Below are 115343 nucleotides of genomic sequence, written 5' to 3'. Positions count from 1 at the left end.
TCGATCCATATCGGTGGCATCTACAACATCAAAGAGATCAACGGCCTGGTGAAGTCCCTGCCGCGAGTCCTGCCGGTCTACCTGACCCGCAATGACAATGGCAATCTGGTGGTCAACGCGATCCCGCAAAAGACCCCGAAAAGCTGAAAAGGCCGCCACCCTTGCGGGGTGCGGCCTTCAGCGTTCCAGTAAAACCCCACTACCTCAATGCGCGGCGACCTTGGCATCCTGCTGGCGGATCGTCTGTACCTGATACTGCGGATCGGACGTGATCTGCTGTTCGGTGAAGGGCAGCACGCTCCATTGCTTCTGCGAAAAGGCCTGGGTCTGATCCCGTGAAAATTTCGAAGCAGGGTCACTCGACAACGAGAACGCCAGCAGCCCCTTGGCTTGCGGTCCGTTTTCGTCGAAGGTCACCACTTGCAGGTAACTGGTGCCACTGACCACCTCGCGCTTGCCATCGCTGCGCGGCACGCTCTGGATCGCGTTGTAGACACCCAGCGTGCCCGGCCCGCCATGGATCGGCGTCTGTTGCCCGCCGCTGCTGACCACCTGGATGTCGCCCCATCGAGTGTCCGGCTTGAGGCCTGACGCCTTGACCTGCTCAGCCGAAGCCAGCATCGCTGTGCGTAGCGCCTTGGCCACTGACGGGTGATCGACGGCGAGTCCACTCGGGGTGTGTTGCGGGTCCTGCGGATCGAACGCCACGCGCCATACGTCCGGCACCGACTCCAATGCCTCCATGACATTCTGGAAGTGCACAAAACCCAGACCGCTGCCCAGGTTGGCCTTGCGGTCCCAGGTCTTGAGGCTGGCACACAGTGGCGCGAGGGTTTTGGCATCGGCACCGAGATCCGCCGCGCAGAATTGCAGCAGGTCCGGCATCACTTGAGCCGCCTGATAGACCTGATCGTCCATGACCATGTGCTGCAAGTCCGCCACCGCGACCTTGCCGGCCTCGGCCAGCGTGCTCAAACGGTCCAGGGCAAAGCGTGAACGCAGGCCCAAAGGCTGGCCATCCTGGCTGATCAGCGGCGAATAGCCGGTCAGCGGTTGCGCCGGATTGGCCATCCACGCCGAATCATTGGAGTGCTGGACAAAGTCCTTGCGCAGCAGCTGCGGCAACTTGTCCGCCGCATAGATGCCCTGTTGTGGCGCCTGCGGGTCGATGTCCCAGGCACAGGCACTGCTGGAACCGTCAAGAATGATCATCTGCAGACCGATCCGCGGATCGCTGCACTGCGCCAGCTTGTCGACGCTGACGTTGGGCACCACCGAGAGGTTCATGTACAGCGTCTGCCCCTGATCGTCCGCCGCCAGGGTGTTGACCCACGGAATGCCCTGGATCCTGTGCACCGAATCCTGGAAATCCTTGAGGTTTTCGGCGCGGTTCATCGCGTACCACTGCTGCAGGACGCGATCGTTATCCAGGTTGGCGTCGCGCAGGCTGAAGGCGTACTGATGATCCCAATCGAGTTTTCCCGGCCATTGCACCACCGGACCGAACTTCGAGCTGTAGACCACACGGGAAATCGCCCGGACCTGCCCGTCCGCCTGCCTGACGTTGACCGTCACGGTCTGCTGGTCCATCGGCAACGACTGGCCGTCGAGCAGGTAACGGGTCGAATCCTTGGGGTCGAGTTGCAGGCGGTACAGCGTGAAATGCCTGGACGCATCCACGGTGTGGGTCCAGGCCAGATGTTGATTGAAACCGATGTTGATCAAAGGCAGGCCGGGCAACGCCGCGCCCATCACGTCCAGTTTGCCGGGAATGGTCAGGTGCATCTGATAAAAACGCATGCCGCCCACCCAGGGGAAGTGCGGATTGGCCAGTAACATGCCGCGTCCGTTAAAGGACCGTTCGCTGCCGATCGCAACCGCGTTACTGCCGCGGTCCAGGGCAAACCGTTGCATGCGCGTGGCGGCCACCTGGAACGCTGCCTGGGCGTTCGACGCCCGGGTCACGGCTTGGGGTGGCGTGGCACCGGCCAGGGCTTCGGCGAACTGGCCGACGCCACCTTCGACCAACAGGCGCCGGGTCAGCTTGACCAGATCCGACGGGGTGATGTCCCGCACCCAATCGCCCTGGCACTGTTGTGGCAGACCCTGGGCACGACGTTCGCTCAGGAAACGGTTGAACCCTGCCACATAACCCTCAATCAACTCACGCACCGGCGGAGTCTGGGCCTGCCAGAAAGCGGCGACGGCTTGCGGGGTGTTGAGCCAGGTGAAGAACAGATCGCTGACCAGGTTCTCACGCGCCTCGACGGTGAACTGGTCCGGTCCGAAATAGCGCGAACGCTCGCCGTTCACCGTAGTGATCTCGTTCGCCAGCAGGCACAGGTTGTCCTGAGCGTAGGCATAGCCGATGCCGTAGCCCAGCCCGCGCTCGTTGTCGGCGCGGATGTGCGGCACGCCGAAACTGGTTCGGCGGATGTCCGCGCTCGTTGGCGCAGGCGCATCGCTCGCGCTCGCCGCAAGGCTCAACCCCAGGCTCAATCCCAGAGTCACACCCGCCAGGCTCAACCTGGTTAACTGGCTGGAAATAATCACGCTCGCTCCTGATCGAAAACACGATGGCCACTGTTGCGCGCACCCACGCGCGCAGTGCCTCTCTGTAGGGACGAAGCTCACATCAATAATTTAGGGTTTTGCACACATTGGCGTGCGAACTGACAGGCTGATCACACGCCGTCGACAAAATTTCTACATTCGAGCCTTCATGATTTGGGGAGCTCATACGTCTAGACATGCAAGAGCGCCCCATTTTTCCTGATCAGGCTCTGAAAAGGAGTTTTGCAATGTACAACTCGCAACTGCCAACGGACGGTAGCAACGCGCCAAAGGGTACTTCCATGGAAGTCGGCGTGTTCGAGCCGCATACCGATCGCCACGGTAACGAGCGGATCCGGGTCCTGCTCAAGAGCTATGGCCTGCGCACCAGCCTGATCCGCCTGAAAGTCATCGATGCCCTGCTGACGGCCGCCGAAAGCGACCGCAGTCTTGGCGTGCGTGGCGTACACAGCCAATTGCTGGACCTGGACATTCCCCTGTCCTTTCTCAGCGTGCGCGAAGTGCTCAAGCGTTTGTGCATTGAAGGCGTGATTGTGCTAAACCCCGACAAAAGCTACAGCCTGCATCCACAGGCTGCCGCCATCCTGCGCAACCAGTGAGCGAATGATCAGGGCTTGACCTTGCGGCGCATCACGCCATTGATGACGACCACGATCACCGCCACGCCAATGGCGATGTACTGGAACATTTTTTCGCTGATGACGCCGGTGTTCTGCAACCAGGAAAGGCCAAACATGATCCCCAGCACCACCAGGGAGATCAGAATCGAGTATTTCAAACGTTGCGACTGAGTCATTGCGGGTTCCTGAATCTGAAAAATGTATCCGGTTTGTATCAAGACGCTTGCCAAGCACATACCCTGTTCTGGGGATAAGGGGCTACAAGCGGGGTCACATGTTACAGCCGATGAAGAGTTTTAGCTTCATTGCGGCGATAACCATGAGGACTTTGAAATGTTGCGTCGAATCACATTGCTGATTCCCCTGCTGGCCATCCTGACCCTGAGCGGTTGCATTGTTTTCCCCCATGGGGGCTGGCATCACGATCACTACTACGACCATGGCGGGCCGGGTTACTACCCACACCGATAACCGCTGATCAACGCCCTGAATCATTCCTGTAAAAGTCATTGCCGGGCTGGGCACAGAGTTCCACCAGCCAGTCGACAAACACACGCACCCGCCGGGACAACTGGCGGTGCGGCGGATAAAGCGCCGTCATCGGCATGCCCGGTGGCGGCACTTCCCTCAGCACTTCACACAAGCGCCCTTCCTGCAGTTGCCGCGCCACGTGGTAATACGGCGTCTGCACCAGCCCATATCCGGCCTCGCACGCCGCCAGATAACCATCGGCGCTGTTGACCGCCACCTGCTTGGGCAGGTCGACCAACCGCACCTGACCATCCACGACAAACTCCAGCCCATAGCGCTTTCCGTTGCTGCTGGAGAAGTACTCGACCATCTGATGCCCGCACAGGTCATCCAGGGTATGGGGCGTTCCGTGCCGCTGCAGGTAGTCGGGGCTGGCACAGGTCACCTGATCCATCATCACCAGCGGCCGCGCCACCAGCGAATCGTCCAGCGTCGAGCCGCCGCGCAACACACAATCCACCCCTTCGCGAATCAGGTCGACCGGCCGGTCATTCAAGCCGATTTCCAGCTCGATCAACGGATAGCGGGCGGTGAACTGCGGCAGCGCCGGAATCACCACCAGACGCCCCACGCCCGCCGGCATGTCCACACGCAACAGCCCCTTGGGATTGTGGCGTGCGGCACTGAACACCGCTTCGGTCTCTTCGAGATCCGCCAGCAAGCGTACGCAACGCGGGTAATAGGCCGCACCGTCGAGCGTCAGGCTGATCTGCCGCGTGGTGCGTTGCAGCAACTGCACCCCCAGATGGGCCTCCAGCTGCTTGATCAGGATGGTCACCGAGGCTCGGGGCAGTTGCAGGCTGTCGGCGGCCTTGGCAAAGCCACCCAGCTCGACGATTCGGGTAAAGACGCGCATGGCATTGAAACGGTCCATTGCTGGTTCCACCGACAGATTGTTTGGATTTTACGAATAGTGATAGCCGTTTTAGCCGGTTTATCTTGTTTCTGTCGAGGCGAACAATGGACACTCACTTCACAGGGAGCTGATTTCATGCACACACGTCAATTGGGAAAAAACGGTCCGCAGGTCTCGGCCATCGGCCTTGGCTGCATGGGCATGACCGACTTCTACACCACCGGCACCGATACCCGCGAAGCCACGGCGACCCTGCATCGCGCGCTGGAACTGGGTGTCAACTTGCTCGATACCGCCGATATGTATGGCCCACACAGCAATGAAGAGCTGATCGGCAAGGCCATTGCCGGCAAGCGCGACCAGGTGTTCCTGGCCAGCAAGTTCGGAATCGTCCGCGACCCGGCGAACCCCGGTGCCCGGGGCGTCAACGGTCGGCCGGAATACATTCGCAAGTCCATCGACGGCAGCTTGAAACGCTTGGGTGTGGACACCCTCGACCTGTATTACCAGCATCGTATCGACCCGCAGGTGGCCATCGAAGAAACCGTCGGTGCCATGGCCGAACTGGTCAGTGCCGGCAAAGTCCGCTACCTGGGATTGAGCGAAGCCTCGGTGGCGACCCTGGAGCGGGCACACAAGGTTCATCCGATCAGTGCGCTGCAGAGTGAGTACTCGTTGTGGAGTCGTGATCAGGAAAAAAACGGTTGCCTGGCGGCGTGTCGGCGCCTGGGCGTCGCCTTTGTGCCTTACAGCCCGCTGGGCCGAGGGTTCCTGACCGGTGCATTGAAAAGCCCGGATGATTTCGCGGCAGACGATTATCGCCGTTTCAGCCCGCGCTTCCAGGGCGAAAATTTCGCCAGGAACCTGCTGCTGGTGCAGCAGGTCCAGGCGCTCGCGGCAGAGAAAGGCGTGACGGCGGGCCAACTGGCGCTGGCGTGGGTGCTGGCCCAGGGTGACTACCTGATTCCGATTCCGGGCACCAAGCAACGCAAATACCTGGAAGAAAACGTCGCCGCTCTGCAGGTGAAACTGAGCGCTGATGAACTGCAGGCGCTGGAGTCGGTCTTTGCGGCGAATGCCACCGCTGGCCTGCGTTATCCGGAGGAAGTCATGAAACTGCTCGACCGCTGAGACAACGAAATTTCTGTAGGAGCTGCCGCAGGCTGCGATCTTTTGATCTTGATCTTCAGCAATCTCCGGATCGCAAAAGCAAGATCAAAAGATCGCAGCCTTCGGCAGCTCCTACAGGGGGACACCAAGCAACGTAAATACCTGGAAGAAAACGTGGCCGCTCTGCAGGTGAAACTGAGCGCTGATGAACTGCAGGCGCTGGAGTCGGTCTTTGCGGCGAATGCCACCGCTGGCCTGCGTTATCCGGAGGAAGTCATGAAACTGCTCGACCGCTGAGACAACGAAATATCTGTAGGAGCTGCCGCAGGCTGCGATCTTTTGATCTTGATCTTCAGCAATCTCCGGATCGCAAAAGCAAGATCAAAAGATCGCAGCCTTCGGCAGCTCCTACAGGGGGGCACCAAGCAACGCAAATACCTGGAAGAAAACGTCGCCGCTCTGCAGGTGAAACTGAGCGCTGATGAACTGCAGGCGCTGGAGTCGGTCTTTGCGGCGAATGCCACCGCTGGCCTGCGTTATCCGGAGTAAATCATGAAACTGCTCGACCGCTGAGACAACCAAATATCTGTAGGAGCTGCCGCAGGCTGCGATCTTTTGATCTTGATCTTCAGCAATCTCCGGATCGCAAAAGCAAGATCAAAAGATCGCAGCCTTCGGCAGCTCCTACAGGGGAACGCGTACACCACCAAACAACGAGGTCGAGCGTTAGCTCGCCTCGCGGTGCTGTTGCGGTGCACGCCCCCTCGAGAGGCCGAGTGGAGGTTCTGCGTAGTGGGCAACCCGGCATGGATGCCGGGTTAGCCGCGTACGGCCATGGATGGCCGATCGCGGCGGGCCCACGGAGCAGGACCGGAGCGAGGGGATGCCGAGCCTAGGCGAGGCACCGAACGTCAGGGGCAAAAGCGTTTGGTTACTTGGCGCTTTTCCAAGTAACCCGCTGTAAAAGCGGAACCATAGGCGGCCGTTACCGCAGAAATGGATATGTACACCACCAACAAAATACGCCAGCCATGAGGCCGCCATCGCCAGCAAGCCGGCTCCTAAAGGTATCGGTGTCCCCCGGGATTGCGTGAAGAACCTTTTTTGAACCCGGCGATCACGTAAACATGCGCCTGCGCCATTTCAACCTGACGATTTTGTAATGTCCCCCTCATCTGCCTGACAGCACTGATCTACCATCATCGAACAGCCGATCTTTGTAGCACTTCGAAACACTCCTTGAATGCCTGACCGGAAAAAAAGGTCAGAATGCGTTTTTTTGCCCGTTAGCCGAGACGAATCCCATGCGAAACCCTCTGCGTCTGATCGCCCTGAGCGCCCTGTTCATGTCCTCCCTGGCCCAGGCCGCCGACCTCATTCCGATCGAGGTTCATCGCGACGCCAATTGTGGTTGCTGCAAAAAATGGATCAGCCATCTTGAAGCCAATGGTTTCAAAGTCGAGGACCACGTCGAAGCCAACATGAGCCAGTTCAAGCAACAGCACGGCGTGCCGCCACGCCTGGCGTCGTGCCACACCGCGTTGATCAATGGCAAATTCGTCGAAGGTCACGTCCCGGCCGACCAGGTCCTGGCCTTGAGCAAGCGCAACGATCTGTTGGGCGTCGCGGCGCCCGGCATGCCCATGGGTTCGCCCGGCATGGAAATGGACGGCATGAGCGATGCCTATCAGGTCATAGGCCTGAAAAAGGACGGCACTGACCTGGTGGTCTCGGACTACCCCGCCCATTGATGCCAGGCGCGTACCTCGGGCTGTTTTTCGCGGCATTCGGTGCCGCCACGCTGCTGCCGTTGCAATCCGAAGCCGTGCTGGTGGGACTACTGCTCAGCGACCGCTACTGGCTCTGGGCACTGCTGGCGGTGGCGACGTTCGGCAACGTGCTGGGGTCGCTGCTCAACTGGTGGCTGGGGCGCGGGATCGAACGGTTCCGCGACCGACGCTGGTTTCCCGTAAGCCCCCGGCACCTGGAAAAAGCCCGGCTGCATTACCAGCGCTACGGCCATTGGTCATTGCTGCTCAGTTGGCTCCCGGTGATCGGCGATCCGCTGACACTGGTCGCCGGCGTCATGCGCGAGCCATTGGGGCGCTTCCTGCTGATCGTCACCCTGGCCAAAGGCGCCCGCTACGGCGCGTTGGCCGTAGCAACATTGGGCTGGATGGGTTGAACCATCGAGGGCGGCGATTGCCTGTGTTTAATGCCGCCCTAATCGAGCCGATCCAGCATCGGCGGATTTTCCATGGAGCTTCCCCATGTCGCGACTCTTCCCCCGCTGGTTGCCCAGCCTGTTGTTGACCGCCGCCCTGCCCGTCATCGCCCACGCCCAAGCACCGGAATACGGCCCTGAGCTGCAAGGGTTCGACTATCCCTACACACTCAAGCACTTCGCCTTTGAATCCCAGGGCCAGTCCCTGCAAATGGGCTATATGGACGTCGCCGCCCACGGCAAGGCCAATGGCCGCAGCGTGGTGCTGATGCATGGCAAGAATTTCTGCGGCGCCACCTGGGACAGCTCGATCAAAGCCCTCAGCGACGCCGGCTATCGGGTCATCGCCCCGGACCAGATCGGCTTCTGCAGCTCCAGCAAACCGACGCACTATCAGTACACGTTCCAGCAACTGGCGACGAACACCCAGCAACTGCTCAAGGCATTGGGCATTCAGAAAGCCACCCTGCTGGGGCACTCCACGGGCGGCATGCTCGCCACTCGCTATGCCTTGCAATACCCCGAACAGGTCGAGCAACTGGCACTGGTCAACCCCATCGGCCTGGAAGACTGGAAAGCCCTCGGCGTGCCCTACCGCACGGTAGACCAATGGTATGAACGCGAACTCAAGCTCAGCGCCGACGGTATCCGCAACTACGAACGCAGCACCTACTACGGCGGCCGCTGGAAGCCGGAATTCGAGCGCTGGGTCGACATGCTCGCCGGCCTGAACAAAGGCCCGGGGCATACGCAAGTCGCGTGGAACTCGGCGCTGATCTACGACATGATCTTCACTCAACCGGTGTATTACGAATTCCAGAACCTGAAGATGCCGACCCTGCTGTTGATCGGGACGTCCGATACCACCGCCATCGGCAGTGACATCGCCCCGCCCGAGGTCAAGGCGAAGATCGGGCACTACGACGTCCTCGGCAAACAAGTGGCGAAGTTGATTCCCCGGTCCACGTTGGTCGAATTCCCCGGCATGGGCCACGCGCCGCAGATGGAAGAACCGGCACAATTCCACCAGGCCTTGCTCGCCTGGCTGAACAAGACCAACCCCGTGCGTTGAAGAGGAAAGGCTGATGCCTGTGCAGATTGCAGTGCTTGATGATTGGCAGAATGTGGCGCGGGACGTGGTGGACTGGTCGGCGCTGGACAGCGTCGGCCAGGTGAGTTTTCTCCATGACTACCCCGCCGACAACCCGACGCTGGCCGAGCGCCTGGCCGGGTTCGAGGTGATCTGCGTCATGCGCGAGCGCACGCGCTTCGACGAAGAGCTGCTGCGACGCCTGCCCAGGCTCAAACTGCTGGTGACCGGCGGCATGCGCAACGCCGCCCTGGACCTGAAAGCCGCCGCCGCGCTGGGCATCCGGGTCAGCGGCACCGACAGCTACAAACACGCCGCGCCGGAGCTGACCTGGGCGCTGATCATGGCCGCCACCCGCAACCTGGTGGTCGAAGCCAATGCCTTGCGTGCCGGCCAGTGGCAACAAGGCCTGGGCGGCGACCTGCACGGCAAGACGCTGGCGATCCTCGGCCTTGGCAGCATCGGCCAGCGCGTCGCGCAATTCGGCCAGGTGTTCGGCATGCGGGTCATCGCCTGGAGCGAAAACCTCACCGCCGAACGTGCGGCGCAAGCCGGTGTGACCCGTGTCAGCAAGCAGGAACTGTTCGAACAGGCCGACGTGCTGTCGGTGCACCTGGTGCTCAGCGACCGCAGTCGGGGCCTGGTGGACGCACAAGCCCTGGGCTGGATGAAGCCCACGGCGCTGCTGGTCAACACCGCCCGCGGACCGATTGTCGATGAGGCAGCGCTGATCAAGGCACTGCAGAAGCAACGACTGGCCGGTGCCGCACTGGACGTCTTCGAGCAAGAGCCGCTGCCCGCGCACCATCCGTTCCGGACCCTGGACAATGTATTGGCGACGCCCCATGTCGGGTACGTGAGCCAACAGAACTACCGGCTGTTTTTTTCGCAAATGATCGAGGACATCCAGGCCTGGGCGGCAGGGACTCCGATTCGCCTGCTGGGTTGAACGAAAATCCCCTGTGGGAGCGGGCTTGCTCGCGAAGGCGGAGTGTCAGGCAGCATTAATGTTGATTGACCCACCGCATTCGCGAGCAAGCCCGCTCCCACAAATGAATAATTGTGCATGCTGTGGTGTTCTCATCACATCAACCTTGCACTGCGCCTGGCCGGGCGCGAACTGATCTGAAACCCATGAACCTGTGGAGCAAAGCCCATGAATAGTCGTTTTGCGTTTCTGATGACCCCGTTATTGCTGACCGTTGCCTTGTCCGGCTCCCCCGCCCTGGCCAACGGCGGTGGCGGCGGTGACGAGCCGCCCTCCAGACCCAACTGCCCGAAAGGACAGGTACTCGATACAAGATCGCAGCGGTGCGTCAAGCAGACCAGCAACCTGGTGCCTGACGAAGACCGCACCAACTATGCCTATCAATTGGCCAAGGACGGACGTTATGAAGAGGCCCTGGCCCTGCTCGACACGCTGAAACAGCCAAATACCGCAAAAGCGCTGAACTATCGCGGCTACGCCACGCGTAAACTGGGACGCACCGACGAAGGCATCGGTTATTACCTGCAATCGGTAAAACTCGACCCGCAATACGCGCAAGTCCGCGAATACCTGGGCGAGGCCTATGTGATCAAGGGCCGGCTGGACCTTGCGCAAGAGCAACTGCAGCAGATCAAATCCATCTGCGGCAGTACCCAGTGCGAGGAGTACCAGGACCTGGCCGAAGCCATCAACGGATCATCGAAAACCTGACAACCCGAGCGGACGGAGGTCGCCATCGCCAGCGATCAGGCAATACGAACGGAACTGAACCAGCACCTGGCGCGTTTATGGCGCTACGGCCTGCTGTTGTCCCGGCAACGGCATGTCGCCGATGACCTGGTGCAGGCCACCTGCGTGCGGGCGCTGGAGCGGGCCGGGCAATACGAGCCGGGGACGCGCATGGACCGCTGGCTGCTGAGCATCCTGCACTCGATCTGGCTCAATGAAGTGCGTGCCCAGCGGGTGCGGCAAGGTCAGGGCCAGGTGGATGCCGACCAGGCCTTGTCGTTCGATGGAGAGTCCGTGGCCCAGACCCACGTGTTGGCGGCACAGGTCATCCGCCGCGTCGATGCCTTGCCCGAGGCCCAGCGTGAAACGGTATTTCTCGCCTACGTCGAAGGGTTGTCCTACCGCGAAGTCGCCGACGTGCTGCAAGTGCCCATCGGCACGGTCATGAGTCGCCTGGCCGCCGCCCGGGCGAAACTGGCCGAATATCCACCGTTGCGAACGGTGTCCCACCCTTACCGAGGAGAACATTGATGAACGCGAAACCCTCGGACGAACAATTGGTGGCTTATCTCGACAACCAGCTCGATGCCGAGCAGCGCTCGCGAATCGATGCGGCCATCAGCGCCGACCCGATGCTGAGCCTGCGCCTGCAATGGCTGGGTCGCAGCAGCCTGCCGTTCAAGGACGCCTACGATGAACTGGCCCGGCAGGCGCCGGTAGATCGCCTGCAAGCCATGCTCGCCACCATGCCCTCACCCGCCCGCCCCGGGCTCAACCGACGCTGGTTCCTGGCCGCCGCGGCCGGGTTGCTGGCCGGCGGCGTGCTGGCGGACCGTTTGTTCCTCGGCTGGCAAGCAAGCCAGCAGACTCACAGCTGGCGCGGTCTGGTGGCCGATTACATGGCGCTCTACGTGCCGGAAACCCTGGATCACCTGCCCGCTGATGAAGCCTCCCAGCGGGCGCAACTGCGGACCATCGATGCGCGCCTGGGCCTGGACCTCGTGCCGGCAAAACTGAGCCTGCCCCGTGCCGAGTTCAAGCGGGCGCAAATCCTCGAGTACGACGGCGCCCCCATCGCCCAGATCACCTACCTCGATCCGGCGCACGGCCCCATGGCGCTGTGCGTGACCCGCTCCAACAGCGGCAGTCGCCATTTCGCCCAGGAACAGCGGCGCGAGCTGAACATCGTGTATTGGTCGGACATGGAGCACGCCTGGATGTTGATCGGGCGCCAGCCGATGACGGATCTGGAGGAGATGGCCAAGGTGTTGCGCAGTCGGCTGAGCGCCTGAGCCACGTTAGCCCGGGCGCGCGTCAGACCGAAGTCGGCAACCACAAGCGAAACCGCGCCCCGCCCAGCGGCGAGGCTTGCACCGTCAGCGTGCCGCCCTGGGCTTCCAGGGCGCGCCGGCTGATCGCCAATCCCAGTCCGAAACCACCCGTGGCGCGGTCTCGACTGCGGTCGAGACGGTAGAAGGGTTCGAAAATCCGCTCGCGCTCGTCATCCGGAATGCCGATGCCGTCATCGTCGACCCAGATTTCACAGCCGCCGGCACAGACCTGCACACCGATCTGGATACGCTTTTCGCAGTAGCGCATGGCGTTGCGCAGCAGGTTTTGCAAGGCACGGGCGGTCAGGCGCGGGTCGAGGCTGAAGCGTTCGAGCTGGCCGTGCAGCAGCACATCAATGACGATCTCCGGGGACTCCAGCTCCTCGTCGACGCTGCCAAGGATGCTGTCGATGAACTCATCCAGCGACACTTCGACCCGCTCCGGTAGCCGCGCCGGGTTTTGCAGGCGACTGTAGGACAGCAACTCAAGCACCAGCTCATCGAGCTCCCGGATGTGCGCCACCAGGCTTTGCAGGCGCTCGCGGCTGGCTGCCGGCAAGTCGTCGGAGAGGGCCAGGGCCAGGCCGAAATCCAGGCGCGTCAGCGGCGTGCGCAACTCGTGGGACACTGCATTGAGCAAGTCGCGCTGCTGGTTGAGCAGGTTCTCGATATCGCCGGCCATGGTGTCGAACACACTGGCCAGGCTGCCGATGTTGGAACTCGGGGAGATTTGCGTGCGCTCGCCCAGGTGGCCCTTGCCAAAGCGTTCCGCCGCACCCTTGAGCCGTTCCAGGTCACGCCAGTGCGGGCGCAGCCACAGCAACAGGCACGCGAGCATGGTCGCGCCGATCAGTACGTTGATGCTCCAGTACAACAGGTTGACGTCCAGCGGATCCGGCGGCACCACCATTTGCACCACGGTGCGCTCGTTCAGCGGCGCGACCGCCAGCGTACGCCAGCCCCAGTCACCCACGCGTACAACGTTCTCGCCCCGCTGCAAGCGCTGCTGCTCTTCAGGCGTCAGGCTGCTGTCGTCGTTACCGCTGAGCACGATGTGCAGCGGATTGAAGTCCTTGTCCATTTCGGCGGCCAGGGCCGGCCACTGTTCGGCCGGAGCCGCATGAAACTGTTTGACGATCAGCGTTTGCAGGCCACGGGAGTAATCGAGGTTGTAGGTGACGAAGCGCTCGTGGAACACCTTGACCACCAGATCCGGCACCAGATAAATCGCCGCGCTGAACGAGACGATGGTCACCAGGTACAAACGAAAGAGGATTCTGAACATCGGCTCAGCATTCCCACTCGGAACGGCTGAACAGGTAGCCCTTGCCCCACACGGTCTTGATCTTGCGCGCCTCGCCGGCGTGGTCGTCGAACTTGCGCCGCAACTTGGAGATCGCCACGTCCACTGAACGGTCGGTGCCGTTGAATTCGATGCCGCGCAGGCGTTGCAGGATCTGGTCGCGGCTCAGCACCTCCCCGGCATGCCGGGCCAGCACCACCAGCAGGTTGTACTCACCGCTGGACAAGTCCACCAATTGCTCGCGCCAGGTCACAGTGCGTTCGGACAGGTCGATGCACAGGTTGCCCATCAGAATGCGGTCGTTGGCGGTCTGCGGCTCGCTGAGGCTGCTGCGGCGCAACAGGGTCCGCACCCGCGCCAGCAGCACCCGTGGCTCGCAGGGTTTGGTGACGTAATCGTCGGCCCCCATTTCCAGGCCCAGGACTTGGTCGTGGCTGTCGTCGCGGGCGGTGAGCATCAGGATCGGCAAGGTCGCCGAATCGGCGCGCAGCAGGCGACAGACTTGCAAGCCGTCGAGGCCGGGCAGCATCAGGTCGAGGATCACCAGGTCCGGCGGATTGAGCCGCGCTCGTTCGCGCACATGATCACCGCGACCGATCACGCTGACGGAGTAACCGTTGCGTTCCAGGTAGCTGGCAATCAGTTCGGCGAGGGCGGTGTCGTCTTCGACCAGGAGGATGTTTGGCATGGGGTGTTTCCAGAAAAAAGCAGTGGCGCCTGTACCGGCCTCTTCGCGGGCAAGCCCGCTCCCACAGGGATTCGAGGTGAACACAAAGGCTATGAACACCACCGACCACTGTGGGAGCGGGCTTGCCCGCGAAGGCGGCCTGACAGGCGCAATAAAATTCAAGGACTGAAGGATATACGCCCTCACTCGTCTCTGAGTAAAACCCTTACACAATTTCACACAGCACCAACAAAGCTTCACCGCTACCCTCGCCTGCGCCCAGTAGGATGCTGGGAGTCTTTATTGGGGTATTACATGTCGAAGAATCTGCTTGCCAGGCTCAGTCTGATTGCTCTGGCGTTGACACTGGGTGCGTGCGAGAAGGCCTCGAACGCCGAGGAACAGGCGCCGCTGGCCACGGTTCGCATCGAAACCATCGAAGCGCAACCACTGACCATCAGCAGCGAGCTGAGCGGACGGATTGCCGCACCGCGCATGGCCGAGGTGCGTGCCCGCGTGGCCGGCGTGGTCCTGCAGCGCACTTTCCGTGAAGGCAGTGACGTCAAACAGGGCGATGTCCTGTTCCGCATCGACCCGGCGCCGTTCAAGGCCGACCTGGACAGCGCCGAAGCAGCGCTGCGCAAGGCCGAGGCCAACGCGTTCCAGGCCCGGTTGCAGGAACAGCGCTATGCCCAGTTGATCGACGACAAGGCCATCAGCGGCCAGGATTACGACAACGCCCGGGCCAACGCACGACAGACCGCCGCCGACGTCGCGGCCAGCAAGGCGGCGGTGGAGCGGGCGAAACTCAACCTCGGCTACGCCACCGTCACCGCGCCGATTTCCGGGCGCATCGGGCGCGCGCTGGTCACCGAAGGCGCGCTGGTCGGGCAGAACGAAACCACGCCGCTGGCGCTGATCCAGCAACTCAATCCGATTCATGCCGACCTGACCCAGTCCACCCGCGAACTCAACGAACTGCGCCGCGCCTTCCGTTCCGGTCAGTTGCAGCAGGTCGGCCAGGACCAGGCCAAGGCCACGCTGATTCAGGATGACGGCAGCCTCTACCCGTTGCCGGGCAAAATGCTGTTCAGCGACATCACCGTCGACCCGGGCACCGGCCAGATCATCCTGCGCAGCGAGTTCCCCAACCCCGACCTCGACCTGCTGCCCGGCAGTTTCGTGCGCGTGCGCCTGGAACAAGCGGTCAACCGCCAAGGCATCAGCGTGCCGCAACGGGCCATCCAGCGCGACAGCGCCGGCATCGCCCAGGTGCTGCTGCTCGACGCCGAACAGCGCGTCGGCCAGCAACCGGTCGAGTTGGGTGCCGTGCAGAACGATCGCTGGATCGTCACCGGCGGCCTGAAAGCCGGCGACCGCATCGTCATCGAGGGCCTGCAGCACGCCCGCCCCGGCGAGAAAGTGCAGATCGACGACTCCCCTCTTCCACTTGCCCAGGTGACTGGTCAGTAAGCAGGACGCTTTTTTATGCCGCAGTTCTTTATCGACCGCCCGGTGTTCGCCTGGGTGGTCGCATTGTTCATCCTGCTGGCCGGTGCCCTGGCCATTCCGCAGTTGCCGGTGGCGCAGTACCCCGACGTCGCGCCGCCGCAGATCGAAATCTATGCCGTGTACCCGGGCGCTTCGGCGCAAACCGTGGACGAAAGCGTGGTCAGCCTGATCGAGGAAGAACTCAACGGCGCCGATCATCTGCTGTATTTCGAATCCCAGAGCAGCCTCGGCAGCGCGACCATCAAGGCGACTTTCCAGCCGGGCACCAACCCGGAATTGGCTCAGGTGGATGTGCAGAACCGCCTCAAAGCCGTGGAGTCGCGCCTGCCGCAAGCGGTCATCCAGCAAGGTTTGCAGGTGGAGAAAGTCTCCTCCGGTTTCCTGCTGTTGATCACCCTGACGTCCAGCGACGGCAAGCTCGACGACGTAGCGCTCAGCGATTACCTGGCGCGCAATGTGATGAACGAGATCAAGCGCCTGGACGGCGTCGGCAAGGCGCAGCTGTACGGCGCCGAGCGGGCGATGCGGATCTGGATCGACCCGCAGAAACTGCTCGCCTTCAACCTGACGCCAGCGGACGTCAACGCCGCCATCGTCGCGCAAAACGCCCAGGTGCCGGCCGGCAGCATCGGCGATCTGCCGACCCGCACCACCCAGGAAATCACCGCGACCATTCTGGTCAAGGGTCAATTGTCGACCCCCGAAGAGTTTGCCGACATCGTTCTCAAGGCCAACCCGGACGGTTCGACCGTGCGCATCAGCGATGTGGCGCGTGTCGAGATCGGTAGCCAGGAATACCAGTTTTCCACGCGCCTGAACGGCAAGCCGTCCACCGCCGTCGCCGTGCAGTTGTCGCCAGGCGCCAACGCCCTGAACACCGCGACCCTGGTGCGGGCGAAGATGGATGAACTCAAGCGCTACTTCCCGGCAAACGTCGAGTACTCGATCCCGTACGACACCTCCCCCTTCGTCAAGGTCTCGATCACCAAGGTGGTCTACACCCTGGGCGAAGCCATGCTGCTGGTGTTCGCGGTGATGTTCCTGTTCCTGCAGAACATCCGCTACACGCTGATTCCGACACTGGTGGTGCCGGTGGCGTTGATGGGCACCTTTGCGACCATGCTGGCGCTGGGGTTTTCGATCAACGTGCTGACCATGTTCGGCATGGTGCTGGCCATCGGCATTCTGGTGGACGACGCGATCGTGGTGGTGGAGAACGTCGAACGCATCATGGCCACCGAGGGCCTGTCGCCCAAGGAAGCCACGCGCAAGGCCATGCAGCAGATCACCGGGGCCATCATCGGCATCACCCTGGTGCTGGTCGCGGTGTTCATTCCGATGGCGTTCATGCAGGGTTCGGTCGGGGTGATTTACCAGCAGTTCTCGTTGTCGATGGCCACCTCGATCCTGTTCTCGGCCTTCCTCGCCCTGACCCTGACCCCGGCCCTGTGCGCGACGCTGCTCAAGCCGATTGCCAAAGGCGAGCACCACGAAAAGAGCGGATTCTTCGGCTGGTTCAACCGCCGCTTCGAGCAACTGACCGAGCGCTATCAAGGCTGGGTCGCCTACGCGTTGAAACGCACCGGGTGCTACCTGTTGATCTACGGCGTGCTGCTGATCGGCCTGGGCCTGGCCTTCGGTCGCCTGCCCTCCTCGTTCCTGCCGGTGGAAGACCAGGGCTACACCATCACCGACATCCAGTTGCCACCGGGCGCGAGCAAGAACCGCACGGTGCAGGTGGCCGAGCAGGTGGAGGCGCACAACGCCGGCGAGCCAGGCATTCGCGACAGCGTGGTGATTCTCGGATTCAGCTTCTCCGGCAGCGGGCAGAATGCGGCGCTGGCGTTCAGCACGCTCAAAGACTGGTCCGAGCGCGGCAGCGACGATTCGGCCAGCTCGATTGCCGACCGGGCCAACGTCGCCCTCAGCCAGATCAAGGATGCGGTGACCTTTGCCGTGCTGCCGCCGCCCGTGGATGGCCTGGGTACGTCCAGCGGCTTCGAGTTCCGCCTGCAGGATCGTGGTGGTCTCGGCCATGAGAAGCTGATGCAAGCGCGCACCGACTTGCTCGCGGCCGCCGAAAAAAGCCCGATCCTGATGAACGTGCGCGAAAGCGCCCTGGCCGAGGCGCCGCAGGTGCAGCTGGTGGTCGACCGCAAGCAGGCCAACGCGCTGGGGGTGTCCTTTGCCGACGTCGGCAATGTGCTGTCCACGGCCGTGGGCTCGGCCTACATCAACGACTTCCCCAACCAGGGGCGGATGCAGCGCGTCGTGGTGCAGGCCGAGGGCGACCAGCGCAGCCAGGTGGAAGACCTGCTGAAGATCCACGTGCGCAACAGCCACGGAAAAATGGTGCCCTTGTCGGCCTTCGTGCAGGCCAAATGGACCCAGGGCCCGGCGCAGTTGACCCGCTACAACGGCTATCCGGCGATCAGCATTTCCGGTGAACCGACGCCGGGCCACAGCACAGGCGAAGCCATGGCCGAGATCGAGCGGTTGGTGGCGCAAGGCCCTGCGGGCCTGGGCCAGGAATGGACCGGGTTGTCGTTGCAGGAACGCTTGTCCGGCAGCCAGGCGCCGATCCTGCTCGGGCTGTCGCTGTTGATCGTGTTCCTGTGCCTGGCGGCGTTGTACGAGAGCTGGTCGATCCCGACCTCGGTGCTGCTGGTGGTGCCGCTGGGCGTGCTCGGCGCGGTGCTGGCCGTGACCTTGCGCGGCATGCCCAACGATGTGTTCTTCAAGGTCGGGCTGATCACCATCATCGGCCTGTCGGCGAAGAACGCGATCCTGATCATCGAGTTCGCCAAGAGCCTGTACGACGAAGGCCACGACCTGGTCGACGCCACCCTGCAAGCGGCACGCCTGCGGTTGCGGCCGATCGTCATGACTTCGCTGGCGTTCATCCTCGGCGTGGTGCCCCTGGCGATTGCCACAGGCGCCAGCTCTGCGAGCCAGCAGGCCATCGGCACCGGGGTGATCGGCGGAATGATCACGGCGACGCTGGCCGTGGTGTTCGTGCCGGTGTTTTTTGTGGTGGTGATGAAGCTGGTGCGCAAACGCCATAAACAACACTGACCAACACCACAAAAACCTGTGGGAGCGGGCTTGCCCGCGATGAGGCCGTCACATCAAACATCAATGTTGCCAGACGGTCCGCCATCGCGGGCAAGTCCGCTCCCACAGGGATCTCATTGGTTTCAGGAATATAGTCAGAACTGACCACCCTGGGCTAAGGTGATTGCAAAGCCCCAACCCCATCGAGCCTCCATGTCTTTCCTCACCCGCACCCACCCTCGCCTGTCCGCCGCCGTCCTGCTGGGCATCGTGGTGGGCATTCTGGTTCCGGCCGATTCTCTGATCAGCAAGATCCTCTTCGGCTGGAATGCCGGCGTGTGGATCTACCTGCTATTGATGCTCTGGCTCACCGTGCGTTCAAAAGCGACCGACGTGAAACGCATCGCCGAAATCGAAGACGAAAACGCCGGGCTGGTGCTATTGGTGGTGTGCATCGCCGCCCTGGCCAGCCTGGCGACCATCACCTTCGAACTGGCCGGCAGCAAGGACCTGGAAACCACGCGCAGACTCCTGCACTACGGCTTCACCGCGCTGACGGTGATCGGTTCGTGGCTGCTGATCGGAGTAATTTTCAGCGTGCACTACGCGCGCCTGTTTTACACCTGGGAAGGCAAAGAGCCGGCGCTGCGCTTTGCCGAGGGACTGACGACGCCCAATTACTGGGACTTCCTGTACTTCTCGTTCACCGTCGGCGTGGCAGTGCAGACCTCGGACGTCGGCGTGGCGACCCGCGATTTGCGCAAGATCGTGCTGGCGCAGTCGTTGATCGGTTTTCTGTTCAACACCGCCATCCTTGGTTTCTCAATCAATATTGCGGCGGGCCTGTTCAACTGATGCCTGCACAAACGTTCTAGTCATCGCACTTCCAGCAGGCGTTAAATAGCTCGGCAATCCGCCCCGCAGGTGCAACATGAACGCTCACAACTGGATCGACCTGTCCCAGGACGCCGACACCGGCATCGAGACCCTGCGCGCGCATTTCGAAGGTCACGCCTACGACCCGCACTGGCATGACAGTTTTCTGGTGGGTGTCACCGAGCAAGGGGTGCAGCAATTCAACTGCCGACGGGCCAGGCACCAGAGCACGCCGGGCAAGGTGTTTTTGCTCGAGCCCGGTGACATCCATGACGGTGACGCACCGACCGCCGACGGCTTTACCTACCGCATGCTGTACCTCGATCCACAGTGGCTACAGCGCGAACTCGGCGCCGTGTTCGATCATGCCCCCGACAACAGTCAACTGAGTTTCGCTGCCACCCTGGCCAACGATGGGCGTCTGGCCCAGGCCACCAGCCTGGCGTTTGAAACCCTGCATCGCGGTGAGCTGAAGATCGTCCGCCAGACCGCCCTCGACGTGTTGCTCGAGCGCCTGACCAGCCACTTGCATTGGCGCGCCCGCGATGGCCAGGACCCGCGTCTGCCGCGCGTGGCGCAGAAGGCCCGGGACTACCTGCATGCCAACGCGCAATACGACATCGGCCTCGATCAACTGGCAGCCATCACAGGTGTCGACCGCTTCCGCCTGACCCGTGCGTTCAAAGCCGCTTACGGCATGGCGCCCCACGCGTATCTGGTGCAATTGCGCCTGGCAACCGCCCGGCGAATGCTGGCCCGAGGCGAGCGACCGGCAACGGTGGCAATGGCGCTGGGCTTTGCCGACCAGAGCCATCTAGGCCGCTGGTTCGTTCGCGCCTACGGCCTGACGCCGGCGTTGTACCGCAAGCGCTGCTCAAATCTTCCAGACAAGTAACGCCGGGGATTGTGAAGATCGGTTTCACTGATCTTTACCGGAGTTTGTCTGCGATGCCGTCCTCTTTCCCGACGTTACTGCCCTTCTTGCTCTTTGCCTTCGTGGCGTCGATCACACCCGGCCCGACCAACATTCTGGTGTTCAGCAACAGTGCCCGATACGGCTTGGGCGCCGCCCTGCCGATTATCTTGGGCGCCTGCGTCAGTGCCGCGACGCTGGTGTTGCTGGTGGGCACGGGCGTTGGCTCTTCACTGACGGCCTGGCCCGCATTGCAAAGCGCCATGCAATGGGTCGGGGTCGCGTGGCTGAGTTATCTGGCCTGGCAGATTTTCCGCGCCCCGGCCGAAGCCATCAGCATGAAAACCGAGGATCGACTGGGATGGATGGGCGCCGCCAGCCTGCAATGGATCAACCCGAAAACCTGGATGATGGCGCTGGCGGTGGTCAGTGTCTTCGCTGGAGCGGGCGAAGATCGGCTCGTCCATGTGATCAATCTTTCAGGGGTGTTTTTCCTGGTTTCCTTGCCCTGCCTGGGTGTCTGGGCGCTGCTCGGTGCCGGGTCGAGTCGCTGGTTGCGCTCGCCCCGGGGCATGCAGCGTTTCAATCGCTGCATGGGCCTGGTGCTGCTGGGTTCAGCGTGGCTGAGTGTGCTGGCCTGAACGCCACCCGTCGGTGTTTGTTCGACAATCGACAATCCGGGGCTTGACGGCGAATTGGCTTTTGGTGTCTTCTGAAACCGGTTTCAGCGTTATCTCACGAAGCGCTCGACCTTATAAATCCAATAAAAAGGTTTCAGACCGTGAACGATTTCTCCGCCGCCCAGCGCAGCCGCGTGACCATGCTCGACGTGGCCAAACACGCCAAGGTCTCCAAGGCCAGCGTTTCGCGCTTCATCGGCGAAGACCGCGCCCTGCTCTCCGATGCCATCGCCCAACGCATCGAGCAGGCGATTGCCGAACTGGGCTATCGCCCGAACCAGATGGCCCGCGGTCTCAAGCGCGGGCGCACCCGCCTGATCGGCATGCTGGTGGCCGATATCCGTAACCCTTATTCAATTGCCATGATGCACGGGGTGGAAACCGCCTGCCGTCAGCACGGCTATAGCCTGGTGGTGTGCAACACCGACCGCGACGACGAGCAAGAGCGCCAGCACCTGGCCCTGCTGCGCTCTTACAACATCGAAGGCCTGATCGTGAACACCCTCGGTCATCACCGTGACGAATTGCACGAACTGCACCGGGAAATGCCCCTGGTGCTGGTGGACCGCAAGGTCGAGGACCTGGAAAGCGACATGGTCGGGCTAAACAACCCGGCCGCCGTCGAGATGGCCATCGTCCATCTTGAAGAGCGCGGTTATCGCGATGTGTTGATGGTGACCGAACCCTTCGATGGCACCAGTTCGCGGATCGAACGGGTCGCCAGTTTCAAGGCGCAAATTGCCCTGCGCCCGGCCCTCCATGGCAGCCTCATCGAAACCGGCAGCGAACTGACCGCACAGCTGAAATCCTTCCTCGACACACCCGGCCCCGGCCCGAAAGCGCTGTTTTGCGCGAACGGCATTGCGGCGCTGGCCTGCACCCATGCGTTGCGTCAACTCAAGTGCAACCTGTTCGAGGATGTGGGCCTGATCGCCCTTGATGATCTGGATTGGTATCCGTTGGTGGGTAGCGGGATAACCGCGCTGGCCCAGCCGACCACCGAGATGGGTGCCAGTGCGTTTGAGTGTCTGCTCAAGCGGCTGCGGGGGGATGACGGGGCGATGCGGACACTGGATTTTTCGGCTCGGTTGATAGTTAGAGGGTCGACCCTGGGGAACTCTCGGTGAATGTTATGGCCCCTTCGCGAGCAAGCCCGCTCCCACATTTGGAATGCATTCCCCTGTGGGAGCGGGCTTGCTCGCGAAGAGGCCATCAGAAACACCCACTATTTTTTTGAACAAAAATGAAACCGGTTTCAGAGGTAAAACAACAATGAACAAACCCGCCGTTTCCATCAGCCTCTCCAGCTACGGCGCCGACCTGGTGCGCCAGCGCGGCCAAGGCAGTTTTATCGAAGTACTGGCCGCCGCCGGCGCCACGCGCATCGAGTGGCGCGAGGAGTTGCTGACCGTTGAGGACCCCGCTCAACTGGCCAATGCCACTCAGGCAGAAGGCCTGGAAAGCGTGTATTCGTCGCCAATGGAACTCTGGTTGGCCGGACAATCCAGGCCCAATCCAGAACTGATCGCCGCCCTGCAACGAGCCCAGGCGTTCGGTGCCAAATGGCTCAAAGTGTCCCTGGGCTATTTCACCGACAACAGTGACCTGCACGCCCTCGCCCGGCAGCTGGACGCCAGCCCCGTGCAGTTGCTGGTGGAAAACGACCAGACCCTGCACGGCGGTCGCATCGAACCGTTCCAGCGCTTTTTCACTGAGGTCGAGCAACACCACTTGCCGATTAAAATGACCTTCGACATCGGCAATTGGCACTGGCAGGACCAGTCCGCCGCCAGCGCCGCGCGCCTTCTCGGACGCCACGTCGGCTATGTGCACTGCAAAGCGGTTACACGTCGCGCCGACGACAAGCTGGTCGCCATCCCGCCGACCGCCAGCGACTTGCAACAGTGGGAACAGCTGCTGCGGCACATGGCCCAAGGCGTTATGCGGGCCGCGGAGTATCCGCTGCAAGGCGATGACCTGGTGCAACTGACCCGCGAACACGTGGCTGCCCTCGCCCGCCTCGGCCAGTCGCAACGGGAGAATGCTCATGTCTGACATCGATATTCTGTCCTTCGGCGAGACCATGGCAATGTTCGTTGCCGAGCAGGCTGGCGACCTGGCCAGCGTTGGCGCTTTCCACAAACGCATCGCCGGGGCCGACAGCAATGTGGCGATCGGTTTGTCCCGGCTTGGCTTCAAGGTGGCGTGGTTGAGCCGGGTCGGTGCCGATTCGTTGGGCCGCTTCGTGGTCGACACTCTGGAAAAAGAAGGCCTGGATTGCCGCCACGTCGACATCGACGCCGACCACCCGACCGGGTTTCAACTCAAGTCCCGCACCGACGACGGCAGCGATCCGGTGGTCGAGTACTTCCGCCGTGGTTCGGCGGCCAGTCACCTGTCGCCGCACTCGATCGTGCCCGAGTTGCTCAAGGCCCGACACCTGCACGCCACCGGCATTCCCCCGGCGCTGTCGGAGTCGGCGCGGCAGATGTCGTTCGAGTTGATGACCCGCATGCGCGAGGCCGGGCGCAGCGTGTCCTTCGACCCGAACCTGCGCCCGAGCCTGTGGGCGAGCGAGCGACAAATGATCACCGAGATCAACCGCCTCGCCGCCCTCGCCCATTGGGTGCTGCCGGGCTTGAGCGAAGGTCGCTTGCTGAGCGGTTTCGAAGACCCGGCCGACATCGCAGCGTTTTACCTCGACCAGGGTGCCGAAGCCGTGGCGATCAAGCTTGGGCCCAACGGTGCTTACTACCGCACCCATCTTGATCAAGGTTTCGTCGCTGGCGTGCCGGTGGCCACGGTGGTCGATACGGTGGGCGCCGGCGATGGTTTTGCCGTCGGCATGATCAGCGCGCTGCTGGAAAACCATAGCTTTGCCGAGGCCGTGAAACGCGCCAACTGGATTGGCAGCCGGGCGGTGCAGAGCCGGGGGGATATGGAGGGGTTGCCGACCCGATCCGAAATGGGTGTCGAGTTTGAGGCCGCCTTCGCGGGCAAGCCCGCTCCCACAGATTTTGCGTCTGTGGGAGCGGGCTTGCTCGCGAAGGGGCCAGCACAGTCACTGAAGATCTAAACACCGTTACCTGCTGCGACAAAAACAACAAGCTCAGGAGCACCACTCATGAAAACCGCAACGCTCGCCACCCGCCGCTGGTGGTACATCATGCCCATCGTGTTCATCACCTATAGCCTGGCGTATCTGGATCGCGCCAACTATGGGTTCGCCGCCGCCTCCGGCATGGCGGCGGACCTGATGATCACACCAGGCTTGTCGTCGATGCTCGGCGCGCTGTTCTTCCTCGGCTATTTTTTCTTCCAGGTACCCGGCGCGATCTACGCGCAGAAACACAGCGTGAAGAAGCTGATTTTCGTCAGCCTGATTCTCTGGGGCAGCCTGGCGACCTTGACCGGGATTGTCTCCAATGCCTACTGGCTGATCGTCATTCGCTTCATGCTCGGCGTGGTCGAAGCGGCCGTGATGCCGGCGATGCTGATCTACCTGTGCCACTGGTTCACCCGCGCCGAACGCTCGCGGGCCAACACCTTCCTGATCCTCGGCAACCCGGTGACCATGCTCTGGATGTCGGTGGTCTCGGGCTATCTGGTGCAGCACTACAGCTGGCGCTGGATGTTCATCATCGAAGGTTTGCCCGCGGTGTTGTGGGCATTCATCTGGTGGCGCCTGGCTGATGATCGTCCGTCACAGGCCAAGTGGCTCAACGAGCAGGAAAAGCAGGATCTGGAAAGCGCCCTGGCCGCCGAACAGGTCGGTATCAAGGCCGTGAAGAACTACGCCGAAGCCTTCCGTTCTCCCAAAGTGATCATCCTGGCCCTGCAGTTTTTCTGCTGGAGCATTGGCGTGTACGGCTTCGTGCTGTGGCTGCCGTCGATCCTCAAGGCCGGCGCGCAGATGGACATGGTCCAGGCCGGCTGGCTGTCGGCGCTGCCGTACCTGGCGGCAGTGATCGGCATGCTGCTGGTGTCCTGGGGTTCGGACAAACTGCAAAAACGTAAACGTTTCGTCTGGCCGCCACTGCTGATTGCCTCGATCGCCTTCTATGGCTCCTACGCCCTGGGTGCCGAACACTTCTGGTGGTCCTACACCCTGCTGGTGATTGCCGGCGCCTGCATGTACGCGCCGTACGGCCCCTTCTTCGCGATCATCCCGGAGATCCTCCCGGCCAACGTCGCGGGCGGCGCCATGGCGCTGATCAACAGCATGGGCGCCCTCGGCTCGTTTGGCGGGTCCTATCTGGTCGGTTACCTGAACAGCTCCACCGGCTCGCCGGGCGCGTCGTACCTGTTGATGAGCGGCGCGTTGATGTTCTCGGTGGTACTGACGATTTTCCTCAAGCCCGGCGCCAGCGACCGGGAGCGGCCCTCGGCCACGTTAACGCGCACCGCCGCGGCACATTCCTGAATTGAAATCGAGGTCTCGAAGATGAAAAAGCAGGTCGTCCTCTACAAGAAACTCTCGCCGCTATTGATGGCTCGCCTACACGAGCAGGTCGACGTGACGCTGATCGAAAACCTTGATGCCGAGGGCCTGGCCAAACTGCGCGATGCCCTGCCCCGCGCTCACGGTTTGCTCGGTGCCAGCCTGAAACTGGATGCCGAACTGCTCGACCGGGCGCCCGACCTTCAAGCCATTGCCAGCGTTTCGGTGGGCGTCGACAACTACGACATCGACTACCTCACCGAACGGCGAATCCTGCTGAGCAACACGCCAGATGTGCTCACCGAAACCACCGCCGATACCGGTTTTGCGCTGATCCTGGCGACTGCCCGGCGGGTGGTGGAACTGGCGAATATGGTTCGCGCCGGCCAATGGCACCGCAACATCGGCCCTGCGCATTTCGGCAGCGACGTGCACGGCAAAACCCTGGGCATCATCGGCATGGGCCGTATTGGCGAGGCCCTCGCGCAGCGCGGGCATTGCGGGTTTGGCATGCCGGTGATCTACCACAGCCAGTCACCGAAACCGGCCGTGGAACAGCGCTTCAATGCGCACTATCGAAGCCTGCCGGAATTGTTGCAACAGGCCGATTTCGTTTGCCTGACGTTACCGCTGACCGCTGAAACCCAAGGGCTGATCGGCGCAGAGCAGTTCGCCCAGATGCGTCCCGAGACCATCTTCATCAATATTTCACGGGGTAAGGTGGTGGACGAAGCGGCGCTGATCGACGCCTTGCGCACGGGCCGGATTCGCGCGGCGGGGCTGGATGTATTCGACCGCGAACCCTTGAATCAGGACTCGCCGTTGCTGCAGTTGAACAACGTGGTGGCGACACCCCACATCGGCTCGGCCACCCATGAAACACGGGAGGCCATGGCCAGGTGCGCGGTGGACAACCTGTTGGCGGCGCTGGCCGGTGAGCGGCCGGCCAATCTGGTCAACGCTCGAGCGTGGAAGGGCTGAGGTATTCGGCGCCTGTCAGGCAGCCTTCGCGAGCAAGCCCGCTCCCACAATGGATTTGCTGTGAACACAGTACTTGTGAACAATAAAGATCAAATGTGGGAGCGGGCTTGCTCGCGAAGAGGCCGGCACAGGCAACACAACCCTTCAGGCCCGCCGCACCTCCAGCAGATCCGTCGCACACAAAGCAATCCGCCGGCAGGCATCAGCCAGCTTCATCTGATCCACCACCAGACCGATGCGGATATGCCCCGCCGCACTCGGCCCGAAAGCTTCACCGGCCAGCACCGACACGCCATACCCCTCCAGCAGTCGCTCGGCGAAGCGCTGGGCCGACAAGCCGGTCTGGCGCACATCGACCATCACGAACATTCCGCCGTCCGGGCGTATCGGCTTGAGACCCGGGCATTGCCCCAGACTTGCACACACCAGGTCGCGGCGCTGGCGATACTCCTCGCGCATCGAGGCGACTTCCGGCAGGTCCCGGTCCAGCGCCAACTGCGCAGCGTTCTGCACGAAATCCGGAATGCCGAACAGCATGCTCAGCGACAAATTGACCAGGTGACCCGCCATGGGTTTGGGCCCGATCACCCAGCCCACCCGCCAGCCGCTCATGGCGTGGGACTTGGACAGGCTGTTGATCGTAGCGGTGCGCTCGGCCATGCCCGGCAGGCTCGCCGGACTGATGTGCTGGCCTTCGAACAGCAGATCACTGTAGACCTCGTCGCTGATCAGCCACAAATCGTGACGAATGCACAGCGCCGCCAGCTCCTGCCAGATGGCCAGTGGCAAACTGGCGCCGGATGGATTGTTCGGACTGTTGAGCAGTATGGCGCGGGTCCTGGGCGTGATTCGCGCCGCGACATCCAGCGGGTCGACGCGAAACCCGTTCTGCGGGCGCACGGGCACCGGGACCACGGTGGCCGCACACGCGCCGATCACGCCTTCATAGGTCACGTACATCGGCTCGGCGACAATCACTTCATCGCCCGGGTCGAGCAGGCACTGCGCCACCGAATACACCGCGCACTGCGCCCCCGGAAAGACGATCACGTGTTCGCCATCCACCACCTGGCCACTGCGTTGCCGATGCCGACGGGCAATGCTGTCGCGCAGCCCACGACTGCCGCGCACTTCAGGGTAGTGCGTATCACCGGCCAACAGGCTGGCGATGGCGGCCTGGACAATGGGTTGCGGCGTATCGAAGTCGGGGTCGCCAATGGACAACAGCAGGACGTCGACGCCCTGTTCGCGCAATTGCAGCGCTCGATCGTGAATCTGCCAGGCCGCCGCTCCGTCACCGGCGATTCGTTGGGTCAAGGCTGAGTAGCGCATGTCGTTCTCCTGTCGCGCGGTTACTCCAAGCCTCAACCCTATCTCAAATCACGCAACGCGCCATCATGGCGTTCAAATCCACCCTCAAAATTGCCATCGGAGGTTTTGTGGCGAGGGGGCTTGCCCCCGTTGGACTGCGAAGCAGTCCCGCTTTTTGCCTGGTAAATCCCGTATACGTATTGCGGCTGCTGCGCAGCCGAACGGGGCGGTGCGGCGTTCCGACAAGCCCCCTCGCCACAGAAAAACCTCAGTCGCAGCGGACGGCCATCCGCCAGACACGCGCGATGTCGGTTGCCCGCTCACGCAGCAAGCGCGGCGCCTCGGCACAGGCCTGCTCCAGGGTCATCGGCCCGCTTGCCAGGGCGAACGCAGCGTCGATGCCGTGCTCATAAAGCGCCTGGTACCCCTCGCCCAGCGTGCCGGCGATGACGATGACCGGCACGCCGTGCTGCCCGGCGACACGCGCTACACCAAATGGCGTCTTGCCGCGCAGGGTTTGCGCATCGAAACGCCCTTCGCCGGTGATCACCAGATCGGCGCCTGCAACCGCCTCGGCCAGGCCCACCAGTTCGCCGACCACCTCGACCCCGGCCTTGAACTGTGCGCCCAGGAACGCCTTGGCGGCAAACCCCAGGCCACCCGCCGCGCCACTCCCCGGTTCGTCGCGAACGTCGTTGCGCAAAGCGGCCGCGCAATGGTCGGCAAAGTGCCCCAGTGCCTGGTCCAGTTGTTCGACCTGCACGGGCGAGGCGCCTTTTTGCGGGCCGAAAATCGCCGAGGCGCCGTGGGGGCCGCACAGCGGGTTATTGACGTCGGCGGCGATGTCGAAGCGCACCTGCGCCAGACGCGGATCGATGTCGCTCAGGTCCACGCGGGCCAATTGCGCAAGGGCGAGGCCGCCCGGTGACAGCGTCTGTCCCCGAGCGTCGAGCAACTTCACGCCCAAGGCCTGCACGGCACCGGCGCCGCCGTCGTTGGTCGCGCTGCCGCCAATCGCCAGGATCACCCGTTGTGCACCGGCATCCAGTGCGGCACGGATCAATTGTCCGGTGCCGAAAGTACTGCTGATGCACGCGTCGCGCTGCGCCACCGGGACCAACTGCAAACCGCTGGCCTCGGCCATTTCGATGATTGCGGTATGGCTCTGCGGCAACCAGCCCCAGGCGGCCTCCACCATGGCCCCCAGCGGCCCGCGTACCAGAGTGCGACGCAGTTCGCCTTCGCACGCGGCCAGTATCGACTCGACAGTCCCTTCCCCGCCGTCGGCCATCGGGCATTTGATCAGTTGGGCATCAGGCCAGACCTGCGCCAATCCCAGGGCAATGGCATCGGCTACGCCTTGAGCGCTGAGGCTGTCCTTGAACGAGTCGGGGGCGATCACGATTTTCATGGGAATTCTCCAGTTCCAATGCCCACATGCTGCCAGCCGCCATGAACAATAACGCCGGTCCGCTGCACAAGCGGCATAGAGGATTATTGTTCATTTCCACAAACCGGCATTCACACCGACCCCGTAGGAGCTGCCGCAGGCTGCGATCTTTTGATCTTGCTTTGTAAAATCAAAAGATCGCAGCCTGCGGCAGCTCCTACAGGGGGCCTGCTTCGGTTTGAGGGAGGAGCTGGACGCCGAGATACAACGCGAGCATGCCGTCCAGTCGCAGCGGGTCGACGCCGCTGAGCTCGGCAATCCGCTCCATGCGATAACGCAGGCTGTTGCGATGGATGCCCAGCGCATCGGCACAGGCCTGGCTCTGGCCGTCGTGTTCACACCAACTGCGCAGGGTCGCCAGCAGCTGACCATTGCTGTCCTTGGCAATAACCTTGCGCAGCGGGTTGAGCAATTCGTCGAGGGCGTCGTCGTTGCGGTGGCGCCAGAGCATCACCGGCAGCCGATAGCGGTTGAGCGTCAACAACCGGGAGCGCGGCAACACTTCGCGCCCGTAGGCCAGCAAGTCACCGACCCGGCGATAGCAGCGACGCAACCCCGCCAGCCCATCGGCTTGCCCACCGACGGCAATGCGCAGGATGTTCCAGCCGAGGCCGTCAAGCTTGTCCAGCAAGCGCTCGTTCTCGACCGACTGACTGGCCGGCCGACACCAGAGCAACGAGGTTTTCGCCGAGCTGACGCACCAACTGTCCGGGTGGCGGGTGGTCAACCAGGCACTCAGTGCCTCGACGGTTTGCCCCGCAGCGTGCTCCAGGCCCAGTTCGAACAGGTACGGTACCCGGGTCATTTGCGGCTTGAGGCCCAACTGCTGCGCTTCATCGATCAGTCGCGGAGAGTCCCCGGCTTCGCTGAGCAGCAGCGCCAGCAGATCATCGCAGCGCTGGCGCCGCCATTGCTGTTCGGCCTGCTGGTTGCGCTGGCCTACCAGCATCTCGGCGGTCATGCGCACCAGTTCGGCATAGGTGCGCAGTTGCTCGGGTTCGCCGGTGATACCCAATACGCCGATCAGGCGCTGATCGAGCAACAGCGGCAGGTTGATGCCCGGCTGCACGCCCTTGAGATGAATCGCCGTCTGCGCATCGATCTCCACCACGCGGCCGTTGGCCAGGACCAGTTGCGCGCCTTCATGGCGGGTGTTGACCCGCTCCGGTTCGCCGCTGCCCAGGATCAGGCCCTGGCTGTCCATGACGTTGACGTTGTACGGCAGAATGGCCATCGCCCGGTCGACGATGTCCTGGGCCAGGTCGTGATCGAGTTCGAACATGCAAGTGATCCTTGAAGACGGTGGTGGAACGGGTTGTTCACCCGCACAGGCCTTGGTTGCAAACCCTGTGCTCAGGCACAAAGACAGCCACCCTGAGGGTGGTCGAGACTCTCTGGGCGATCAACGTTACCCTTTGCATCGCAAAAAATCATAATAAAGAGAGAGCCGCCATGACACAGAGCGCCGTAGCGTCCGAGGCCATCGCTGACGACAAAAACGCCGTCTACAAGCGCATCACCCTGCGTTTGATCCCCTTCATTTTCATCTGCTACCTGTTCAACTACCTCGACCGGGTCAACGTTGGATTCGCCAAGCTGCAGATGCTCGACGCGCTGAAGTTCAGCGAAACCGTGTACGGCCTGGGCGCCGGCATCTTCTTTATCGGTTACGTGCTGTGCGGTGTGCCCAGCAACCTGGCCTTGAGCAAATTCGGCCCGCGGCGCTGGATCGCGCTGATGATGATCACCTGGGGCACGCTGTCGACCTGCCTGCTGTTCGTCACCACGCCGACCGAGTTCTATACCCTGCGCCTCTTCACCGGCGCCGCCGAAGCCGGGTTCTTCCCGGGCGTGGTGCTGTATCTCTCGCAGTGGTTCCCGACCTTCCGCCGTGGTCGCATCATGGCGCTGTTCATGTCGGCGATCCCCGTCTCCGGCCTGCTTGGCAGCCCCTTCTCCGGCTGGATTCTCAACCACTTCGCCGCCGGCCAGGGCGGTCTCGCCGGCTGGCAGTGGATGTTCCTGCTGCAAGGCATTCCGACCGTGATCCTCGGTGCGCTGGCTTACTTCCTGCTCAGTGACAGCTACGCCAATGCGAAATGGCTGACCCCGTTCGAGCGTTCGGTGCTGGAAGCCGACCACGCTGAAGACCTGGCCAACAAACCGAAAACCACGACTGATTCGCTGCTGGCAGTGTTCAAGAACCCTGCAATCTGGGCCTTCGGCCTGATCTACTTCTGCATCCAGAGCGGTGTATACGCGATCAACTTCTGGCTGCCATCGATCATCAAGAACCTGGGTTTCAGCGATAACCTGGTGATCGGCTGGCTCAGTGCGATTCCGTACCTGCTGGCGGCAGTGTTCATGCTGGTCGTGGGCCGCTCCGCGGACCTGCGCAAGGAGCGTCGCTGGCATCTGGTGGTGCCAATGCTGATGGGCGCGCTGGGGCTGCTGATCGCGGTGAACTTCGCCGCCAACCCGGCCATCGCGATTCTCGGCCTGACCATCGCCACCATGGGCGCCCTCACCGGCCTGCCGATGTTCTGGCCGGTGCCGACCGCCCTGCTCAGTGCCGGCGCTGCCGCCGGTGGCCTGGCGCTGATCAACTCGATGGGCCAGATGGCGGGTTTCCTCAGCCCGTATCTGGTGGGCTGGGTCAAGGACAGCACCGGTTCGACCGATGCGGCGCTGTACCTGCTGGCGGGGGTGATTGTCTGCGGCAGTCTGCTGGCGTTGCGCATGACTCGTACGTTGCGAGTTTAGGTATAGAAGATCGAAAGATCGCAGCCTTCGGCAGCTCCTACATGGATGCTGCCGAAGGCTGCGATCTTTTCATTTGCCACACCCGGTTTTTCTGGTATCTGATTGAGCCTTTCCCACCGGTAAAAGGATTTGCTCATGAGCTATCGCACACTGGGTCATTCGGGTCTGCAGGTGTCCACCCTGACCCTGGGCACCATGATGTTCGGCGAACAGACCAGTACCGAAGACTCCCTGCGGATCATCGACAAGGCCTGGGACCAGGGCATCAATTTCATCGACACCGCCGACGTCTACACCGACGGCCGTTCCGAGGAAATCGTCGGCGAGGCCATCGCCAGTCGCCGTCATGAATGGGTGCTGGCCACCAAGGTCGGCTTCGGTCCCGTGGACGGTGTTCCCAACCGCAGCGGTCTGAGCCGCAAGCATCTGTTCAACGGGATCGACGCCAGCCTGACGCGCCTGGGCACCGACTACCTCGACATCTACTACCTGCACCGTGAAGACCACAACACGCCGCTGGACGTCACGGTATCGGCCATCGGCGACTTGATTCGCCAGGGCAAGATCCGCTATTGGGGTCTGTCCAATTATCGTGGCTGGCGCATCGCCGAAGTGATTCGCGTGGCTGACAAACTCGGCGTTGACCGGCCGGTGATCAGCCAGCCGCTGTACAACATCGTCAACCGCCAGGCTGAAACCGAGCAGATCACCGCTGCGCAAAACTACGGTCTGGGCGTGGTGCCCTACAGCCCGCTGGCGCGCGGAGTGCTCAGCGGCAAATACGCGCCGGATGTGAAACCCGACGCCAACAGCCGTGCCGGTCGCCAGGACAAACGCATCCTTGAGACTGAATGGCGCGTCGAATCCCTGCGCATCGCCCAGCAGATCCAGCAGTACACCCAGGAGCGCGGCGTCGGCATCGTCGAGTTCGCGATTGCCTGGGTACTGAACAACAGCGCCGTGACCTCGGCCATTGTCGGGCCGCGTACCGAAGCGCAATGGGACACCTACACTAAGGCGCAGGTGGTGAAGATCACGGCCGAGGATGAGGCGTTCATCGATGCGCTGGTGACACCGGGGCATGCGTCGACACCGGGGTTCAATGATGTGAGCCATTTTGTGTCAGGGCGTAAACCGCGCAATAGCTGAAGAAATAAAAAACCAATGTGGGAGCGGGCTTGCTCGCGAAGGCTGCTTAACATTCAACATTGATGTTGGCTGGAAAACCGCTTTCGCGAGCAAGTCGAATCGTCGCACCGCCGCCCCCACAATTGGACCGTGTTGATTGATTGGTCAATATTCAGCTCAAAAACCACGTATCCTCCGCCCCCCCGTTTCACCTTCAACCTCGCGAGGACAGCTTGTCTAAAGGTATCGCTCTATCGGTTTCAGCCTCGGTGCTGTTTGCCGTCATGTATTACTACACGTCGCTGCTCACCCCCTTGAGCGGCGTGGAAATCTTCGGTTGGCGCATGCTGCTGACCGTGCCGTGCATGACCGTGTTCATGGTGGTGTCCGGCGAGTGGAAGCGCGTGCTGGAGATCCTAAGGCGCGCCAAAGCCGATCCGAAGCTGATTGGCGCGCTGATCGCCTCCTCTGCCCTGCTCGGCGTGCAATTGTGGCTGTTCATGTGGGCGCCGCTCAACGGTTACAGCCTGGATGTATCCCTGGGTTATTTCCTGCTGCCGCTGACCATGGTGTTGACCGGGCGGATCGCCTATGGCGAACGCCTGTCGTACCTGCAAAAGGTCGCCGTGGTGTTCGCCTGCCTGGGCGTGGTCAACGAGGTATATCAGGTCGGTGGTTTTTCCTGGGCGACCTTGTTGGTCTGCATTGGTTATCCGACTTACTTCGTTCTGCGCAAACGGCTGGCAGCGGACAACCTCGGCGGCTTGTGGCTGGACATGGCGTTGACGCTGCCCGTGGCCTTCTGGTTCGTTCAGAGCGGTGCACAGGGTTTTGGCGTGTTTGACCAGCATCCATGGTTGTCGCTGTTGATCCCGCTGCTCGGTGTGATCAGTGCTTCAGCGCTGGTGGTCTACATCATTGCCAGTCGCCTGCTGCCGTTCAGCCTGTTCGGCTTGTTGAGCTACGTCGAACCGGTGCTGCTGCTGGGCGTGGCGCTGCTGCTGGGAGAGAGTATCAAGGCCGGCGAATGGCTGACCTACATCCCGATCTGGATGGCGGTGCTGGTGCTGGTGTTTGAAGGGTTCAAGCATTTGGTGAGACAGCGCAGGCCTTAAAGCAAAAGATCGCAGCCTTCGGCAGCTCCTACAGGGTGTACGTTTTCCCATGTAGGAGCTTCCGAAGGCTGCGATCTTTTGATCCAGAAAACCCGGTCAGTCCGTGGACAACACGCCACGACGAACCTGGTCACGCTCGATGGATTCGAACAGCGCCTTGAAGTTGCCTTCGCCGAAACCGTCGTCACCCTTGCGCTGGATGAACTCGAAGAACACCGGCCCCATCAGGGTCTCCGAGAAGATCTGCAACAGCAGACGCTTGTCGCCCGACTCGGACGAACCGTCCAACAAAATGCCACGTGCCTGCAGTTCGCCCACCGGCTCGCCGTGGTTCGGCAAACGGCCTTCGAGCATTTCGTAGTAGGTGTCCGGTGGTGCGGTCATGAAGCGCATGCCGATGCTCTTCAGGTGATCCCAGGTCTTGAGCAGGTCATCGGACAGGAAGGCAACGTGCTGGATGCCCTCGCCGTTGAACTGCATCAGGAACTCTTCGATCTGCCCGGCGCCCTTGGACGATTCTTCGTTCAACGGGATGCGGATCATGCCATCGGGTGCGGTCATGGCCTTGGAGGTCAGGCCGGTGTACTCGCCCTTGATGTCGAAGTAGCGGATTTCGCGGAAGTTGAACAGCTTCTCGTAGAAGTTGGCCCAGTAGGCCATGCGACCGCGATACACGTTATGGGTCAGGTGATCGATGATCTTCAGGCCGGCACCGACCGGATGGCGGTCAACGCCTTCGAGGAACACGAAGTCGATGTCATAGATCGAGCTGCCTTCACCGAAACGGTCGATCAGGTACAGCGGCGCGCCGCCGATGCCTTTGATCGCCGGCAGGTTCAGCTCCATCGGGCCGGTTTCGATATGGATCGGCTGGGCGCCGAGTTCCAGGGCACGCTTGTAGGCTTTTTGCGAATCCTTGACGCGGAACGCCATGCCGCACACCGACGGGCCGTGCTCGGCGGCAAAGTACGAGGCGACGCTGTGGGGTTCGTTGTTGAGGATCAGGTTGATCGCGCCCTGACGATACAGGTGCACGTCCTTGGAGCGGTGGGTCGCCACCTTGGTGAAGCCCATGATCTCGAAGATCGGCTCCAGGGTGTTCGGGGTCGGCGATGCGAGCTCGATGAATTCAAAGCCCATCAGGCCCATTGGGTTTTCGTATAAATCTGCCATGGTTGGCGCCTCATCATTTTTTATCAATTAACTAAGGTTAGTTGTAAGCAATGCTGAGACCGCTGGGTGGCGCACAGGAAATGCCCCGCACGCTGCGGGCGAGAAAATCACCGTAGATCAGTTGAAACCCGAATATCTTCATTATCGACCCAAGGCTCTTGCGGGCGAGGCTTCTGCTGCCAGAAGACGATTATTATTGTATGCGTAACCTGATTCTACACAGCGTAAATCGTTTTGTCCGCCTTCTGTATCAAATCCCCTTTTTCCTTACCCGCGCAAGGGGTTTGTTACAGAGGAAAATCCCCGCCAGTATCAGCCCGCCACCCAGGCACATGGCCAGCGTCAACGGCTCATCGAGCAACAGCGCCCCCAGGATCACCGCGGTCAACGGGTTCAAGGCAATGAACACCCCGGAACGCGTCGCACCGATTTTGCGGATGCCATCGTAGTAGCCAATGTACGCCAGCGCCGAACCCAGCACGCCGAGGTACAAAAGGCTCAACCATTGCCGGGCATCCAGTTGGGCGATCGCAGTGACACTCACCTCGCCACGGACGATGCAAGTCATCCAGAGCATGACGGTGCCCAGCAGAATCGAACAGGTCACCGTTTGCACCGGTCCGAGGGTCAGGTTCAGCTCTCTGGAGCACAGCGAGTAGACACCCCAGCCGAGCACGCAGCCGAAAATCAGCAGATCGCCGATCCAGGCATCGGTACCAGCGGCCAATAATTGCGGGTTGCGACTGACGATCACCATGCTCGCGCCCGCCATGCAGATCGCGATACCGGCGACTTTTGCCCGGCTCAAACGCTCCTTGATCAGTAGCCAGGAAGCCAGGCCGATCACGGCCGGGTTCAGCGCCACGATCAAGGATGCCCGTGAAGCGTTGATGTAATGCAGGCCGTAAAAGAAGCACAGGTTGTAGAAGAAGATCCCGAAAAAGCCAAGCAAGACCAATTGCAGCCATTGCCGGGCGCTGGGTCGGAGCAGCGGTATCCGCGCCACGCGTATAAACAGCAGCAATGCCACACTGGCCAGTAAAAACCGCAGGCTGGCAGCCAGCAGCGGGTTGAGGCCGTCGGCCAGAAAGCGTCCGGCAACGAAGGTACCGCCCCACACCATGCTGACGCCTGCCAGTTTCAGATACACCGGCAGATCCGAGGGTTTTGACAGGGCTTGCTCACAGATCGTCATAAGGTTCCAGGGTCGGATGTCGGAGAGATGAGTTATCATTCGACTAATACTCAGTCATCGTAAAATGAGCAAACACTCATGACCCTCACTCAACTGGAGATTTTCTCTCTCGTGGCCGAACTCCACGGCTTCACGCCAGCGGCCAATCGCCTGGGCATTTCCCAATCGGCGGTGTCCCATGCCTTGAAGTCTTTGGAGCAGGAACTGGGGGTCGAGTTGTTGCGCCGGCATCAAACCCGGGTCGAGCCAAGCGATATTGGCCAGCAGTTGCTGCTGCGCGCCCGCGCGATGCTGGGCCTGGCCAACACCCTGCGCCAGGAAGCTGCCGATGCGCGGGGCATGAAACGCGGCACGCTGCGTATCGGCTCGTTCGGGCCGACTTCATCGATCAAATTGTTGCCATTGATTCTGCAGCAGTACCGCGCAGCCCATCCCGGCATAGAAGTGCATATCGACGAAGGCCCGGACCGCCAGGTGCTGCAGTGGCTGGAGGAGCGACGCATCGACATCGGCTTTGTGGTGTTGCCCGAGGAGCGTTTCGACACGGTCGCGCTGATCGAAGACCAGATGGTCGCGCTGCTGCCCGCCGACCACCCGCTGACGGTTCACGACAGCCTGAACCTGAAGGACCTGTGCGACTACCCGTTTGTGCTGACCGAGGCCGGTTCTTCGGAGCTGGTTTCACGCCTGTTCACCGCGGCCCGCGTGACGCCCAACATCCGTTATCGCTGCTCGCAGCTGATGAGCACCCTGGATGTCGTCGCTCGTGGCGACGGGGTGACGGTAGTCGCCGAAGGCTCATTGCCTCATCAATCAGACAGCCGCTATGTGAAAAAACCGCTGTCACCGACGGTGGTGCGCCAGGTCGGCCTGGCGGTACTCGATCGACGCCAGGCATCACCCGCGACGCTGGCCTTTATCAAACTGGCACAAAGCCTCGACCTGTGTTGAGCAGCGTAACCGCCTGGGGCCAACTATCATGGCCATTACCCAAACTCTTTATGGGAGGCGTATTGCCCTGCCAGTTGTTGAGAGCCTTACTTCTTCGTGACGGGATTCGCGAATGCCGCTGAAAGCCAAAACCCGCAGTCGCAGCACGAAAATTGCTGTCACCCTGATCAGCGGATTGCTCCCGGTGCTGCTGGGGGCCATCATTCTTTACATGCAGGCAGGGCGTGCGCTCAAGCAAGACACCGAACAAACCGCCGAGGAAGCGGTTCGTCAGTTCGACTTGATGCTCGACAACGCCGCTCAGGCCGCTCGCGAACTGCTGCCGATGGCCGGCCAAAGTTGCGGCGAGGTCAATCTGGCGCTGCGCGAACAGGTCACCCGCCGCCCATTCGTGCGCTCGACCAGTCTGGTGTGGGATAACAACCTCTATTGCAGTTCGCTGTTCGGCGACTATCAGGAGACGGTCAGCCCCGGCGACTACACCCAGGGCGCTTTGTGGCTCATGAGCGGCAATCCGGTGACGCCCAACGCCTCGTTGCTGGTGTACCGCCTGAGCGAAGGACAAAAAGGCGCGCTGACGACCCTCTATGGTTATCACTTGGGCAACGTTCTGCGCTTGATCGGCCGCCAGACCTTGCTGGTGCTGCAGGTTGGCCCGCACTGGATGTCCGCCGATGGCAAGGTTCACACAGGTGCCGCGCCTGAACTCCCCGTTGCCCAGAGCCGCTTGACCTCCGGGCGCTATGCTTTTGCCGTAGAAGCCGGTTTCCCCAAAGGCGAAACCTGGCGATACATGAGCAGCGAGTATCCCCCCCTGTTCAGTCTGCTGATTTTCTTCGGTGTGATTGCCGGGTCAATTGGTCACTTCCTGCAAAAGCGCTCATCGGCCCCCACCCAGGAAATGCAACGGGCGCTGGAAGCCGCAGAGTTCATTCCGTATTTCCAGCCCGTGGTACACGGCGACAGCAAACGCTGGTCCGGTGCTGAAGTGCTGATGCGCTGGAAACATCCGAAGGAAGGCCTGGTGCGTCCGGACCTGTTCATCCCCTTTGCCGAGCACTCCGGACTGATCGTACCGATGACCCGTTCGCTCATGCGACAAACCGCCGCCCTGCTCGCGCCGCAATCCGCCGGATTCAACAAACCCTTTCACATTGGCATCAACATTACCGCCAGCCATTGCCAGGACCTGGACCTGGTCAAGGATTGCCGCGAGTTCCTCGATGCGTTCGAGCCAGGCTCGATCTACCTGATACTGGAACTGACCGAACGCGAACTGATCGAGCCAACGGCAATCACCCTGCAACTGTTCGAGCAACTTCGCGAACTGGGTGTGAAGATCGCCATCGACGATTTCGGCACGGGTCATTCAAGCCTTGGCTACCTGCGGCAGTTCAATGTCGACTTCCTGAAAATAGACCAGAGTTTTGTCGCCATGATCGGCATCGACACCCTCTCCAGCCACATCCTCGACAGCATCATCGACCTGGCCGTCAAACTCGACCTTGCCCTGGTGGCCGAAGGTGTCGAAACCCCTGAGCAGAGTGATTACCTCAGCGCTCGCCAGGTCAACTTCCTGCAGGGTTATCTGTTCGGAAAACCCATGCCCGGGGCGGAATTCATTAGTGCATTAAGCGACCATTAACTCGAAAATTTAATCGATAAAACAACGACTACAGGCATAAATTTGAATCAAGACACTACTGCCGTTACATGAAGAAAAAGACAGGATTTACTCTTGGCCAATTAACTACTACAATTTTTCCTGCCTGCGCTAATTTGGCAGGTGAGCCACTATCACCGAGTCGCTTCAAGGCTCTTGGCTTATAGCTTTGTTTGCGGTTGGTATCAGCCAAACACACTATTGGAGTAAAGATATTGTCCAGACTCGCTGAATTTCGTGCAGCCGAAAAGGCCCTTCAAGAACAGCTCAAGCAGTTGGAATCCCTGAAGAACGATGCCGGGCTCAAGAAAGAAATCGAATTCGAAGAGAAGCTCCAGGGCTTGATGAAAACCTATGGCAAGAGCTTGCGCGACATCATCGCCATTCTCGATCCGAACCCGGCAAAATCCGGCCTGCAGCAAGCAGCACCGAAAACCCGCCGCGCTCGTGTGGTCAAGGTTTATCAGAACCCGCACACCGGCGAGCTGATTGAAACCAAGGGCGGCAATCACCGCGGCCTGAAAGCCTGGAAAGAACAGTACGGTGCAGCCACCGTTGATTCCTGGCTGCGCGGCTAACTCTCGCGGCGACAAAAAAGCCCTGCTTATGCAGGGCTTTTTCATGGGTTCTCTAAATGCCCGCGGCGAGCACAAGTCAACTACCTGCCCCCCGACTACTTTGTGCTTAATCCATTTTGATATCTAAAATTTTTTTCATGCATCGAAAAAGCACTGTCGCCAACTAAAGTTTCAAGCTGTTACGGGCTGCATCTATTTCTTCCTGGCTCGCCTTAAAAGCCTCGGCCTGCCCTGCGTAGGAAAAAACATAGGCCTTATCGGCATCCACCGCTGCCACCAATGTTTGCGAAAGCACATGCCGGCCGTTTTGCGTGACGGTGCAGGTTGTTTCCAGCGCGGCCAATCGACTCAAGGTAGCCGAATGAATTCGCGTACAAACACTTTGATACCCACCCTGAAAGAAGTCTTTTTGGACTGACTTGCGCATTTCCAGCAATACGCCTTCGAGGTTTACCTGATGATCGCTTTGCACCGGACTCATGGTCAGCTCCATCACCAGAAGCGGTGATCCATCCTGATCATTTTTCACCGCCCGCTGGCGACTGACCCCCGACGCTGAGTCAGGGACGTCTTCGATCTGCCAGCCTTGCGGCCAGGTCACCACTGGCGCATCGGCACGCGCAGCGCCCACCAGCGAAAAGAGGCTCAGCAGGATAAACAGCAGGTTACGGAATCGAATCATTGCAATCGGCACTCACGGATCAAGCCGTAAAGTCTGGGCCCAGGCCGGCTGTCAGGCAATAGCCGACTGTTTGGGTTTGGTGATGTCCGAACCCTTGCGTATCATTGTCACCATTCGTTAGCCCACATATTTCCCGGAGGGCCCATGAGCCTGCACGAATTGAACACCTTCCCCGGCGTCACCGCCCAACCGGACACCGCTACGCAGAAATTTGTCTTCAACCACACCATGCTGCGGGTCAAGGACATCACCAAGTCCCTGGACTTCTACACACGCGTCCTGGGTTTTACCCTGGTGGAAAAACGCGACTTCCCGGAAGCCGAGTTCAGCCTGTATTTCCTGGCGTTGGTCGACAAAAACCAGATCCCGGCCGATGCCGCCGCGCGCACCGAGTGGATGAAGTCGATCCCCGGCATTCTGGAACTGACCCACAACCACGGCACCGAGAACGACCCGGACTTCGCCTACCACAATGGCAACACCGATCCGCGCGGTTTCGGCCATATCTGCATTTCAGTGCCGGACATCGTCGCCGCCTGCGAGCGCTTTGAAGCGCTGGGCTGCGATTTCCAGAAACGCCTGAGCGATGGCCGCATGAAGAGCCTGGCATTCATCAAGGACCCGGACGCCTACTGGGTTGAGATCATTCAGCCGGCGCCGCTGTAAAATCAAAAGATCGCAGCCTTCGGCAGCTCCTACAGAGATCGGTGTAGGAGCTGCCGCAGGCTGCGATCTTTTGATCCGAGCTTGCTCGCGATAAACCGGAAAGCGCCGCGGGGCACCTGCCAACCCGCGTTATCGTTGACGACCATCGCGAGCAAGCTCGCTCCTACAGGAGTAATGTGCAAGACACAAAAAACCCCATGATCGCTCATGGGGTTTTGTGTTTTCAGCGTCGGGTTTTATGCCGGGGCGGACGTGCGGATCAGGTGATCGAAGGCGCTTAGCGAAGCCTTGGCGCCCTCGCCCACCGCAATCACGATCTGTTTGTACGGCACAGTGGTCACGTCGCCGGCGGCGAACACACCCGGCACCGACGTTTCACCGCGAGCATCGACAATGATCTCGCCACGGGGTGACAGCTCGATGGTGCCCTTGAGCCAATCGGTGTTGGGCAGCAAACCGATCTGCACAAAGATCCCTTCCAGCTCCACGCTGCGCACTTCGTCGCTCTGGCGATCCTTGTAGCGCAGGCCGTTGACCTTCTGACCGTCGCCGGTGACTTCAGTGGTTTGCGCACTGGTGATCACGGTGACATTCGGCAGGCTGTGCAACTTGCGCTGCAACACCGCATCGGCGCGCAACTGAACGTCGAACTCCAGCAGCGTGACGTGGGACACGATACCCGCCAGGTCGATGGCCGCTTCGACGCCGGAGTTACCGCCGCCAATCACTGCCACGCGCTTGCCCTTGAACAGCGGGCCGTCGCAGTGCGGGCAGTACGCCACGCCTTTGTTGCGGTATTGCTGCTCGCCCGGGACGTTCATTTCACGCCACCGCGCTCCAGTCGCCAGAATCAAGGTCTTGGCTTTGAGGGTTGCGCCGCTGGCGAAGTGAATCTGGTGCAGCTCGCCATTCTTGCCGGGCACCAACTTGTCGGCACGTTGCAGATTCATGATGTCCACGTCGTACTGCTTGACGTGTTCTTCCAGGGCCACGGCCAGTTTCGGCCCTTCGGTTTCCTGCACCGAGATGAAGTTTTCGATGGCCATGGTGTCCAGCACCTGGCCACCAAAACGCTCGGCCGCGACACCGGTGCGAATGCCTTTACGGGCCGCATAGATGGCCGCCGAAGCACCGGCCGGACCACCGCCGACCACCAGTACGTCAAAGGCTTCCTTGGCGCTGATTTTCTCGGCCTGGCGTTCAATGCCGCTGGTATCGATCTTGGCGAGGATTTCTTCCAGGCCCATGCGGCCCTGGCCGAAGTTCACGCCATTGAGGTAGATGCTGGGCACGGCCATGATCTGGCGTTCATCGACCTCAGCCTGGAACAGCGCGCCGTCGATGGCGACGTGGCGAATGTTCGGGTTCAGTACCGCCATCAGGTTCAGCGCCTGGACCACGTCCGGGCAGTTCTGGCACGACAGCGAGAAGTAAGTTTCGAAGTTGAATTCGCCTTTGAGCGAGCGAATCTGTTCGATCACCTCGACACTGGCCTTGGACGGATGACCGCCGACTTGCAGCAAGGCCAGCACCAGCGAAGTGAATTCATGGCCCATCGGGATGCCGGCGAAACGCAGGCTGATGTCGGCTCCCGGGCGATTGATCGAGAACGATGGCTTGCGTGCATCATCACCGTTGTCGAGCAAAGTAATCTGGGTGGAAAGACTGGCAACGTCTTTCAACAGTTCGAGCATTTCCTGGGATTTCGCACCGTCGTCGAGGGAAGCAACGATCTCGATCGGCTGGGTGACCCGTTCCAGGTACGATTTCAACTGGGCTTTAAGATTGGTGTCCAACATACGGGCGATTTCCTTTTTGCTTTTGCGAAGACATAAAAAAACGCCCGAGCGAATCTCGCCCGGGCGTTTTTATTGGGCGGTGCAGCTTACCGAGTAGGTGCGGAGTCCCGCCCTGATGGAGCGATCACAGACTTAGATCTTGCCGACCAGGTCCAGGGACGGCGCCAGAGTGGCCTCGCCTTCTTTCCACTTGGCAGGGCAAACCTGGCCCGGGTGAGCAGCGACGTACTGGGCAGCCTTGATCTTGCGCAGCAGCTCGGAAGCGTCACGGCCTACACCGCCGTCGTTCAGTTCAACGATCTTGATCTGGCCTTCCGGGTTGATCACGAAGGTGCCACGGTCAGCCAGGCCTGCTTCCTCGATCAGCACGTCGAAGTTGCGGGAGATGGCGTGGGTCGGGTCGCCGATCATGGTGTACTGGATTTTGCCGATGGCTGGCGAAGTGTTGTGCCAGGCAGCGTGGGCAAAGTGGGTGTCGGTGGAAACGCTGTAGATCTCGACGCCCAGTTTCTGGAAAGCGTCGTAGTTGTCAGCCAGGTCTTCCAGCTCGGTCGGGCAGACGAAGGTGAAGTCGGCCGGGTAGAAGAACACGACAGACCATTTGCCTTTCAGGTCAGCGTCCGAGACTTTTACGAAGTCGCCATTTTTGAATGCATCAGCTTTGAACGGTTTAACTTGGCTGTTGATGATAGGCATCGTTGACTCTCCGTCAGGGGGTTAAGAAGTTGATGGAGAGAACTTTACCCACTCGACGAACGGAAGGCTCATTGGCAAACCTGATGCTGCTGATTGGCTTTAGCTATTAGCCAGCGGTATTAATAGAAGAAAACGATCTCTAGGACTCAATGGCCTTTTCCGTGAGCCGCGCCATGCCGAGGAACGGACTGGCTTCGATGTAGCGCATGGCCGACTTCATGTCCTTCCAGCCCACATAACTCATCAGCGACTTCAGATCCCAGCCACTTTGATGCGCCCAGGTCGCAAAGCCGCGGCGCAAGGAATGGCTGGTGTAGAGTTCGCCGGCAATGCCTGCCCGCTCCAGCGCCTGGCGCAACAAGGGAATCACGCTGTTGGCGTGCAATCCCTCCTCGCCCAGATGCCCCCAGCGATCGATGCCTCGGAACACCGGCCCCCGCACCAGTGCCGCCTCGGTGATCCAGTCGATGTAAGCCTGCACCGGACACAAACGCTGCAAGGCCGGCGTCTGATAGGTCTTGCCGAGGTTGTCGCGATCGCTTTTGCTGCGCGGCAGATAAAGGCTGATGCCGGAACCGGCGCTGGCCTGCACGTGTTCAACCTGAAGCCTGCACAACTCGTCGCTGCGAAAGCCGCGCCAGAAGCCCAGCAGGATCAACGCCAGGTCGCGCCGGGCCCGCAACAACCCCGGTCGGTCGCCTTCGGCCCTTGCGGTTTGCACTTCCAGCTCCAGACGACTGACCACCTGCTCCAGGTGTTGAAGCTGCAAGGGTTCGGCCTGTTTTTCCTGGGCCGGGTGCAACGCGCGGATGCCCTTGAACACCTTGCGCACCACCGGCGCCTTGGTGGGATCGGCAAAACCCTGGCTGTTGTGCCACTGCGCCAAGGCCGACAAGCGCAGCTTCAGCGTATTGATCGACAACACCCCGGCATGCGCCACCAGGTAGCGCGCCACGCTGTCGCCGGTTGCCGGCAGAAACCCGCCCCACGTGACTTCGAAGTGTTCGATGGCTGCCCGATAGCTGCGACGGGTGTTGTCGCGAGTCGCGGCTTGCAGGTAACGATCCAGTTCAGTCATGGGGTCAACTCTTGAATTCATACCGCTTTGACAGGTCAAAAACCGGTACTTGGCGTATCACACGGGGTAATACCAGTATATCTCGTGTTAAACACATCCAGCATTTAACTTTGCCAATAGAATGGTACAATATGTATTTACGTGGTACGTACCACATCAACAAAACCCAGGAGATCTCATGGCACGCGGCGGTGTAAATAAAGCAGTGGTGCAAGCCGCTCGGTTGGCGATCCTCGCCCGTGGCGAAAACCCCAGCATCGATGCCGTACGGATCGAAATGGGCAATACCGGCTCGAAAACCACGATTCATCGCTACCTCAAAGAACTCGATGACAGGAACGAGACGGTCGAAGCGCCAGCGGAACCGATTGACGACGAACTGATGGCGCTGGTGGCGCGGCTCGCCCAAAGACTCAAGGAGCAGGCGCAGGAGCCCATCGACCAGGCGCGCACGCAGTACGAGGAACAACGCAAGGCGCTGGAAAATCAGCTCAGCGAAGCGCAAGAGGCCAACAGCGAACTGCACCAGCAATACGAGTTCCAGAGCCTGGCACTGACTCAGGAATCCGAGGCCCTGCAAGAAACCCGCGCCATGCTGCAAACGGAGCAAACCCGCAACGCCGGGATGAACCAGGCGCTGGCCGATTTCGAATTGCGCTTGAAAGACAAGGACGAGCAGATCCGCTCCCTTGAGGAAAAACACCTGCACACTCGCGACGCACTGGAGCACTACCGCAATGCGGTCAAGGAACAGCGCGAACAGGAAATGAGTCGCCACGAAGGCCAGGTGCAACAGCTACAGATGGAGCTGCGCCAGGCACAACAAAGCGCCCTGGTACGCCAGGATGAAGTCACCCAGTTGCACCGCGACAACGAACGCTTGCTGACTGAAAACCGCGGCACACTGCGCGAGCTGAGCCTGCTGCAAGAACAGCTCAAGCAAAGCAATACCCGTCAGGATCAGTTGCTGGAACAGGCCACCCGTGTCGACGGCGAGCGCACCCTCCTCCAGGAACGCCTGCGCGTCGCCCTGCTGGAAAGTCAGGCGCTCAAACAGAACGTCGATGAGCAGTCGCAGCTCAACAAGTCACTGGAAATCGAACTGACCAGGACCCGGACGGATCTGGAAGAACGCGTACGTCTGGCCGCGACCCTTGCGGCAGCGGCAGACGCAGCGAAGGACGATTAACCGGCGACCGGCGTGCGCATGGTGACGAACTCTTCGGCGGCCGTCGGGTGCACGCCGATGGTTTCGTCGAAGTCGCGCTTGGTGGCGCCGGCCTTCAAGGCAATCGCCAGGCCCTGGACGATCTCACCGGCCTCCGGGCCGACCATGTGGCAACCCAATACCTTGTCGGTCTTGGCATCCACCACCAACTTCATCAGCGTGCGCTCCTGGCATTCTGTCAGGGTCAGCTTCATTGGCCGGAAGCGGCTTTCGAAGATCTGCACCTCGTGGCCGGCTTCGCGGGCCTCCTCTTCGGTCAAACCGACGGTGCCAATGTTCGGCAGGCTGAACACCGCCGTCGGGATCATCTTGTAATCCACCGGACGATACTGCTCAGGCTTGAACAGACGGCGCGCAACCGCCATGCCTTCAGCCAGCGCAACCGGTGTCAGTTGAACACGACCGATCACATCGCCCAGCGCCAGGATCGACGGCTCGGCGGTCTGATACAACTCATCGACTTCGACAAAGCCTTTCTTGTCGAGCTTGACCCCGGTGTTTTCCAGCCCGAGATTGTCCAGCATCGGACGACGCCCGGTGGCGTAGAACACACAATCGGCTTCCAGCTGGCGGCCATCCTTGAGCGTGACTTTCAGGCTGCCATCGGCCTGTTTGTCGATGCGCTCGATGTCCGCGTTGAATTGCAGGTCCATGCCACGCTTGGTCAACTCCTCCTGCAAGTGCTTGCGCACGGAACCGTCAAAGCCGCGCAGGAACAGTTCGCCGCGATACAGCAACGTAGTCTCGGCGCCCAGACCATGGAAGATCCCGGCGAACTCGACGGCAATGTAGCCACCGCCGACCACCAGCACCCGCTTGGGAAGCTCTTTGAGGAAGAACGCCTGGTTGGAACTGATGGCATGCTCGTGCCCCGGAATCTCCGGAATCTGCGGCCAGCCGCCGGTCGCGATCAGGATGTTCCTGGCAGTAAAGCGCTCGCCATTGATCTCGACCCGATGCGGATCGACGATCTTCGCGTGCCCCTCATGCAAGGTGACACCGCTGCTGACCAGCAGGTTGCGATAAATGCCATTGAGGCGATTGATCTCACGGTCCTTGTTGGCGATCAGCGTCGCCCAATCGAACTGCGCCTCATCCAGGCTCCAGCCAAAACCGGATGCCTGCTCGAAGTCCTCGGCGAAGTGCGCACCGTAGACCAGCAATTTTTTCGGCACGCAGCCGACGTTCACACAGGTGCCGCCCAGGTAGCGACTCTCGGCCACCGCCACTTTCGCGCCAAACCCGGCGGCAAACCGCGCAGCCCGTACACCGCCGGAACCGGCACCAATCACATAAAGGTCAAAATCGTAGGCCATTTTCAATCTCCTCGGCAGGTGACCAGCATACCTGCGGACATTTGTGGAGCAAGCGCTGAACACGATATGAGGCCGGAAAATGAAAAAGCCACCCGAAGGTGGCTTTTCTATACAAACAGGTCGCCAGCTATCAGTAAGCCTTGCCCGTCTTGTAGAAGTTCTCGAAGCAGAAGTTGGTCGCTTCGATGTAGCCTTCGGCGCCACCGCAGTCGAAACGCTTGCCCTTGAACTTGTAGGCCATGACGCAGCCGTTCTGGGCCTGCTTCATCAGGGCGTCGGTGATCTGGATTTCACCGCCCTTGCCTGGCTCGGTTTGTTCGATCAGGTCGAAGATGTCCGGGGTCAGAATGTAGCGGCCGATGATGGCCAGGTTCGACGGTGCGTCTTCCGGCTTTGGCTTTTCAACCATGCTGTGTACGCGATAGATGTCGTCACGGATCATCTCGCCGGCGATCACGCCGTACTTGTTGGTTTCTTGCGGGTCGACTTCCTGGATGGCCACGATCGAGCAGCGGAACTGCTTGTACAGCTTGACCATCTGGGTCAGCACGCCGTCGCCTTCGAGGTTGACGCACAGGTCATCCGCCAGTACCACGGCGAACGGCTCGTCGCCGATCAGCGGGCGGCCGGTGAGGATCGCGTGGCCCAGACCTTTCATTTCGGTCTGACGGGTGTAGGAGAACGAGCACTCGTCGAGCAGCTTGCGGATGCCGACCAGGTATTTTTCCTTGTCGGTGCCCTTGATCTGATTTTCCAGCTCGTAGCTGATGTCGAAGTGGTCTTCCAGGGCGCGCTTGCCGCGGCCGGTGACGATGGAGATTTCGGTCAAGCCGGCATCCAGTGCTTCTTCGACGCCGTACTGGATCAGTGGCTTGTTCACCACCGGCAGCATTTCTTTGGGCATGGCTTTAGTCGCTGGCAGGAAGCGAGTACCGTAACCGGCTGCTGGGAACAAGCATTTCTTGATCATATAAGTCCTTGAAAGGGCTGTGTGTACGAGTTTCGGCGCAGTCTAATCAGGCGGCGTGCACCTTACAATGCCCCCGCGCTGGCTAACTGATGCCAACATAGAGAATTATTCTGGCGGATAGTTCCCTGCGAGGTTGCACAGGCGATTGCACAGCCTCTTATGCATAGCAGAGACTGGCGCAAATGCACGGCTTTCTACCGCCCGAAACCCATCACCATACGCTCATCGGCACCCGTTGCGTGCGTTTGCCGGTATCATGGCGCGATTGAACCAGACAACGAGGCAAATAGATGTCGGAAGCAAAAAGCGTCAACGGATTCCTGATCAACAAGGTGAAAGACGGTCAATGGTGGGTGGCCAGTGTCGCCGGTGAAAATATCGCCGGGCCTTTCCCTTCCGAAGCCCTGGCAATCGAAGTGGCCTCGGTGCTGGAGCTGGAGCACCCGGAACCCAAGCGACGCGGCAAGGACAAGAGCTGATCGACGCCCCTCTCGAATAGCCCTGTCTTGGCACAGGGCTTTTTTATGGTACTTCACGGAACCCCGGGGAACACTGATTACGAAATTTCTGTAGGAGCTGCCGAAGGCTGCGATCTTTTGATCTTGCTTTTGCGATCTGGATATTGCTGAAGATCAAGATCAAAAGATCGCAGCCTTCGGCAGCTCCTACAAGGGTCGGGTTGACCTTACAACCCCGACTTCAACCAGTTGAACGCCCGATTGAAGTGTCCAAAATCATTAGGCCAGTTCAGATGCCCACCCGCTAGACCGCATCACGGTCCCTGTAGGAGCTGCCGAAGGCTGCGATCCTTTGATCTTGATCGGAACACCGAAAAAGAAGTGGCCTTTGGCTATAACCTTTTGAATCCGGCGCTGTCTCAGCCTTAGCCCACCCCACTGACGATGATCAAACCATGAATAAAGTTTTGCCTTTGCTAGCGGTATTGGCCCTGAGCGGCTGCGCAACGTCGAAAGAAACCTACCTGGGCAACGGAGAGCAGGGTCTGACGATCGATTGCTCGGGAGAGGCGAATTCCTGGGCCGCCTGCTACGAAAAGGCCGATGCCTCCTGTGCAGGAACCGGCTACCGGATCGTCGGCACCGACGGCACGCCAGCGCTCAAGGTCAGTGAAAAAACCCTCGGCGCCGATATCGGCAATTACAAGAACCGCAGCGTCGTGGTGGTCTGCAAATAAGGGGCTCGGCCCTACAGATGAATTTCGGCGAACCTGATCCCGAGTCCACGCACTGTTTCGATCAAATCGTCGAGCTTGCCGAAGGACTCGACTTCGTCATTGTCATCCACCAGGAAATAGCTGCGCCCGGCGCTTTTCTTGAAAAACACGATCCATTCCCCCAGCTCCGCCGGATTCTGGATCACATGGGTGGCAGAGATAAGTCCCTCTGCATGGCGCTCCCGGACCTGCTCTCGTTTCATAGTCGACTCCAGAAATGACGATGCCGCCAAAAACAGGCTTTGGCGGCATCGGTGCTGTGGGTCGATAGTTTATCAGCCGGAAATGCACTCGGTGGCAGCCTTCTGTACATCCTTTGGACGCACCGGGACATTGGACATGCTCTCGTGCAGCTTGATGCTGCTGCCACCCGAGCGCTCTTCAATGTCGAATACGGCTGACGGCCCCGTGGAATACTTGAGCGGCACGATCACACGCAGGCCATCCTTGTGCGGTTCGATTTGCAAGGCACCACGACTGTCGGCCAGTTTTTCGCTGAGGCATTGCGCATATTCATGGGGTTTCTTGCCAGAAATCACGCTCATGGTCGGCAGTGACTCGTTGATGTCAGAGACGTTCGCACAACCGCTCACCAATGCCGCCAGCGCAACAACCCACAAACCCCACTTCATACAAAACCTCCGATAAAGAGGCTCGGACAACGCAGATGCGTTTTTTCTCCGAGGCAAACTGCTTTATCGCTCATCAAAGGTGAAATTAGCGTTTTTAATTGTCAAAGCGACCGGATAATAAGGCCTTCGGGCTGATAAACTGCGCCCATCGCCCATGCTATCGTTTTGATTTTGTAGAAAAAGCCCTTCTGGAGGCGCCCCATGAAATTTATCCATCAGCGCGAGCACCTCAATGAAGACGACATCGTCGTCATTCAATGCTCCCAAATGTGCAACATCCGTTTGATGAACGACGCCAACTTCCGCAGCTTCAAGAATGGCGGCCGTCACACCTATCACGGCGGTGCATTCGACACGTTTCCGGCGCGCATCACTGCCCCCAGCACCGGTTTCTGGAACATCACGATCGACACCGTCAACCGCCGCGCTATCAGCGTGACGCGCAAGCCCACCCTGACGCATTCGATCAAAATCATTCGCCGTTCCAGCACGAAACTGAGCTGACCGGCACACCCGAAACACAAGACAGGCAGATACGACCGTGGCCCAAACGACCAAGTACGTCATCAAATACAAACTCAACGGTGAGCGCCGCTTCGAGTTCGCCCAGCTTGAACACGGCACCACAGAAGAAGCCAAAGCGGCGCTGGATGCCATTCATGGGCAGGACAACGTCATCAGCGAAATCAGCGTCAGCAAAGCGCTGTAACGCAATCCGGAGCGACAATGGACGTCGGCTCCCGTTCGCAGTTCGACCGCAAGCGCCGGAGTGTCTGCTTCATTCAAGTCTTGCAGACTGGCCACCTCAATCACTAGAGGCCCGGCAATGAGCGAGCAATATCTGGACCAGCTGGACTGGCCCCGGCTGGAACAGCAACTTGACCTGGACGGTTACGCCGTCATCCCTTCACTGCTGAGCCACAAGGCTTGTGATCAGGTCAGCGCCCTGTACCCCCGGGCCGAGCCCTTTCGCTCGCACGTGGTGATGGCTCGTCACGGCTTCGGCCGCGGCGAGTACAAGTATTTCAGCTACCCGTTGCCGGACCTTGTGGCGCGCTTGCGCAGCGCGCTCTACCCGCGCCTGGCACCCATCGCCAATCGCTGGCATGAGCAAATGGGTTTGCAGCAACGTTTTCCTGACACTCATCCCGCCTTCCTCGAGCGCTGTCATGCCGCTGGTCAGAACCGTCCGACACCCTTATTGCTGCAATATGGTCCGCAGGACTACAACTGCCTGCATCAGGATCTATACGGTGAGCATGTTTTTCCGTTGCAAGTGGCGATTCTGCTGTCGGATCCCGATCAAGACTTCAGCGGCGGCGAATTTGTCATGACCGAACAACGCCCGCGCATGCAGTCACGACCGATGGTCATCGACCTGAAGAAAGGTGACGGGCTGATCTTTGCCGTCAACCAGCGGCCGGTCAAAGGCACTCGCGGTTACTACCGCGTGACCCTGCGCCACGGCGTGAGTCGCCTGCACAGCGGCAAACGGCATACCCTTGGAATCATCTTTCACGATGCGACATGAGCCCATGAACCCGCTGACGTTCGATCTGTTTGCCGATGCAGAACCCGAACAAGAGCCCAGGCGCGAGCAGATCGGCGAACAGTCATACGTGCTGCGAGGCTTCGCCCTGCCCTGGCTGGAGCGTTTGCTGCCCGCCCTGGAGGCGGTGCTGCTGGCCGCTCCGTTTCGGCAGATGGTCACGCCCGGCGGCTTCACCATGTCGGTCGCCCTGAGCAGTTGCGGCACATTCGGCTGGACCACTGACCGCAGCGGTTATCGATACACCCGCGACGATCCCCAAACCGATCAGCCCTGGCCGACGATGCCCGATGTGTTTTTCCAACTGGCACAAGCAGCGGCGCAGGCTGCGGGTTTCAGCGGTTTTGTGCCCGATTCCTGCCTGATCAACCGCTACATCCCCGGGGCAAAAATGTCATTGCATCAAGACAAGGACGAACATTCCTACGCGGCCCCCATCGTTTCGGTATCGCTGGGCTTGCCGGCGATGTTCCTGTTCGGCGGCTTTGCACGCAGTGACAAAAGCCAGCGCATCCCTCTGCTGCATGGTGACATCGTGGTCTGGGGTGGCGTGGATCGCCTGCGTTATCACGGCGTATTGCCGATCAAGGACGGTTTTCACCCGAGACTGGGCGAGCAACGCATCAACTTCACCTTCCGCACCGCCGGATGAAGACTTCGAATTTGACCGCAAGCGCCGGAGTGTGTGGGAATTGCCCCATGGTTAATGTGCAGGCAACTCCTCAAAGGACGTGACGCCATGACAACCCAATCGACCAAGATCACCACCGAAAACGATCCGCGCTGGGCCGCCGTGGTCGCGCGCGACCCCAAGGCTGACGGGCAGTTTGTCTATGCCGTGAAGACCACAGGCATCTACTGCAACCCCAGCAGCCTTGCGCGCCTGCCCAAGCCACAGAATGTCGAATTCTTCGATAGCGCCGAACAGGCCCGGGCCGCAGGTTACCGTCCGAGCAAGCGCGCGGCAAAGGATCAGAGCGAACTCGCCGCGCAGCATGCCGCCACCGTGGCCGCTGCCTGCCGCCAGATTGAAAGCGCCGAAACGCTGCCCACCCTGGGCGAACTGGCCGAGGCCTCGGGATTGAGCAGCTTCCACTTCCATCGCGTGTTCAAAGGCGTCACCGGCCTGACGCCCAAGGGCTACGCCGATGCCCATCGTTCACGCAAGGTGCGCGAGCGCCTGGCAGACGGCGGTTCGGTGACCGATGCCCTGTATGACGCCGGCTTCAACTCCAACAGCCGGTTTTACGAAGCGGCAGACCAACTGCTCGGAATGAAGCCCGGGGACTACCGCGCTGCCGGGCAAAACAACGACATTCGTTTTGCTGTCGGCCAGTGTTCGCTGGGGGCGATTCTGGTGGCGCAGAGTGAACGCGGGGTTTGCGCAATTTTGCTCGGTGATGATCCGCACCAACTGGTCTGTGATCTGCAAGACAAGTTTCGGCGAGCCAATTTGATTGGCGCCGATCAGGCGTTCGAAGCGTTGATTGCCAAGGTCGTCGGCTTTATTGAAGCCCCGGCGATTGGCCTGGACCTGCCATTGGACGTGCGCGGCACCGCGTTCCAGGAACGGGTCTGGCAAGCACTGCGGGAGATACCCGTTGGCAGCACGGCGAGCTACGCCGATGTCGCGCTACGCATCGGTTCGCCAAAAGCCGTTCGCGCCGTGGCTCAAGCCTGCGGCGCGAACAACCTGGCTGTGGCGATCCCGTGCCATCGCGTGGTGCGCAGCGATGGCAATCTCTCGGGCTATCGCTGGGGTGTCGAACGCAAACGCCAGTTGCTGGAGCGCGAATCGCAGTAATCAGCGATTCACGTCCACCACCACGCGCCCGCGCAACTGCCCGGCAAGCAAGCGCGGCGCGGCCTCGATGGCTTCGCTCAAGCCGATTTCGTGACTGATCAACGGCAACAGGTTGAAGTCCAGGTCCTTGGCCAGGCGGCGCCAGGCCTCCACGCGTTTGGCTTTGGGCTGGGTCACGCTGTTGATGCCGGCCAGGGTCACACCGCGCAGGATGAACGGCGCAACGGACGCCGGAAAATCCATGCCCTGCGCCAAACCGCAGGCTGCGACGGTGCCATTGGCCTTGGTGCTGGCGCACGCATTGGCCAGGGTGTGACTGCCGACCGAATCGATCACGGCCGCCCAGCGCTCCTTGGCCAAGGGCTTGCCCGGCTCGGACAGAGTGGCGCGATCGATGATTTCGCTGGCGCCCAGTTGCTTCAGGTAGTCGTGCTCCGAGGTACGTCCGGTGGATGCGACCACCCGATAGCCGAGCCTGTTCAGCAACGCGATGGCGAAACTGCCGACCCCACCATTGGCGCCGGTCACCAGGATTTCACCCTGCCCGGGCGTCACACCGTTATGTTCCAAAGCCAGGATGCATAGCATGGCCGTGTAGCCCGCCGTACCGATGGCCATCGCCTGGGCGGCGGTAAACGCCTTGGGCAACGGGATCAGCCAGTCACCGTTCAGGCGAGCCTTCTGCGCCAGGCCGCCCCAATGCCCTTCCCCTACGCCCCAGCCATTGAGCAGGACATGGTCACCGACCTTGTAGTCCGGATGCCCGCTGACCTCTACCACACCGGCCAGGTCGATGCCCGGCACCATCGGGAATTTGCGCACCACCGGACTGCTGCCGGTGATCGCCAGGCCATCCTTGAAGTTCAGCGTGCTGTAGGCAACACGCACCGTGACATCGCCCTCGGGTAACTGATCGTCCTGGATCTCTTGCAGTGTGGCCCGGTAACCGCTGTCGTCTTTGTCGATCAAAATACCTTTGAACATTACGGCCTCTCAATGGAATCAGTCTGGTTGTGGTGCATTTGAAATAACACATGGCAGCAGATTGTCGTACTCGACTTTAAGCCAATCAGCGACCCCAGCGAGCGCCGAAGAAAGCCTGGCGAACTGAAAAGACGACTGGCCTTGCGCCAATCGTTGCGTTACAAATCCTGTTCTACCGTCCCTGTCCTGCTTCAACGTCGGAGAACACAGCACATGAACCCATGGCCAGATACCCGCATTCTTGACCTGCTCGGGATCGAACTGCCGATCATTCAGGCGCCGATGGCCGGAGCCCACAACTCGGCCATGGTGATTGCAGCCTGCAATGCGGGCGGCCTGGGCTCGATGCCCGCGGCGATGCTCAGCACGGATCAACTGCGCGAAGAGCTGAAAACCATCCGCCAACACACCCAGTGCCCGATCAACGTCAATTTTTTCTGTCATCAAACTCCAGCCCCTGATGAGCAACGCGCGCAGGACTGGAAAAACCTGCTGCAACCCTACTACCAGGAACTTGGCGCTGATTTCGATGCGCCAACACCGGTGTCCAATCGGGCACCGTTCGATGACGCGGCCTGTGAAGTGGTCGAAGCGTTTCGCCCTGAAGTGGTGAGCTTCCACTTTGGCCTGCCGGAAAAATCCCTGCTCGACCGGGTCAAAGCCACCGGTGCGAAGGTGCTGTCCTCGGCCACCACCGTCGAAGAAGCCGTGTGGCTGGAGCAGCATGGCTGCGATGCGATCATTGCCATGGGTTTTGAGGCCGGAGGCCATCGCGGGATGTTTCTCAGCAATGACCTGAGCAGTCAGGTGGGCACTTTCGCCTTGGTGCCGCAAGTCGTCGATGCGGTGAAAGTGCCGGTGATTGCCGCCGGCGGCATCGCTGACGCACGTGGCGTCGCCGCCGCTTTCATGCTGGGCGCTTCGGCGGTACAGGTGGGAACAGCGTACCTGTTCACGCCAGAGGCCAAGGTCAGCCCCTCCCATCACAAAGCCTTGCGCACCGCCAAGGAAAGCGAAACGGCGGTGACCAACGTGTTCACCGGTCGCCCGGCTCGGGGCATTCTTAATCGGGTGATGCGTGAACTGGGGCCGATGAGCACCAAGGCTCCGGCCTTCCCCCTGGCCGGTGGCGCGTTGATGCCGTTGCGGGCCAAAGGTGAAGCGGACTTCAGCAACCTCTGGGCCGGCCAGGCTTTTACTCTCGGCGTTGAATTGACCACCGAGGCACTGACTCGAAAACTGGCCGAAGAAGGACTGGCGAGGCTGCTGCGTCGCCCCTGAGGATCATTTACGTTAAAATTGTATACAGTTTTGTGAAAGCACATTCCGTTTAAAGGCAATTCGCTATATATTTCTGTACATAACGATTCACCCCCTGCTGCAATTGCCTTTAACGGAGCCGTTTCATGACCCTTCGCGCCTCACGTTTTACCCCTGCGTGCCTCACGAGCCTGCTCGCCGTATTCGCCTTCGGCTCAGCCCAGGCGGACGAAGTCCAGGTGGCTGTCGCTGCCAACTTCACCGCGCCCATCCAGGCCATCGCCGCTGATTTCGAAAAGGATACCGGGCATAAACTGGTGACCTCCTTTGGCGCCACCGGCCAGTTCTACACCCAGATCAAAAACGGCGCGCCGTTCGAAGTGTTCCTCTCGGCAGACGACAGCACCCCGAAGAAACTCGAGGCCGAAGGCGATACCGTCAAGGGTTCGCGCTTCACCTACGCAGTCGGCACCCTGGCGCTATGGTCGGCCAAGGAAGGCTACGTCGATGCCAAGGGCGACGTGCTGAAAAAGAACGAGTATCAGCACCTGTCCATTGCCAACCCGAAGGCTGCGCCTTACGGCCTGGCGGCGACCCAGGTGCTGGCCAAGGAAGGTCTGACCGACAAGGTCAAGGACAAGATCGTTGAAGGCCAGAACATCACCCAGGCCTATCAGTTCGTCTCCACCGGTAACGCCGAGCTGGGTTTTGTCGCGCTGTCGCAGATCTACAAGGACGGCAAGATCACCAGCGGTTCGGCCTGGATCGTACCGGCCAGCCTGCACGACCCGATCAAGCAGGACGCCGTGATCCTCAACAAGGGCAAGGACAACCCGGCCGCCAAGGCATTGGTTGACTACCTCAAGGGGCCGAAAGCGGCAGCTGTCATCAAGTCCTACGGCTACGAAATCTAAATGTCGCTATCGAGTGCCGATTTTTCCGCCATCTGGCTGACCTTGAAACTGGCGTCCCTGACGACCGTCATCCTGCTGATTGTCGGCACTCCGATTGCGTTATGGCTTTCGCGCACCCGCTCCTGGTGGCGCGGCCCGGTCGGGGCGATTGTCGCCCTGCCCCTGGTGCTGCCACCGACCGTGATCGGTTTTTATCTGTTGCTGGCGCTAGGCCCTCACGGGTTCATTGGCCAGTTCACCCAATCACTCGGTCTTGGCACCCTCACGTTCAGTTTTGCAGGTCTGGTCATCGGTTCGGTGTTGTATTCGATGCCCTTTGTCGTCCAGCCGCTGCAAAACGCTTTTTCCGCCATTGGCACGCGCCCGCTCGAAGTGGCTGCGACGCTGCGGGCCAATCCCTGGGACACCTTTTTCAGCGTGACCCTGCCCCTGGCCCGCCCCGGTTTCATTACCGCCGCCATTCTCGGTTTCGCCCACACCGTCGGCGAGTTCGGCGTGGTGCTGATGATCGGTGGCAACATTCCCGAGAAGACCCGCGTGGTCTCGGTGCAGATCTACGATCACGTCGAAGCCATGGAATACGCCCAGGCCCATTGGCTGGCCGGGGCGATGCTGGTGTTCTCGTTTGTCGTCTTGCTGGCGCTGTATTCCAGCCGAAAAACCAAAGCGGGCTGGAGCTGAGCGATGATTCACATGCGCCTGAAACTGGATTACCTCGGCTTCGCCCTGGACGTCGACCTGCAACTGCCGGGTCGTGGCGTAACGGCACTGTACGGTCATTCCGGCTCGGGCAAGACCACTTGCCTGCGCTGCATCGCCGGCCTGGAACGGGCCGATCAGGGTTTTATCCAGGTCAACGATGAAGTCTGGCAAGACAGCGCCAACAAGGTTTTCGTCGCGCCGCACAAACGCGCGCTGGGCTACGTGTTCCAGGAAGCCAGCCTGTTTCCTCATCTGTCGGTGCTGGCCAACCTGGAGTTCGGCCTCAAGCGCATCCCGAAACCGCAGCGTCGGGTCGACATGGCCCACGCCAGCGAATTGCTCGGCATCCGCCACTTGCTGGACCGCCATCCGCAACACCTTTCGGGCGGCGAGCGACAGCGCGTCGGCATCGCCCGCGCCTTGCTCACCAGCCCGAAACTGTTGTTGATGGACGAGCCCCTGGCGGCGCTGGATGCACAACGCAAAAGTGAAATCCTGCCCTACCTGCAGCTGCTGCACGACGAACTCGAGATTCCGGTGCTGTACGTCAGCCACTCCCAGGATGAGGTCGCGCGGCTGGCCGACCATATCGTGTTGCTCAGCAACGGCAAGGCACTGGCCAGCGGTCCGATCGGCCAGACCCTGGCGCGCCTCGACTTGCCTCTGGCCATGGGGGACGACGCCGGTGTGGTGATCGAAGGCCGCGTCAGCGCCTATGACGCGGACTATCAATTGCTGAGCCTGCAATTGCCCGGCACCAGCCTCAACATTCGTGTGCCGCATACGCCCATGGATGCAGGCCAGGCACTGCGCTGCAAGGTCCAGGCGCGGGATGTCAGCCTGAACCTGCACAGTGCCGGGCACAGCAGCATTCTCAATCGCCTGCCGGTCACCGTGGTCAGTGAAATGAACGCCGACAACGCCGCCCATGTGCTGATTCGCCTGGACGCCGCCGGCACGCCTCTGCTGGCGCGGATCACGCGTTATTCCCGCGATCAACTGAACATCCACCCTGGCCAGCAACTCTGGGCACAAATCAAAGCGGTCGCAGTACTGGCGTAAATCCGTCGGCACGACTGCAGCCGGGTGCGGTCCATGGCTGTAACGCCCCGTGATTCCTCGCCCAGGACGCCTGTCATGCCCGATGAACTGCCGCCTGACCTGCATTATGTCGATGACACCCAGCCGGGCATCACCCGCCGGAAACTGCGTGGAAAATTCGCCTATTTCGACCCGGCGGGCCAGCGCATCACCGACCCGGAGGCAATCAAACGCCTCAACGCACTCGCGGTGCCGCCGGCCTATACCGAAGTGTGGATCTGCGCCGACCCATGCGGGCACCTGCAGGCCACCGGGCGGGATGCCCGGGGTCGCAAACAATACCGTTATCATCCGCGCTGGCGGGAGGTGCGCGACGCCGACAAGTACTTGCGCCTGCGTGAGTTCGGCCTGGCCTTGCCGAAACTGCGCCAGCGACTGGAAGCCGAATTGTCGGCACCGGGGTTCAGTCGCGACAAAGTCATGGCCACGGTCATCACTTTGCTGGACACGACGTTGATCCGAATCGGCAACAGCCAATATGCCCGGGACAACCGCTCCTACGGCCTGACGACCTTGCGCAGCCGCCATGTAGAGATCAACGGCAGTGCCATCCTGTTCCAGTTCCGCGGCAAAAGTGGCGTTGAGCACCAGATCACCGTGAAAGACCGAAGACTGGCGCGGATCATCAAACGCTGCCAGGACATTCCCGGGCAGAACCTGTTCCAGTACCTGGACGAAAACGGAGACCGGCACACCGTCAGTTCATCCGACATCAACAGCTATTTGCAAACGCTCACCGGCGCCGACTTCACCGCCAAGGATTACCGCACCTGGGCCGGCAGCGTCCTGGCTCTGGCGATGTTGCGCAAACTGCAGTGGGAGCCTGAAACGGACGCCAGGCGGCACCTGGTGGAAATGGTCAAGAATGTGGCCAGGCAGCTCGGCAATACCCCGGCGGTGTGCCGCAAATGCTATATCCATCCGGCGGTGCTGGATGGCTTTGTTCTCGGTGACCTGGCGCAACTGCCAAGGACCAGAGCGCGCAAGGGGCTATCGGCCGAAGAGGTCGGGCTGGCGATCTTCCTTGAGAGAATGCCCGCCGCGCCTGAACCGACGAATTGACCTGCCTATTTTTTGCACGATCACCAATGACTTCTATAGTTGAACTGAACACGAATCCGCTGCGGAGACGCCATGGAAGACATTTTCGTCGTGAAGCGTTGCAACAAGATAATCATTCATGGCCGCCGTGCGGGTGAAAATGACCATCTGCCTCCGGATGCCGCGGTCTGGTATCGCATCGCCGATACCCGCACCCAAGGCTTTATCGGCGATGGCTACGACACTGAAGAAGACGCTCAGCGTGTTTGCCGGCAGTTGAACGCCAAATCACAAGTGACAGCCCGACAAGGTTGAGGGCCTGCCACCATTTTTTAACGGGTCTATACTGAAATGGCTGAAGGAACAGCGACCCCAACGGCAGAAAGCTCGCTCCAGGCGGGCTTTTTGCTGCCACACCAGGTTTCTTGAACGGAGGTGTCTCCCATGTCCGAAAAAGAGTCCATCACCACCCTGCTCACCTTGCTGGACTCCCGTCAGGCGCGCCTGGCTGCGGCCTGCAAGGAAATCGCCGACTGGGTCGATCATCAAGGCGGACACCCCACCGCCCTCAGAATTCGTGATCGCCTGAACGACATCGAGAAGGACACGCCGCTGATCCGGCACACGCTGTCTTCTCTCCAGCCTGCCGACCGACCTCTGCCTCGGTTCAGATGATCCGCCACGGATTCGCGGTACGAGGACAGGCCCGATTCGGGCAGCATGACCGGTGGCACTGACGCCTCCGGATAGCCGGCTGCCTGCCGAGTTTTCACCCTCTCTTGCAACCCGACCTCGTGCCGGGATTTTTTGTTGCGCAAAATCAATCGAACGCCACCGCTCACGTGGGGTCAACCGATCACACGTCACCAAGGAGACGTTCCAATGGTCACTCATTTCAAAGTCAGCGGGCACCTGGCCTGCGGTCACCACGGCAACAACCTGGTATCGACCCGCGAACTCAATCGGGTGAAATGCAGAAGTTGCCGAAACACCGACGCCTACAAAGAAGCCCGCAAGGCTGAACGCAACGCCGCCCGCCGCGCAGCACGCAAAGCCAAAGCCGTGCACACCGCCGATAACTGGCGTTCAGCCTGGACCGAACGACTGACCGCGATGGCCGGGCTGCAACGACTGCCACGGGGATTTGCCGGCCAACCTTTCGTCTAGGCAGCTTCTACTGCGATCAGATGTCCCTGCACGCGGGCTCCATGACCTCGCGCAGGGACATGCGCTTGAACGCCTCGACCAGCACGCGCCCTTCCACTGGCGTACAAGTGACCGCCAAGCGCATGGTCGCCTCGCCCAGGTGCCAGATCAAAAACGCGGATTGCCGCACCTTCAGCTCATCGCTTTGCGGATATACGCGAAGCATGGCCTGGGCCAGCAGCGCTCCGGCCCCCCGGCTCTCTTCCAACTCCAGCTGCAACAACTGTTTGTCGGCCTGCATGCCGGACCAGATGTCACGCATCACCGGCGTCGCCATCACGATCTCGTAATACAGGTCGAGCAACTGCGAATAGGCGGCCTGCAAACCCTGGGCATCCTCCACAGCCTCCAATGCCTGTTCAATGCAGCGACGGCTCTCGGCGTTGTAGCGTTCGGCGAGCGTTCGGATGACGGCGCTCTTGTCGGGAAAATACTGATAAAGGGAACCGATCGAGATCTCGGCGCGCTCGGCGATTTCACTCATCTTGAGCTGATCGCTGCCCTTGTCCGCAATCAATTGAGTCGCCGCGGTCAGAATCCGCTCCTGACGCTCGCGACTGCGCTGTTGCGTGGGATTACGCCGAACAGCTTCTGCAGCAGGCTGTTCGAGGGCTTCAGGGGTCTTTTTGCGCACGAGTGAATTTCCTGATCAATAACGTGACATGTACTCACCTTAGCATCGCCAACCTTCATGCCAAACAACAGATGCCCACCCGTCGGGCAGTTCGACCTGATGGGTTGACGCACAAACATGAGGAACTATCATCTTTTAAACGTGAGCATTACTCACATTAACCGATGGAGATGAACGCGATGAACACCGCTCAGCAAACCCTGTTGGTCCTCGGCGCCACCGGCAAAACCGGACGGCGAATCACCCAACGACTCGAAGCGGCGGGCCTGCCCGTTCGCCAGGGGTCACGCGATGCGAATCCTCCTTTCGACTGGGAAGATCGATCAACCTGGGACGCGGTAATCGAGGGTGTTCATGCGGTCTATATTTCCTTCCAGCCCGATCTCGCCGTTCCAGGCGCCGTTGAAACCATCCAGGCTTTCACCGACCTGGCGGTGAAAAGCGGAGTGCGCAAACTGGTTTTGTTATCCGGGCGCGGCGAAGTCGAAGCGGAGCAGGCCGAACGTGTCGTACAGGACAGCGGGATTGACTGGACGATTCTGCGGGCCAGCTGGTTTTGCCAGAACTTCAGCGAGGCGCACTTTCTTGACCCCATAGTGCAAGGTGAACTGGCACTCCCCGTCGGTCAGGTCGCCGAACCCTTTGTCGATGCAGACGACATCGCCGAGTGCGCCGTCGTCGCACTGACTCAACCCGGGCACACACACCAGCTCTATGAATTGACCGGCCCTCGGGCGTTGACCTTTGCCGACGCCGTGACCGAGATTGCCCGTGCCACCCATCGCAACATCGAATTCGTGGCCGTACCGGCGCCCGCCTATCGACAGGCAATGGAACAGGAACAACTTCCCCCGGCTTTGATCGATCTGGTGCTGTACCTCTGCACCACCGTGCTCGACGGCCGCAACACACCCGTGACCGATGGTGTGCAGCGGGCACTGGGGCGGCCGGCGCGCGACTTCAGCGACTACGTGCAGCGCACCGCGGCTGCGGGCATCTGGGGTAACGGGCGTCCGATGTAACGCATTGGCGAGAACAGGGTTCGTCGGCTAGGGTCTCTTGCGTATCGAACTGCGGCACCTTAATTGGCAGGAGCCTGATCAAGGAGAAAACGCATGTCACTCAATCGTAATGCCGAACAAACTTACCGCCAGTGGTCCACCCCGATCCTGCTGGAGCTCAAGGAGCGAGAGCATCAATTGCCCCCGTCAGACCGCCAGGCGTTGGAAAACGTGTTGCAGGAAAGAAGGCTGATCAACACCGGCAACCCGACCGGCAACGATCGTCGCAAGGCAGGCCCGGCTTCCTGAAAGGCATCCGGTAACCACCCTCAAGACAGAAATGATGGCGCAGAAACCGACAAGGGCTTGCATCGGCTTTCGCTGGCAAGCCCTTGATCCCGCAACGCCCGCTAGCGGAGTCTCTGCCGCGCTAGAACCACCCACCGCGATCATCTTCCAGCGCCTGGCGACACTGCTTGAGTTGGGAGCTGTAAATCTCCGATTGCTTTTGCACTTTCTGGGCAACCTGCATCAGCCACGGTTGACTGCGATAGGAATTGCGGCTAAAGCCCCCACGCCCCTCGTGATAAGCCAGGTACTGATTGTAGGTGTCCCATTTGGAGATTCCGAGCTGGCGTTGCGTGCCCGTGGTGTACCAGCCGATAAACATGATCGCGTCGTCGAAACTGTCACGTGAACCGCCGTTGCCAGTACTGTCCTTGTACTCACCCCACACCGGGTCCTGAGCCTGCGCATAACCATAGGCCGAACTGACTCGCCCCCAGGGGATCACCCAGAGCAGGTAGTCACGCGGCGGCAATGCGTCCGCCACGTAGCTGCTTTCCTGCTTCATGATCGCCATGGCCACATGCATTGGTGTCCCATATTCACTCTGCATTTCCAGCGAGTCCTCGTACCAGTCGGGATACTCACGGTAAATGTTGCAGAGATTGTCCTGATCCTTGGGTGGCATCGTCGTGCAACCTGTCAAAAACATGAACAACAAAGCCAACAGCAAAAAATTTCGTTGTGTCATTCATCACGCTCAAAAATAAGGTACTGCGCACAATCCCGGGAAACTACTGTAGGAGCTGCCGAAGGCTGCGATCTTTTGATCTTGATCTTGAACAGCAAAATCAAAAGATCGCAGCCTTCGGCAGCTCCTACAAGGGTCGGGTTGACCTGACAACCCCGATTGCAACCGGCTGAACGTCCGGATCAAGATGATCGAGATCGGCTCGACATGGAGCCCTTTCCGGACAGCGGCGGCCTGGTATCCACGGCGGATGCCCACCCGCCAAACCACTGTAGGAGCTGCCGAAGGCTGCGATCCTTTGATCTTGATCTTGAACAGCAAAATCAAAAGATCGCAGCCTTCGGCAGCTCCTACAAGGGTCGGGTTGACCTGACAACCCCGATTGCAACCGGCTGAACGTCCGGATCAAGATGATCGAGATCGGCTCGACATGGAGCCCTTTCCGGACAGCGGCGGCCTGGTATCCACGGCGGATGCCCACCCGCCAAACCACTGTAGGAGCTGCCGAAGGCTGCGATCCTTTGATCTTGATCTTGAACAGCAAAATCAAAAGATCGCAGCCTTCGGCAGCTCCTACAAGGGTCGGGTTGACCTGACAATCCCGATTGCAACCGGCTGACCGCCCGGATCAAGACGATCGAGATCGGCTCGGCATGGAGCCCTTTCCGGACAGCGGCGGCCTGCTATCCATGGCAGATGCCCACCCGCCAAACCACTGTAGGAGCTGCCGAAGGCTGCGATCTTTTGATCTTGATCTTGATCTTGACGCAGCCTTCGGCAGCTCCAAGGCACCTGAGTCAGGCAATTGCAGGCAAAAACGTCAGAAGACTTCCAGCTTGATCACGTCACCCTTATCGAAAGGGTTCTTTGTAAATTCCTGTTGCACAACGAGACCAGAGGGGGGACTCCGGGTATCGATTCAGAGCATCTTCTCCAGGCCGACCTTGTCGCTGAGCCAGGCTTTGAAGCTGCGCCATTTGCCACCGGGTTCCTTGCGCAAGGTATGTTGACGGCCGTCGTCCTCGGTGAGCCAGACGACTTCGCCGTTTTCCAGTCGGGCCTGGTAACTCATGGCCGGCGCCATGCCATCAAGCGCCGCCTGGCGCACGTAGCCGGCCAGTTCGGGACTGTCGACCAGCACTCCGACTTCAGTGTTCCAGAACAGTGAACGCGGGTCGAAATTGAACGAACCGATGAACACTTTCTGCCTGTCCAGGATCATGGCCTTGGTGTGCAGGCTGGAGACCGAGCCACCACTGAATCCAAACGAAGAACTGCGGCCGGTATCTTCCGGCTGACGCCGCAGTTCATAGAGTTTCACGCCATGTTCTAGCAGCGTCTTGCGATACGGTGCATAGCCGCCATGCACCGCCGGCACATCGGTGGCTTCCAGTGAATTGGTCAGCAGGCGCACATCAACGCCGGCATCGGCACGCCCCAGGAGATAGTCCATGCCCGACTTTTGCGGGACGAAGTAGGCCGACATCATGATCAGCTCGTTGCTGACGCCATCGAGTTCAGGCCGCAGTTGTGTGGCCATCAATAACGCACGTGCCGGTTCGCCGTCAGCCAGGACCTTGCTCGGAGCATCCCACATCGCCGTGCCATGGGCCCAGATCAGCTGCTTGCGCCACGTCTCGAATTGCGGCCGAGTCTGGTAGGTCATGAGATGGTCGTACAAAGCCCTGTGCTCGGTACGTGAAGACTGGAGCGACTGCTCCAGACGTTGACGGCTCTCGCGCAAGTCCTGTGCTGTCGGCTTGTTGATCTGGAAGTCACTGATCGATTGGCTCAAGGCGCTGTTCCAGTACTGATCGAAGCTGTGTCCCAATTGCTCGGCGACCGGTCCGATGCAAAGCAGGTCCATGTCGGTGAAGTTGAGATCGGGCTTGGCGTCGAAATATTCATCCCCCAGGTTGCGCCCACCGACGATGGCTGCGCTGTTGTCAGCCAGCCACAGTTTGTTGTGCATGCGTCGGTGCTGCTGGGAAAGATCAAGCAAACGGCCCATGGTTCGAGTCACCACGGTGCTGCGCCCCAGATGCAAAGGGTTGAAGACGCGGATATGGATGTTCGGGTGCACCGCCAGGGTAGCGATGACTTCTTCCTGGCCGTCGGTGGCGGTGTCATCGAGCAGGATACGTATCCGTACGCCGCGATCGGCAGCCAGCAGCATTTCATTGACCAGTGCCCGGGTGCTGAGACCGTTATGCACGATGTAGTACTGCAGATCGACGGATTTCTGCGCATTGCGGATCAACTCGGCGCGCGCCCGGAATGCTTCACTGCTGTTGGGCAGCAAGCGAAAACCCGAGCGCCCCTCATGCGCGGCAGCCTGAGTCTGGATCGAGCGCCCGAAAGCCGATTCGCTGGCGGGGATCGCCTCGCTGAAGTCGTGGGGCATGCGCGTGGTGGCGCAACCGACCAGCAGCAACGCGAAAAACATGGCGCAGAGGAACCGGGACATAGGCTGGTCCTCAACCTCGACGGGTGTAGATGTGGACCCGGCATCCAGCCAGTACCGGCTGCCGAGAACACGCAGCCCTCGATAATCCGCACGCTTTGTTCCAGTAAAGCCCGTTTCAGGCAGCGTGTCGAAATTTACCGTTCCCCGCAGCGCATGCAGCCGGGCAGTAGCGAATGGCGCAAAAGATTGTTTGATGGCGGAAAAAGCTGGTCTAGCCGAGCCCCCATAAAAAAACGACGCCACTCTTCAAAGGAGGGCGCCGTTTTTATTTAAAGCCTTACGCCACGCCGACGAAATCGCTCGCTGTCAGGGCGACATGCCCGACCAGATCGATTTGGAAATCAGCGCCATTACCGTTGTTGACATTGCCCTCCACATACGTGTGATCAACCCCGCCGACATTGGCGAAGTGGTACTTCAATTGCGCTTGGTTACTGAACTCAGTGCCGACACCATTCCACTCGCCGAGGAAGGCAAAGTCCTGATTACCGGCGGAACCTGCTCCGGAGGTCCGGGCATCGATCTGAGACAGATCAATGTGGTCAGCTCCCTGCGCAAAGTCGGTGATCACATCGCGGCTTGCGGTCGAAGTGCCCGAATCGTTGATGGCGCTGAACATGAAGATGTCCGCCCCCGCCCCACCAGTCAAAATGTCGCGGTTGCCATTGCCTGTCAGCGTGTCAGCGCCATCTCCACCACTGAGGGTGTCGACGCCGCCTTGCCCGGTCAGGGCATTGTTGGCGTTATTGCCGGTCAAGCTGTTGGTGCCGTTGCTGCCGAGAACATTCTCGATGCCGCTCAAGGTGTCGCTACCGGTTTGCGAACTGCTCGCCAGGCCAGTAGACAAGTTGACCGTGGCGTTGGCCGAGGTCCCCGACAGGTCGTAGGTATCGCTGTCGCCACCACCGTCGTAGCTGTCATTGCCGTCATTGGCCGACGCCCGGAAGGTGTCGTTGCCAAGGCCACCAAACAGGCTGTCAATGCCTTGCCCACCAATCAGCACGTCGTCACCGCTGCCACCGTCCATCCAGTCATCACCGCCCTGGCCCTGCAGCAGGTTGTTCGCGCCGTCGCCCTGGATGTGATCATTGCCGGAACTACCGGTGACGTTCTCGATGCCGGTCAGGGAGTCGTTGCCGGTCTGGGTGCTGGTTGACGTGCCGAGGAGCAAATCGACCGTGGCCGACGCCGATGTGGCCGATAAGTCATAGGTGTCGGTACCCGCGCCGCCGTCATACTGGTCGTTGCCGTCGTTCAGCGATGCCAGCAGCGTATCGTTGCCTGCCTCACCAAAGACGGAGTCGTTGCCGGCCATGCCGCCAAGTTGGTTGTTACCGGTATTGCCGTGGATGACGTTGTCCAGCCCGTTACCCGTGCCGTTACTGTTGTTCGACCCCAGCAATGTCAGGTTCTCGACGTTGGCACCCAGGGTGTAGCTGACCGAGGACATGACCGTGTCGGTGCCTTCGTTCAGATTTTCCTGAACCGTATCGCCATTGGCATCCACCCTGTAGATATCGTTACCGGCGTACCCCCGCATCGTGTCGTTACCGCTGCCGCCGTCGAGCAAGTCGGAACCCAGGCCACCATTAAGGACGTCGTTACCCGAATAGCCCATCAAGATGTCCTGATAGTTGGTGCCATTGAGCGTGTTGCCGAAGAAGTTGGTGCCTTCGATGAAGCGCCCTACCGCTTCCGAAGGGTCGGACGTCAGTTGTTCCACTGTGCCGTTGTTGTCGGTGTAAGTGGTGATGACCCGAAGCTGCTGGCCGAACTGCGCCGAGGTGGGCGCAAAGGTCGAGGCTTTCGCCCCGGCAATACCGATCCAGGCCGCGCCCACCAGTGCTTGCCATTGGAAGCTGAACCCACTTGGCGCAGGCAAGCCGTCGGCGTCCTGTATGGTCGAGGTATTGGCGGTCAGCCGGTATTGAGCTGGCACCGGACGGCCAGGTGTGGTCGGCGCAGTGGCAAACCCCGACAGCACCACATTGCCGGTTGGCAGACTGTTGGTGATGTTCAGGTTGACGGTGCGGTCGGCGAAACGCAGTTTTTCAATGCCAGTCACGATGTCGGTGCCATCGATATTCGCCGCGCCGACCCGCAAATCCACCACTTTGAACGCCGTGATCAACTCGCCACCCGGCCGGGTATCGGTGAACTTGGTGATGCTGTAGTCGGCAAAATTGCCACTGTACAGCGCTTCATCGGCTGCGCCGTCGGCCGTGCCTGGGGCTGCGTGGTTGTCACCCAGAATGAAGTCCGGACGGGTCGCTTGCAGGCCAGTAAAGTGCTGGGCAAACCCCTGACTGGCGAGCAAGTGATTCAGATCGGCGAGTTTGATCGAGTCACCGACGATCACGTCATTACCGCCGTTACCTTGGGAGACATCATTGCCACTGCCGCCAATCAACCAGTTTTCCGTGGCATTACCGATCAGACCCGCCAGTGGGTTGGCCGGGGTCGTCGTGTTTGGACGGCTATCACTGAAGCGTGAACCGATCAAACCCTCAATGTCTGTCAGCAAGGCGTTGAACGGCTGGAACAGCACAGCAGTGCCCGGCGCCGCCACGATGTTCTGGTTGTTAAGGTCTGCGGCCGCATCCAGGGCAATGTTCACATCGCTGAAGGCCGCGATATCGAAGCCGACATCGCCAATAGCCTCATCGCCGTCACCTTGACCCGGAGCGCCACCCAGGCCAGGCAACAGAATGTCGTCACCGACACCTCCGAACTCCTGGTCACCCGTGGAACCGCCGGAAATGATGTCATCGCCGTCCTCACCGAACAGAATGTCCGGGCCGTCGCCACCGTAGATCTCGTCGTTACCGTCTCCGCCATGCACCAGATCAGTGTCGCCGCCGGCATCGATGTAGTCATTGCCGGCGCCACCGTACAACTCGTCGATCCCGGCTTCACCGTAGAGGTGATCGTTACCGTTACCGCCAATCACCACATCGAGGGCACCTGCGCTGGTCCCGGCATAGATGGTGTCGTCCCCCTCACCGCCATCGAGGAAGTCTTCGATATCGCCGCCGTAGATCACATCGTTGCCGTCACCGCCATAGATATGGTCGGCACCGGCCTTGCCATCGAGGATGTCATCGCCACCTTCGCCATAGATCGTATCGTCGCCATCGCCAGCGTCGAGCCAGTCGTTGTAGTCGGTGCCAGACAATACTTCGTGCGAGTTGTAGCCCACTGCCGCAGTGCCGTCAGGGTTCAGGCCCTGGTCCGGACGGTAGTCACGGATATAGGTTTGAGCGGTATGCGTTTCCGGATTGGTCAGGCTGACCAGCAAGCCGTTACCGCCAATCCCGCCCGTGCCACCGGTTGAGTAAACGCCGACATGGTTCGCCGCAATCAGCGTGCCGTATTTGTGTTCGCTCTTGTACGCCGTCGCACTCGCGCCGGAGTCGGTGTTGCTCAGTTCGATGTAGCTGTCGGCGTAACCGAATACATCACCGGCCAGGTGCCGGGCATCGGTGGTGCGTTCAATGATGTCCTTGAACTGCTCGGTCACTACCTGTTCGTTGAGGTTGGTCATCGCCGGCAAGCCGAGGTCGAGGCGGAACAGGTAATAGAAACGGTCGCCATCCATCAACCGTTCCATCTGATCCTCGAAGATTGCGTTGAAGGTGGTGCCCAGTTGCCCGGTGTAGACGTGCTTTTCCGCGAGGCCACCGATCCACAGATCAATCGCGTTGTAGCCGTCGTAACCGGCCACATGATTGCCGTTGGCATCTGCCGCACCGGAAAGGAAATAGGCCGCCTCTTCAGCCGTGACGCTGCCACCGGCATAGTTGGTGGTAACGCCTGAGGTATCGGCATCGATGATGGCTTGGGCATGGGCCACGTCACCATCAAATGAATAGGCTGCGATGAAGTTCACCAATGACTCGGGGTGAATCATGTTGTTGGCGAAGTCACTCCAACTGGTATAGGGCGTCAAGCCATCCACGATCAGGTTCGTGTGATGCTGCGCGCCCGCCGGTGACGCCCTTTCCTCGATGAGCGCATCATGAATCTGCTGACGCGCCTGGTTCAGGGTAGGCAGGCCCAAGTCGCGACCACGAGCCAGGTTGATGGTCGCCAGGTCCAGCGGCTGACCGAGCAGGCCTTGTTGCAAGGCCGGGGTGACGAATTCGTCGATTTCATTGCTGATCTGCCGGGTCATGCCCAAGGCAATGGCCGTCGGCCCTACCTCGGCAAAACCGCCGGGATTGAGGAACGCCTGCTCCAGCGCATAGTGGGTGATCGCACCGGTCAGGTCATAACCACCACTGGCATTTTTCTCCAGGGCATCGATGGTTTCGCGCAGTTGCGAGTGACCGAAACGGAACGCTGCCTGGCCGTACTCGAGCGAAATATTGGCGTTGATGCCCGAGTCATAGGTCACGAACTCTGGCAAATCCGGGGTGATCAGCCGGGCGTACTGGTCAATCGCAACGTGCTGGTACTCCATTTCCACGGTCAGCTTGGCGGCGTAGAACAGCTTGTCCTGGTCCCAGGACACCGTAAGGCCATCCGCCTGGGTGAAATTGCCGTTGGCATCGGTATAAAAACCACCACTGCCATTGCTGACCTGCACCTGCCAGTTGTGACGCACGTTAACGTCAGTCTGGGCCAGCACTTCGTTTTGCAGATTGATCAGTTGTACGTTGTGGTCTTCATGGAAGACGTGATGGATCGCGGTCAGGCCAAAGTTTTCGTTAACCCTGCCGTCGCCGGCAATGTAGTGGTCGCCCACCGACTGCAGCAGCAGTTCGTTGGCCACCGCGTAATCGGCACTGCCCGCAGCGGCACTGATAGAGAAGTCGGCGAAATTGACAAAACTGAACAGGTTTTTCGGTCCAGAATTATCGTAGTTGATGACCATCCCGAAGGGGTTGTTCGCGTCGAAGGTAATACTGGTGATATGCGCATCCAGAGACATCAGTTTCGCTTGGTCGATATGCAAATCATCGAAGTGCGGATTCATATCCAGAAGGATCGCCTCACGGGTATACACCGCTTGCACGCCGGGAGTGCCGGGGTCCGCGTCCAACACATGACCATTGGCATCACGCACCCGGAAATTGCTGATGTCATCCCAGGTCAGATCGTCACGGCCGGTTGCCTGCACATGGGCGCGCAGTTCGCTCAGGGTTGGCAAAGTCTGGTGGGTCAACACGCCATTGAGGGTCCAGGCCGCGTCGTCACTCAAGGTGGTGCCATCGAACAGCGCTGCGCCAGCAATGAACTGTCCTGGATGATTTGGATCCGCCACCCACTGACGCAGCAATTGCGTCACCGCGTCATTGGAGCCATAAGTCTGGTTCTGGTCGATGTAGGGCGAGTCGAGGTTGACGTATTGCGCCTGTCCCTGCCCGTCCACTTCGCTGACGGAGGCCCGGTGTACCTTGATCGAGTACACAGGCTGCCCATCCGGACCGATCGAACCGTACAGCGGGTCGTCCGGCGCAAGGGGAATAGTGATCGTGGCGTTTTGATTGGGCTTGTTGATGAAGTCCAGCCCATGATCAAAGAACTGTCCAAACAGGGTGAACCAGCCCGTGGTCGACGGGTCGCCGGCGACAGTATTCTGGTTGCGGATGTAGTACTGGCCGGAGTCCGGCGACGTGGTATCGACTTCGCCAATGGTACCCAGGATTCCCGGATCCGTGACGATCGCAACGCCCGTGGCAGTGTGCTGTATATGCCCGTTGGCATCGGTGGCAAACGTCACTCCGCCACTGACGATGGTCTGGCTGATCATCCGTGGCGTGTAGTCCACCAGTGAAGCTGTCGGATCGCTATACAGTGAACTACTGTCAATCATGGGCGTAGCGCCCACAGGGACACCCGCCCCCGTCAATGCGGAATTGCTCAGGTTCTGCTGGACATAGTGTGTGTAGTCCGAATGGGTCAGCCGTATGAAGTTCTGGCCGAAACTGCCCCAGGCCTGCCCATCCAGGGTCATGTTGTTGAAGTGCCCCGAGACGTTGCGCAAGCCGATCGGGTCGCGGGCACCGTTGTACCAGATGGCTTCACCAAGAGGCACGTCAAGCGGATTGAAACTTCCCAGCACACCGAGCACATGGACACTACCATCCGAGCCCTGATAGCCGTAGAGCGGATCTCCAGCGGTGTTGTAACCGACGACATGAATGGTCGGAAAGGAAACCTGCTGATCAAGAAACGAAATATCTTTTTGATTGAGGGTGAAGCGCTTTAGCTCATACATGGCAATCTCCAGACGTACTTTGAGTTGCAGGGATTTCCAGCCGACATATCACTATGTTCAGGGAACCAACCCGATGGAAAAAGATGCAAAAGTCGAATCAAAAAACGAGACTTTCATAGCGGACGAGACTGAGACTTTGGTCGGACCAGCCGCTGGTTCCGATGTGGCTCACAAGGGAACTTGGCGCACCCGGATAAAGGCCCAGACGCGCAAGCTGAGTCGCTCGGCCCAATTTGTCATTGCCGCTGCGGTGATCCTGGGGCTGACCATGTTCTTCGTCGGCAAACTGGTGAGCGAACGAATAGAAAGTGCTGCGGTGCAAAGCGCGGCAGAAGCAGGCGCCCACTACATGGAAGCGTTTCTGGAGCCCTATGTGCAGGAGATGGGGCGGGGCGAAAGCCTCTCGGAGGAAAGTGTCAAATCCCTGGACCGCCTCATGGAAAACAGTTCGCTAAACCAGCACATTGTCTCGATCAAGATCTGGCGAGCGGATGGCACGGTCGTCTACAGCACGAATAAAGCCATCACCAATCGCGTCTTCCCAACAGACGAGATCTCCGAGGCGCTCAAGGGAAACGTGGTCACCGACCTTGAAGAGCTGAGCCAGGCTGAAAACGAGTTCGAGCGCAAGCTCAACCTGCCGCTCTATGAGATCTACGCCCCCCTGCGAGATTTCAACACCAGGAAAGTGATCGCGGTGGGCGAGTTTTATGAAAGGGCCGAAAGTCTGGAGCGTGAAATCAACCGCGTCCGACAGCAGGTATGGATGGTCGTTGGCGCAGCGACGTTGGCGATGCTGACGCTGCTTTTTTTCATCGTGCGACGCGGCGACAAGATTATCGAGCAACAGCAAGTGGCACTGCGCTTACGGCTGTTGGAGCAAACTCGCCTGCGTATCAGCAACGCCGCACTCCAGCGCAAGATGGCGACGGCGACCCAGGAGTTTTCACGGATCAACGAACTCAACTTGCGGCGCATTGGTGCAGACCTGCACGATGGGCCGGCGCAGTTATTGACCTTGATTCTGATCTGGCTCGACGAGCTGGCCGATAACGGTCCGGCTGTCGATCAGGAGGCGCTGGAAACCATTCGTGGTGCCGCCACCGACGCATTGCGGGAGGTCCGCGATTTATCACGAGGTCTGGCACTTCCGGAAATCAACGACCTGAGCCTGGTGGAAGAGTTGCAGCTGGTGGCGCAACGGCACGAGCAACGCACCGGCACCAGGGTCACCCTGGCCCTGGGGCCGCTACCAGAGGCCACGCCGCTGCCGCTCAAACTCTGTTTGTACCGTTTTGTCCAGGAAACCCTCAACAATGCTTACCGTCATGCCAATGGCGAGGGCCAGGTCATCCAGGCGCAATACATTGATCAGGTATTAAATATCAGCGTCAGGGACAGTGGTCCGGGTATGGCGGCGGACGCCATGCAACTCGATACATCCGGCAGAACCCGATTGGGCCTCGCCGGTTTGCGTTATCGCGTTGAATCGCTGGGCGGGTTGTTCAGTATCGACTCTTGTACCTCAGGGACGTCGGTCAATGCACAGTTCAAACTTTAGTCAGAAGCGGGTCCGGGCATCGACTGATGTTTTCCCTACGCCGATCTGAAATCGCCCGAGAGCTTCGCGCTCCCTGTAATACCGTAGGGCCGCGACCGCTTCGACACGATTTCGGGCATGCAGTTTCTGCATCACACAGGTCATGTAGTGCTTGACGGTTTTTTCGCTGATCAACAACTTTGACGCAACCTCTCTATTGGTCAGGCCCTTGGAGACTTCATAAATAACCTGCTCCTCGCGCAGGGTCAGATCAAACGTGTGAATCTCCGCTGCGTGTGTCTTGAAGTTACTCAGCAGTTTGTTGACAAAATCAGGGGTGATATACGTCTGCCCCTTGGCAACCAACCGGATCGCCAAGACCAGTTCCGGCCCGCTGACACCTTTCAACACATACCCGAGCGCGCCCGCCTCCAGCGCCAAAAAGGCGTCGTTTTCGGACTCTGAAACCGTCAGCATCAGTACCTTTACATCCGACAGTCCAGTGGAAATGAACCGCACCGCGGCGAAAACATCACCCGGCATATTGACGTCCATCAGCATCACATCCGGACGCACCCTCTGGGCAATTTCCCTGGCCTCATCCGCGTTGGCGCCCTGCTCCACGACCTGCAGGTCCGCCCGTCTTTTCAGTATGTTGGCAACGCCCTCACGCAACAACGGGTGGTCGTCGACAATGCAGATACGAATGAACGGATTCATGACGCGCTCCCGAAAGGATTAGCACTCGAACGACAGATCATTGATTAATAGCAGGAAACCCGGGATCACACCGGTCACCCGTCGTGTGTCCCAGGCTCCGGGTGTTCGAAAATCAGACTTAAGTCTGATAAAAATCGATCGTCAACAAATAATCGCCGTTACAAACATACAAATATTTACACCGCAACCTATTGTTTTTAAACGCCTCTAAAAACGCCAAAAAAAAGACAACCTCATAAAACCCGGATACATCTTTATCCGACCAACAGTCGCTCTCCTACGCTCAGGATTCAGTGCGGCAGGCACTCCACAAATCAAATTTTTCGAAATTTTGCAGGTCAGGGATCAACCTGGACATACGACCGTGTAATGACCGAGCAATACATCTGTAGCCGAAAGGGAGAAAACGTCTCGCGAACCAAGTGAATTGCGGGGCAAGTCAATAATTGCGGACCAGAAACGAACAAGGGTTTGCTCAGCTTTCGCCCGCAAACCCTTGATATATATGGTGCCCGAAGCCGGAATCGAACCGGCACGCCCTTACGAGCGGGGGATTTTAAGTCCATACTAAAAAACGAATAAATTCATATACTTACAGATAAAAACTTGCCTCAATTGCTAATTACTAATGCCTCTTTAAGCCATCCAGACACTAGCTTGAGAAATTTTTGCGGCAAGGTTTTCGGCTACATTCCGGAAGGCCGTTCGACGCGATCACCGTAGTTCACGTCTCTCTATCTCCTAGGAGCTACGACCGCGTTATCATCTAGCCCAACCTCCAACGGTGCTGGGGTTAAATCGAGATACTCATACCGTGGCTCATTTCTGAGTCCCTCGACGGGATAAGTCTTGACGACCCTCATCTTCTCCGCGTCGTAACTGAGACGGTCTACTAAACAGTCTTCGGCAACTCTCGGATACTCAGCATGTAAACGAATATAATTTGCTTGGGTCCAGGCCAAGATCGCCTTATGAAGAGCCCAGCTAGTCTTACCGTAACCGTCCTTTCTGACTGTAAACCCCATTACATTCAGGCAAAAACCAAGAACCTTTGCCCCCTTAAAGTTCGGCATACTACTCATGCACGCTACTTCATTGTATAAAAGTCGGCGCGCTTTATGCTTAACAATTTTTCCGGCGGCGCTGGTTAGAGCAAGATCACTGAACAATCTACCCCAAACGGAGTTGTGCTGAACCGTCCAACTTTCCCACCAGGGAGACTTAACCATTGAAGCATAAAATATTAAGTCAAATATCATGTGTGCAAGATGATCGTAAAACGTCTTGCTAACTGGACCGTCGTCCTTATGAATGCGTAACTGCAAATGCGGGGGTACACCTTTCTTCTCTAGAATCTCAACTGCTTCGACTATGAAGTCGACTACGCCCCACACGCGCTTTAGCACATCGTCATCCCAAGCGCTCTGGGCTACCCCATTAAGACGGTAGAGATCAGAAACAGATTTCTCAATATTGCAAAAAGCTCGATACAGGACAAAGGAGTGCCCCCAAAATCGTGTGTCGACGAAATCGCTAAAAGTGATTAGAACAACACGGCAATAGGCTGCCCACTGGGCAGCGCACCACTTCACGCCTATATCTGGATCAAGCAGAGTCCCAACCGTCTCGACCATTCTGTAATTCGAAAACATTGCTTGACTAAACGGTTTGTGATAACCAATCAGGCCGGACTCATACCCTCCCGCTTCATGATAAATGAAGGAATTCGTATCCTTGATGGCCTCATTCATTATATTTTTGGCGAAGACCCTAACATCAACTCCATACTTTTCTTCCTCAACCATTGACTCAAAGACGTTCAGGGCCGTAGCAGGAGCAAATTGAACAATCGCGCGGCAAAACCTCTTATCGGCAATCAGCAGCAACATGTCAGTTGCATAGCCCTCTACCTTGCTAGGCTCTCTATTGGAGCTATCCTTTGAATCTAACTTTTGATTTCTTATCTCGACACTTTGAGTTGCGTGACGCACTAAAGCCGTCGCAGAACGGGCGAGTTCATCTGCAATAATTGCTAGTTCGTGCGGGGCACCATTGACGATCAAGCGGTATAGGGTAAACGCGAAGCGCTCTGCGTTTCTTTTTCCATATTTGGGTGGCCGGATGAACGCAAACCAAGCCCAAGTTAAGAAAGTAAGAAGAAACACCATTCCGAGAATGGCCTGCCAAGAGGCGGGAGTCAGGAGGCTTCCTCGTGGTACCAACCATTGTTCCGCTCGCCACAAGTCTGTCAGAAGCGTAAGCACTCCTACCGCCGTTACGACAGAGAACGTGATGCCCCGCAATGGAATAGGTGCGGTTTGAATACGAAATCGATAGCGGACATCGCCAGTAGTCCACGCCAGAACCATGAGCGCGAGACCCGCCAAAAATTCTGAGAAGCCGAAAAACTTGGACCCGTTCGCATCCAACGGAATAAAACACACACTCATGAAACATTGCTCAACTGACACAGTACCCTCTCTTATTCGTATAGGCAGACAGTCCAAACACGTGGGAATACCCATGCTTTAGTGAAGCCCTTGGCAGGAAGAACATTACAAGTCTCGTTGTGTATACGCACAAACAGCAGATGGATCCTGCCATGCACCGTCCCCCTAGGTGCTTCAGGCTTTTCATGTTGACCTATCGGAAACCGGTTAGGAAGGTTAGTTTTTGACTGGCCGCCCTGAAAGCCTTCTGCTGCGCGACTTTGCGAAGACTGCGGTAGGTTAGGTTTTGGTTAGCACTGGGTTATTTCCTAACCTTTATAGATGTTAAAAAATCAATAAATAAATTCCTTATATATCAATAGTTTAATAAAAACTAACCTTCAACCTAACCATGGCTAACCACTCAAAGTTAGCCCTCAACCCCAGCAAATACGGGCTCTTCAGCACGCCTATCACCCCATTTTTAAAAACTAACCCTTTTCCCGGGGCTCCTCTCAAAATCCCCGCCAGTGACCGCCATGACACGCCCTTGCATTTACCCCACTCGCGCAGGGATCCGCAGGCTTTTTCCACCCCACATTCGCGCACACAGCCCCCAGCCTTGGCGGTTTTGGGGCGGGTGCAGGTACGCAGAAAAAACGACACATTTAGCCCGCAGGCGTGGCGGGGGGACGACTGCGCTCGCCAGGTTCAGTTTGCCCCCCGGCTGGCAGACTCCTGAGTTTGAGGCATGGGATTAGGGCGAACGGAGGACAGTTTCGGCATTGAAGGTGGCGACGTCGGTTGGACCTTGTGCGGACGAAATTCGTACGCACAAATTTTGATCTGCAGCTCCAATAGCAACTGTGTACGCCAACACGCATGGTTCCACTCCCCCAAATTGGCGTTTGGGCGCGGAAAACGCACCGCAATTCAGAAGGAATTGCCATGCCAAAGCACACCTCTCGAAGTTCCATCGTTAAACTTTCCCCTACACCATGCTGCAAACCGCTGATGAACAGCCGCTGTTGCAGTACTATCGCTAACTCAGCCAAACCGACCAGAGCTTTAACCGCCGCGCAACCCAGGCGTTGGTACTGTGTTCGACCATGAAGCAGGGAGCAAAGTCATGAACTCAGCAATTCGCCAAGTGATCAGCATCGCCGATAGCGATCTGACTATCATCGAGCACCAGGGCGAGCGTGTAGTCACGCTGGCTATGGTGGACCAGGTGCATCAGCGGCCTGACGGGACAGCACGCCGCAACTTCAATGCGAACCGTGAGCGATTCATTGAAGGCAAGCATTTGTTCAAAATTTGTGCGTCCGATTTTCGGACGCACAAACCAGATGCCATTTCGAACAAGTCTCATGAAGACGTGTTACTGCTTACCCAGCGCGGTTATTTGCTGCTGGTGAAGTCTTTCACCGATGATCTGTCCTGGCAGGTGCAGGACATGCTAGTAGATGGATATTTTGAGGGGCAGCGCCTCGCCGCTCCGCCCATCACTCAGCGCATTGCCCAATCCCGCCACCGCCTGGCCCTAGCCAAAGAGTTGCACCGCACCCGCGATGCCGGTTTGCGCGAAGTCATTCATCAGCAACTTGATGAAGTGTCTCGTGCGATGGGACTGCCCACGCCGGAACTCGAAAGCCTGGGACGTTCCGCTCTCAAGGCTCCCGATGTATTGAAGGTCTTTTGGGAAGCCCTGGCCGTCCTCGAAAGCAAGTGTGTTGCGTACAACCACGCAACGGCGAGCAACATGCTGGCCATCAATCTGCGGGAATTATCTAGCCAATTGCTCGAGCATGGTCAGCCTCTGCGCTTCGATAGCACATTGCGCCAAGCCCTCTGGCAGAGCCATTCCCCGCGGTGCCTGCACAAAAACCGTACCGTTCACAGTCGACTGTCCGGGAAGAGCATTAAATGCTGGGTTTTTGAGCGCTACGCAGAATCGTAGGGCTAGGGCGAATAACAGATTGATGGGCTAAGTCAGGTGGATTTTGATCAACCAATACACCAGCCCATGACTGCGCATAAAACCTTCCACTTACTAAGTAAGAAAAGCATGATCACAATATTTACCAACTGGCTTGCCGACCCTAAAAACTGGGGAACATTAATGATAACTGCACCGATAGCCGTTATCGCATTGTTAGTCGCTATCAAAAACTACCAGAGGAAGTCTGGCATTGCCATTAGTGGAGGATTCGGAATTGCATCAAGTGTAAGATGCCAGGAAAGCTATGTATCACATATAGTTCTCGAAAACCTGAAAGACAGAGCAGTGACGATTTACGGCATATACCTCAAGGTAGGCCACAACTTCTATATCGAACTTGAAGACCACGACGAAACGCCACTTATAATGAAGCCATACGAAACCTACCATAAAACAATGGGAGAAATAATTTTCTACGCAGTTAACTCAAACCGAATAAAAATGGATGATTTACTTAAAGATAAGAAAGCAAAAAAGCGCATAGTGCTTTCGACAAGCGAGGGCAAGTACATAGTTCCAAAACAGGTTAAAAGATGGTCACCTATTGGAGAGTTTTTCAAGAACCACCTAACTGGTGTAATCCAAACGATAAGAATCACTCATCACGGAAAGTGCATTGGTGGGAATATCCAGTTTATTGTTGACATCCTAAAAAAGGATGGCCAAACTGAAACAATTCAGCTAATGCAATCTGACTATCATCTCAAAATCTTCAAAAACTTCAACCTCACAAAAGAATGTTTAGCATCCAAAAATTCCCTTCAAGCCTTTCTGGAACAAAAGCTCAAAGATGGTTTGCTTTCCAGTGGCTCGACCATAAAAGTACATAACTTTGAAGAAGACACAAATGCTATTAAGGAGCATTACAAAGGGAAGCATATCATTGCAGAGCGATGGAGTGCCCCCTATTATTATATTTTTGGACGGCTATACACTTGGTACTCTGACTACAAGATGAAAAAAGAACACAAGAAAAACTAACAACATATACTTTATGAAATCGGCGTGACGGGACGAGTGCACGCGCTGGCCTCGGTATCTGAGTAGATCAGAAGGATTTTTAGCAATGGGACAAGCGAAGGCCAGGGGGACGAAACAGGAGCGAGAAGCAGTGGCAAAGGAACGCGCCTCCCTACTCTCTGGAGAGAAGTACAAGCTTCAAATGATCGAGGTCAAAAGACGGTTCCGTACCGCCACCCGCCTCCTCAACTCCGATATTCCCGTGACGGGTGATATTGACATCGACAATGAATGTGCTTTTGCTCAAGTCAGGCGGATCGTCGAAATAATAGCTTTCTCGGCGATGATTGCAGACCGGATGCACTATGAAGCTCAAAGGTCTAGTGAATTGGACAAGCGCTCTGGAAAAGGCGGCGACTACACCAAAGACTGGAGAGCAACGGACATTCTTGAGCGTCTTGAAAAGATCAACAGCGACTTCCTTCCTCAATCGGCGGGAGAGCCAATCGCGGGTCCAGACAACACGAAGCACATTCCATTTGGCACTATCGGTCGTAAGACACATGAAGACATGATCAGCATCTACAAAAACTCTAGTCGTTACCTGCACTCATCGAATCCATTTGTGGCAGGTCTAGAAACGCTTTCGTTGCAGAAACAGAGAAATGCCAGAACCGTCCTTCATGAAGATCTGGCATTACTGCGGGGTATCATTTGGAAGCACCGTAAAATCAGTCTAATGCCCCAGGGATCGAAGGAAGCGGGTAGAACTTTTGCTTTGATCGTGGACTTACTCGACGAAACCTCCGATGATGTGCAGATTATTTCGGCGCTAGAAATATAAGAACCGCAGCGGCTCATCCCTGCACCGGAATTTCATACGATCTGAACCTCACCACCTCCTCCCCCAACCAATCGTTGATCTGCAACAGCCTGGCCTGCTCCGGCTCCAGCTCGTTGACGGCCCAAACCTGGGCCGCATCGCGGATCGATCCAAACCCCCCAGCGTTTTGCGGAACAACACCCATCAGTTGAGGCGGAATCCGCAGCATCGCGAGCTGATCATCACGACTGATGTTCTTGATCGCACCGAAGTCGTCCTTCGCCGCGACCTCGCTGATAGGGATCAATTGCAGGCCGTCTTTCTTGCCACCAGGTGCGTACATAAACAGGTTGCGGAAGTTGCCCGGGCCTTTGCTGTTCTTCATCGCCGATCTCAAATCGTTGACGAAGTCCTCATTCTGGGCAGGATCAGTCATGTACATGATGAAGCCCGCATGGCTGCCGTTCTGGTAGTACTTGCGGCGGAACAGCGTGGCGCTTTCATTGAGCCACGCGCTCTGCAGAGCCGGCAGCCACTCGGGCAGCCCGTAGATTTCCTGGTTGATGTCCGCCACTCGCAGGTGGCACACACTCCCAGGCTTGAATTCGTGCTCGTCCTTTCAGCCTTCCACCTGGTAGTAGGTGTCCAGGTCGATACCTCGGCGCATGTATTTGGCTAAGCAAGGCTGAAGGCCCATGGCTTGCCGAAGCATGTTGTCGCGCTTCTCCAGATAGAGGTTTCCCGACCATCCCCAATCCATTGCGATCTGTTCGAACGCCTGCCGGCTCAGTAGTCGATGCGGAATGAACGTGCGCGCCAATGCGTTGCGCTTGAAGATCAGGCCAGACTGCAGATAAACGCTCGCTTTCGAGGACTTCGCCAAGCCATCCAGCGGGACCGGCGGCTCGTACCAGCGGCCGTTGGACCAGCACTCCAGGTAGTCGAGAATCTCCCTGCCATCGAGCACCGGTACCGGATCGCCGAAGGTGAATGCCATTGACTGGCCGCCCCCGGTTTTGACCAGGAGTTCACCTTCGGTTGGTTGCGACGTGGTCGGCTGTTCCTGGGGGCTGCTCATCAGAAAAACTCCATTAGGCCGGTGTTGGCCACGGTCTGACCCTCCAGCGGCTCGTTGTGCAATGCGTGAAAGAGCGCCCACGCCAGATCGGCGTGGCCGGTGTTGTCAGTACGTCCAGCGGTATAGGTGAACTGGCGCCCACCTGCGGTGACGGTCTTGCGGATGGCCATCAGCGACTGGGCCAGGTCTGTCCAACCGGCATCAAACTCCAGCCGCCCCTTGCTGATCACGTCCCAAGCCTTCATCACCAGTCGGGTCTTGACCTCGGGGCTGTAGGAGAACGTCCTCAATGCAGGGAAGAATTGGCGCACCAGCTGCGCCACGGCACTGCCGAGGCCGGTGGTGTCGATACCGATGTAGGTGACCCAATAGCGGCGAGTGACCTGCCGAATCGTCTCTGCCTGAGCGGCGAAGTCCATCCCACGGAACTGGTGTCTCTCCAGCACGCGAAACTTGCCACCCGGTACCAATGGCGGCGCAACCACGATCAGGCCAGCGGTGTCGCCCGACTCTGCCGGGTCATAACCAACCCAGACCTGCCGATCAGCGAAGGGCCTGGCAGCAAAGGGCTGGTAGTCCGTCCAGATCGACCAGCTGTCGACCATGCACGGCTGCAGCATGTTCAGGGGGAAGATGCTCGCGCCGTCGTCGACAAACTGGCACATCAACAGATTCTGAAACGCCGCGGCGTCGTACTCGAGCCGCAGCTCGTCGATATCGAACAGGTCGCAGCCCCGCTCCTCCGCGTCCAGGATGGTGACGATCTGGCTCGCCACCTGGCTCGAACAAAACTGGCCTGCCCTCTACGCCGGCGGCTTGGCCTTCGTCATCGCGGCGCTGCGCATCATGTATGTGGGTCCGTCAGGCTCGTGACCTGGGCTTCACTTGCGACGCGGCACAGATCCCACAGCCTGATTCGCGCAAGCTCGATTGGAACGATCTGCACCAGCGCTGGGCATTCATGGATGACGTTGAAGCCCGCACCCAGCGGATCGAAAAAGAGTTGGACGACGCCAAGCATCACGGCGCCCTGCTGATCGCCGAAAGCGCCGTGGAAAAGGCCTTGCTCATGTATCAGTGGCGCGAGCGCGAAGAGTTTCACTTCGGCTTCGACTCCCGCCTGTACTGGTGGAAGTTGGACATCTCGAAGTTCAACAGTGCCATGCAGGCGCTGGATGCCAGCGATAACCACGAAGACCAGCAGCTCAACGATAAAGCACGCCGCGCCAAGGCGCTGCGCATGTCCGGCTGTGTGGTCGAAATCGCCAACTGCTACCCCAAGGCCCTGTATTTCCAGCGCAACGAGATTACCGACGAGTCCTGGTACTTCTTCCGCGTCGACTTCCCCCATGACGGCGGCTCGGTGAAAAACACCTTCACCGGCGGCCAGGTCGCAGCGGCCAGCGGGTGGCCGATACGTTGAAAATGGATGAACGCGACATCCGAGACGGTTTGTTGTCCGTCCGTCAGGGCAAGACTGGCGCGAAGCGTCGGATCGAGATTGCGGGCGAACTAAAGGTTGTTATCGACCGCATTGCAGCCAGAAAGGCCGGAATGAAGGTCCGGTCCACTCGTTTGGTCGTAATCGATAGTGGCCAACCCCTGACCTATTCAATGCTCAGGGGTGGCTTTGATCTGGCAAGGGAGAAAGCCGGGATCGAAAAAGCTAACTTCCAAATGCGTGATTTGAGGGCAAAAGCAGCTACGGATAAGGAAGAGTCGACTGGCAACATTCGAGAGGCGATGGACCAACTGGGCCACACCACCGTTGTGATGACCGAGCACTACATCCGCAATCGGAAAGGTAAGAAAGTGACGTCGACAAAATAGGAATTGCGGCAAGATTCAATAATTGCGGCAATAAAAAACTAAGGGCCTGCATGAGGTATCTCACGCAAGCCCTTGATATTCATGGTGCCCGAAGCCGGAATCGAACCGGCACGCCCTTACGAGCGGGGGATTTTAAGTCCCATGCGTCTACCAGTTTCGCCATTCGGGCGGTAGCGCGGTGAAGCGTCCAGGTTTTGCCAAATAACGATCTGGCAATTCTGACGCCTGTGCAGCAGAGGTGGAAATATATACATCCCGCCCCGGTGAAGCAAGTTCGCAAATACCCTTTTCAAGACTAAATCTTGCAGGCTACTGCAAATAAAAAAGCTCCGTAAATCATAGATCTACGGAGCTTGTTTATTAGTGGAGGCCGAGGTCGGAATCGAACCGGCGTAGGCGGATTTGCAATCCGCTGCATAACCATTTTGCTACTCGGCCTCAAAACATTTGATATCTAGTAGCGCGACATCAAATGCGTACAAACTTGGAGCGGGAAACGAGACTCGAACTCGCGACCCCGACCTTGGCAAGGTCGTGCTCTACCAACTGAGCTATTCCCGCGTCTTGGTGTGGCGCATTCTATAGAATCCAGAAGCCCCGTCAACCCTTTGATTCAAAAAAGTTTTATTTCTTTTCAACGTCGGTCTTCAGATGTGGCCAGGCAGCCCGCAGGTACTGGACCATCGACCACAAAGTCAGGCCGGCCGACACCATCAGCAAGGTGTAGCCCAGCAAGACCCAGAAACTGAAATCCTTGGGATTGGCCAGCAGGATCACCAGCGCGAGCATTTGCGCGGCGGTTTTCCATTTGCCAAGGTTCGATACGGCGACGTGGGCACGTGCGCCCAGTTCGGCCATCCATTCGCGCAGGGCCGAGACGACAATCTCGCGACCGATGATCACGGCAGCCGGCAGCGTGAGCCACAGGTTTCCGTGTTCCTGCACCAACAGTACCAGTGCAACCGCGACCATCAGCTTGTCGGCAACCGGATCGAGAAAAGCCCCGAACGGTGTGCTTTGTTCCAGGCGGCGGGCCAGGTACCCGTCCAGCCAGTCGGTGGCGGCAGCAAAGGCGAAGACCGAGGCGGAAGCCAGGAAGCTCCAGTGGTAAGGCAGGTAGAACAGCAAAATGAAGATCGGAATGAGCAGAACGCGTAGAACGGTAATCAGATTAGGGATATTCATCGGCACAACTGGCTACGAGGTGAGGGGGCATTCTACTCGCTGTGCAGATTTGCATAAATCAACTCTGCGAGCTTTTTACTGATCCCGGGGGCTTTGGCAATTTCTTCGATGCTTGCACGAGACAGCTCCTGCAATCCACCAAAATGTTTCAACAAATCCCGCCGACGTGTCGGACCGACGCCAGCGACGCCTTCCAGTGTAGACGTCCGGCGGGTTTTTCCACGCCGGGCGCGGTGCCCGGTAATGGCAAATCGGTGGGCTTCGTCGCGAATCTGCTGGATCAGATGCAGCGCGGGAGAATCGCCACGCAAGGTGAATTCATGCGCTGCGTCGTTCAGGTACAGGGTTTCGAAACCGGCCTTGCGCGTCGCGCCTTTTGCCACGCCGAGCAGGATCAGATCAGGCACGGCCAGTTCATCGAGCACGTCGCGGGCCATGGACAACTGGCCTTTACCGCCATCCACCAGCAGGATATCCGGCAGCTTGCCCTCCCCGTCCTTCAGTTTGCTGAAGCGTCGGGTCAACGCCTGGTGCATCGCCGCGTAATCATCGCCGGCCGTAACGCCCTCGATGTTGTACCGGCGGTAGTCGGACTTGATCGGGCCTTCGGGGCCGAAAACCACGCAGGACGCCACTGTCGCCTCGCCACTGGAGTGACTGATGTCGTAGCACTCCAGGCGTTGTGGAGGCTCATCCAGCTTCAGCACCTCGGCCAGTGCGTCGAAGCGCGCCGTAATGTGCTGACGATTCGCCAGGCGCGCACTCAGCGCCTGCTCGGCATTGGTCACCGCCAATTGCTGCCAGCGTGCTCGCGTGCCACGCACGCGATGGCTGATGGTCAGTTCACGACCGCGCAACTCGTCGATGGCCGCGATCAGTGTTGGAAAGTCATCGTGGACCACATTGACGATCAACTCGCTGGGCAAGTCGCGTTCAGGGCTGCTGATGAAGTATTGGCCGAGAAACGCAGCCATGACTTCAGAAACGTCTTCTTCAATACCGACCTGAGGGAAGAAGTTCTTGCTGCCCAGCACCCGCCCGCCCCGCACGCTGATCAAGTGCACACAGGCACCGCCCGGGTTGACGAACGCGGCGATCACATCGACGTCCCCGGTCCCGCCTTCCATGCTCTGTTGGTCCTGGACCCGGCGCAGCAATGCAATCTGGTCCCGCAGCTCGGCCGCTCGCTCGAACTCCAGATTGATCGCCGCCTCTTCCATCCCGGCAGACAACTCGTCAGTCAGCGCATTGCTGCGCCCCTCAAGAAACATCACCGAGTGGCGCACATCTTCGGCGTACACCTGAGGTTCCACCAGCCCAACGCAGGGCGCCTTGCAGCGTTTGATCTGATATTGCAGACAAGGACGGGTGCGGTTCTTGTAATAGCTGTCTTCGCATTGCCGAACGAAAAACGTCTTTTGCAGCAGGCTCAGGCTTTCGCGGATCGCGCCGGCGCTAGGGTAAGGACCGAAATACTTGCCCTTGGCCTTTTTCGCACCGCGATGAATGCTCAGGCGCGGAAACTCTCCGTCGGAGAGAAAGACATAGGGGTAGGATTTGTCGTCGCGCAGCAGGATGTTATAGGGCGGGCGCCATTCCTTGATCAGCGTCTGCTCGAGCAGCAAGGCTTCGGTTTCGTTGGCAGTGATCGTCGTTTCAACCTGGGCGATACGTGCGACCAGTGCGGCGGTCTTGGGGGCAAGCCCGGTCTTGCGAAAGTAACTCGACAGGCGATTCTTGAGGTTTTTCGCCTTGCCGACGTAAAGCAACCGCGCTTCGCTGTCGAACATGCGGTACACGCCGGGGCGACCGCTGACGGTCGACAGAAAGGCGCTCGGATCAAAGGTTTCGGTCATTTTCAGAGGCTGGCGTCGACCATGCCATGACGCACCGCCAACAGCGTCAACTCGACATCACTGCTGATCGAAAGCTTTTCGAAGATGCGGTAACGGTAGGTGTTCACGGTTTTCGGGGACAGGCACAATTTGTCGGAAATGATCTGTACTTTCTGGCAGCCGACGATCATCAGCGCGATCTGGATTTCCCGCTCGGACAGGGCATCGAAAGGCGAGTCGTTGGTGGGCTGGAAGGACTTGATCGCCAGTTGCTGGGCAATTTGCGGGCTGATGTAGCGTTGCCCGGCGAACACCAGGCGAATGGCCTGGACCATTTCCGGCAAACCTGCCCCCTTGGTCAGGTACCCTGCCGCGCCGGCTTGCAACAGCCGCGTAGGAAACGGGTCCTCTTCACACACGGTCACCGCGACGACCTTGATATCCGGATGACTGCGCAATAATTTGCGAGTGGCCTCAAGACCGCCAATACCCGGCATCTTGACGTCCATCAACACCACATCGGGTTTCAGCTCACGCGCCTTGAGCAGGGATTCTTCACCCGACTCGGCCTGGCCGACTACTTGCAGGCCATCGATGTCAGCCAGCATTCGTGTAATGCCTGTACGAACGAGATCATGGTCATCGACTACTAGCACCCTAATCAAGCAGACACCTCGCGATATGGTCTTATTGGGTTGCCAGACACCTTAGCAAAAAGCATCTGACAGACCTAGCGGAAAGCATCAGATTAAAAGTTTCAATTCATCTTGAAAGGCCAGTCGCAAACGCGTTGCGGCAATGTCATGGATTGATATCAAGCTGCATTCTCAGGAAACATTCATCCTGACCCACCACCGTGAATCCTTTGCGCTCGTACAACGCCCGCGCCGGGTTATCTTCAAAAACCGTCAAGCGTAACGCCGGTCGCCGCTCCTGGTGCGCGACTGACAGTACCTGATCGATTGCCCAGGAACCAATGCCCTGCCCGCGAAACGCTTCGACGACCTGCAGTTCGCGGATGTACAACGCCCTGGCATCACGGCTCAAGCTTACATAACCCAGCCACTGATCGCCGCTTGTCAGCAAGCGGTTGTCCCGCCCTGCCCAGGCCACATCAAAAGCTTCGTCCTGCCACATCAGGTCGTGCCGAATGTAGTAGCGCAGCATGTTTTTACAGGTCAGATGGCGGGCGAAGGCCAGGTCCTCTGGCGTGGCCGCACGCCATGCGCAGTCCATCACGCCAGCTCCACGGCGACGACTTCCCCGCTCCAGCCCTCGCTGTTGCGCCGGGCCACAACCATCTGGCTGCCGGTACCGCTGGCGGCGGCAATCAACAAACCGTCCGACGCCCAGATCGCGCTGCGTCCTGCCGACACCCAGCCACCTGTCGCGCCACCATGATTGGCCATCAACACCACCATGGCGTGCTGCGCGGCATAGCCTTGCAGCAACGCGGTATCCGCGACGTAGCCGTTTTCCGAGATCAGCACGCCTGCGGCGTAGACACCTGCACCCTGGCACGCCGCAGCGGCGGCATGGCTGGCGTGGGCAAAGTCGGCGCAGACCGCCAGTGCAATCGTGTCTGTCCCGATGGTCAGGGGCTCCCCCCCGGCGCCCGGTGCAAACGCCACTTCTTCCCCGGGATGCAGATGCTGCTTGCTGTAGACCCCAAGCGAACCATCGGCTCCCAGCACCAATGCACCGATCAGGACCGGCGAGTTATCCGACAGTCTGATCGGCATACCGACAACCGCCGTCACACCGACTGCCCGGGCGAGGTCCCGCAGCGGTTGCAGGATGGCGGCATCCGGCACAATGGCCAGCTCGGCCGCGAGCCTGCCTTCGTAGCCGGTCAGCGACAGCTCAGGGAACACCAGCAACTGCACGTCCTGCTCCGCGGCTGCCGCGATGAAGCGCTGATGCCTGGCGATATTGCCGGCAAGGTCTCCGGAGATGGAGATCGATTGGGCTGCGGCGATGGTCAGCGGAAACATGAAGCGTCCTTGTGTCGATGTGTTTTTGAACAGACGCAGAGTTTGTCACAACCTTCAGGCCACTCAAGCGATAGAAAACCCTGTCGCCGGCCAATAGCATTTTCTGATTGAATCTGCGCACCGGCCTCTAGTAAGCTCGACCCATCCATCGGAGACAGACCATGTTCAACACCCTCTCACAGCTTCGTACCGCCAGCGCCCTGCGCTCGGTTGCGGCTGCCCGGGTGAACGACGGTTGTGCTCCGGTCAGCTTTTATTTTGGGTATTGGTTTAGCCACTGGCGCGCCTGATACCCACACGGCGCCCACTTTAAACGGGTCGCCACCAGAGAATTCTCAACCCCCGGTCGGCCTCCCGACCGGGGGTTTTGTTTTTTCAGCCCCAACACTTTTAGCGACACACCAGACATTCAGAGGATTCACAACATGAACTACGCCACTTATTACCGTTACGACAGTTTTACCGCCTGGCGATTTACCACCCTCCGCTCGGGACAGCCTGCCGCCTCCGATCGGTCGCCCACAGGTGGCAAGCACACACACACAGCCAGCCTGGCCAATTGTCGAACACCCCAGTAGGGCCGAGCGTGCGGGCACGAACCCGCCACCAGCCCAGGAAGCCTTGAATATGAACTCGTCCGTCTCCGCACTGCCGCTGTCCACCTTGAGCCCTGCCAATGAAGCGCTGACCCTGCGTCTGCCCAGCTCATTGCAACTCAAACAGCAATTGCCCCTCGGCAACCTCCTGACCCAGCAAGTCGCCACCCACCGCCAGGCGGTTCGCGCGATCCTCAACGGTGAAGACTCCCGTCTGCTGGTGATCGTAGGCCCATGCTCGATCCACGATCCGGAATCAGCCCTCGAATACGCCGGCAACCTTGCCCGCCTCGCCACCGAAGTCAGTGACGAAATGCTCCTGGTGATGCGCGCCTACGTCGAAAAACCCCGTACCACGGTTGGCTGGAAAGGCCTGGCCTACGACCCGCACCTGGATGGCAGCGATGACATGGCCGCCGGCCTGACACTGTCCCGCGAGCTGATGCGCGAAATGCTTCGCCTGGGCTTGCCCGTCGCCACTGAACTGCTGCAACCGATGGCCGCCGGCTACTTCGACGACCTGTTGAGCTGGGTGGCGATCGGCGCGCGGACCACGGAGTCGCAGATCCATCGGGAAATGGCCAGCGGCCTGGGCATGCCTGTCGGGTTCAAGAACGGGACTGACGGCGGTGTCGCTGTCGCCAGCGACGCCATGCGTTCCGCCGCCCATCCCCATCGCCATTTCGGTGTCGACAGCCAGGGACATCCGGCGATCATTCAAACCCCGGGGAATGCGGACACTCACCTGGTATTGCGTGGCGGCCATCGCGGGCCGAACTACGACAGCGCCAGTATCGCCCGGGTGAACAGTGACTTGGCCCGGCTCAGGATTCCGGCCCGCATCATGGTCGATTGCAGTCACGCCAACAGCGGCAAAGACCCGCTGCGCCAGCCGGCCGTGTTCAACGATGTACTTGAACAGCGTCTGCAAGGTGATCATTCGCTGATCGGCATGATGATCGAGAGCCATTTGTTCGAGGGCTGTCAGCCGTTGGGTACGTCAATGCAATACGGTGTGTCAGTGACCGATGGCTGCCTTGGTTGGGCCGGGACAGAACAGCTGTTGCTTGAAGCGGCAGATCGGCTGCGAGGGCAGGACAACGCCCAATAACCGGCAGCACCGGCCGCCCTCCGGCCTTCATGTGAAGACTGGAGGGCAAATGGCGATCAGTGCCCCATCAGGGATTGCACCTGAACCTGTGTCACCCCGGATTGCTGAGAGGTGTTATCAAGGCGCTCGACCGAACAGGAAATACGGATCGCAGAATCTCGATGCTCCCTCCAGAACCGGTAGGGAACGATGAATATCAACGGCTCGCCCGCGGTGTCTCTGGTGATTTCGCGCTCGTCACAGTGATTGAATTTCTCCCCGTCGCATCTCAGGCAAACCATATCCCCTTTTTCAGCCCTGGGGTTTTCGATGACGACGGTCACGCCATCCTGCGCATCTAGCAGATCCACCCAACCTTCGTCGGCTTCCAGCACCATGGGGGCTGGCAGTGGTCCCCGCTCCATCTTGCCGATCATCAGTGTCGTTGCTTCAGAGTAACGAGGCCCCTGCCCTGCTTGCTTGACGCAATAATCGACGGAAACCGAGGAACCCAGATTGAGCGCAACGCACTCCGGGCTGACCCAAAACGACAGTTCGCCCCCCACCGCGAAGGACTCGACCTTGAGTGCATCACTGAAACTTGCTTCGACCGAAACGCCAGCCCAGGTCAGCAACACCCAGTCGCCCGCCGTCATGCGCGCATAGGGTTTGATTGTAACGATCGCCCCTTCCCTGACCCGATCCGGATCAAGCGTTCTGCCCACCGCGTCGTTCACCGTCGCGGGTAACAGGTCTGACTGCACATCACCCACACACAGCTGTAAACGATGGGAATGCACGAGCCCGGTAAAACGACTGCTCAGGAGCGAATAGCTGATTTCGAGTGAACCACCGTCGAGCGCCTCGATATAAGCGCTGCTCACGGCAAAGATCATGTCTTCGCCGACCCGGTCGTCACTGACAAAACGCGTCACCTGATGATTGCAGGCGAGGCCATCGGCATCCAGACCTGCCCAATTCAATAGCAATTTGTCGCCGCAGGTCATGCCTGGGTAAGGACGGACCCTGATCACGGCTTTTCGGTCAGAGGGGCTCAGAACGCCGTTTTCCGCCTGCTCCAATACGGGCGGTGGCAAGGGTTGCAGTACGAGATTCAAAGTATCGGGTTCATAAACAGTCATTCATTCGCTCCATTCCCTGGAATAAATACCGAACGGGTGGCCGGCTTTGGATGACGTCTATTTAACCTCACGACTATTCGCCGATATGTCGGCCTCTCACTCAGCCTCACTCGGAAAGTCGATACATGTGAAGTAGGTCTTTGATCAAGAGCCACCTGATTGCCGTGAAAAATCGTCAAACGATTCCGACTAAAGCCTCAGCAAATCTTGAGCATTCGCACTTGCTCTATTCCGTTTTCCGGAGGTTTCGGCGGACTTTTCATACATCGCGCCAACCTCGAGTGTTTTAGAGTGAAGCGCCATGCAGTCCCGACGAACTTCTGTGCAAAGGTGTGAATATGCAAAGGAATGCAAGCACTCGTTATCCCATACTGCTGATCCACGGCCTTTTCGGCTTCGAAAGAATCGGCAAGTTCGAGCTGTTTCACGACATCAGGCAGGCGCTGAGGAACGCCGGAGCAAGGGTGTTCGTTCCCCACTTGTCGGCCATCCACGACAACGAAGTACGCGGTAACCAATTGCTCGCACAGATCGAGCGGGTACTGGAAGGAACCGGTGCACGCAAAGTCAACCTCATCGGCCATAGCCAGGGTGCACTGGCCGCACGTTATGCCGCAGCGGTTGCGCCACACTGTGTGGCATCGGTGACTTCCGTCAGCGGGCCGAACCATGGCTCGGAGCTCGCCGATTTCCTGCGCAAGGCATTGACACCGGGCCGTCTGCCGGAACATGTGGCCGAGACGGTGGTGACCCTCTTCGCCGACTTCCTCGCGACCCTGAGCGACAACCAGTACCAGCCGCAGAACGCCATTGCCGCCCTCAATGCACTGACCACCGAAGGCGCTGGCGCATTCAACGACAAATACCCGCAAGGGTTGCCCGCCACCTGGGGTGGCAAGGGGCGCGAACGGGTCAACGGTGTTCGTTACTACTCGTGGAGCGGCATAGTGCAGTCGAATGTGCTCAAGGAGGGGCTCAATGCGCTCGATCCGCTCAACGCTTTCTGCCGGGCCCTTTCCGGTTATTTCGTCACGGAAGCCGAGCAGAACGACGGTCTGGTCGGTCGCTTCAGTTCTCACCTGGGCACGGTTATCCGCTCCGACTATGCGCTGGATCATCTGGACACCCTTGGCCAGCCGGCGGGCCAGTTGCGCACAGGTGTCGACCCGGTCGACCTCTATGTCCGGCATGCCGAGCGCCTGAGCGCCGCCGGCCTTTGAGGGGCTGCCCGCCGTGAATCCCGCATGGAACGGAACTTTGAGGAGAAATAGCTCACTGAATCCGGTAGGCTCCGCATTTTACCGAATATTGAAAGGAGTATTTCCCCATGGCCAAAGCCACTGCCCGTCACATCCTTGTTGCCTCGGAAGCCAAGTGCAACGAACTCAAGGCCCAAATCGAGGCTGGCGCCGATTTCGCCGACGTTGCCAAGGCAAACTCCACCTGCCCTTCCAGCCGCCAGGGCGGTGATCTGGGTTCGTTCGGTCCAGGCCAGATGGTCAAGGAGTTCGACACCGTGGTCTTCAGCGCGCCGCTCAACGTGGTCCAGGGCCCGGTCAAGACCCAGTTCGGTTACCACCTGCTGGAAGTGACCAGCCGTCAGGACTGATCGACGCTCAAGCTATCCACACAACGGCCCGCCTTTTGGTGGGCCGTTGTGTTTCACACGCGTAATTCGGCTGGCGAGGGACGCGCCGCTAGCGTACAAATTGTCGTTAACGACCACCCGGCTCTAAGGCTGACAATGCGACTGGCTTTCCCTACCTTGTTGTTCACGGCCGTGGCCCTGCTGTCGGGTGCCGCGGGTGTGGATGCGGCACCGCAACCGGCAATGACCGTGTACGGCGAACCGGCAAAATACCCTGCCGGCTTCAGTCATTTCGCCTACACCAATCCGCTGGCTCCCAAAGGCGGCACGATGCGCCGATCGGCGATCGAAATCGGGCAGTTCGACCACGTTTTGCCTTACATCGACAAAGGCATCGGCGTCACCCAGATCGACGGCTTGCTCTATTCGCCGCTGGCCCAGCGCTCACTGGACGAGCCGTACACCGTGTACGGCCTGGTGGCAGAGAAGATGGAGCGTTCCGACGACGGCCTGTCACTGCGTTTCTACCTCAATCCCAAGGCGCGTTTTGCCGATGGCAAAGCCATTACCGCCGAAGACGTGCGTTATACCTTCGACCTGCTGATGACCCAGGGCAGCCTGCGTTACCGCACCCAGTTCGCCGACGTCAAAGGCGTCGAAGTGGAATCGCCGCTGACTATTCGCTTTGATTTCAAGAACAACGAAAATCGCACCCTGCCGCTGGATATCGCGACCCTGCCGGTGTTTCCCGAACACTGGTGGAAGACTCGCGATTTCGCCGGTGGCGGCGGCTATGAAGCGCCGTTGGGCAGCGGCCCCTATAAAGTCGGCAAGATCGATTCCGGGCGCAGCATCACCTTCGAGCGCAATCCCGACTGGTGGGGCAAGGACCTGCCAGTCAGCCGTGGCCTGTACAACTTCGATCATTTCAGCATCGAGTACTTCGGCGATACCGACGTGGCGCGCCAGGTCCTGCGCGGTGGCGCCTATGACTACAACCGGGAATTTTCCGCCACCGGTTATTCCATCGGCTATGACAGCCCCGCCCTGAGCGACGGTCGTCTGCAAAAGGCCCACCTCGCCACCGAGGCGCCGCAGCCGGCCCAGGGTTTTGTGTTCAATCTGCAAAAGCCGATGTTCCAGGACCGTCGCGTGCGCCAGGCGCTGGTGATGCTGTGGGACTTCGAGTGGAGCAATCGGCAGATGATGCGCGACATGTACATCCGCCAGCAGAGCTTTTTCTCCAATACCGATCTCGCCGCCCGACAACTGCCGGATGCCGGGGAGCTGGCGATTCTCGAACCGCTGCGCGGGCAGATTCCCGACGAAGTCTTCACCCAGGTGTTCGAGGCGCCGAAGACCGATGGCAGCGGCGTGATACGCGACAAGCAGCTACAGGCCCTGGACTTGCTCGAACAGGCCGGCTGGAAACCCGATGGCGATCAACTGGTCAATGCCGAAGGCGAGCCGTTGAGCTTCACCTTCCTGGTCAGCCAGAACGGCATGGACCGTCTGCTGCTGCCCTATAAACGCACGCTGAAACAGATCGGCATCGACCTCAATATCCGCCGCATCGACTCGTCCCAGTACGTCAACCGCCTGATGAGCCGCGACTACGACATGATCGTCACCGGCTACCCCGTCACCACCTCTCCGGGAGGCGAACTGCTCAATTACTTCGGTTCCGAGGCGGCCACCGACCCAGGCTCCAACAACTACATGGTGTTGAAGAACCCGGCAGTGGACACCCTGATCACCGGGCTGATCCGGGCCAACACCCAGGCTGACATGCTGCATTACGCCCATGCCCTGGATCGGGTGCTGCAATGGAACTACTACTGGATTCCCAACTATTACCCGCCGGGCACCTCGACGGTGTGGTGGAACCGCTTCGGCATCCCGAACGTGCAAGCGAGCAATGACGAAGCCATCGAGAGCTGGTGGGAGATGAGCACCACGCCATTGACCAACCAACAGATGACGGCCGAGCGTATCAGCCGTGGCAAACCCGGAGGGCCGCACTGATGTGGGCTTACATACTGCGGCGCCTGCTGCTGATCATTCCGACGCTGGTGATCATTCTTCTGGTCAACTTTGTCATCGTCCAGGCCGCACCGGGCGGGCCGGTCGAGCAGGCCATCGCGCACCTGCAAGGCATTGGCGGCGCTGCGGTCGGCGGCGGTTCCGGCGAGTCCATGAGCGGCAAATCCCGGGCCAGTCGCGGGCTCGATCCGCAGCTGATCAAGGACATTGAAAAACAGTACGGCTTCGATAAACCGGCACACGAACGCCTCTGGCTGATGCTCACCAGCTATGCACGCCTGGACTTCGGCAAGAGTTTCTTCCGCGGCGCCACCGTCACCGACCTGATCCTCGAGAAAATGCCCGTGACCATTTCCCTCGGACTCTGGGCGACGCTGATCACTTACCTGGTGTCGATTCCCCTGGGCATCCGCAAGGCCGTGCACCATGGCAGCCATTTCGACATCTGGAGCAGTACCGCGATCATCATCGGCTATGCCATGCCGGCGTTCCTGTTTGCGATGTTCCTGATCGTGGTGTTTGCCGGCGGCACTTCGCTGAACTGGTTCCCCGTTCGCGGACTGGTCTCGGACAACTTCGAATCGCTGTCGACCCTGGGCAAAGTGGCCGACTACTTCTGGCATCTGGTGTTGCCGGTCACCGCGCTGGTGATCGGCGGTTTCGCCACGCTGACCATCCTGACCAAGAACTCGTTCCTCAATGAAATCACCCGCCAATACGTGGTCACTGCCCGGGCCAAGGGTTTGAGTGAACGACGGGTGCTCTATGGGCACGTGTTCCGCAACGCCATGCTGCTGGTGGTGTCGGGCATTCCACAGGCGTTCATCAGTGTGTTTTTTGCCGGCTCCCTGCTGATCGAAGTGATCTTCTCCCTCGATGGCCTGGGCCGCATGAGTTACGAAGCAGCGGTATCCCGGGACTATCCGGTGGTGTTCGGCTCGCTGTTCATCTTCACCCTGTTTGGCCTATTGATAAAACTGGTCGGCGACCTCTGCTACACCCTGGTCGACCCGCGTATCGACTTCGCCGCGAGGAACGCCTGATGTTCAAGCTTTCACCGCTGGCGCGCCGGCGCTTCGAGCGTTTCAAGAAAAACCGCCGGGGCTGGTGGTCGCTCTGGCTGTTTATCGGCCTGTTCCTGATGACCCTGGGCGGCGAACTGATCGCCAACGACAAACCGCTGATGGTCAGTTATCAAGGCCAGTGGTACTTCCCGGTGTTCAAGCGCCACACCGAACAGGAGTTCGGCGGGCAACTGCCGTTCCAGGCCGACTACCGCAGCGACTATGTGCAGCAGTTGATCAGGAAGGATGGCGGCTGGTTGCTGTTTCCACCGATTCCGTTCAGTGACGACACGCCCAACTATGACCTGAACAAACCCGCTCCCAGTCCGCCCACCAGCGTCAACTGGCTGGGCACAGACGACCAGGCACGGGATGTTCTGGCCCGGGTGATCTTCGGTGCCCGGGTGTCGATCCTGTTTGCCTTGATGTTGACCTTTGTCAGCGCGCTGATCGGCATCGCGGCCGGTGCCCTGCAAGGCTATTACGGCGGCTGGGTGGATTTGCTCGGCCAGCGCCTGCTGGAGGTGTGGTCCGGGTTGCCGGTGCTGTACCTGCTGATCATCCTGTCGGGTTTCGTCGAGCCGAATTTCTGGTGGCTGCTAGGAATCATGGCACTGTTTTCATGGCTGGCCCTGGTGGACGTGGTGCGCGCCGAGTTCCTGCGCGGACGCAACCTGGAATACGTCAAGGCCGCGCGCGCGCTGGGCCTGACCGACCGCAAAGTCATCGTCCGGCACATTCTGCCCAACGCCATGAACGCGACCTTGAGCTACCTGCCGTTCATTCTCACCGGGGCGATTTCCACCCTGACGGCGCTGGACTTCCTCGGCTTCGGCATGCCGGCGGGCAGTGCTTCCCTGGGTGAACTGATCGGCCAGGGCAAGCAGAACCTGCAAGCACCCTGGCTGGGCCTGACGGCGTTCTTCACCCTGGCGCTGATTCTTTCTTTACTGGTGTTTATCGGCGAGGCGTTGCGAGACGCCTTCGATCCGAGATCTTGAGCGGACGGCGGCAATGACCAACCTGATCGAAATCCGTGACCTCAGCGTGGCCTTCAGCGGCCAGACCGTGGTGCGTAATCTGTGCCTGGACATCCGCCCCGGCGAATGCCTGGCGCTGGTGGGCGAATCGGGATCGGGCAAGTCGGTGACGGCCCACTCGATCCTGCAGCTGCTGCCGCAAACCGATACCCTGACAACGGGCAGCATCCGCTATCGCGGCCAGGAACTGGTGGGGGCCGATGCCGGCAAGTTGCGACAACTGCGCGGCAATCGCATTGCGATGATCTTCCAGGAGCCGATGACGTCCCTGAACCCGCTGCACAGCATCGAAAAACAGATCGGCGAAACCTTGCTGGTGCACAAAGGCCTGGCGGGCAAAGCGGCGCAGGCGCGGATCCTTGAACTGCTGCACCTGGTGGGCATCCAGAAACCCGAGGAGCGCCTCAAGGCCTATCCCCATCAATTGTCCGGCGGGCAACGCCAGCGGGTGATGATTGCCATGGCCCTGGCGTGCGAACCGGAACTGCTGATTGCCGACGAGCCGACCACCGCGCTGGATGTGACCGTGCAGCGCAAGATCCTGCTGCTGCTCAAGTCCCTGCAACAGCGGCTGGGCATGTCGCTGCTGCTGATCAGCCACGACCTGAATCTGGTGCGCAGCATCGCCCAGCGCGTGTGCGTGATGAAGGCCGGGGAAATCGTCGAGCAGGCGCCGTGCGAAACCCTGTTCACCGAACCGAAGCACCCTTACAGCTGCGTATTGCTGCACGCCGAACCCGAGGGCGAAGCCTTGCCCCGGGACGAGCGCGAAAACGTACTGGAAGTAAACGATCTGCAGGTGCGGTTTCCCGTCAGTGGCGGCCTGTTCCAGCGCAAGACCTGGCTGCGTGCCGTCGATGGCATCAGCCTGAACATTCAGCGCGGCAAGACCCTGGGCATTGTCGGTGAATCCGGTTCCGGAAAATCCACACTCGGCCAGGCGATCCTGCGTTTGCTCGACTCCGAAGGCAGCATCCGCTTTCAGGGCCAGGCGCTGGATGGCCTGACGCAAAAACAGCTACGGCCGTGGCGCAAGAAAATGCAGGTGGTGTTCCAGGACCCCTTCGGCAGCCTCAGCCCGCGAATGTCGGTGGCGCAGATCATCAGCGAAGGCCTGGAAGTGCACAGCCAGTTGAGCACTGAAGAGTGCAACGCCGAAGTGATCCGCGCCCTGAGCGAAGTCGGCCTCGACCCGCAAAGCCGCCATCGCTATCCCCACGAATTCTCCGGTGGCCAGCGCCAGCGCATCGCCATCGCCCGGGCGCTGGTGCTCAAGCCGGCGCTGATCCTGCTCGACGAGCCGACTTCGGCGCTGGACCGTACGGTGCAGAAACAGGTGGTCGCCCTGCTCCGCCAGCTCCAGGAAAAGCACGGCCTGACCTACCTGTTCATCAGCCACGACCTGGCAGTGGTGCGCGCCCTGGCCCACGACATGATCGTGATCAAGGACGGCAAGGTGGTAGAACGCGGCGCCAGCCATGAAGTGTTTGACTCACCGCAGCATCCGTACACCAAAGAGCTGTTGGCGGCGGCGTTGTTGGGGCAGGCATAATCCGTTGCATGAAGTTGGACCGAGGCGCGGCCTTCGCGAGCAAGCCCGCTCCCACAGTTGATCTGTGTCGTTCACAAATCCCCTGTGGGAGCGGGCTTGCTCGCGAAGAGGCCGGCACAGGCAAAACATAATCAGGATCAGCCCCCATGAACACCACCGATAGCCTCAAGGACTACCAGCGCGTTCGCCTGCTGGCGATCCGTTCATTGTTCGAAATCATCGAGCAATCGAGCGAGGGCACGGTGATTGTCGACCGCGATGCCAACATCGTCTGGATGAATGAGCGCTATGCCCGGCGCTTCGGCCTGCAATCGGCGCAAGTGGCGATCGGCAAGCCCTGCGAAAGCGTGATCCCCGGCAGCCTGTTGCGTGAAGTGGTGCGCACCGGCCGGCCGATTCTGCTGGACATGCAAGACACCCCAAAAGAGCCGCTGGTGGTCATGCGCCTGCCGATTCACGATGACGCCGGCGTGGTCATCGGCGCCATCGGTTTCGCCCTGTTCGACGAACTGCGCAGCCTGTCGCCGATGCTCAAGCGCTACATGAGCATGCAGGAAGAGCTGGCCTCCACCCGCTCGCTGCTGCGCGCGCGGCAGACCAAATACAACTTCGCCCATTTCATCGGCACCAGCGCCGCCAGCCTGGAAGTCAAACGCCGCGCCCGGCGCAGTGCGAGTACCGAATCGCCGGTTCTGCTGCTCGGCGAAACCGGTACCGGCAAGGAGTTGTTGGCCCAGGCCATCCACAATGCCTCGCCCCGCGCGCACAAGGCATTTGTCAGCATCAACAGCGCGGCGATTCCCGAATCACTGCTGGAGGCCGAATTCTTCGGCACCGCCCCCGGCGCTTTTACCGGTGCCGACCGCAAGGGGCGCGCCGGCAAATTGCAGATCGCCCAGGGCGGCACCTTGTTCCTCGACGAAATCGGCGACATGCCGCTGCCCCTGCAAAGCAAACTGCTGCGGGTGTTGCAGGAAAAGGAATTCGAGCCGGTGGGCTCCAACGAAGTGATCCAGAGCGATGTGCGGGTGATCGCCGCGACCTCGACTGACCTGGAGGCGGCGATCAAACGCGGCGAGTTCCGCGCCGACCTGTACTACCGCCTCAACGTGCTGCCGATCCAGGTTCCGCCCCTGCGCGACCGCCTCGATGACGTGCCGGCGCTCAGCGAAGCGATTCTCGAGGAACTGCGCAGCCAGCATGAACTGCACCACGAAGCCCTGGAATTGCTGGGGCAACACGCCTGGCCGGGGAACATCCGCGAATTGCGCAATGTGCTGGAGCGCGCGGCGCTGCTCAGTGATGACTTGCGCCTGACAGCGGCGGACATCCGCGCGGCGATTGGTACCTTCACCCGGGTTGAGCGCGTGACGCCCGTGGCCCAGGAACCCTTTGCCCATGAAACGTTCAGTGCGGCGCGGGAGCGATTCGACCGGCAACTGATCGAAACGACCCTTGCGCAATGCGGGGGCAAGGTCATTGAGGCGGCGGCGCGATTGGGGCTGGGGCGGTCGACGTTGTACAAGAAGATGGTGGCGCTGGGGATTGCCGAGTCTCCTTAAAGAGACATTTATCTCTTTTTGTAGAACGCCTTTTTAAAGATCAAAAGATCGCAGCCTTCGGCAGCTCCTGCGGGGTTTTCCGCGTTTACCTGTAGGAGCTGCCGAAGGCTGCGATCTTTTAACGCACTACAAAGTCTCAATAAATAGACAAACACGCTGCAAACCCATCTTAAAAATAATATAAACCCTTATATTTCAACAACTTAAGCACATGGCACAAAACTCGCTATACGCCTCCCTACCCAGTTCCACCCTACAAAAATAACAACCCAGGAGACACACCATGAGTGTGATCATTGCCTTGGCAGCCCTCGCGCTGCTGATGCTGGCTGCCTACCGTGGCTATAGCGTTATCCTTTTTGCCCCGATTGCCGCCCTCGGCGCTGTCCTGCTCACCGACCCCTCTGCCGTCGCCCCCGCTTTCACCGGGGTGTTCATGGAAAAAATGGTCGGTTTCATCAAGCTGTATTTTCCGGTGTTCCTGCTCGGCGCTGTGTTCGGCAAGCTGATCGAACTGTCCGGCTTCTCGCGCTCCATCGTCGCCGCGGCGATTCGCCTGCTCGGCACCCGCCAGGCAATGCTGGTGATCGTGCTGGTCTGCGCCCTGCTCACCTATGGCGGCGTGTCGCTGTTCGTGGTGGTGTTCGCGGTCTACCCGTTTGCCGCTGAAATGTTCCGCCAGAGCAACATCCCCAAGCGCCTGATCCCGGCGACTATTGCCCTGGGCGCGTTCTCGTTCACCATGGACGCCCTGCCCGGCACGCCACAAATCCAGAACATCATCCCCAGCACCTTCTTCAACACCACGGCCTGGGCGGCGCCGTGGCTGGGCGTGATCGGCACGATCTTCGTGTTCTGTGCCGGCATGCTGTTTCTCCAGCGCCAGCGCAACAAGGCACAGCGCGCCGGTGAAGGTTATGGCTCCGACCTGCGCAACGAGCCGGAAACCGCTGCCGACCTCAAGCTGCCCAATCCGTGGCTCGCACTGTCGCCACTGTTGGCGGTAGGCATCATGAACCTGCTGTTCACCCATTGGATTCCGCAGGTGTACGGCAAGACCCACAGCCTCGCGCTGCCGGGCATGGCTGCGCCGGTGACCACGGAAATCGCCAAGCTCACGGCAATCTGGGCGGTCCAGGCCGCCTTGCTGGTCGGCATCCTCATGGTGCTGGTGTTTGGCTTCCAGGCGATCCGCAGCAAACTCGCCGAAGGCAGTAAAAGCGCGGTCAGCGGGGCGCTGCTGGCGGCGATGAATACCGCTTCGGAGTACGGTTTCGGCGCGGTGATCGCGTCTTTGCCCGGCTTTCTGGTGTTGGCCGACTGGCTCAAGAGCATTCCCAATCCACTGGTCAACGAAGCGATTACCGTGACCCTGCTGGCCGGCATCACCGGATCCGCTTCGGGCGGCATGAGCATTGCGCTGGCGGCCATGTCCGAGCAGTTCATCAGCGCCGCCCATGCGGCGAACATTCCGCTGGAAGTGCTGCACCGGGTCGCCGCGATGGCCAGCGGCGGCATGGACACCCTGCCGCACAACGGCGCGGTGATTACCCTGCTGGCGGTCACCGGGTTGACCCACCGCGAGGCTTACAAAGACATTTTCTGTATTACGCTGATCAAGACCCTGGCGGTTTTCGTGGTGATCGGCACTTTCTACGCCACTGGCATTGTGTGAGGTATTCATGACGACTCTTTCGGGCAAGACCGCACTGGTCACCGGCTCCACCAGCGGCATCGGCCTGGGGATCGCCCTCAGCCTGGCCAAGGCCGGGGCCAACCTGATCCTCAACGGTTTTGGCGATGCCTCCCAAGTGATCGCCGAAGTGCAACAGTTCGGCGGCAAGGTCGGCCATCACCCGGCCGATGTCAGCGATCCGGCACAGATTGCCGACATGATCGCCTACGCCGAGCGCGAGTTCGGCGGCGTCGACATCCTGGTCAACAATGCCGGCATTCAACACGTGGCAGCGGTGGACGAGTTTCCGGTGGAGCGCTGGGATTCGATCATCGCGATCAACCTGTCGTCGGTGTTCCACAGCACCCGCTTGAGCCTGCCGGGCATGCGCGCCAAGGGCTGGGGCCGGGTGATCAACATTGCCTCGGTGCATGGCCTGGTCGGTTCGGTGGGCAAGTCCGCCTATGTCGCCGCCAAGCACGGGGTGATCGGCTTGACCAAAGTCGTCGCCCTGGAAACCGCAACCACCCAGGTCACCTGCAACGCGATCTGCCCAGGCTGGGTGTTGACGCCGCTGGTGCAGAAACAGATCGACGACCGTGCCGCCAGCGGCGTTGATCCACAGCAGGCGCAGCATGATTTGCTCGCTGAAAAGCAGCCATCGCTGGAGTTCGTGACACCGCCGCAACTGGGTGAACTGGTGCTGTTCTTGTGCAGCGACGCCGGCAGCCAGGTGCGGGGCGCGGCGTGGAATGTGGATGGTGGGTGGTTGGCGCAGTGATCAGCCTCTAACCCTGTGGCGAGGGGGCTTGCCCCCGTTGGGTGGCGAAGCCGCCCTATAAACTCACAGACGATTAAGTTTGTCTGATTTTACGACTGCTACGCAGCCGAACGGGGGCAAGCCCCCTCGCCACACAAGCTCCCCTGCCACACAAGCGCCCCGGTCACAAAAGCCTGCTCCACATCAGCTTGTGCAAAGGCATAAAAAAGAAGAGGCAAACCATGTCCGACATCCTCTGGCAACCCGACGTCAAGCGCATTGGCAAGACCCGCATGGAGGCCTTCCGGCGCTTCATCAATCAGCGGCACCACCTCAAGATTGACGACTACCCGGCCTTGCACCAATGGTCCATCGAGCAACGCCCCGACTTCTGGCAGGCCATCGTCGATTTCTTCGACATCCGCTTCCACGAACAACCCGACGCCGTGCTGCTCGAAGGCCCGCAGATGCCCAGCGCCCAGTGGTTCCCGGGCGCCACGCTGAACTTTGCCGAACACCTGCTACAGCGCCGCGATGATGCAATCGCCGTGGTAGCCGTTGGCGAGAACGGTCAGCGTGAACATTTGACCTGGGCCGAGCTGGCCGAACAGGTCGCCGGCTTTCAAAACGGCTTGATCGCCGCCGGCGTCGGTGTGGGTGACCGGGTCGCCGCGTGCATGCCCAATACCTGGCAAACCCTGGTGGCCATGCTCGCCACCACCAGCCTGGGCGCTGTCTGGTCCTGTTCTTCACCGGACTTCGGCACCCAAGGGGTGGTTGACCGTTTCGGCCAGATCGAACCGAAAGTGCTGGTGACCTGCGCCGGCTACCGCTATGCCGGCAAAGAGATCGACCAGACCGCCAAGATCAACGAGATCCTCCAGCGCCTGCCGTCACTGCAACAACTGATCGTCGTGCCTTACACTCGCCCACAAGCGCACATCGAACACTTCCGCACCCCGGCCAACGTGACGCTGTGGGACGATTTCTACGCACCCGGCGGCGAACCGGATTTCGTCCCGGTGCCCTTCGCCCATCCGCTGTACATCCTCTACTCCAGCGGCACCACCGGCGTGCCCAAATGCATCATCCACAGCACCGGCGGTGTACTCCTGCAACACGTCAAGGAACATGGCCTGCACTGTGATCTCGGCCCCGGCGAGCGCCTGTTCTACTACACCACGTGCGGCTGGATGATGTGGAACTGGCTGGTCTCGGCCCTCGCGGTAGGCAGCGCGGTGGTGCTGTACGACGGCTCGCCGTTCCACCCTGACCCGCAACGCTTGATCGACCTGATCGACGACGAAGGGATCAGCGTCTTCGGCACCAGCCCGAAATACCTCGCCACCCTGGAAAGCAGCGGTATCAAGCCCCGTGACAGTCATGACCTGGGCAGCCTCAAGACCTTGCTGTGCACCGGCTCGGCGCTGTCGCCGCAGAGTTACGACTTCGTCTATCGCGACTTCAAGGCAGACCTGTGCCTGGCCTCGATGTCCGGCGGCACCGACATTGTCTCGTGCTTCGTCAACGGCAACCCTGTATCGCCGGTGCGGCGTGGCGAAATCATGGGCAAGAGCCTGGGCATGGCCGTCGAGGTATGGAACGACGCCGGCCAGCCGGTGATCGGCGAAAAAGGCGAACTGGTCTGCACCCGGCACTTCCCGGCGATGCCCGTTGGCCTGTGGAACGACGCCGATGGCGAAAAGCTGCGCCAGTCCTATTTCAGCCTGTTCCCCGGTGTCTGGGCCCAGGGCGACTACGCCGAACAATTGCCCCATGGCGGGATGATGATCCACGGCCGCTCGGATGCCGTGCTCAACCCCGGTGGCGTGCGCATCGGCACGGCGGAGATCTACCGTCAGGTGGAAAAGATTCCGCAGGTGCTCGACAGCGTGGCCATCGGCCAGCAATGGCAGGATGACGTGCGGGTGGTGCTGTTCGTACGCTTGCGCGACGGGCTGGAGTTGGACGAGGCGCTGCAGCAACAGATCCGCCAGACGATTCGCGCCAACACCACGCCGCGCCATGTGCCGGCGAAGATTGTCGCGGTCACCGACATTCCGCGGACCATCAGCGGCAAGGTGGTTGAACTGGCGGTGCGCAATGTGGTGCATGGACAGAAGGTGAAGAACACCGATGCCCTGGCCAATCCCGAAGCGCTGGAACAGTACCGCAACAGGCCCGAACTCCAGTCTTGAAGCGCCGCAAAAACCTGTGGGAGCGGCGGTGCGACGATTCGACTTGCTCGCGAAGACGGCAGGTCAGCCAACGAAGATGTCGACTGACACGCCCTCTTCGCGAGCAAGCCCGCTCCCACAGTAACCGCTCAAGCCTTCGAATCAACCTGCGCCTGCCACCTGTGCAAGAATAGACGCCAGCTAAAGCGACTCAGGCGCAGGACTCCCGGATGAACGCAATACCCACCGCCAGCGATGCCCAGGCCCTGATCGCCCGGATCGACTGGGCAAGCAGCCCGCTGGGTGCTGCCAGCACCTGGCCACAGAGCCTGCGAACCGCCGTGGACATTGTCATTCACTCACCGATGCCGATGCTGCTGCTATGGGGCCCGCAACTGACACAGATCTACAACGACGGCTTCGCCCTGCTCGCCGGAAGCAAGCATCCGCAGGCGTTCGGACAACCGACACACCTGATCTGGCCAGAACTGAAAAACTTTACCGACCCGATCTACAGCGCCGTCCTGCAAGGTCAGGTGCGAACCTACAGTGAGCAGCGCTTTACCCTGCAACGTGAGGGCCGGGAGTCCGACTTCTGGCTCGACCTGACCTACAGCCCGATCCGCGACGAAGGCGCCGACGTGGCCGGGATCCTGGTCACCGCCATCGAAACCAACGAACGCCGGCGCATCGCCCTCGAACTCGAACAACGCTCGGCGGCCAGCCTCAAGGCCCAGCGTGAAACCGAGGAACGCCTGCAACTGGCCCTCGCCGCCACCGATGCGGTGGGCACCTGGGACTGGGACATCAGCGAGGACCGTTTCATCGCCGATGTGCATTTCGCCCAGCTCCACGGCGTCGACCCGGCCATGGCCAGCCAGTTGCCGATCAGCGAATACCTGCACGGCGTACACCCGCAAGACCGCGCCCTGATCACCCGCAGCATCAAGCACTGCATCACCCACGGCAGCGAATACGCCGAGGAGTATCGCCTGTTGCAAACCGACGGCCAGATGCGCTGGGTGTTTGCCCGCGGTCGCTGCTACAAGGACCATCACGGCCGGCCGATCCGATTCCTCGGCGCCGCCCTGGACCTGACCGAGCGCAAACACACCGAACAGGCCCTGCGCCAGAGCCAGACCGAACTGCAACTGATCATCAACGCCATGCCGGTCCTGATCAGCTACGTCGACCGCGAAGAACGCTTTCGCCTCAACAACGCGGCGTACCTCGACTGGTACGGGCTGACGCCGCAAGAGCTATACGGGCGAACCATTCTTGAAGTGCTCGGCGAAGAAGCCTACGCGCTGCGCGCCCCGTACATCACCGAGGCGCTGTCCGGCCGGCCCTGCTGTTTCAGCATCAGCACGCCGCACCGCGACGGCAGCCTGCGCCAGGCCTTGATGAATTACCTGCCGCGCCACGGTGCAGATGGTGCGGTCAACGGCTTCTACATCTTCGTGATCGACGAAACCGAACGCAAAAACACCGAAGAAGCCTTGCGCAACCTGAACGAAACCCTTGAGGAACGGGTGGCCGCCCGCACCCGACAACTGGCCGAGGCCAACGAGCGTCTGCAAAACGAGATGTTCGAGCGTGAGCGTGCCGAAGACGCCTTGCGCCATGCCCAGAAAATGGAAGCCGTCGGCCAGCTTACCGGCGGTATCGCCCATGACTTCAACAACATGCTCACCGGCATCATTGGCAGCCTCGACCTGATGCAGCGCTACATCGCCGAAGGCCGCGCCAGCGAGATCGGCCGGTTCACCGAGGCGGCAGTGTCCTCGGCCAACCGTGCCGCCGCCCTCACCCATCGCTTGCTGGCGTTCTCCCGGCGTCAGTCGCTCAATCGCACGCCGCTGAACCCCAATGACCTGATTCGCTCGCTCGAAGACCTGTTGAGCCGTACCAAGGGCGACCACATTGAACTCAAACTGCAACTGGCGCAGAACATCTGGCGGGTCAACACCGATGTCAGTCAGTTGGAAAACGCCCTGCTCAACCTGGTGATCAACGCCCGGGACGCCATGCCCGGGGGCGGCGAGTTGCAGATCGAAACGGCCAACGTGTACCTCGACGGCAGCGACATCACGACCCTGGAACCGGTCAAGGCCGGCGACTACGTGATGATTGCCGTCAGCGACAACGGCACCGGCATGACGCCCTCGGTGCTGGCCAAGGCCTTCGACCCGTTCTTCACCACCAAGCCCATCGGCCAGGGCACCGGCCTGGGCTTGTCGATGATCTACGGTTTTGCCCAGCAATCGGGGGGCCACGTCAGCCTGTTCAGCCTGCCCGGACGCGGCACCAGCGTGCGTTTGTACCTGCCGCGCCTGCATTCGACCGAGCCGGAAAAAGTCCTGTCACCCGTGGTCGGCGAGGCGCCGACGGCGATTGCCGGCGAAACGGTGATGCTGGTCGAGGACGATGCGGCGGTACGCATGTTGGTACTGGACCTGCTCAAGGAGCTCGGTTACCGCGCCCATGAAGCCGAAGATGCCAAGGACGCGCTGCCGGTGCTGGAGTCGGACCTGCGGGTGGACCTGCTGGTGACCGACGTGGGGTTGCCGGGCATGAATGGCCGGCAACTGGCAGAAATCGCCCGCCAGCATCGTCCCGGACTGAAAGTGTTGTTCATGACCGGTTATGCGGAGATCGCGGCCGAGCGCCAGGGTTTCCTTGAAGAAGGCATGGACATGGTGACCAAACCTTTTTCCATCGACCTGCTGGCCAACAAGATTCGCACGATGATCGGTCAACCGGACTGAGTTGAGGCATAATCGCGCCCCCCGCTGCCACCCACATAGCCAGAATCGTTGCAAGGTAACCGCCCCATGAAAGCTCAAGCCCGCCATATCCTGGTGAAAACCTCGGAAGAAGCCGAGCAGCTCAAACAACGCATCGCCAAGGGTGAAGCGTTCGATGTGCTGGCCAAGAAGTATTCGACCTGCCCGTCGGGCAAGCGCGGCGGCGACCTCGGCGAAGTGCGGCCGGGGCAGATGGTCGGCGTGATCGATGCGGTGATCTTCAAGAAACCGCTGCGGGTGGTGCATGGCCCGATCAAGAGCAAGTTCGGCTATCACCTGGTGCAGGTGTTTTACCGGGATTGACCACGACGTCATTGCCGATTGATGACCTGTAGGAGCTGCCGAAGGCTGCGATCTTTTGATCTTGATCTCTAAAAAACAAGATCAAAAGATCGCAGCCTTCGGCAGCTCCTACAGGGGGTTTGTTCAGGTGCGGGGGATCAGTGCCCCGGGCACCTGAATCACCTGGCTCGCCAACCGGTGCCCCGCTTGCGCCGCTTCGAACGGGCTGCCGCCCTTGAGCCGACTGGCCAGGTACGCGGCACTGAACGAATCCCCCGCCGCCGTGGTGTCCACCACCCGCTCGACCTTCTGCGCCGGCACCTCGAATGACTCGCCATCACAACGAATCAGGCACGCTTGCGCGCCGCGCTTGAGCACCACTTCCGGCGTACCCATCTGCTCATACGCGGCAAACACCGCGTCATCATCGGCATAACCAAACAACGCCTGTTCGTCATCCACCGTCAGCAACGCCAGGTCGACTTGCGGCAGCACGCTGCGATACGCCGCCCGGGCGTCCTCGACCGATGCCCAGAGCCGTGGCCGGTAGTTGTTGTCAAACACGATCCGCGCATCGCGCTGGCGGGCTTCGATCAGGGTGTCCAGGAGTTTTTCCCGACCTTGCACGCCGAGTACCGCGAGGGTGATGCCACTGAAATACAGCACATCGTAATCCGGCAGCGCCGCGAGGATCGGTGCGGCGGCCGGGGTGGTGAAACAGTCGCGTACCGCCGCTTCATTGCGCCAGTACAGAAAGCGTCGCTCACCGGCGGCGTCAGTCTGGATGCAATACAAACCCGGCAGGCGTCCGGGCAGGCGCTGGACCATCTCAAGGCCGATGTTTTCCGCCGCCCAGCTCTGGCACATCGCGTCGCTGAAACTGTCATCGCCCAGGGCGGTGACGTAGTCCACGGAGCCGTCCTCTCCCAGTTCCCGGGACAGGTACACCGCCGTGTTCAAGGTGTCGCCGCCGAAGCTCTGCTGCAGGCTGCCGTCGGCGCGATGCTGCAACTCGATCATGCATTCGCCGATCAGGGCGATGCGCGGGGTGTTGGGGCCGAGGGTGTTGATGGTGTTCATTGTTGTGGGGTCCCTGGTGTTTCTTTGTAGTCTGGGCCGGCCTCTTCGCGGGCAAGCCCGCTCCCACAAGGTTCTTCAGTGTTCATGAAACCTGTGGGAGCGGGCTTGCCCGCGATGGCAGCGCCTCGGTCTCAAGCCTTAGAAACAGGTTTCCATGGTCTCGATGACGTTCAGTTGCTCATCGACCAGACAGCCGACACGCCACTTGTCGAACGTCAGGCACGGGTGCGAAGTGCCGAACGAAATAATGTCGCCCACCCGCAGATCAACCCCCGGCGCCACGGTCATGAACGCATGCTGGTCCATGACCGCGGTGACTTTGCAGGCACTCACGTCATCGCCGCTGGCCGGCACCACGCCCGCCTTGTAGCGCCGCAACGGCACCGGCAAACCGGCGTCGTAGGCGACGTCGCGCTTGCCCAGGGCAATCACCGCAAACCCCGGCTCCGGCAACGACTGCACGTGCGCCCACACTTCCAGCGCCGGGCGCAGACCTTCGTGCAAATCACTGCGACGGTCGAGCACGCAGCACTGCGCTTCCTTGTAGATGCCATGGTCGTGAGCCACGTAACTGCCGGGACGCAGCACGCTGAGGAAGCGTCCGGCGGCATTCTGTGCTTCGAAGGACTCGGCAATCAGGTCATACCAGGCCGAACCCGACGCAGTGATGATCGGCTTGGCAATGGCGAAGGCGCCGCTGTCCTGCAACTGCACCGCCAGACGCACCAGCGACGCGGCGAAATCACGGATGCCGGTCACGGCGTGATCGCCATGGATCACCCCTTCGTAGCCTTCGATCCCGGTCAGGGCCAGTGCCGGTTGCGCGGCGATGGCCTTGGCCAGGTCGAGCACTTCCTGTTCGCTGCGGCAACCGCAACGCCCGCCGACCACGCCGTATTCGATCATCACGTTCAGGCGCACGCCACGGGAGGCGAAATAGGCACCGAGGTCGGCGACGTTGTCCGGGTGATCGACCATGCAATAGAAGTCGAACGTCGGGTCGGCCAGCAGGTCGGCGATCAATGCCATGTTCGGCGTGCCGACCAACTGGTTGGCCATCAGGACACGGCGCACGCCATGGGCGTAGGCGGCGCGGGTTTGCGTGGCGCTGGCCAGGGTGATGCCCCAGGCACCGGCGTCCAGTTGGCGACGGAACAACGCCGGGGTCATGCTGGTCTTGCCATGGGGCGCCAGTTCCGCGCCGCTGTCGCTGACGAACGCCTGCATCCAGCGGATGTTGTGTTCCAACGCCTCGCGGTGCAGTACCAGCGCGGGCAGGCTGACATCACGCACCAGGCTGGCACCGATGGGCGCCGCGCCTTTTTCCACGTTGGCGGTATGGGGGGCAGAAGACATGGTCGAACTCCTCATTCACGCGGCTGCAGGCAGCCGCCGTTATTCGTTTATGCGACGAGCCAGGCTATTGGCGCTTGCGATCAGCACCCGGCGGTAGTCGTTGTAGTTTTTCTTCGCATCGGCCCGTGGGGCGACGATGCACAGGGTCGCGATGGCCACGCCGTCGGGGTTTTTGACCGGGGCGGCGAAGCAATGGGTAAAGGTGTCGGCGACGCTATCGAAGGAAAAGAATCCATCGATACCGGCCTGACGGATTTCCTTGAGGAACTGCGCAAGCTCCAAGCGTTCGCCGTCGGGCAGGATGAAGTCGTCGTGGTCGATCAGGTCGACGATTTCCTGGTCGCTCAGGTGCGCCAGCAACAGGCGCCCGGAGGCGGTCCAGGGGATGGGAGCGTTTTCGCCGATGTCCGAGGAAATGCGGAAATGCCGCTCGCCTTCCTTCATCAGCGCCACGGTGTATTTGCGCCCGTTGAGGAGGCACATCTGCGCGGTTTCATGGGTCTGACTGACGATGTCCTGCAAGGCGTGATCGGCCTCGCGGGTCAGGTCGAAATGCCGCAGGTGCGCTTGGCCGAGAAAGTACAGCTGACGACCGAGGTAGACATGACCGTCCTTGCCCACCGGCTCCAGGATCCGCCGTTCCAGCAGCGAGGCCACCAGTTCGTAGACCGTGGATTTGGGGCTGCCGATGCCGTTGGCGATGTCGTTCGGGCGCAGGGGCTGGCCGATCTCCTTGAGGAAATCCAGGATATCGAACGCCCGGTCCAGACCGCGTGCCCGGCGCTTGATGGTGTCTTCGGTCATGTCTGTATGCTCACTCATTGATGCCCTGTAGGAGCTGCCGCAGGCTGCGATCTTTTGATCTTGCCTTTGGGCCCGTGCAAAAAACGGCAAAAGATCGCAGCCTTCGGCAGCTCCTACAAGGGCCGGTGTGAATCAGGCCTTTTTCTTGTATGCGATGCAGTCGATCTCGACCTTGCAGTCGACCATCATGCTCGCCTGCACACAGGCCCGTGCCGGGGCGTGCTCGGGTTTGAAGTACTCGGCGAAGACCTTGTTGAAACTGGTGAAATCCCGCGGATCCTCAAGCCACACGCCAGCACGCACCACGTCTTCCAGGCCGAAGCCTGCCTCTTCGAGAATCGCGATCAGGTTCTTCATGGTCTGGTGGGTCTGTTCGACAATGCCGCCCGTAATGATCTCGCCGTCCACCGCCGGCACCTGCCCGGAAACGTGCAGCCAGCCATCGGCTTCAACAGCGCGGGCGAAAGGGCGAGGCGTGCCGCCTGCAGCGGCGCTGCCGGTGCCGTAACGAGTAATGCTCATGAGTGTTTCTCCTGATTGAAAATTGAAGGATCAAAAACGGGTGCTTTTGAGAAATTCCGCCAGTCGTGGCGATTGCGGACGCTCGAACAGGTCCTTGGGCGGCCCCTGCTCTTCGATACGCCCCTGATTCATGAAGACGATCTTGTCCGAGACCTCGAAGGCAAAGCGCATTTCGTGGGTCACCAGCAGCATGGTCATGCCGTCTTCGGCCAGGCCCTTGATCACGCTCAGCACTTCGCCGACCAGTTCCGGGTCCAGCGCCGAGGTCACTTCGTCGAACAGCATCAGGCTCGGGTTCATCGCAATCGCCCGGGCAATCGCCACGCGCTGCTGCTGGCCGCCGGACAACTGACCGGGAAAGTGGTCGCGTCGTTCCAGCAGGCCTACGCGCTCCAGCCATTTCTCGGCCAGGGCCACGGCCTCGTCCTTGTGCAGTTTCTTCACCTTGAGCAGGCCCAGGGTGACGTTCTGCAACGCGGTCAGGTGCGGGAACAGGTTGAACTGCTGAAACGCCATGCCGGTCATGGCGCGATGCCGGGCGATGACTTTTTCCGGATGACGCACGCGCTTGCCGTTAATCTCGTCATAGCCGATGGACTCGCCATCGAGCAGGATCTGCCCGCCCTGGAACTCTTCGAGCATGTTCACGCAACGCAGCAATGTGGTCTTGCCCGAGCCACTGGAACCGATCAAGGTCACCACGTTGCCGCGCTGCATGCTCAGGTCGACGCCCTTGAGCACTTCGAGCTGGTCGTAACGCTTGTGCAGGCCGCGAATGTCCAGCAGGGGTTGGCCGTTTTGAGTATTGGTCTGAGTCTGAGTCATGGCAAAGCCACCCGCTTTTCAATGTGCCGGCCGAGTAACTCGATGCCGTAGTTGATGACGAAGAACAGGAAACCGGCGAACAGGTAAAACTCCAGGGTCATGAAGGTCCGGGCGATGATCTGCTGGGTACTGAGCAGCAATTCCGCCACGCCGATCACCGACAACAGGGTCGAAGCCTTGACGATCTCGGTCGACGAGTTGACCCAGGTCGGCAGGATCTGCCGCAACGCCTGGGGCAACAGCACATAACCCAGCGCCTGGTAAAACGTCAGGCCGATGGCCTTGCTCGCCTCCATCTGCCCGCGTGGCAATGCCTGCAAGGCCCCGCGCACGATCTCGGCGACGTGGGAGCCGCAGAACAGGGTCAACCCCAGCGCACCGGCCTGGAACGCGCCGATCTGCCAGCCCAGCGCCGGGGCCATGTAAAAGCACGCCAGCACCAGCACGAACACGGGTGTGCCGCGAATCACATCGACGTAAAAACGAAACGGCGCGCGCATCCAGAACTTGCCGTAGGTCAGCACCAGCCCGGTGACCACACCCACCAGCGTGCCGAGCAGAATCGCCAGCACCGACACCTGGACACTGGTCAGAAAGCCTTGCCACAGCACTTCCCGCGCCACCCACAACTCATGCAACCAACTCGGGGATTCGTACATGGGTAGCTCCTATCGGCGAATCGCCAGACGCTGTTCGAGGTAACGCAGCATCATGGCAATGAGGTAACAGGCCGCCACATAGAGCGCCGTGGTCACCAGCCAGGTTTCAATCACCCGGTAGCTCTCGACATTGATCTTGCGCGCGTAATAGGTCAGCTCCGGTACGGCAATCGCGGCCGCCAGCGAGGTGTCCTTGAACAGCGAAATGAAGTTGTTCGACAGGGCCGGCAACACGTTGCGCAGCATCACCGGCACGGTGACGTAGGCCTTGACCTGCCACTCGCCCAGCCCGATGGCCAACCCGGCTTCGCGCTGGCCCTTGGGAATGCTCAGCAAACCGCCGCGGAACACTTCGGTCAGGTAGGCCCCGGCATACAGCGACAGGGTGATGATGAACGAAGGGATCTTGTCCAGGCGGATGCCCAAACTTGGCAGCGCAAAGTAGATCAACAGAATCAACACCAGGATCGGCGTGTTACGAATCACCGTGACGTACACCGACGCCATCACCCGCAATGCGCGGTGCCTGGACAGCAAGGCAAACGCCATCATCAGGCCGATCACGCAGCCGATGGCGATCGACACCAGCGCCAGTTCAAGGCCCAGGCCGAGCCCCGCCAGCAAGGTGTCGAAGTCGCGCCAGACGGCGGCAAAGTTCAACTGATAGTTCATGGTCAGCAGTACCTGAACGGGGCGATTCATCACCGCCCCGCTCTCACGGGATCATTGAAATTCGACAGGGAAACCGATCTTTGGCGAAGGCAGATCGACACCGAACCACTGCTTGAACGACGCCGCGTAAGCCGGGAACTCAACACCGGTCATGGCTTCATGCAGAGTGGTGTTGACGAAATTCAGCCAGTCCTGATCGCCGCGCTTGACCGCGCACGCATAGGTCTGCGGGCTCCAGGCGTAGGCCGGGCTGCGATAACGGCCAGGGTTCTGCACCATCAGGTACTTCACCGATGACTGGTCGGTGGCCGCCGCGTCGGCCCGGCCGGAGTTCACGGCCTGGTACATCAGGTCCACGCTGTCGTACTGATCGACCTTGGCCTTGGGCAACGCCTGGTGCACCAGCTCCTCGGCGTAGACGTTTTGCAGCACCGCCACGGTGACGCTGTCACCGGCGGCCTGCATGTCGTCGATCTCCTTGTACTTGCTGTTCGCCGGCAACAGCAGGCCGACACCTTCGCGGTAATACGGCAGGGTAAACGCCACTTGCTGGGCGCGGCTGGCGGTCACGGTGATGAACTGGCAGCTGATGTCGACCTTGTCGGTCAGCAGGTTCGGAATCCGCGCATCGGACGACTGCACCACGTATTCAACCTTGGTCGGGTCGTTGAACAACCCCTTTGCAATCATGTGCCCGATATCGATATCGAACCCCTGCAACTTGCCATCGGCGCCCTGGAAGTGCCACGGCGCATTCGTGCTGCCGGTGCCCACAATCAGTTTGCCGCGGGCCAGAACGCTATCGAGCTTGCTGTCCGCCGCCTGGGCCACGCCCATGGCAGCGGCTGAAGCTGCGAAAAGAAAAACACACGCTTTGAACAAGGATGGTCGGCGATGCATGGCAAGCACTCCAGGGTGATGTGTATTCCGCTATACCGGAACTTGGTATGTAACAACGGAATAGACAGCAGAAAGTGTGCCACAGGAAGTGGAGCGTTTCCCAGTGCATTTGAAAAATGAGCGCAATCAACAAGATGGCAATTCGTCGCGGTAAAGACGTTACCCATCGCCTCGATAGGGAGCGCTACCGTTGGCTACAAGGCACGGGTACCTGGGCCCCAATCATGTGCACAGTTGCGGCAATTGCCCCATTAGCCGACTGCTTTTGCTTGAAGGATTCACCTCCAGCCCCCAATGTGCCATCTGTTAGGGAATTTTTTTGGCAAATGGCCATCCTATTGCCTTTACCGACGATCACCACCGCGCTGGTGATCGTCATCCAGGCAGCCCGGAACCGGATTGGACAACGCCGGATTCGACTGCTTTTATTCAGGTTCAAGATGGAATGAACCGCTGCTGGCGACCCTGCGCGCCAGCCTTCGATGCTCCAGGAGGGTTAATGTCTTTTAAGGTCATGATGGTATTCGGTACGCGTCCGGAGGCCATCAAGATGGCTCCACTGGCGCGGGTCCTGCGTAACTGGCCCGGAATCGAACTGAACATCTGCTCCACCGGCCAACACCGGGAAATGCTCAAGCAAGTGCTCGACTCGTTCGAATTGGCGGTCGACGAAGACTTGCAGGTAATGACCCAGGGCCAGACCCTCAACGGACTCTCCGAA

General features: G+C 59.8%; 104 protein-coding genes, 3 tRNA genes and 6 pseudogenes (2 of these 113 cut by a window edge). 70 read left to right on the top strand and 43 right to left on the bottom strand.

What is annotated here, in order from left to right; genetic code table 11:
- Positions 1-147: the end of a FecR family protein gene (locus ACEN83_RS14050; RefSeq protein ID WP_495580649.1), read on the top strand. It extends 855 nt beyond the left edge of the window; only the last 147 of its 1002 coding nucleotides appear in the window; the start codon falls outside the window, past its left edge; the stop codon is at positions 145-147.
- Positions 148-204: 57 nt separating this feature from the next.
- Here the strand turns inward: ACEN83_RS14050 and pvdQ are convergent, their stop codons facing one another.
- Positions 205-2553, bottom strand: a complete 2349-nt coding sequence (gene pvdQ, locus ACEN83_RS14045) for a bifunctional acylase PvdQ (protein ID WP_495580648.1) — start codon at positions 2551-2553, stop codon at positions 205-207.
- A 248-nt stretch (positions 2554-2801) separates the two neighbouring features.
- Here pvdQ and ACEN83_RS14040 point away from each other — a divergent pair, with 248 nt between their 5' ends.
- Entirely contained in the window at positions 2802-3173 is a 372-nt protein-coding gene (locus tag ACEN83_RS14040) for a fe2+ zn2+ uptake regulation protein (protein WP_116580447.1), read from the top strand.
- An 8-nt stretch (positions 3174-3181) separates the two neighbouring features.
- Here ACEN83_RS14040 and ACEN83_RS14035 read toward each other — a convergent pair whose 3' ends face one another.
- Positions 3182-3370 carry a hypothetical protein gene (locus ACEN83_RS14035; protein WP_007970993.1) on the bottom strand — a complete coding sequence of 63 codons (189 nt, stop codon included), beginning with the start codon at positions 3368-3370 and terminating at the stop codon, positions 3182-3184.
- 157 nt (positions 3371-3527) lie between these two features.
- On the opposite strand from ACEN83_RS14035, the gene ACEN83_RS14030 reads away from it, so the two are divergent.
- Positions 3528-3665: a hypothetical protein gene (locus ACEN83_RS14030; RefSeq protein ID WP_007970990.1), complete on the top strand. Its 138-nt coding sequence runs from the start codon at positions 3528-3530 to the stop codon at positions 3663-3665.
- A 7-nt stretch (positions 3666-3672) separates the two neighbouring features.
- Here the strand turns inward: ACEN83_RS14030 and ACEN83_RS14025 are convergent, their stop codons facing one another.
- Positions 3673-4599, bottom strand: a complete 927-nt coding sequence (locus tag ACEN83_RS14025; protein WP_495580647.1) for a LysR family transcriptional regulator — start codon at positions 4597-4599, stop codon at positions 3673-3675.
- A 117-nt stretch (positions 4600-4716) separates the two neighbouring features.
- On the opposite strand from ACEN83_RS14025, the gene ACEN83_RS14020 reads away from it, so the two are divergent.
- From ACEN83_RS14020 to ACEN83_RS13975, 10 genes and pseudogenes are all read left to right on the top strand, one after another.
- The gene (locus ACEN83_RS14020) at positions 4717-5712 is read left to right on the top strand and encodes an aldo/keto reductase (RefSeq protein ID WP_495580646.1); all 996 of its coding nucleotides are present in this window, start codon (positions 4717-4719) and stop codon (positions 5710-5712) included.
- A 108-nt stretch (positions 5713-5820) separates the two neighbouring features.
- A pseudogene (locus tag ACEN83_RS14015) lies at positions 5821-5988 on the top strand (aldo/keto reductase); the annotation flags it as partial.
- 120 nt (positions 5989-6108) lie between these two features.
- Positions 6109-6240 (top strand): annotated as a pseudogene (locus ACEN83_RS14010) (aldo/keto reductase); the annotation flags it as partial.
- A 755-nt stretch (positions 6241-6995) separates the two neighbouring features.
- Entirely contained in the window at positions 6996-7442 is a 447-nt protein-coding gene (locus ACEN83_RS14005) for a DUF411 domain-containing protein (RefSeq protein WP_495580645.1), read from the top strand.
- Entirely contained in the window at positions 7442-7876 is a 435-nt protein-coding gene (locus ACEN83_RS14000) for a YqaA family protein (protein WP_458548216.1), read from the top strand. The genes ACEN83_RS14005 and ACEN83_RS14000 overlap by 1 nt, the downstream gene beginning before the upstream one ends.
- 85 nt (positions 7877-7961) lie before the next feature.
- A complete protein-coding gene (locus ACEN83_RS13995) occupies positions 7962-8987 on the top strand; it encodes an alpha/beta fold hydrolase (RefSeq protein WP_495580644.1) in 1026 nt (341 codons plus the stop codon).
- Positions 8988-9000: 13 nt separating this feature from the next.
- Positions 9001-9954, top strand: coding sequence for a D-2-hydroxyacid dehydrogenase family protein (locus tag ACEN83_RS13990; RefSeq protein ID WP_495580643.1), 954 nt, complete (start codon positions 9001-9003; stop codon positions 9952-9954).
- 207 nt (positions 9955-10161) lie between these two features.
- Positions 10162-10704 (top strand): tetratricopeptide repeat protein, encoded by a 543-nt coding sequence (locus tag ACEN83_RS13985; protein WP_495580642.1) that lies wholly within the window; start codon positions 10162-10164, stop codon positions 10702-10704.
- A gap of 66 nt (positions 10705-10770) precedes the next feature.
- A complete protein-coding gene (locus ACEN83_RS13980) occupies positions 10771-11253 on the top strand; it encodes an RNA polymerase sigma factor (RefSeq protein WP_256589890.1) in 483 nt (160 codons plus the stop codon).
- Positions 11253-12014 (top strand): anti-sigma factor family protein, encoded by a 762-nt coding sequence (locus tag ACEN83_RS13975; protein WP_116580455.1) that lies wholly within the window; start codon positions 11253-11255, stop codon positions 12012-12014. The genes ACEN83_RS13980 and ACEN83_RS13975 overlap by 1 nt, the downstream gene beginning before the upstream one ends.
- A 22-nt stretch (positions 12015-12036) precedes the next feature.
- Here ACEN83_RS13975 and ACEN83_RS13970 read toward each other — a convergent pair whose 3' ends face one another.
- A complete protein-coding gene (locus ACEN83_RS13970; RefSeq protein WP_495580641.1) occupies positions 12037-13338 on the bottom strand; it encodes an ATP-binding protein in 1302 nt (433 codons plus the stop codon).
- 4 nt (positions 13339-13342) lie between these two features.
- Positions 13343-14044, bottom strand: a complete 702-nt coding sequence (locus ACEN83_RS13965; protein WP_007970971.1) for a response regulator — start codon at positions 14042-14044, stop codon at positions 13343-13345.
- A gap of 294 nt (positions 14045-14338) precedes the next feature.
- On the opposite strand from ACEN83_RS13965, the gene ACEN83_RS13960 reads away from it, so the two are divergent.
- The 10 genes from ACEN83_RS13960 to ACEN83_RS13915 all read left to right on the top strand — a co-directional run bounded on the left by ACEN83_RS13960 (position 14339) and on the right by ACEN83_RS13915 (position 26480).
- Positions 14339-15496 carry an efflux RND transporter periplasmic adaptor subunit gene (locus ACEN83_RS13960; RefSeq protein WP_495580640.1) on the top strand — a complete coding sequence of 386 codons (1158 nt, stop codon included), beginning with the start codon at positions 14339-14341 and terminating at the stop codon, positions 15494-15496.
- Between the two features lie 15 nt (positions 15497-15511).
- Positions 15512-18610, top strand: a complete 3099-nt coding sequence (locus tag ACEN83_RS13955; protein ID WP_495580639.1) for a multidrug efflux RND transporter permease subunit — start codon at positions 15512-15514, stop codon at positions 18608-18610.
- Positions 18611-18802: 192 nt separating this feature from the next.
- Positions 18803-19444, top strand: coding sequence for a DUF1345 domain-containing protein (locus tag ACEN83_RS13950; protein WP_116580459.1), 642 nt, complete (start codon positions 18803-18805; stop codon positions 19442-19444).
- Between the two features lie 76 nt (positions 19445-19520).
- A complete protein-coding gene (locus tag ACEN83_RS13945; RefSeq protein ID WP_495580638.1) occupies positions 19521-20360 on the top strand; it encodes an AraC family transcriptional regulator in 840 nt (279 codons plus the stop codon).
- Between the two features lie 53 nt (positions 20361-20413).
- Positions 20414-21019 (top strand): LysE family translocator, encoded by a 606-nt coding sequence (locus ACEN83_RS13940; RefSeq protein WP_495580637.1) that lies wholly within the window; start codon positions 20414-20416, stop codon positions 21017-21019.
- Between the two features lie 140 nt (positions 21020-21159).
- Positions 21160-22185: a LacI family DNA-binding transcriptional regulator gene (locus ACEN83_RS13935; protein ID WP_495580636.1), complete on the top strand. Its 1026-nt coding sequence runs from the start codon at positions 21160-21162 to the stop codon at positions 22183-22185.
- Positions 22186-22330: 145 nt separating this feature from the next.
- Positions 22331-23113 carry a sugar phosphate isomerase/epimerase family protein gene (locus ACEN83_RS13930; protein WP_495580635.1) on the top strand — a complete coding sequence of 261 codons (783 nt, stop codon included), beginning with the start codon at positions 22331-22333 and terminating at the stop codon, positions 23111-23113.
- The gene (locus ACEN83_RS13925; protein WP_495580634.1) at positions 23106-24134 is read left to right on the top strand and encodes a sugar kinase; all 1029 of its coding nucleotides are present in this window, start codon (positions 23106-23108) and stop codon (positions 24132-24134) included. The genes ACEN83_RS13930 and ACEN83_RS13925 overlap by 8 nt, the downstream gene beginning before the upstream one ends.
- A gap of 48 nt (positions 24135-24182) precedes the next feature.
- On the top strand, positions 24183-25481 hold the full coding sequence (locus tag ACEN83_RS13920) for an MFS transporter (protein WP_495580633.1): 1299 nt from the start codon (positions 24183-24185) through the stop codon (positions 25479-25481).
- A 21-nt stretch (positions 25482-25502) separates the two neighbouring features.
- Entirely contained in the window at positions 25503-26480 is a 978-nt protein-coding gene (locus ACEN83_RS13915) for a 2-hydroxyacid dehydrogenase (protein WP_495580632.1), read from the top strand.
- Positions 26481-26624: 144 nt separating this feature from the next.
- Here ACEN83_RS13915 and ACEN83_RS13910 read toward each other — a convergent pair whose 3' ends face one another.
- The 3 genes from ACEN83_RS13910 to ACEN83_RS13900 all read right to left on the bottom strand — a co-directional run bounded on the left by ACEN83_RS13910 (position 26625) and on the right by ACEN83_RS13900 (position 30523).
- On the bottom strand, positions 26625-27812 hold the full coding sequence (locus ACEN83_RS13910) for a pyridoxal phosphate-dependent aminotransferase (RefSeq protein WP_495580631.1): 1188 nt from the start codon (positions 27810-27812) through the stop codon (positions 26625-26627).
- A gap of 247 nt (positions 27813-28059) precedes the next feature.
- The gene (locus ACEN83_RS13905; RefSeq protein WP_495580630.1) at positions 28060-29202 is read right to left on the bottom strand and encodes a glycerate kinase; all 1143 of its coding nucleotides are present in this window, start codon (positions 29200-29202) and stop codon (positions 28060-28062) included.
- A 196-nt stretch (positions 29203-29398) separates the two neighbouring features.
- Positions 29399-30523: a sugar diacid recognition domain-containing protein gene (locus ACEN83_RS13900; protein ID WP_102700802.1), complete on the bottom strand. Its 1125-nt coding sequence runs from the start codon at positions 30521-30523 to the stop codon at positions 29399-29401.
- Between the two features lie 170 nt (positions 30524-30693).
- Between ACEN83_RS13900 and ACEN83_RS13895 the strand changes: the two genes are divergently transcribed.
- The 3 genes from ACEN83_RS13895 (at position 30694) to rarD (ending at position 34247) form a co-directional block, all read left to right on the top strand.
- Positions 30694-32004: an MFS transporter gene (locus tag ACEN83_RS13895; protein WP_495580629.1), complete on the top strand. Its 1311-nt coding sequence runs from the start codon at positions 30694-30696 to the stop codon at positions 32002-32004.
- 135 nt (positions 32005-32139) lie between these two features.
- A complete protein-coding gene (locus ACEN83_RS13890) occupies positions 32140-33153 on the top strand; it encodes an aldo/keto reductase (RefSeq protein WP_495580628.1) in 1014 nt (337 codons plus the stop codon).
- A 212-nt stretch (positions 33154-33365) separates the two neighbouring features.
- On the top strand, positions 33366-34247 hold the full coding sequence (rarD, locus tag ACEN83_RS13885) for an EamA family transporter RarD (RefSeq protein ID WP_495580627.1): 882 nt from the start codon (positions 33366-33368) through the stop codon (positions 34245-34247).
- Between the two features lie 96 nt (positions 34248-34343).
- Here rarD and hppD read toward each other — a convergent pair whose 3' ends face one another.
- The gene (gene hppD / locus ACEN83_RS13880; RefSeq protein ID WP_429519333.1) at positions 34344-35420 is read right to left on the bottom strand and encodes a 4-hydroxyphenylpyruvate dioxygenase; all 1077 of its coding nucleotides are present in this window, start codon (positions 35418-35420) and stop codon (positions 34344-34346) included.
- A gap of 250 nt (positions 35421-35670) precedes the next feature.
- Complete coding sequence (locus ACEN83_RS13875; protein ID WP_495580626.1) at positions 35671-36615, bottom strand: DMT family transporter; 945 nt, start codon at positions 36613-36615, stop codon at positions 35671-35673.
- A 78-nt stretch (positions 36616-36693) separates the two neighbouring features.
- Here ACEN83_RS13875 and ACEN83_RS13870 point away from each other — a divergent pair, with 78 nt between their 5' ends.
- The 3 genes from ACEN83_RS13870 (at position 36694) to ACEN83_RS13860 (ending at position 39807) form a co-directional block, all read left to right on the top strand.
- Positions 36694-37566: a LysR family transcriptional regulator gene (locus ACEN83_RS13870; RefSeq protein ID WP_495580625.1), complete on the top strand. Its 873-nt coding sequence runs from the start codon at positions 36694-36696 to the stop codon at positions 37564-37566.
- Between the two features lie 112 nt (positions 37567-37678).
- Positions 37679-39211, top strand: a complete 1533-nt coding sequence (locus tag ACEN83_RS13865) for an EAL domain-containing protein (RefSeq protein WP_495580624.1) — start codon at positions 37679-37681, stop codon at positions 39209-39211.
- Positions 39212-39444: 233 nt separating this feature from the next.
- On the top strand, positions 39445-39807 hold the full coding sequence (locus ACEN83_RS13860) for a histone-like nucleoid-structuring protein, MvaT/MvaU family (RefSeq protein WP_008065377.1): 363 nt from the start codon (positions 39445-39447) through the stop codon (positions 39805-39807).
- Between the two features lie 163 nt (positions 39808-39970).
- Here ACEN83_RS13860 and ACEN83_RS13855 read toward each other — a convergent pair whose 3' ends face one another.
- Positions 39971-40489, bottom strand: coding sequence for a DUF4946 domain-containing protein (locus ACEN83_RS13855; RefSeq protein ID WP_495580623.1), 519 nt, complete (start codon positions 40487-40489; stop codon positions 39971-39973).
- 144 nt (positions 40490-40633) lie between these two features.
- Here ACEN83_RS13855 and gloA point away from each other — a divergent pair, with 144 nt between their 5' ends.
- Positions 40634-41155, top strand: coding sequence for a lactoylglutathione lyase (gene gloA, locus ACEN83_RS13850; protein ID WP_116580475.1), 522 nt, complete (start codon positions 40634-40636; stop codon positions 41153-41155).
- A 236-nt stretch (positions 41156-41391) separates the two neighbouring features.
- Here gloA and ahpF read toward each other — a convergent pair whose 3' ends face one another.
- The 3 genes from ahpF to ACEN83_RS13835 form a co-directional block, all read right to left on the bottom strand.
- Positions 41392-42954 carry an alkyl hydroperoxide reductase subunit F gene (gene ahpF, locus ACEN83_RS13845; RefSeq protein ID WP_495580622.1) on the bottom strand — a complete coding sequence of 521 codons (1563 nt, stop codon included), beginning with the start codon at positions 42952-42954 and terminating at the stop codon, positions 41392-41394.
- 132 nt (positions 42955-43086) lie between these two features.
- Positions 43087-43650, bottom strand: a complete 564-nt coding sequence (gene ahpC, locus ACEN83_RS13840) for an alkyl hydroperoxide reductase subunit C (RefSeq protein WP_007975937.1) — start codon at positions 43648-43650, stop codon at positions 43087-43089.
- A gap of 139 nt (positions 43651-43789) precedes the next feature.
- Complete coding sequence (locus ACEN83_RS13835) at positions 43790-44728, bottom strand: site-specific integrase (RefSeq protein ID WP_495580621.1); 939 nt, start codon at positions 44726-44728, stop codon at positions 43790-43792.
- 178 nt (positions 44729-44906) lie between these two features.
- Here ACEN83_RS13835 and ACEN83_RS13830 point away from each other — a divergent pair, with 178 nt between their 5' ends.
- Complete coding sequence (locus ACEN83_RS13830) at positions 44907-45917, top strand: DNA-binding protein (RefSeq protein ID WP_495580620.1); 1011 nt, start codon at positions 44907-44909, stop codon at positions 45915-45917.
- Here ACEN83_RS13830 and gorA read toward each other — a convergent pair.
- Positions 45914-47272, bottom strand: a complete 1359-nt coding sequence (gene gorA / locus ACEN83_RS13825) for a glutathione-disulfide reductase (RefSeq protein ID WP_495580619.1) — start codon at positions 47270-47272, stop codon at positions 45914-45916. The genes ACEN83_RS13830 and gorA overlap by 4 nt on opposite strands.
- A 130-nt stretch (positions 47273-47402) precedes the next feature.
- Positions 47403-48242 (bottom strand): UTP--glucose-1-phosphate uridylyltransferase GalU, encoded by an 840-nt coding sequence (gene galU, locus ACEN83_RS13820; protein WP_102702148.1) that lies wholly within the window; start codon positions 48240-48242, stop codon positions 47403-47405.
- 290 nt (positions 48243-48532) lie between these two features.
- Between galU and ACEN83_RS13815 the strand changes: the two genes are divergently transcribed.
- From ACEN83_RS13815 to ACEN83_RS13805, 3 genes are all read left to right on the top strand, one after another.
- Positions 48533-48721: a hypothetical protein gene (locus ACEN83_RS13815; RefSeq protein ID WP_007975950.1), complete on the top strand. Its 189-nt coding sequence runs from the start codon at positions 48533-48535 to the stop codon at positions 48719-48721.
- Positions 48722-49155: 434 nt separating this feature from the next.
- Entirely contained in the window at positions 49156-49437 is a 282-nt protein-coding gene (locus tag ACEN83_RS13810) for a hypothetical protein (protein ID WP_007975951.1), read from the top strand.
- A gap of 17 nt (positions 49438-49454) precedes the next feature.
- The gene (locus tag ACEN83_RS13805) at positions 49455-49697 is read left to right on the top strand and encodes an amidohydrolase (RefSeq protein WP_218478653.1); all 243 of its coding nucleotides are present in this window, start codon (positions 49455-49457) and stop codon (positions 49695-49697) included.
- 54 nt (positions 49698-49751) lie between these two features.
- Here ACEN83_RS13805 and ACEN83_RS13800 read toward each other — a convergent pair whose 3' ends face one another.
- Positions 49752-50108, bottom strand: a complete 357-nt coding sequence (locus tag ACEN83_RS13800; protein WP_007975953.1) for a hypothetical protein — start codon at positions 50106-50108, stop codon at positions 49752-49754.
- A gap of 201 nt (positions 50109-50309) precedes the next feature.
- Here ACEN83_RS13800 and ACEN83_RS13795 point away from each other — a divergent pair, with 201 nt between their 5' ends.
- From ACEN83_RS13795 to ada, 5 genes are all read left to right on the top strand, one after another.
- Entirely contained in the window at positions 50310-50612 is a 303-nt protein-coding gene (locus tag ACEN83_RS13795; RefSeq protein ID WP_007912251.1) for a DUF1883 domain-containing protein, read from the top strand.
- A 37-nt stretch (positions 50613-50649) separates the two neighbouring features.
- The gene (locus tag ACEN83_RS13790) at positions 50650-50817 is read left to right on the top strand and encodes a hypothetical protein (protein WP_495580618.1); all 168 of its coding nucleotides are present in this window, start codon (positions 50650-50652) and stop codon (positions 50815-50817) included.
- Positions 50818-50934: 117 nt separating this feature from the next.
- Positions 50935-51639 (top strand): 2OG-Fe(II) oxygenase, encoded by a 705-nt coding sequence (locus ACEN83_RS13785; protein WP_495580617.1) that lies wholly within the window; start codon positions 50935-50937, stop codon positions 51637-51639.
- A complete protein-coding gene (gene alkB, locus ACEN83_RS13780; RefSeq protein ID WP_495580616.1) occupies positions 51629-52309 on the top strand; it encodes a DNA oxidative demethylase AlkB in 681 nt (226 codons plus the stop codon). Before ACEN83_RS13785 ends, alkB begins: the two co-directional genes overlap by 11 nt.
- A gap of 87 nt (positions 52310-52396) precedes the next feature.
- Complete coding sequence (gene ada, locus ACEN83_RS13775; protein WP_495580615.1) at positions 52397-53461, top strand: bifunctional DNA-binding transcriptional regulator/O6-methylguanine-DNA methyltransferase Ada; 1065 nt, start codon at positions 52397-52399, stop codon at positions 53459-53461.
- Here the strand turns inward: ada and acuI are convergent, their stop codons facing one another.
- A complete protein-coding gene (acuI, locus tag ACEN83_RS13770; RefSeq protein WP_495580614.1) occupies positions 53462-54445 on the bottom strand; it encodes an acrylyl-CoA reductase (NADPH) in 984 nt (327 codons plus the stop codon).
- Positions 54446-54658: 213 nt separating this feature from the next.
- On the opposite strand from acuI, the gene ACEN83_RS13765 reads away from it, so the two are divergent.
- The 8 genes from ACEN83_RS13765 to ACEN83_RS13730 all read left to right on the top strand — a co-directional run bounded on the left by ACEN83_RS13765 (position 54659) and on the right by ACEN83_RS13730 (position 60630).
- On the top strand, positions 54659-55726 hold the full coding sequence (locus tag ACEN83_RS13765; RefSeq protein ID WP_495580613.1) for an NAD(P)H-dependent flavin oxidoreductase: 1068 nt from the start codon (positions 54659-54661) through the stop codon (positions 55724-55726).
- A 125-nt stretch (positions 55727-55851) separates the two neighbouring features.
- Positions 55852-56619: a molybdate ABC transporter substrate-binding protein gene (gene modA / locus ACEN83_RS13760; RefSeq protein WP_495580612.1), complete on the top strand. Its 768-nt coding sequence runs from the start codon at positions 55852-55854 to the stop codon at positions 56617-56619.
- Positions 56620-57300 (top strand): molybdate ABC transporter permease subunit, encoded by a 681-nt coding sequence (modB, locus tag ACEN83_RS13755; protein WP_007975967.1) that lies wholly within the window; start codon positions 56620-56622, stop codon positions 57298-57300.
- 3 nt (positions 57301-57303) lie between these two features.
- Positions 57304-58383, top strand: a complete 1080-nt coding sequence (gene modC, locus ACEN83_RS13750; protein ID WP_495580611.1) for a molybdenum ABC transporter ATP-binding protein — start codon at positions 57304-57306, stop codon at positions 58381-58383.
- A gap of 75 nt (positions 58384-58458) precedes the next feature.
- Positions 58459-59484, top strand: a complete 1026-nt coding sequence (locus ACEN83_RS13745; RefSeq protein WP_495580610.1) for a DNA topoisomerase IB — start codon at positions 58459-58461, stop codon at positions 59482-59484.
- 72 nt (positions 59485-59556) lie between these two features.
- Positions 59557-59778 (top strand): hypothetical protein, encoded by a 222-nt coding sequence (locus ACEN83_RS13740; RefSeq protein WP_007975974.1) that lies wholly within the window; start codon positions 59557-59559, stop codon positions 59776-59778.
- Between the two features lie 129 nt (positions 59779-59907).
- Positions 59908-60138: a hypothetical protein gene (locus ACEN83_RS13735; RefSeq protein ID WP_495580609.1), complete on the top strand. Its 231-nt coding sequence runs from the start codon at positions 59908-59910 to the stop codon at positions 60136-60138.
- Between the two features lie 207 nt (positions 60139-60345).
- The gene (locus ACEN83_RS13730) at positions 60346-60630 is read left to right on the top strand and encodes a hypothetical protein (RefSeq protein ID WP_007975979.1); all 285 of its coding nucleotides are present in this window, start codon (positions 60346-60348) and stop codon (positions 60628-60630) included.
- Positions 60631-60646: 16 nt separating this feature from the next.
- On the opposite strand, the gene ACEN83_RS13725 is transcribed toward ACEN83_RS13730, so the two are convergent.
- Complete coding sequence (locus ACEN83_RS13725) at positions 60647-61303, bottom strand: TetR/AcrR family transcriptional regulator (protein ID WP_495580608.1); 657 nt, start codon at positions 61301-61303, stop codon at positions 60647-60649.
- A 179-nt stretch (positions 61304-61482) separates the two neighbouring features.
- Between ACEN83_RS13725 and ACEN83_RS13720 the strand changes: the two genes are divergently transcribed.
- Both ACEN83_RS13720 and ACEN83_RS13715 read left to right on the top strand, forming a co-directional pair.
- Positions 61483-62325 carry an NAD(P)H-binding protein gene (locus tag ACEN83_RS13720; RefSeq protein ID WP_495580607.1) on the top strand — a complete coding sequence of 281 codons (843 nt, stop codon included), beginning with the start codon at positions 61483-61485 and terminating at the stop codon, positions 62323-62325.
- 93 nt (positions 62326-62418) lie between these two features.
- Positions 62419-62613 carry a hypothetical protein gene (locus tag ACEN83_RS13715; RefSeq protein ID WP_495580606.1) on the top strand — a complete coding sequence of 65 codons (195 nt, stop codon included), beginning with the start codon at positions 62419-62421 and terminating at the stop codon, positions 62611-62613.
- Positions 62614-62734: 121 nt separating this feature from the next.
- Here ACEN83_RS13715 and ACEN83_RS13710 read toward each other — a convergent pair whose 3' ends face one another.
- The 3 genes from ACEN83_RS13710 to ACEN83_RS13700 form a co-directional block, all read right to left on the bottom strand.
- Positions 62735-63340 (bottom strand): transglycosylase SLT domain-containing protein, encoded by a 606-nt coding sequence (locus tag ACEN83_RS13710; RefSeq protein WP_495580605.1) that lies wholly within the window; start codon positions 63338-63340, stop codon positions 62735-62737.
- Positions 63341-64259: 919 nt separating this feature from the next.
- Positions 64260-65807 carry a phospholipase D family protein gene (locus ACEN83_RS13705; protein ID WP_495580604.1) on the bottom strand — a complete coding sequence of 516 codons (1548 nt, stop codon included), beginning with the start codon at positions 65805-65807 and terminating at the stop codon, positions 64260-64262.
- 277 nt (positions 65808-66084) lie between these two features.
- Positions 66085-72030 carry a peroxidase family protein gene (locus ACEN83_RS13700; RefSeq protein WP_495580603.1) on the bottom strand — a complete coding sequence of 1982 codons (5946 nt, stop codon included), beginning with the start codon at positions 72028-72030 and terminating at the stop codon, positions 66085-66087.
- Between the two features lie 73 nt (positions 72031-72103).
- Here ACEN83_RS13700 and ACEN83_RS13695 point away from each other — a divergent pair, with 73 nt between their 5' ends.
- On the top strand, positions 72104-73591 hold the full coding sequence (locus ACEN83_RS13695) for a sensor histidine kinase (RefSeq protein WP_495580602.1): 1488 nt from the start codon (positions 72104-72106) through the stop codon (positions 73589-73591).
- On the opposite strand, the gene ACEN83_RS13690 is transcribed toward ACEN83_RS13695, so the two are convergent.
- Both ACEN83_RS13690 and ACEN83_RS13685 read right to left on the bottom strand, forming a co-directional pair.
- Positions 73592-74290: a response regulator gene (locus ACEN83_RS13690; RefSeq protein ID WP_495580601.1), complete on the bottom strand. Its 699-nt coding sequence runs from the start codon at positions 74288-74290 to the stop codon at positions 73592-73594.
- Between the two features lie 734 nt (positions 74291-75024).
- Positions 75025-76740 carry a hypothetical protein gene (locus ACEN83_RS13685; protein WP_495580600.1) on the bottom strand — a complete coding sequence of 572 codons (1716 nt, stop codon included), beginning with the start codon at positions 76738-76740 and terminating at the stop codon, positions 75025-75027.
- Between the two features lie 1108 nt (positions 76741-77848).
- On the opposite strand from ACEN83_RS13685, the gene ACEN83_RS13680 reads away from it, so the two are divergent.
- The 3 genes from ACEN83_RS13680 (at position 77849) to ACEN83_RS13670 (ending at position 80525) form a co-directional block, all read left to right on the top strand.
- Entirely contained in the window at positions 77849-78679 is an 831-nt protein-coding gene (locus tag ACEN83_RS13680) for an ORF6N domain-containing protein (RefSeq protein WP_495580599.1), read from the top strand.
- A 108-nt stretch (positions 78680-78787) separates the two neighbouring features.
- Positions 78788-79702, top strand: coding sequence for a hypothetical protein (locus tag ACEN83_RS13675; protein ID WP_495580598.1), 915 nt, complete (start codon positions 78788-78790; stop codon positions 79700-79702).
- Between the two features lie 130 nt (positions 79703-79832).
- Positions 79833-80525, top strand: coding sequence for a hypothetical protein (locus tag ACEN83_RS13670; RefSeq protein WP_495580597.1), 693 nt, complete (start codon positions 79833-79835; stop codon positions 80523-80525).
- Positions 80526-80538: 13 nt separating this feature from the next.
- On the opposite strand, the pseudogene ACEN83_RS13665 reads toward ACEN83_RS13670, so the two are convergent.
- A pseudogene (locus ACEN83_RS13665) lies at positions 80539-81582 on the bottom strand (phage portal protein).
- A pseudogene (locus tag ACEN83_RS13660) lies at positions 81582-82352 on the bottom strand (phage terminase large subunit family protein); the annotation flags it as partial. The pseudogenes ACEN83_RS13665 and ACEN83_RS13660, both read right to left, overlap by 1 nt.
- 83 nt (positions 82353-82435) lie before the next feature.
- On the opposite strand from ACEN83_RS13660, the pseudogene ACEN83_RS13655 reads away from it, so the two are divergent.
- A pseudogene (locus tag ACEN83_RS13655) lies at positions 82436-82987 on the top strand (bifunctional DNA primase/helicase); the annotation flags it as partial.
- Positions 82978-83412 (top strand): annotated as a pseudogene (locus ACEN83_RS13650) (tyrosine-type recombinase/integrase); the annotation flags it as partial. The pseudogenes ACEN83_RS13655 and ACEN83_RS13650, both read left to right, overlap by 10 nt.
- Before the next feature lie 82 nt (positions 83413-83494).
- On the opposite strand, the gene ACEN83_RS13645 reads toward ACEN83_RS13650, so the two are convergent.
- The 8 genes from ACEN83_RS13645 to ACEN83_RS13610 form a co-directional block, all read right to left on the bottom strand.
- A tRNA-Leu gene (locus tag ACEN83_RS13645) sits at positions 83495-83581 on the bottom strand.
- Between the two features lie 195 nt (positions 83582-83776).
- Positions 83777-83850, bottom strand: a tRNA-Cys gene (locus tag ACEN83_RS13640).
- 47 nt (positions 83851-83897) lie between these two features.
- Positions 83898-83973: transfer RNA gene (locus ACEN83_RS13635), tRNA-Gly, on the bottom strand.
- A 63-nt stretch (positions 83974-84036) separates the two neighbouring features.
- Positions 84037-84597: a CDP-diacylglycerol--glycerol-3-phosphate 3-phosphatidyltransferase gene (gene pgsA / locus ACEN83_RS13630; RefSeq protein ID WP_102702169.1), complete on the bottom strand. Its 561-nt coding sequence runs from the start codon at positions 84595-84597 to the stop codon at positions 84037-84039.
- Between the two features lie 32 nt (positions 84598-84629).
- Positions 84630-86453 (bottom strand): excinuclease ABC subunit UvrC, encoded by a 1824-nt coding sequence (gene uvrC / locus ACEN83_RS13625; RefSeq protein WP_103393169.1) that lies wholly within the window; start codon positions 86451-86453, stop codon positions 84630-84632.
- 2 nt (positions 86454-86455) lie between these two features.
- Positions 86456-87097 carry a response regulator transcription factor GacA gene (gene gacA, locus ACEN83_RS13620; RefSeq protein ID WP_008015884.1) on the bottom strand — a complete coding sequence of 214 codons (642 nt, stop codon included), beginning with the start codon at positions 87095-87097 and terminating at the stop codon, positions 86456-86458.
- Between the two features lie 136 nt (positions 87098-87233).
- A complete protein-coding gene (locus tag ACEN83_RS13615) occupies positions 87234-87668 on the bottom strand; it encodes a GNAT family N-acetyltransferase (RefSeq protein WP_495580596.1) in 435 nt (144 codons plus the stop codon).
- A complete protein-coding gene (locus tag ACEN83_RS13610) occupies positions 87668-88426 on the bottom strand; it encodes a carbon-nitrogen hydrolase family protein (protein ID WP_495580595.1) in 759 nt (252 codons plus the stop codon). Before ACEN83_RS13610 ends, ACEN83_RS13615 begins: the two co-directional genes overlap by 1 nt.
- A gap of 161 nt (positions 88427-88587) precedes the next feature.
- Between ACEN83_RS13610 and ACEN83_RS13605 the strand changes: the two genes are divergently transcribed.
- Complete coding sequence (locus tag ACEN83_RS13605; RefSeq protein WP_256589904.1) at positions 88588-88716, top strand: hypothetical protein; 129 nt, start codon at positions 88588-88590, stop codon at positions 88714-88716.
- Between the two features lie 337 nt (positions 88717-89053).
- Positions 89054-90133: a 3-deoxy-7-phosphoheptulonate synthase gene (locus tag ACEN83_RS13600; protein WP_495580594.1), complete on the top strand. Its 1080-nt coding sequence runs from the start codon at positions 89054-89056 to the stop codon at positions 90131-90133.
- Positions 90134-90189: 56 nt separating this feature from the next.
- Here ACEN83_RS13600 and ACEN83_RS13595 read toward each other — a convergent pair whose 3' ends face one another.
- Complete coding sequence (locus tag ACEN83_RS13595) at positions 90190-91254, bottom strand: hypothetical protein (protein ID WP_495580593.1); 1065 nt, start codon at positions 91252-91254, stop codon at positions 90190-90192.
- Between the two features lie 338 nt (positions 91255-91592).
- Here ACEN83_RS13595 and ACEN83_RS13590 point away from each other — a divergent pair, with 338 nt between their 5' ends.
- The 12 genes from ACEN83_RS13590 (at position 91593) to ACEN83_RS13535 (ending at position 107825) form a co-directional block, all read left to right on the top strand.
- Positions 91593-92474 carry an esterase/lipase family protein gene (locus tag ACEN83_RS13590; protein ID WP_495580592.1) on the top strand — a complete coding sequence of 294 codons (882 nt, stop codon included), beginning with the start codon at positions 91593-91595 and terminating at the stop codon, positions 92472-92474.
- Between the two features lie 107 nt (positions 92475-92581).
- Complete coding sequence (locus tag ACEN83_RS13585) at positions 92582-92863, top strand: peptidylprolyl isomerase (RefSeq protein ID WP_007974703.1); 282 nt, start codon at positions 92582-92584, stop codon at positions 92861-92863.
- A 135-nt stretch (positions 92864-92998) separates the two neighbouring features.
- Positions 92999-94867 carry an extracellular solute-binding protein gene (locus ACEN83_RS13580; protein ID WP_495580591.1) on the top strand — a complete coding sequence of 623 codons (1869 nt, stop codon included), beginning with the start codon at positions 92999-93001 and terminating at the stop codon, positions 94865-94867.
- The gene (locus ACEN83_RS13575) at positions 94867-95928 is read left to right on the top strand and encodes a microcin C ABC transporter permease YejB (protein WP_116580593.1); all 1062 of its coding nucleotides are present in this window, start codon (positions 94867-94869) and stop codon (positions 95926-95928) included. The genes ACEN83_RS13580 and ACEN83_RS13575 overlap by 1 nt, the downstream gene beginning before the upstream one ends.
- Positions 95928-96950 (top strand): ABC transporter permease, encoded by a 1023-nt coding sequence (locus tag ACEN83_RS13570; RefSeq protein WP_116580594.1) that lies wholly within the window; start codon positions 95928-95930, stop codon positions 96948-96950. The genes ACEN83_RS13575 and ACEN83_RS13570 overlap by 1 nt, the downstream gene beginning before the upstream one ends.
- Before the next feature lie 13 nt (positions 96951-96963).
- Positions 96964-98541, top strand: a complete 1578-nt coding sequence (locus tag ACEN83_RS13565; protein ID WP_495580590.1) for an ABC transporter ATP-binding protein — start codon at positions 96964-96966, stop codon at positions 98539-98541.
- A 146-nt stretch (positions 98542-98687) separates the two neighbouring features.
- Positions 98688-100103, top strand: coding sequence for a sigma-54 interaction domain-containing protein (locus ACEN83_RS13560; RefSeq protein ID WP_495580589.1), 1416 nt, complete (start codon positions 98688-98690; stop codon positions 100101-100103).
- Positions 100104-100386: 283 nt separating this feature from the next.
- Positions 100387-101778, top strand: a complete 1392-nt coding sequence (locus tag ACEN83_RS13555) for a GntP family permease (protein WP_007974692.1) — start codon at positions 100387-100389, stop codon at positions 101776-101778.
- 7 nt (positions 101779-101785) lie between these two features.
- Positions 101786-102559: a 3-hydroxybutyrate dehydrogenase gene (locus ACEN83_RS13550; RefSeq protein WP_007974690.1), complete on the top strand. Its 774-nt coding sequence runs from the start codon at positions 101786-101788 to the stop codon at positions 102557-102559.
- 221 nt (positions 102560-102780) lie between these two features.
- Entirely contained in the window at positions 102781-104736 is a 1956-nt protein-coding gene (locus ACEN83_RS13545; protein WP_495580588.1) for an acetoacetate--CoA ligase, read from the top strand.
- 209 nt (positions 104737-104945) lie between these two features.
- Entirely contained in the window at positions 104946-107483 is a 2538-nt protein-coding gene (locus ACEN83_RS13540) for a PAS domain-containing hybrid sensor histidine kinase/response regulator (protein ID WP_495580587.1), read from the top strand.
- A gap of 66 nt (positions 107484-107549) precedes the next feature.
- Positions 107550-107825, top strand: coding sequence for a peptidylprolyl isomerase (locus ACEN83_RS13535; protein WP_007898282.1), 276 nt, complete (start codon positions 107550-107552; stop codon positions 107823-107825).
- Positions 107826-107948: 123 nt separating this feature from the next.
- On the opposite strand, the gene ACEN83_RS13530 is transcribed toward ACEN83_RS13535, so the two are convergent.
- From ACEN83_RS13530 to ACEN83_RS13495, 8 genes are all read right to left on the bottom strand, one after another.
- On the bottom strand, positions 107949-108884 hold the full coding sequence (locus ACEN83_RS13530) for a sugar kinase (protein WP_495580586.1): 936 nt from the start codon (positions 108882-108884) through the stop codon (positions 107949-107951).
- 138 nt (positions 108885-109022) lie between these two features.
- A complete protein-coding gene (locus tag ACEN83_RS13525) occupies positions 109023-110240 on the bottom strand; it encodes an amino acid deaminase (protein WP_495580585.1) in 1218 nt (405 codons plus the stop codon).
- A gap of 39 nt (positions 110241-110279) precedes the next feature.
- Positions 110280-111044, bottom strand: a complete 765-nt coding sequence (locus ACEN83_RS13520) for an IclR family transcriptional regulator (protein ID WP_102702095.1) — start codon at positions 111042-111044, stop codon at positions 110280-110282.
- 132 nt (positions 111045-111176) lie between these two features.
- Positions 111177-111566, bottom strand: coding sequence for a RidA family protein (locus ACEN83_RS13515; RefSeq protein WP_218481835.1), 390 nt, complete (start codon positions 111564-111566; stop codon positions 111177-111179).
- A 30-nt stretch (positions 111567-111596) separates the two neighbouring features.
- Complete coding sequence (locus ACEN83_RS13510; RefSeq protein ID WP_495580584.1) at positions 111597-112391, bottom strand: amino acid ABC transporter ATP-binding protein; 795 nt, start codon at positions 112389-112391, stop codon at positions 111597-111599.
- Positions 112388-113050: an amino acid ABC transporter permease gene (locus tag ACEN83_RS13505; RefSeq protein WP_104448356.1), complete on the bottom strand. Its 663-nt coding sequence runs from the start codon at positions 113048-113050 to the stop codon at positions 112388-112390. Before ACEN83_RS13505 ends, ACEN83_RS13510 begins: the two co-directional genes overlap by 4 nt.
- A 9-nt stretch (positions 113051-113059) precedes the next feature.
- On the bottom strand, positions 113060-113722 hold the full coding sequence (locus ACEN83_RS13500) for an amino acid ABC transporter permease (RefSeq protein WP_033047866.1): 663 nt from the start codon (positions 113720-113722) through the stop codon (positions 113060-113062).
- A 51-nt stretch (positions 113723-113773) separates the two neighbouring features.
- Positions 113774-114622: a transporter substrate-binding protein gene (locus tag ACEN83_RS13495; RefSeq protein ID WP_495580583.1), complete on the bottom strand. Its 849-nt coding sequence runs from the start codon at positions 114620-114622 to the stop codon at positions 113774-113776.
- A gap of 499 nt (positions 114623-115121) precedes the next feature.
- Between ACEN83_RS13495 and wecB the strand changes: the two genes are divergently transcribed.
- Positions 115122-115343 carry the beginning of a non-hydrolyzing UDP-N-acetylglucosamine 2-epimerase gene (wecB, locus tag ACEN83_RS13490; RefSeq protein ID WP_116580605.1) on the top strand. 933 nt of this gene lie beyond the right edge of the window, so the window shows 222 of its 1155 coding nt (coding positions 1-222); it begins with the start codon at positions 115122-115124; its stop codon lies beyond the right edge, outside the window.

The organism is Pseudomonas sp. Pseusp49, assembly GCF_059491875.1.
Note: the sequence above shows the minus strand (reverse complement) of the source record. Positions and strands in the feature narration are given on the sequence as shown.

Coding starts and splice junctions, on each gene's coding strand:
- ACEN83_RS14040 (WP_116580447.1), top strand. CDS start 2,802: ATGTACAACTCGCAACTGCCAACGGACGGTAGCAACGCGCCAAAGGGT.
- ACEN83_RS14035 (WP_007970993.1), bottom strand. CDS start 3,370: ATGACTCAGTCGCAACGTTTGAAATACTCGATTCTGATCTCCCTGGTG.
- ACEN83_RS14030 (WP_007970990.1), top strand. CDS start 3,528: ATGTTGCGTCGAATCACATTGCTGATTCCCCTGCTGGCCATCCTGACC.
- ACEN83_RS14025 (WP_495580647.1), bottom strand. CDS start 4,599: ATGGACCGTTTCAATGCCATGCGCGTCTTTACCCGAATCGTCGAGCTG.
- ACEN83_RS14020 (WP_495580646.1), top strand. CDS start 4,717: ATGCACACACGTCAATTGGGAAAAAACGGTCCGCAGGTCTCGGCCATC.
- ACEN83_RS14005 (WP_495580645.1), top strand. CDS start 6,996: ATGCGAAACCCTCTGCGTCTGATCGCCCTGAGCGCCCTGTTCATGTCC.
- ACEN83_RS14000 (WP_458548216.1), top strand. CDS start 7,442: ATGCCAGGCGCGTACCTCGGGCTGTTTTTCGCGGCATTCGGTGCCGCC.
- ACEN83_RS13995 (WP_495580644.1), top strand. CDS start 7,962: ATGTCGCGACTCTTCCCCCGCTGGTTGCCCAGCCTGTTGTTGACCGCC.
- ACEN83_RS13990 (WP_495580643.1), top strand. CDS start 9,001: ATGCCTGTGCAGATTGCAGTGCTTGATGATTGGCAGAATGTGGCGCGG.
- ACEN83_RS13985 (WP_495580642.1), top strand. CDS start 10,162: ATGAATAGTCGTTTTGCGTTTCTGATGACCCCGTTATTGCTGACCGTT.
- ACEN83_RS13975 (WP_116580455.1), top strand. CDS start 11,253: ATGAACGCGAAACCCTCGGACGAACAATTGGTGGCTTATCTCGACAAC.
- ACEN83_RS13970 (WP_495580641.1), bottom strand. CDS start 13,338: ATGTTCAGAATCCTCTTTCGTTTGTACCTGGTGACCATCGTCTCGTTC.
- ACEN83_RS13965 (WP_007970971.1), bottom strand. CDS start 14,044: ATGCCAAACATCCTCCTGGTCGAAGACGACACCGCCCTCGCCGAACTG.
- ACEN83_RS13960 (WP_495580640.1), top strand. CDS start 14,339: ATGTCGAAGAATCTGCTTGCCAGGCTCAGTCTGATTGCTCTGGCGTTG.
- ACEN83_RS13955 (WP_495580639.1), top strand. CDS start 15,512: ATGCCGCAGTTCTTTATCGACCGCCCGGTGTTCGCCTGGGTGGTCGCA.
- ACEN83_RS13950 (WP_116580459.1), top strand. CDS start 18,803: ATGTCTTTCCTCACCCGCACCCACCCTCGCCTGTCCGCCGCCGTCCTG.
- ACEN83_RS13945 (WP_495580638.1), top strand. CDS start 19,521: ATGAACGCTCACAACTGGATCGACCTGTCCCAGGACGCCGACACCGGC.
- ACEN83_RS13940 (WP_495580637.1), top strand. CDS start 20,414: ATGCCGTCCTCTTTCCCGACGTTACTGCCCTTCTTGCTCTTTGCCTTC.
- ACEN83_RS13930 (WP_495580635.1), top strand. CDS start 22,331: ATGAACAAACCCGCCGTTTCCATCAGCCTCTCCAGCTACGGCGCCGAC.
- ACEN83_RS13925 (WP_495580634.1), top strand. CDS start 23,106: ATGTCTGACATCGATATTCTGTCCTTCGGCGAGACCATGGCAATGTTC.
- ACEN83_RS13920 (WP_495580633.1), top strand. CDS start 24,183: ATGAAAACCGCAACGCTCGCCACCCGCCGCTGGTGGTACATCATGCCC.
- ACEN83_RS13915 (WP_495580632.1), top strand. CDS start 25,503: ATGAAAAAGCAGGTCGTCCTCTACAAGAAACTCTCGCCGCTATTGATG.
- ACEN83_RS13910 (WP_495580631.1), bottom strand. CDS start 27,812: ATGCGCTACTCAGCCTTGACCCAACGAATCGCCGGTGACGGAGCGGCG.
- ACEN83_RS13905 (WP_495580630.1), bottom strand. CDS start 29,202: ATGAAAATCGTGATCGCCCCCGACTCGTTCAAGGACAGCCTCAGCGCT.
- ACEN83_RS13900 (WP_102700802.1), bottom strand. CDS start 30,523: ATGTTCGAACTCGATCACGACCTGGCCCAGGACATCGTCGACCGGGCG.
- ACEN83_RS13895 (WP_495580629.1), top strand. CDS start 30,694: ATGACACAGAGCGCCGTAGCGTCCGAGGCCATCGCTGACGACAAAAAC.
- ACEN83_RS13890 (WP_495580628.1), top strand. CDS start 32,140: ATGAGCTATCGCACACTGGGTCATTCGGGTCTGCAGGTGTCCACCCTG.
- hppD (WP_429519333.1), bottom strand. CDS start 35,420: ATGGCAGATTTATACGAAAACCCAATGGGCCTGATGGGCTTTGAATTC.
- ACEN83_RS13875 (WP_495580626.1), bottom strand. CDS start 36,615: ATGACGATCTGTGAGCAAGCCCTGTCAAAACCCTCGGATCTGCCGGTG.
- ACEN83_RS13870 (WP_495580625.1), top strand. CDS start 36,694: ATGACCCTCACTCAACTGGAGATTTTCTCTCTCGTGGCCGAACTCCAC.
- ACEN83_RS13865 (WP_495580624.1), top strand. CDS start 37,679: ATGCCGCTGAAAGCCAAAACCCGCAGTCGCAGCACGAAAATTGCTGTC.
- ACEN83_RS13855 (WP_495580623.1), bottom strand. CDS start 40,489: ATGATTCGATTCCGTAACCTGCTGTTTATCCTGCTGAGCCTCTTTTCG.
- gloA (WP_116580475.1), top strand. CDS start 40,634: ATGAGCCTGCACGAATTGAACACCTTCCCCGGCGTCACCGCCCAACCG.
- ahpF (WP_495580622.1), bottom strand. CDS start 42,954: ATGTTGGACACCAATCTTAAAGCCCAGTTGAAATCGTACCTGGAACGG.
- ahpC (WP_007975937.1), bottom strand. CDS start 43,650: ATGCCTATCATCAACAGCCAAGTTAAACCGTTCAAAGCTGATGCATTC.
- ACEN83_RS13835 (WP_495580621.1), bottom strand. CDS start 44,728: ATGACTGAACTGGATCGTTACCTGCAAGCCGCGACTCGCGACAACACC.
- ACEN83_RS13830 (WP_495580620.1), top strand. CDS start 44,907: ATGGCACGCGGCGGTGTAAATAAAGCAGTGGTGCAAGCCGCTCGGTTG.
- gorA (WP_495580619.1), bottom strand. CDS start 47,272: ATGGCCTACGATTTTGACCTTTATGTGATTGGTGCCGGTTCCGGCGGT.
- galU (WP_102702148.1), bottom strand. CDS start 48,242: ATGATCAAGAAATGCTTGTTCCCAGCAGCCGGTTACGGTACTCGCTTC.
- ACEN83_RS13815 (WP_007975950.1), top strand. CDS start 48,533: ATGTCGGAAGCAAAAAGCGTCAACGGATTCCTGATCAACAAGGTGAAA.
- ACEN83_RS13810 (WP_007975951.1), top strand. CDS start 49,156: ATGAATAAAGTTTTGCCTTTGCTAGCGGTATTGGCCCTGAGCGGCTGC.
- ACEN83_RS13805 (WP_218478653.1), top strand. CDS start 49,455: ATGAATTTCGGCGAACCTGATCCCGAGTCCACGCACTGTTTCGATCAA.
- ACEN83_RS13800 (WP_007975953.1), bottom strand. CDS start 50,108: ATGAAGTGGGGTTTGTGGGTTGTTGCGCTGGCGGCATTGGTGAGCGGT.
- ACEN83_RS13795 (WP_007912251.1), top strand. CDS start 50,310: ATGAAATTTATCCATCAGCGCGAGCACCTCAATGAAGACGACATCGTC.
- ACEN83_RS13785 (WP_495580617.1), top strand. CDS start 50,935: ATGAGCGAGCAATATCTGGACCAGCTGGACTGGCCCCGGCTGGAACAG.
- alkB (WP_495580616.1), top strand. CDS start 51,629: ATGCGACATGAGCCCATGAACCCGCTGACGTTCGATCTGTTTGCCGAT.
- ada (WP_495580615.1), top strand. CDS start 52,397: ATGACAACCCAATCGACCAAGATCACCACCGAAAACGATCCGCGCTGG.
- acuI (WP_495580614.1), bottom strand. CDS start 54,445: ATGTTCAAAGGTATTTTGATCGACAAAGACGACAGCGGTTACCGGGCC.
- ACEN83_RS13765 (WP_495580613.1), top strand. CDS start 54,659: ATGAACCCATGGCCAGATACCCGCATTCTTGACCTGCTCGGGATCGAA.
- modA (WP_495580612.1), top strand. CDS start 55,852: ATGACCCTTCGCGCCTCACGTTTTACCCCTGCGTGCCTCACGAGCCTG.
- modB (WP_007975967.1), top strand. CDS start 56,620: ATGTCGCTATCGAGTGCCGATTTTTCCGCCATCTGGCTGACCTTGAAA.
- modC (WP_495580611.1), top strand. CDS start 57,304: ATGATTCACATGCGCCTGAAACTGGATTACCTCGGCTTCGCCCTGGAC.
- ACEN83_RS13745 (WP_495580610.1), top strand. CDS start 58,459: ATGCCCGATGAACTGCCGCCTGACCTGCATTATGTCGATGACACCCAG.
- ACEN83_RS13740 (WP_007975974.1), top strand. CDS start 59,557: ATGGAAGACATTTTCGTCGTGAAGCGTTGCAACAAGATAATCATTCAT.
- ACEN83_RS13735 (WP_495580609.1), top strand. CDS start 59,908: ATGTCCGAAAAAGAGTCCATCACCACCCTGCTCACCTTGCTGGACTCC.
- ACEN83_RS13730 (WP_007975979.1), top strand. CDS start 60,346: ATGGTCACTCATTTCAAAGTCAGCGGGCACCTGGCCTGCGGTCACCAC.
- ACEN83_RS13720 (WP_495580607.1), top strand. CDS start 61,483: ATGAACACCGCTCAGCAAACCCTGTTGGTCCTCGGCGCCACCGGCAAA.
- ACEN83_RS13715 (WP_495580606.1), top strand. CDS start 62,419: ATGTCACTCAATCGTAATGCCGAACAAACTTACCGCCAGTGGTCCACC.
- ACEN83_RS13710 (WP_495580605.1), bottom strand. CDS start 63,340: ATGACACAACGAAATTTTTTGCTGTTGGCTTTGTTGTTCATGTTTTTG.
- ACEN83_RS13705 (WP_495580604.1), bottom strand. CDS start 65,807: ATGTCCCGGTTCCTCTGCGCCATGTTTTTCGCGTTGCTGCTGGTCGGT.
- ACEN83_RS13700 (WP_495580603.1), bottom strand. CDS start 72,030: ATGTATGAGCTAAAGCGCTTCACCCTCAATCAAAAAGATATTTCGTTT.
- ACEN83_RS13695 (WP_495580602.1), top strand. CDS start 72,104: ATGGAAAAAGATGCAAAAGTCGAATCAAAAAACGAGACTTTCATAGCG.
- ACEN83_RS13690 (WP_495580601.1), bottom strand. CDS start 74,290: ATGAATCCGTTCATTCGTATCTGCATTGTCGACGACCACCCGTTGTTG.
- ACEN83_RS13685 (WP_495580600.1), bottom strand. CDS start 76,740: ATGAGTGTGTGTTTTATTCCGTTGGATGCGAACGGGTCCAAGTTTTTC.
- ACEN83_RS13680 (WP_495580599.1), top strand. CDS start 77,849: ATGAACTCAGCAATTCGCCAAGTGATCAGCATCGCCGATAGCGATCTG.
- ACEN83_RS13675 (WP_495580598.1), top strand. CDS start 78,788: ATGATCACAATATTTACCAACTGGCTTGCCGACCCTAAAAACTGGGGA.
- pgsA (WP_102702169.1), bottom strand. CDS start 84,597: ATGAATATCCCTAATCTGATTACCGTTCTACGCGTTCTGCTCATTCCG.
- uvrC (WP_103393169.1), bottom strand. CDS start 86,453: ATGACCGAAACCTTTGATCCGAGCGCCTTTCTGTCGACCGTCAGCGGT.
- ACEN83_RS13615 (WP_495580596.1), bottom strand. CDS start 87,668: ATGGACTGCGCATGGCGTGCGGCCACGCCAGAGGACCTGGCCTTCGCC.
- ACEN83_RS13610 (WP_495580595.1), bottom strand. CDS start 88,426: ATGTTTCCGCTGACCATCGCCGCAGCCCAATCGATCTCCATCTCCGGA.
- ACEN83_RS13605 (WP_256589904.1), top strand. CDS start 88,588: ATGTTCAACACCCTCTCACAGCTTCGTACCGCCAGCGCCCTGCGCTCG.
- ACEN83_RS13600 (WP_495580594.1), top strand. CDS start 89,054: ATGAACTCGTCCGTCTCCGCACTGCCGCTGTCCACCTTGAGCCCTGCC.
- ACEN83_RS13595 (WP_495580593.1), bottom strand. CDS start 91,254: ATGACTGTTTATGAACCCGATACTTTGAATCTCGTACTGCAACCCTTG.
- ACEN83_RS13590 (WP_495580592.1), top strand. CDS start 91,593: ATGCAAAGGAATGCAAGCACTCGTTATCCCATACTGCTGATCCACGGC.
- ACEN83_RS13585 (WP_007974703.1), top strand. CDS start 92,582: ATGGCCAAAGCCACTGCCCGTCACATCCTTGTTGCCTCGGAAGCCAAG.
- ACEN83_RS13580 (WP_495580591.1), top strand. CDS start 92,999: ATGCGACTGGCTTTCCCTACCTTGTTGTTCACGGCCGTGGCCCTGCTG.
- ACEN83_RS13575 (WP_116580593.1), top strand. CDS start 94,867: ATGTGGGCTTACATACTGCGGCGCCTGCTGCTGATCATTCCGACGCTG.
- ACEN83_RS13570 (WP_116580594.1), top strand. CDS start 95,928: ATGTTCAAGCTTTCACCGCTGGCGCGCCGGCGCTTCGAGCGTTTCAAG.
- ACEN83_RS13565 (WP_495580590.1), top strand. CDS start 96,964: ATGACCAACCTGATCGAAATCCGTGACCTCAGCGTGGCCTTCAGCGGC.
- ACEN83_RS13560 (WP_495580589.1), top strand. CDS start 98,688: ATGAACACCACCGATAGCCTCAAGGACTACCAGCGCGTTCGCCTGCTG.
- ACEN83_RS13555 (WP_007974692.1), top strand. CDS start 100,387: ATGAGTGTGATCATTGCCTTGGCAGCCCTCGCGCTGCTGATGCTGGCT.
- ACEN83_RS13550 (WP_007974690.1), top strand. CDS start 101,786: ATGACGACTCTTTCGGGCAAGACCGCACTGGTCACCGGCTCCACCAGC.
- ACEN83_RS13545 (WP_495580588.1), top strand. CDS start 102,781: ATGTCCGACATCCTCTGGCAACCCGACGTCAAGCGCATTGGCAAGACC.
- ACEN83_RS13540 (WP_495580587.1), top strand. CDS start 104,946: ATGAACGCAATACCCACCGCCAGCGATGCCCAGGCCCTGATCGCCCGG.
- ACEN83_RS13535 (WP_007898282.1), top strand. CDS start 107,550: ATGAAAGCTCAAGCCCGCCATATCCTGGTGAAAACCTCGGAAGAAGCC.
- ACEN83_RS13530 (WP_495580586.1), bottom strand. CDS start 108,884: ATGAACACCATCAACACCCTCGGCCCCAACACCCCGCGCATCGCCCTG.
- ACEN83_RS13525 (WP_495580585.1), bottom strand. CDS start 110,240: ATGTCTTCTGCCCCCCATACCGCCAACGTGGAAAAAGGCGCGGCGCCC.
- ACEN83_RS13520 (WP_102702095.1), bottom strand. CDS start 111,044: ATGACCGAAGACACCATCAAGCGCCGGGCACGCGGTCTGGACCGGGCG.
- ACEN83_RS13515 (WP_218481835.1), bottom strand. CDS start 111,566: ATGAGCATTACTCGTTACGGCACCGGCAGCGCCGCTGCAGGCGGCACG.
- ACEN83_RS13510 (WP_495580584.1), bottom strand. CDS start 112,391: ATGACTCAGACTCAGACCAATACTCAAAACGGCCAACCCCTGCTGGAC.
- ACEN83_RS13505 (WP_104448356.1), bottom strand. CDS start 113,050: ATGTACGAATCCCCGAGTTGGTTGCATGAGTTGTGGGTGGCGCGGGAA.
- ACEN83_RS13500 (WP_033047866.1), bottom strand. CDS start 113,722: ATGAACTATCAGTTGAACTTTGCCGCCGTCTGGCGCGACTTCGACACC.
- ACEN83_RS13495 (WP_495580583.1), bottom strand. CDS start 114,622: ATGCATCGCCGACCATCCTTGTTCAAAGCGTGTGTTTTTCTTTTCGCA.